Annotated in this window: 102 protein-coding genes and 2 pseudogenes (2 of these 104 cut by a window edge); 50 read left to right on the top strand and 54 right to left on the bottom strand. The window is 64.4% G+C overall.

What is annotated here, in order from left to right:
- Positions 1 to 5,730, bottom strand: the 5' portion of a protein-coding gene (locus tag A5740_RS02530) for a non-ribosomal peptide synthetase (protein WP_076191247.1). 1,971 nt of this gene lie to the left of the window's left edge; only the first 5,730 of its 7,701 coding nucleotides appear in the window; the start codon lies at positions 5,728 to 5,730; the stop codon falls past the left edge of the window.
- 366 nt (positions 5,731 to 6,096) lie between these two features.
- Positions 6,097 to 6,810, bottom strand: coding sequence for a LysR family substrate-binding domain-containing protein (locus A5740_RS02525; RefSeq protein WP_076191246.1), 714 nt, complete (start codon positions 6,808 to 6,810; stop codon positions 6,097 to 6,099).
- Positions 6,811 to 6,839: 29 nt separating this feature from the next.
- Between A5740_RS02525 and A5740_RS02520 the strand changes: the two genes are divergently transcribed.
- A complete protein-coding gene (locus A5740_RS02520; protein WP_076191188.1) occupies positions 6,840 to 7,223 on the top strand; it encodes a DUF5997 family protein in 384 nt (127 codons plus the stop codon).
- Between the two features lie 301 nt (positions 7,224 to 7,524).
- Positions 7,525 to 8,400: an exodeoxyribonuclease III gene (locus A5740_RS02515; RefSeq protein WP_076191187.1), complete on the top strand. Its 876-nt coding sequence runs from the start codon at positions 7,525 to 7,527 to the stop codon at positions 8,398 to 8,400.
- A 248-nt stretch (positions 8,401 to 8,648) separates the two neighbouring features.
- Here the strand turns inward: A5740_RS02515 and A5740_RS02510 are convergent, their stop codons facing one another.
- Positions 8,649 to 9,323, bottom strand: coding sequence for a helix-turn-helix domain-containing protein (locus tag A5740_RS02510; protein WP_076191244.1), 675 nt, complete (start codon positions 9,321 to 9,323; stop codon positions 8,649 to 8,651).
- An 80-nt stretch (positions 9,324 to 9,403) separates the two neighbouring features.
- Here A5740_RS02510 and A5740_RS02505 point away from each other — a divergent pair, with 80 nt between their 5' ends.
- A complete protein-coding gene (locus A5740_RS02505) occupies positions 9,404 to 9,811 on the top strand; it encodes a DUF1761 domain-containing protein (RefSeq protein WP_076191186.1) in 408 nt (135 codons plus the stop codon).
- 238 nt (positions 9,812 to 10,049) lie between these two features.
- Here the strand turns inward: A5740_RS02505 and nrdE are convergent, their stop codons facing one another.
- From nrdE to A5740_RS02485, 4 genes are all read right to left on the bottom strand, one after another.
- Complete coding sequence (nrdE, locus tag A5740_RS02500; protein ID WP_175616138.1) at positions 10,050 to 12,167, bottom strand: class 1b ribonucleoside-diphosphate reductase subunit alpha; 2,118 nt, start codon at positions 12,165 to 12,167, stop codon at positions 10,050 to 10,052.
- Positions 12,168 to 12,184: 17 nt separating this feature from the next.
- Positions 12,185 to 12,637 (bottom strand): class Ib ribonucleoside-diphosphate reductase assembly flavoprotein NrdI, encoded by a 453-nt coding sequence (gene nrdI, locus A5740_RS02495; protein WP_076191184.1) that lies wholly within the window; start codon positions 12,635 to 12,637, stop codon positions 12,185 to 12,187.
- A 42-nt stretch (positions 12,638 to 12,679) separates the two neighbouring features.
- Complete coding sequence (locus A5740_RS02490; RefSeq protein ID WP_076191183.1) at positions 12,680 to 12,919, bottom strand: redoxin NrdH; 240 nt, start codon at positions 12,917 to 12,919, stop codon at positions 12,680 to 12,682.
- 501 nt (positions 12,920 to 13,420) lie between these two features.
- Complete coding sequence (locus A5740_RS02485) at positions 13,421 to 13,963, bottom strand: NAD(P)H-dependent oxidoreductase (RefSeq protein WP_076191182.1); 543 nt, start codon at positions 13,961 to 13,963, stop codon at positions 13,421 to 13,423.
- A 91-nt stretch (positions 13,964 to 14,054) separates the two neighbouring features.
- Here A5740_RS02485 and A5740_RS02480 point away from each other — a divergent pair, with 91 nt between their 5' ends.
- From A5740_RS02480 to A5740_RS02470, 3 genes are read left to right on the top strand one after another with little or no spacing between them, the layout of a single operon-like run.
- Complete coding sequence (locus A5740_RS02480; protein ID WP_076191242.1) at positions 14,055 to 14,672, top strand: TetR/AcrR family transcriptional regulator; 618 nt, start codon at positions 14,055 to 14,057, stop codon at positions 14,670 to 14,672.
- On the top strand, positions 14,669 to 15,760 hold the full coding sequence (locus tag A5740_RS02475; protein WP_083653913.1) for a DNA polymerase IV: 1,092 nt from the start codon (positions 14,669 to 14,671) through the stop codon (positions 15,758 to 15,760). Before A5740_RS02480 ends, A5740_RS02475 begins: the two co-directional genes overlap by 4 nt.
- A 10-nt stretch (positions 15,761 to 15,770) precedes the next feature.
- Entirely contained in the window at positions 15,771 to 16,949 is a 1,179-nt protein-coding gene (locus A5740_RS02470) for an AAA family ATPase (RefSeq protein ID WP_076191180.1), read from the top strand.
- On the opposite strand, the gene A5740_RS02465 is transcribed toward A5740_RS02470, so the two are convergent.
- Positions 16,946 to 17,827 (bottom strand): SDR family oxidoreductase, encoded by an 882-nt coding sequence (locus A5740_RS02465; RefSeq protein WP_076191178.1) that lies wholly within the window; start codon positions 17,825 to 17,827, stop codon positions 16,946 to 16,948. The genes A5740_RS02470 and A5740_RS02465 overlap by 4 nt on opposite strands.
- A 22-nt stretch (positions 17,828 to 17,849) precedes the next feature.
- The gene (locus A5740_RS02460) at positions 17,850 to 18,503 is read right to left on the bottom strand and encodes a TetR/AcrR family transcriptional regulator (protein ID WP_076191176.1); all 654 of its coding nucleotides are present in this window, start codon (positions 18,501 to 18,503) and stop codon (positions 17,850 to 17,852) included.
- A gap of 129 nt (positions 18,504 to 18,632) precedes the next feature.
- Here A5740_RS02460 and A5740_RS02455 point away from each other — a divergent pair, with 129 nt between their 5' ends.
- On the top strand, positions 18,633 to 20,114 hold the full coding sequence (locus A5740_RS02455) for a cytochrome P450 (RefSeq protein WP_076191175.1): 1,482 nt from the start codon (positions 18,633 to 18,635) through the stop codon (positions 20,112 to 20,114).
- An 8-nt stretch (positions 20,115 to 20,122) separates the two neighbouring features.
- Here A5740_RS02455 and A5740_RS02450 read toward each other — a convergent pair whose 3' ends face one another.
- Entirely contained in the window at positions 20,123 to 21,760 is a 1,638-nt protein-coding gene (locus A5740_RS02450; protein WP_083653907.1) for a PE-PPE domain-containing protein, read from the bottom strand.
- Between the two features lie 88 nt (positions 21,761 to 21,848).
- Positions 21,849 to 22,304, bottom strand: a complete 456-nt coding sequence (locus tag A5740_RS02445; protein WP_254849051.1) for a homocitrate synthase — start codon at positions 22,302 to 22,304, stop codon at positions 21,849 to 21,851.
- A gap of 231 nt (positions 22,305 to 22,535) precedes the next feature.
- Between A5740_RS02445 and A5740_RS02440 the strand changes: the two genes are divergently transcribed.
- Positions 22,536 to 23,297, top strand: coding sequence for a sulfite exporter TauE/SafE family protein (locus A5740_RS02440; protein WP_076191170.1), 762 nt, complete (start codon positions 22,536 to 22,538; stop codon positions 23,295 to 23,297).
- An 11-nt stretch (positions 23,298 to 23,308) separates the two neighbouring features.
- Here A5740_RS02440 and A5740_RS02435 read toward each other — a convergent pair whose 3' ends face one another.
- Positions 23,309 to 24,373, bottom strand: a complete 1,065-nt coding sequence (locus A5740_RS02435) for a phosphotransferase family protein (protein WP_076191168.1) — start codon at positions 24,371 to 24,373, stop codon at positions 23,309 to 23,311.
- Between the two features lie 29 nt (positions 24,374 to 24,402).
- On the bottom strand, positions 24,403 to 25,218 hold the full coding sequence (locus A5740_RS02430) for a class I SAM-dependent methyltransferase (RefSeq protein WP_076191167.1): 816 nt from the start codon (positions 25,216 to 25,218) through the stop codon (positions 24,403 to 24,405).
- Between the two features lie 133 nt (positions 25,219 to 25,351).
- Between A5740_RS02430 and A5740_RS02425 the strand changes: the two genes are divergently transcribed.
- Entirely contained in the window at positions 25,352 to 26,026 is a 675-nt protein-coding gene (locus tag A5740_RS02425) for a helix-turn-helix domain-containing protein (RefSeq protein WP_076191165.1), read from the top strand.
- A gap of 3 nt (positions 26,027 to 26,029) precedes the next feature.
- Here A5740_RS02425 and poxB read toward each other — a convergent pair whose 3' ends face one another.
- From poxB to A5740_RS02405, 4 genes and pseudogenes are all read right to left on the bottom strand, one after another.
- Positions 26,030 to 27,766: a ubiquinone-dependent pyruvate dehydrogenase gene (poxB, locus tag A5740_RS02420; RefSeq protein ID WP_076191164.1), complete on the bottom strand. Its 1,737-nt coding sequence runs from the start codon at positions 27,764 to 27,766 to the stop codon at positions 26,030 to 26,032.
- 70 nt (positions 27,767 to 27,836) lie between these two features.
- Positions 27,837 to 27,958 (bottom strand): annotated as a pseudogene (locus tag A5740_RS02415) (3-hydroxy-2-methylbutyryl-CoA dehydrogenase); the annotation flags it as partial.
- A gap of 47 nt (positions 27,959 to 28,005) precedes the next feature.
- Positions 28,006 to 28,860 carry an SDR family oxidoreductase gene (locus A5740_RS02410; RefSeq protein ID WP_076191162.1) on the bottom strand — a complete coding sequence of 285 codons (855 nt, stop codon included), beginning with the start codon at positions 28,858 to 28,860 and terminating at the stop codon, positions 28,006 to 28,008.
- Positions 28,861 to 29,180: 320 nt separating this feature from the next.
- Positions 29,181 to 30,068: an LLM class F420-dependent oxidoreductase gene (locus A5740_RS02405; protein ID WP_076191161.1), complete on the bottom strand. Its 888-nt coding sequence runs from the start codon at positions 30,066 to 30,068 to the stop codon at positions 29,181 to 29,183.
- A gap of 156 nt (positions 30,069 to 30,224) precedes the next feature.
- Here A5740_RS02405 and A5740_RS02400 point away from each other — a divergent pair, with 156 nt between their 5' ends.
- Positions 30,225 to 31,001, top strand: a complete 777-nt coding sequence (locus tag A5740_RS02400) for an SDR family oxidoreductase (RefSeq protein WP_076191159.1) — start codon at positions 30,225 to 30,227, stop codon at positions 30,999 to 31,001.
- Positions 31,002 to 31,083: 82 nt separating this feature from the next.
- A complete protein-coding gene (locus A5740_RS02395) occupies positions 31,084 to 32,559 on the top strand; it encodes an NAD(P)/FAD-dependent oxidoreductase (RefSeq protein WP_175616135.1) in 1,476 nt (491 codons plus the stop codon).
- A 63-nt stretch (positions 32,560 to 32,622) separates the two neighbouring features.
- Here the strand turns inward: A5740_RS02395 and A5740_RS02390 are convergent.
- The 5 genes and pseudogenes from A5740_RS02390 to A5740_RS02370 all read right to left on the bottom strand — a co-directional run.
- Positions 32,623 to 32,910 (bottom strand): annotated as a pseudogene (locus A5740_RS02390) (hypothetical protein); the annotation flags it as partial.
- Positions 32,911 to 32,944: 34 nt separating this feature from the next.
- Complete coding sequence (locus tag A5740_RS02385) at positions 32,945 to 33,733, bottom strand: glucose 1-dehydrogenase (protein ID WP_076191156.1); 789 nt, start codon at positions 33,731 to 33,733, stop codon at positions 32,945 to 32,947.
- 248 nt (positions 33,734 to 33,981) lie between these two features.
- Entirely contained in the window at positions 33,982 to 35,064 is a 1,083-nt protein-coding gene (locus tag A5740_RS02380; protein ID WP_076191154.1) for a dihydrodipicolinate reductase, read from the bottom strand.
- A 174-nt stretch (positions 35,065 to 35,238) separates the two neighbouring features.
- Positions 35,239 to 36,036 (bottom strand): SDR family NAD(P)-dependent oxidoreductase, encoded by a 798-nt coding sequence (locus A5740_RS02375; protein WP_076191153.1) that lies wholly within the window; start codon positions 36,034 to 36,036, stop codon positions 35,239 to 35,241.
- An 86-nt stretch (positions 36,037 to 36,122) separates the two neighbouring features.
- Positions 36,123 to 37,328 (bottom strand): cytochrome P450, encoded by a 1,206-nt coding sequence (locus A5740_RS02370; protein ID WP_076191151.1) that lies wholly within the window; start codon positions 37,326 to 37,328, stop codon positions 36,123 to 36,125.
- A 469-nt stretch (positions 37,329 to 37,797) separates the two neighbouring features.
- Between A5740_RS02370 and A5740_RS02365 the strand changes: the two genes are divergently transcribed.
- Positions 37,798 to 38,871 carry a dihydrodipicolinate reductase gene (locus tag A5740_RS02365; RefSeq protein ID WP_076191150.1) on the top strand — a complete coding sequence of 358 codons (1,074 nt, stop codon included), beginning with the start codon at positions 37,798 to 37,800 and terminating at the stop codon, positions 38,869 to 38,871.
- 25 nt (positions 38,872 to 38,896) lie between these two features.
- Here A5740_RS02365 and A5740_RS02360 read toward each other — a convergent pair whose 3' ends face one another.
- Positions 38,897 to 40,087 carry an acyl-CoA dehydrogenase family protein gene (locus tag A5740_RS02360; protein WP_076191238.1) on the bottom strand — a complete coding sequence of 397 codons (1,191 nt, stop codon included), beginning with the start codon at positions 40,085 to 40,087 and terminating at the stop codon, positions 38,897 to 38,899.
- 201 nt (positions 40,088 to 40,288) lie between these two features.
- Between A5740_RS02360 and A5740_RS02355 the strand changes: the two genes are divergently transcribed.
- On the top strand, positions 40,289 to 41,332 hold the full coding sequence (locus A5740_RS02355) for a dihydrodipicolinate reductase (protein ID WP_076191148.1): 1,044 nt from the start codon (positions 40,289 to 40,291) through the stop codon (positions 41,330 to 41,332).
- Between the two features lie 36 nt (positions 41,333 to 41,368).
- Here the strand turns inward: A5740_RS02355 and A5740_RS02350 are convergent, their stop codons facing one another.
- From A5740_RS02350 to A5740_RS02340, 3 genes are read right to left on the bottom strand one after another with little or no spacing between them, the layout of a single operon-like run.
- The gene (locus A5740_RS02350; protein ID WP_076191147.1) at positions 41,369 to 42,301 is read right to left on the bottom strand and encodes an LLM class flavin-dependent oxidoreductase; all 933 of its coding nucleotides are present in this window, start codon (positions 42,299 to 42,301) and stop codon (positions 41,369 to 41,371) included.
- Between the two features lies 1 nt (position 42,302).
- The gene (locus A5740_RS02345) at positions 42,303 to 42,743 is read right to left on the bottom strand and encodes a hypothetical protein (RefSeq protein WP_083653905.1); all 441 of its coding nucleotides are present in this window, start codon (positions 42,741 to 42,743) and stop codon (positions 42,303 to 42,305) included.
- Between the two features lie 56 nt (positions 42,744 to 42,799).
- The gene (locus A5740_RS02340; protein ID WP_175616134.1) at positions 42,800 to 44,206 is read right to left on the bottom strand and encodes a phosphotransferase; all 1,407 of its coding nucleotides are present in this window, start codon (positions 44,204 to 44,206) and stop codon (positions 42,800 to 42,802) included.
- Positions 44,207 to 44,387: 181 nt separating this feature from the next.
- Here A5740_RS02340 and A5740_RS29365 point away from each other — a divergent pair, with 181 nt between their 5' ends.
- Together A5740_RS29365 and A5740_RS02335 are read left to right on the top strand one after the other, a co-directional pair.
- On the top strand, positions 44,388 to 44,678 hold the full coding sequence (locus A5740_RS29365; protein ID WP_371454705.1) for a hypothetical protein: 291 nt from the start codon (positions 44,388 to 44,390) through the stop codon (positions 44,676 to 44,678).
- Complete coding sequence (locus A5740_RS02335) at positions 44,648 to 45,475, top strand: dihydrodipicolinate reductase (protein WP_371454704.1); 828 nt, start codon at positions 44,648 to 44,650, stop codon at positions 45,473 to 45,475. The genes A5740_RS29365 and A5740_RS02335 overlap by 31 nt, the downstream gene beginning before the upstream one ends.
- Before the next feature lie 225 nt (positions 45,476 to 45,700).
- Here A5740_RS02335 and A5740_RS02330 read toward each other — a convergent pair whose 3' ends face one another.
- Together A5740_RS02330 and A5740_RS02325 are read right to left on the bottom strand one after the other, a co-directional pair.
- The gene (locus A5740_RS02330) at positions 45,701 to 46,600 is read right to left on the bottom strand and encodes an alpha/beta fold hydrolase (RefSeq protein ID WP_076191143.1); all 900 of its coding nucleotides are present in this window, start codon (positions 46,598 to 46,600) and stop codon (positions 45,701 to 45,703) included.
- Positions 46,597 to 48,387 (bottom strand): amidohydrolase family protein, encoded by a 1,791-nt coding sequence (locus A5740_RS02325; RefSeq protein ID WP_076191141.1) that lies wholly within the window; start codon positions 48,385 to 48,387, stop codon positions 46,597 to 46,599. The genes A5740_RS02330 and A5740_RS02325 overlap by 4 nt, the downstream gene beginning before the upstream one ends.
- Positions 48,388 to 48,618: 231 nt before the next feature.
- On the opposite strand from A5740_RS02325, the gene A5740_RS02320 reads away from it, so the two are divergent.
- Positions 48,619 to 50,370, top strand: a complete 1,752-nt coding sequence (locus tag A5740_RS02320) for a DUF3556 domain-containing protein (RefSeq protein WP_076191139.1) — start codon at positions 48,619 to 48,621, stop codon at positions 50,368 to 50,370.
- Between the two features lie 16 nt (positions 50,371 to 50,386).
- On the opposite strand, the gene A5740_RS02315 is transcribed toward A5740_RS02320, so the two are convergent.
- The 5 genes from A5740_RS02315 to A5740_RS02295 are packed head-to-tail and all read right to left on the bottom strand — an operon-like array spanning position 50,387 to position 55,647.
- Positions 50,387 to 52,039: an amidohydrolase family protein gene (locus tag A5740_RS02315; protein WP_076191137.1), complete on the bottom strand. Its 1,653-nt coding sequence runs from the start codon at positions 52,037 to 52,039 to the stop codon at positions 50,387 to 50,389.
- On the bottom strand, positions 52,036 to 52,770 hold the full coding sequence (locus tag A5740_RS02310) for an SDR family NAD(P)-dependent oxidoreductase (RefSeq protein WP_076191135.1): 735 nt from the start codon (positions 52,768 to 52,770) through the stop codon (positions 52,036 to 52,038). The genes A5740_RS02315 and A5740_RS02310 overlap by 4 nt, the downstream gene beginning before the upstream one ends.
- A complete protein-coding gene (locus tag A5740_RS02305) occupies positions 52,767 to 53,219 on the bottom strand; it encodes a VOC family protein (protein WP_175616133.1) in 453 nt (150 codons plus the stop codon). The genes A5740_RS02310 and A5740_RS02305 overlap by 4 nt, the downstream gene beginning before the upstream one ends.
- A 13-nt stretch (positions 53,220 to 53,232) precedes the next feature.
- The gene (locus tag A5740_RS02300; RefSeq protein ID WP_254849050.1) at positions 53,233 to 54,711 is read right to left on the bottom strand and encodes an NAD(P)/FAD-dependent oxidoreductase; all 1,479 of its coding nucleotides are present in this window, start codon (positions 54,709 to 54,711) and stop codon (positions 53,233 to 53,235) included.
- Between the two features lie 3 nt (positions 54,712 to 54,714).
- Positions 54,715 to 55,647 (bottom strand): metal-dependent hydrolase, encoded by a 933-nt coding sequence (locus A5740_RS02295; protein WP_076191129.1) that lies wholly within the window; start codon positions 55,645 to 55,647, stop codon positions 54,715 to 54,717.
- Positions 55,648 to 55,764: 117 nt separating this feature from the next.
- Between A5740_RS02295 and A5740_RS02290 the strand changes: the two genes are divergently transcribed.
- Positions 55,765 to 56,310: a TetR/AcrR family transcriptional regulator gene (locus A5740_RS02290; RefSeq protein ID WP_076191127.1), complete on the top strand. Its 546-nt coding sequence runs from the start codon at positions 55,765 to 55,767 to the stop codon at positions 56,308 to 56,310.
- Here A5740_RS02290 and A5740_RS02285 read toward each other — a convergent pair.
- Positions 56,296 to 57,120 (bottom strand): alpha/beta fold hydrolase, encoded by an 825-nt coding sequence (locus tag A5740_RS02285; protein WP_371454703.1) that lies wholly within the window; start codon positions 57,118 to 57,120, stop codon positions 56,296 to 56,298. The two genes, A5740_RS02290 and A5740_RS02285, sit on opposite strands and share 15 nt — an antisense overlap.
- Positions 57,121 to 57,235: 115 nt before the next feature.
- Between A5740_RS02285 and A5740_RS02280 the strand changes: the two genes are divergently transcribed.
- The 5 genes from A5740_RS02280 to A5740_RS02260 are packed head-to-tail and all read left to right on the top strand — an operon-like array spanning position 57,236 to position 63,582.
- The gene (locus tag A5740_RS02280; protein ID WP_083653903.1) at positions 57,236 to 59,020 is read left to right on the top strand and encodes an NAD(P)/FAD-dependent oxidoreductase; all 1,785 of its coding nucleotides are present in this window, start codon (positions 57,236 to 57,238) and stop codon (positions 59,018 to 59,020) included.
- Positions 59,017 to 60,558 carry an SDR family NAD(P)-dependent oxidoreductase gene (locus A5740_RS02275; RefSeq protein WP_076191121.1) on the top strand — a complete coding sequence of 514 codons (1,542 nt, stop codon included), beginning with the start codon at positions 59,017 to 59,019 and terminating at the stop codon, positions 60,556 to 60,558. Before A5740_RS02280 ends, A5740_RS02275 begins: the two co-directional genes overlap by 4 nt.
- Positions 60,555 to 61,430: an amidohydrolase gene (locus A5740_RS02270; protein WP_076191119.1), complete on the top strand. Its 876-nt coding sequence runs from the start codon at positions 60,555 to 60,557 to the stop codon at positions 61,428 to 61,430. The genes A5740_RS02275 and A5740_RS02270 overlap by 4 nt, the downstream gene beginning before the upstream one ends.
- On the top strand, positions 61,424 to 62,128 hold the full coding sequence (locus tag A5740_RS02265) for an SDR family NAD(P)-dependent oxidoreductase (protein ID WP_076191117.1): 705 nt from the start codon (positions 61,424 to 61,426) through the stop codon (positions 62,126 to 62,128). Before A5740_RS02270 ends, A5740_RS02265 begins: the two co-directional genes overlap by 7 nt.
- On the top strand, positions 62,125 to 63,582 hold the full coding sequence (locus tag A5740_RS02260) for a class I adenylate-forming enzyme family protein (RefSeq protein ID WP_076191115.1): 1,458 nt from the start codon (positions 62,125 to 62,127) through the stop codon (positions 63,580 to 63,582). The genes A5740_RS02265 and A5740_RS02260 overlap by 4 nt, the downstream gene beginning before the upstream one ends.
- Before the next feature lie 6 nt (positions 63,583 to 63,588).
- Here the strand turns inward: A5740_RS02260 and A5740_RS02255 are convergent, their stop codons facing one another.
- The 3 genes from A5740_RS02255 to A5740_RS02245 form a co-directional block, all read right to left on the bottom strand.
- Positions 63,589 to 64,038, bottom strand: a complete 450-nt coding sequence (locus A5740_RS02255) for a VOC family protein (RefSeq protein WP_076191113.1) — start codon at positions 64,036 to 64,038, stop codon at positions 63,589 to 63,591.
- Between the two features lie 125 nt (positions 64,039 to 64,163).
- The gene (locus tag A5740_RS02250; RefSeq protein WP_076191111.1) at positions 64,164 to 64,772 is read right to left on the bottom strand and encodes a TetR/AcrR family transcriptional regulator; all 609 of its coding nucleotides are present in this window, start codon (positions 64,770 to 64,772) and stop codon (positions 64,164 to 64,166) included.
- A 91-nt stretch (positions 64,773 to 64,863) separates the two neighbouring features.
- Positions 64,864 to 65,895, bottom strand: coding sequence for an alcohol dehydrogenase catalytic domain-containing protein (locus A5740_RS02245; RefSeq protein WP_076191109.1), 1,032 nt, complete (start codon positions 65,893 to 65,895; stop codon positions 64,864 to 64,866).
- A 418-nt stretch (positions 65,896 to 66,313) separates the two neighbouring features.
- On the opposite strand from A5740_RS02245, the gene A5740_RS02240 reads away from it, so the two are divergent.
- From A5740_RS02240 to A5740_RS02225, 4 genes are all read left to right on the top strand, one after another.
- The gene (locus A5740_RS02240; protein ID WP_076191107.1) at positions 66,314 to 67,894 is read left to right on the top strand and encodes an NAD(P)/FAD-dependent oxidoreductase; all 1,581 of its coding nucleotides are present in this window, start codon (positions 66,314 to 66,316) and stop codon (positions 67,892 to 67,894) included.
- Complete coding sequence (locus A5740_RS02235) at positions 67,891 to 69,171, top strand: cytochrome P450 (protein ID WP_076191105.1); 1,281 nt, start codon at positions 67,891 to 67,893, stop codon at positions 69,169 to 69,171. Before A5740_RS02240 ends, A5740_RS02235 begins: the two co-directional genes overlap by 4 nt.
- Before the next feature lie 77 nt (positions 69,172 to 69,248).
- A complete protein-coding gene (locus A5740_RS02230) occupies positions 69,249 to 70,427 on the top strand; it encodes a hypothetical protein (protein ID WP_076191103.1) in 1,179 nt (392 codons plus the stop codon).
- The gene (locus A5740_RS02225; protein WP_076191101.1) at positions 70,424 to 71,356 is read left to right on the top strand and encodes a metal-dependent hydrolase; all 933 of its coding nucleotides are present in this window, start codon (positions 70,424 to 70,426) and stop codon (positions 71,354 to 71,356) included. Before A5740_RS02230 ends, A5740_RS02225 begins: the two co-directional genes overlap by 4 nt.
- Before the next feature lie 42 nt (positions 71,357 to 71,398).
- Here A5740_RS02225 and A5740_RS02220 read toward each other — a convergent pair whose 3' ends face one another.
- Together A5740_RS02220 and A5740_RS02215 are read right to left on the bottom strand one after the other, a co-directional pair.
- On the bottom strand, positions 71,399 to 72,247 hold the full coding sequence (locus A5740_RS02220; protein WP_076191099.1) for a mycofactocin-coupled SDR family oxidoreductase: 849 nt from the start codon (positions 72,245 to 72,247) through the stop codon (positions 71,399 to 71,401).
- 139 nt (positions 72,248 to 72,386) lie between these two features.
- A complete protein-coding gene (locus tag A5740_RS02215; RefSeq protein ID WP_254849048.1) occupies positions 72,387 to 72,956 on the bottom strand; it encodes a TetR/AcrR family transcriptional regulator in 570 nt (189 codons plus the stop codon).
- A 170-nt stretch (positions 72,957 to 73,126) separates the two neighbouring features.
- Here A5740_RS02215 and A5740_RS02210 point away from each other — a divergent pair, with 170 nt between their 5' ends.
- The 3 genes from A5740_RS02210 to A5740_RS02200 all read left to right on the top strand — a co-directional run bounded on the left by A5740_RS02210 (position 73,127) and on the right by A5740_RS02200 (position 74,910).
- On the top strand, positions 73,127 to 74,368 hold the full coding sequence (locus A5740_RS02210) for a cytochrome P450 (RefSeq protein WP_076191235.1): 1,242 nt from the start codon (positions 73,127 to 73,129) through the stop codon (positions 74,366 to 74,368).
- Positions 74,368 to 74,565, top strand: coding sequence for a ferredoxin (locus A5740_RS02205; protein WP_076191095.1), 198 nt, complete (start codon positions 74,368 to 74,370; stop codon positions 74,563 to 74,565). The genes A5740_RS02210 and A5740_RS02205 overlap by 1 nt, the downstream gene beginning before the upstream one ends.
- Positions 74,566 to 74,670: 105 nt before the next feature.
- Entirely contained in the window at positions 74,671 to 74,910 is a 240-nt protein-coding gene (locus A5740_RS02200; RefSeq protein WP_076191093.1) for a hypothetical protein, read from the top strand.
- Positions 74,911 to 75,202: 292 nt separating this feature from the next.
- On the opposite strand, the gene A5740_RS02195 is transcribed toward A5740_RS02200, so the two are convergent.
- Complete coding sequence (locus tag A5740_RS02195; RefSeq protein WP_076191091.1) at positions 75,203 to 75,970, bottom strand: SDR family NAD(P)-dependent oxidoreductase; 768 nt, start codon at positions 75,968 to 75,970, stop codon at positions 75,203 to 75,205.
- A gap of 223 nt (positions 75,971 to 76,193) precedes the next feature.
- Between A5740_RS02195 and A5740_RS02190 the strand changes: the two genes are divergently transcribed.
- From A5740_RS02190 to A5740_RS02170, 5 genes are all read left to right on the top strand, one after another.
- Entirely contained in the window at positions 76,194 to 77,723 is a 1,530-nt protein-coding gene (locus A5740_RS02190; RefSeq protein ID WP_076191089.1) for an ATP-dependent DNA ligase, read from the top strand.
- 88 nt (positions 77,724 to 77,811) lie between these two features.
- Positions 77,812 to 80,118, top strand: a complete 2,307-nt coding sequence (locus tag A5740_RS02185) for a carbon starvation CstA family protein (RefSeq protein WP_076191087.1) — start codon at positions 77,812 to 77,814, stop codon at positions 80,116 to 80,118.
- A complete protein-coding gene (locus A5740_RS02180; RefSeq protein ID WP_254849047.1) occupies positions 80,118 to 80,255 on the top strand; it encodes a YbdD/YjiX family protein in 138 nt (45 codons plus the stop codon). The genes A5740_RS02185 and A5740_RS02180 overlap by 1 nt, the downstream gene beginning before the upstream one ends.
- Positions 80,256 to 80,294: 39 nt before the next feature.
- Positions 80,295 to 81,179, top strand: coding sequence for an NAD(P)-dependent oxidoreductase (locus A5740_RS02175; protein ID WP_076191083.1), 885 nt, complete (start codon positions 80,295 to 80,297; stop codon positions 81,177 to 81,179).
- 36 nt (positions 81,180 to 81,215) lie between these two features.
- Positions 81,216 to 82,502 (top strand): amidohydrolase family protein, encoded by a 1,287-nt coding sequence (locus tag A5740_RS02170; RefSeq protein WP_076191081.1) that lies wholly within the window; start codon positions 81,216 to 81,218, stop codon positions 82,500 to 82,502.
- Between the two features lie 76 nt (positions 82,503 to 82,578).
- Here A5740_RS02170 and A5740_RS02165 read toward each other — a convergent pair whose 3' ends face one another.
- Both A5740_RS02165 and A5740_RS02160 read right to left on the bottom strand, forming a co-directional pair.
- A complete protein-coding gene (locus A5740_RS02165) occupies positions 82,579 to 83,808 on the bottom strand; it encodes a cytochrome P450 (RefSeq protein ID WP_076191079.1) in 1,230 nt (409 codons plus the stop codon).
- A complete protein-coding gene (locus tag A5740_RS02160) occupies positions 83,805 to 84,860 on the bottom strand; it encodes an LLM class F420-dependent oxidoreductase (protein WP_076191078.1) in 1,056 nt (351 codons plus the stop codon). The genes A5740_RS02165 and A5740_RS02160 overlap by 4 nt, the downstream gene beginning before the upstream one ends.
- Before the next feature lie 136 nt (positions 84,861 to 84,996).
- Between A5740_RS02160 and A5740_RS02155 the strand changes: the two genes are divergently transcribed.
- Complete coding sequence (locus tag A5740_RS02155; RefSeq protein ID WP_076191076.1) at positions 84,997 to 86,493, top strand: acyl-CoA carboxylase subunit beta; 1,497 nt, start codon at positions 84,997 to 84,999, stop codon at positions 86,491 to 86,493.
- Between the two features lie 72 nt (positions 86,494 to 86,565).
- Here A5740_RS02155 and A5740_RS02150 read toward each other — a convergent pair whose 3' ends face one another.
- Genes A5740_RS02150 through A5740_RS02140 form a run of 3 tightly spaced genes read right to left on the bottom strand, consistent with a single transcriptional unit; the run spans position 86,566 to position 89,061 of the window.
- Positions 86,566 to 87,612: a TIGR03857 family LLM class F420-dependent oxidoreductase gene (locus A5740_RS02150; RefSeq protein WP_076191075.1), complete on the bottom strand. Its 1,047-nt coding sequence runs from the start codon at positions 87,610 to 87,612 to the stop codon at positions 86,566 to 86,568.
- 28 nt (positions 87,613 to 87,640) lie between these two features.
- On the bottom strand, positions 87,641 to 88,018 hold the full coding sequence (locus A5740_RS02145) for a nuclear transport factor 2 family protein (RefSeq protein WP_076191073.1): 378 nt from the start codon (positions 88,016 to 88,018) through the stop codon (positions 87,641 to 87,643).
- Positions 88,015 to 89,061: a phosphotransferase gene (locus A5740_RS02140; protein WP_076191072.1), complete on the bottom strand. Its 1,047-nt coding sequence runs from the start codon at positions 89,059 to 89,061 to the stop codon at positions 88,015 to 88,017. Before A5740_RS02140 ends, A5740_RS02145 begins: the two co-directional genes overlap by 4 nt.
- A 68-nt stretch (positions 89,062 to 89,129) precedes the next feature.
- Here A5740_RS02140 and A5740_RS02135 point away from each other — a divergent pair, with 68 nt between their 5' ends.
- Complete coding sequence (locus tag A5740_RS02135) at positions 89,130 to 89,738, top strand: TetR/AcrR family transcriptional regulator (protein WP_076191070.1); 609 nt, start codon at positions 89,130 to 89,132, stop codon at positions 89,736 to 89,738.
- Here the strand turns inward: A5740_RS02135 and A5740_RS02130 are convergent.
- The 3 genes from A5740_RS02130 to A5740_RS02120 are packed head-to-tail and all read right to left on the bottom strand — an operon-like array spanning position 89,721 to position 93,443.
- Positions 89,721 to 90,806 (bottom strand): alpha/beta hydrolase, encoded by a 1,086-nt coding sequence (locus A5740_RS02130; RefSeq protein WP_076191069.1) that lies wholly within the window; start codon positions 90,804 to 90,806, stop codon positions 89,721 to 89,723. The genes A5740_RS02135 and A5740_RS02130 overlap by 18 nt on opposite strands.
- Positions 90,799 to 92,427 carry an NAD(P)/FAD-dependent oxidoreductase gene (locus tag A5740_RS02125; protein WP_076191067.1) on the bottom strand — a complete coding sequence of 543 codons (1,629 nt, stop codon included), beginning with the start codon at positions 92,425 to 92,427 and terminating at the stop codon, positions 90,799 to 90,801. Before A5740_RS02125 ends, A5740_RS02130 begins: the two co-directional genes overlap by 8 nt.
- Entirely contained in the window at positions 92,424 to 93,443 is a 1,020-nt protein-coding gene (locus A5740_RS02120; protein ID WP_076191065.1) for an NAD-dependent epimerase/dehydratase family protein, read from the bottom strand. The genes A5740_RS02125 and A5740_RS02120 overlap by 4 nt, the downstream gene beginning before the upstream one ends.
- Before the next feature lie 78 nt (positions 93,444 to 93,521).
- On the opposite strand from A5740_RS02120, the gene A5740_RS02115 reads away from it, so the two are divergent.
- On the top strand, positions 93,522 to 94,469 hold the full coding sequence (locus A5740_RS02115; protein WP_076191064.1) for a TIGR03619 family F420-dependent LLM class oxidoreductase: 948 nt from the start codon (positions 93,522 to 93,524) through the stop codon (positions 94,467 to 94,469).
- Here A5740_RS02115 and A5740_RS02110 read toward each other — a convergent pair.
- Positions 94,456 to 94,890, bottom strand: a complete 435-nt coding sequence (locus A5740_RS02110) for a nuclear transport factor 2 family protein (RefSeq protein WP_076191062.1) — start codon at positions 94,888 to 94,890, stop codon at positions 94,456 to 94,458. The genes A5740_RS02115 and A5740_RS02110 overlap by 14 nt on opposite strands.
- A 182-nt stretch (positions 94,891 to 95,072) precedes the next feature.
- On the opposite strand from A5740_RS02110, the gene A5740_RS02105 reads away from it, so the two are divergent.
- Genes A5740_RS02105 through A5740_RS02095 form a run of 3 tightly spaced genes read left to right on the top strand, consistent with a single transcriptional unit; the run spans position 95,073 to position 98,374 of the window.
- Positions 95,073 to 96,086: a Rieske 2Fe-2S domain-containing protein gene (locus A5740_RS02105; protein WP_076191061.1), complete on the top strand. Its 1,014-nt coding sequence runs from the start codon at positions 95,073 to 95,075 to the stop codon at positions 96,084 to 96,086.
- Positions 96,083 to 96,700: a cysteine hydrolase gene (locus A5740_RS02100; protein WP_076191060.1), complete on the top strand. Its 618-nt coding sequence runs from the start codon at positions 96,083 to 96,085 to the stop codon at positions 96,698 to 96,700. Before A5740_RS02105 ends, A5740_RS02100 begins: the two co-directional genes overlap by 4 nt.
- A 27-nt stretch (positions 96,701 to 96,727) precedes the next feature.
- Positions 96,728 to 98,374, top strand: a complete 1,647-nt coding sequence (locus tag A5740_RS02095; RefSeq protein WP_076191059.1) for an acyl-CoA synthetase — start codon at positions 96,728 to 96,730, stop codon at positions 98,372 to 98,374.
- Here A5740_RS02095 and A5740_RS02090 read toward each other — a convergent pair.
- Complete coding sequence (locus A5740_RS02090) at positions 98,358 to 99,845, bottom strand: aldehyde dehydrogenase family protein (protein ID WP_076191058.1); 1,488 nt, start codon at positions 99,843 to 99,845, stop codon at positions 98,358 to 98,360. The genes A5740_RS02095 and A5740_RS02090 overlap by 17 nt on opposite strands.
- A 158-nt stretch (positions 99,846 to 100,003) precedes the next feature.
- On the opposite strand from A5740_RS02090, the gene A5740_RS02085 reads away from it, so the two are divergent.
- The 3 genes from A5740_RS02085 (at position 100,004) to A5740_RS02075 (ending at position 102,806) form a co-directional block, all read left to right on the top strand.
- A complete protein-coding gene (locus tag A5740_RS02085) occupies positions 100,004 to 100,789 on the top strand; it encodes an SDR family oxidoreductase (protein WP_076191057.1) in 786 nt (261 codons plus the stop codon).
- A 90-nt stretch (positions 100,790 to 100,879) separates the two neighbouring features.
- A complete protein-coding gene (locus A5740_RS02080; protein WP_076191056.1) occupies positions 100,880 to 102,112 on the top strand; it encodes a cytochrome P450 in 1,233 nt (410 codons plus the stop codon).
- Between the two features lie 10 nt (positions 102,113 to 102,122).
- Entirely contained in the window at positions 102,123 to 102,806 is a 684-nt protein-coding gene (locus A5740_RS02075; RefSeq protein ID WP_076191055.1) for a TetR family transcriptional regulator, read from the top strand.
- A 20-nt stretch (positions 102,807 to 102,826) separates the two neighbouring features.
- On the opposite strand, the gene A5740_RS02070 is transcribed toward A5740_RS02075, so the two are convergent.
- Together A5740_RS02070 and A5740_RS02065 are read right to left on the bottom strand one after the other, a co-directional pair.
- Complete coding sequence (locus A5740_RS02070; protein WP_076191053.1) at positions 102,827 to 104,362, bottom strand: aldehyde dehydrogenase family protein; 1,536 nt, start codon at positions 104,360 to 104,362, stop codon at positions 102,827 to 102,829.
- Between the two features lie 31 nt (positions 104,363 to 104,393).
- Positions 104,394 to 106,577, bottom strand: coding sequence for a molybdopterin-dependent oxidoreductase (locus A5740_RS02065; RefSeq protein ID WP_076191052.1), 2,184 nt, complete (start codon positions 106,575 to 106,577; stop codon positions 104,394 to 104,396).
- 95 nt (positions 106,578 to 106,672) lie between these two features.
- Between A5740_RS02065 and A5740_RS02060 the strand changes: the two genes are divergently transcribed.
- Genes A5740_RS02060 through A5740_RS02050 form a run of 3 tightly spaced genes read left to right on the top strand, consistent with a single transcriptional unit; the run spans position 106,673 to position 109,522 of the window.
- The gene (locus A5740_RS02060) at positions 106,673 to 107,110 is read left to right on the top strand and encodes a Zn-ribbon domain-containing OB-fold protein (protein WP_076191050.1); all 438 of its coding nucleotides are present in this window, start codon (positions 106,673 to 106,675) and stop codon (positions 107,108 to 107,110) included.
- Complete coding sequence (locus A5740_RS02055) at positions 107,107 to 108,255, top strand: thiolase family protein (RefSeq protein ID WP_076191048.1); 1,149 nt, start codon at positions 107,107 to 107,109, stop codon at positions 108,253 to 108,255. The genes A5740_RS02060 and A5740_RS02055 overlap by 4 nt, the downstream gene beginning before the upstream one ends.
- 34 nt (positions 108,256 to 108,289) lie before the next feature.
- On the top strand, positions 108,290 to 109,522 hold the full coding sequence (locus A5740_RS02050) for an amidohydrolase family protein (protein WP_076191047.1): 1,233 nt from the start codon (positions 108,290 to 108,292) through the stop codon (positions 109,520 to 109,522).
- Between the two features lie 3 nt (positions 109,523 to 109,525).
- Here A5740_RS02050 and A5740_RS02045 read toward each other — a convergent pair whose 3' ends face one another.
- On the bottom strand, positions 109,526 to 111,247 hold the full coding sequence (locus A5740_RS02045) for a CocE/NonD family hydrolase (RefSeq protein ID WP_217696675.1): 1,722 nt from the start codon (positions 111,245 to 111,247) through the stop codon (positions 109,526 to 109,528).
- Positions 111,248 to 111,467: 220 nt separating this feature from the next.
- Here A5740_RS02045 and A5740_RS02040 point away from each other — a divergent pair, with 220 nt between their 5' ends.
- From A5740_RS02040 to A5740_RS02030, 3 genes are all read left to right on the top strand, one after another.
- Positions 111,468 to 112,019, top strand: a complete 552-nt coding sequence (locus A5740_RS02040; protein ID WP_217696674.1) for a TetR family transcriptional regulator — start codon at positions 111,468 to 111,470, stop codon at positions 112,017 to 112,019.
- Between the two features lie 4 nt (positions 112,020 to 112,023).
- A complete protein-coding gene (locus tag A5740_RS02035) occupies positions 112,024 to 113,022 on the top strand; it encodes an amidohydrolase family protein (protein WP_076191042.1) in 999 nt (332 codons plus the stop codon).
- A gap of 236 nt (positions 113,023 to 113,258) precedes the next feature.
- A complete protein-coding gene (locus A5740_RS02030) occupies positions 113,259 to 113,606 on the top strand; it encodes a hypothetical protein (protein WP_076191040.1) in 348 nt (115 codons plus the stop codon).
- Here A5740_RS02030 and A5740_RS02025 read toward each other — a convergent pair.
- The gene (locus A5740_RS02025; protein WP_076191039.1) at positions 113,603 to 114,202 is read right to left on the bottom strand and encodes a TetR/AcrR family transcriptional regulator; all 600 of its coding nucleotides are present in this window, start codon (positions 114,200 to 114,202) and stop codon (positions 113,603 to 113,605) included. The two genes, A5740_RS02030 and A5740_RS02025, sit on opposite strands and share 4 nt — an antisense overlap.
- A 101-nt stretch (positions 114,203 to 114,303) precedes the next feature.
- On the opposite strand from A5740_RS02025, the gene A5740_RS02020 reads away from it, so the two are divergent.
- On the top strand, positions 114,304 to 115,343 hold the beginning of the coding sequence (locus tag A5740_RS02020) for an MMPL family transporter (protein ID WP_076191037.1). The gene runs 1,291 nt beyond the window's last position; the window shows 1,040 of its 2,331 coding nt (coding positions 1–1,040); the start codon lies at positions 114,304 to 114,306; its stop codon lies off the right edge, out of view.

Raw genomic sequence — 115,343 nt, 5'->3', positions numbered from 1 at the left:
TGCGCCCCACTGCACGAGATCTCCTGTGCGATACATGCGCGCCCCACGGCCGCCGAACGGGCAGCACACGAATCGCGACGCGGTCAACGCCGGCCGACGCAGGTAGCCCACCGCCACGCCGAGACCGGCCACATACAGCTCGCCCACCACACCGGCCGGTACCGGTCGCAGCCACTCGTCGAGAACGAACACCGCCGCGCCGGGCACCGGAAAGCCGATCGGAACCACGCTCGCGTCGGCCACCGGCGCGCCGATCGTGGCATAGACCGTGGTCTCGGTCGGACCGTAACCGTTGAGCATCAACCGGCCCGGTGCCCACCGGTCCACCACCTCCGGCGGGCATGCCTCACCCGCCACCATGAGTACCGTCGAGTCCAATCCTTCGGGGTCGAGGGCGGCCACCGCTGCCGGCGTCTGACTCAGCACGCTGACGTTCTCGGAAACCAACAGCGCATGGAGATCCGGCGGCGACGCCGAGACCGAATCCGGGACGACAACGAGCCGACCACCGTGCAGCAGCGCACCCCAGATCTCCCAGACGGAATAGTCGAACCCGTAGGAATGACCTTGTGTCCACACCTGTTGCGGTCCCAGCTCCAGGCCGACGTCAAGCGAGTCGAACAATCGGGTGACGTTGTGGTGGGTGATCGCCACACCCTTTGGAGTGCCGGTGGTGCCCGACGTGTAGATCGCGTAGGCGATGTCGTCGGGGGCCGGCATCGGCAACCCGGCACTGGGGCCGCCGGCAACGGCGCGGTCATCGACGTCAATGATCAGCCCGTCGAACTGGTCCAGCCGATGCCTCAGGTACTCCGTGGTGATCACGGCAGCCGGGGCGGTGTCGCGGAGCAGGAAGTCCAGCCGCGCCGACGGCACCGCCGGGTCGATCGGCAGATAGGCCGCCCCCGCTTTCAGCACCGCGAGAATCGCCACGATCGCCTCGGCGCAACGCGGAAACAGCACTGCCACAAAGTCACCCGGACCCACACCCTCGGCCGACAGCCGGTTCGCCAACCGATTCGACGACTCGTCGAGCTCGCGATAGCCCATCGTGCGGCCGTCACACGTGAGCGCGGGGGCGTCCGGGGTACGCGTCACCTGTTCGGCGAACCGCTGTGGAATCGAGGTGGGCGCCGTGGTCGGCCCGGTCAGGACCGCCCGGTGCGACCAGGCGTCGAGCCGCGTGTGCTCGGCCGGATCGAGCACGTCGATGACCGACAGCCGCCGACCGGGGTCCTCGGCCATGACGGTCAAAAGCCGTCGGAATCGCTCGGCCAGCGCGTCGACGTCCGCCGCATCGAACGCCCCGGAGTCGTATTCCACCCGGATACCGAGTTCGTGGCCGGGCAGCGCCATCACCGACAACGGGTAGTGGTTGTATTCGCGGTTGCTGAACTCGGTGATGGTCAATTCGTGTGCGCTGGAAAAGGACCCAGCATCCAGCGGGTAGTTCTCGTACAGAAACAAGGTGTCGAACAGTCGGTCGTGACCGGTGAGGCGGTGAATTTCGCTCAGCGCCAGGTGTTCGTGCTCGACTGTGTCGTTGTGGGCATGTTGCAGCTGGTCCAACAAGTCGGCGACCGTGCAGTCCGCAGCGGCGTGGGCCCGCACCGGCACGGTGTTGATCAGCAGACCGACGATGGTGTCGGCCTCCGCCACCTCCGCCGGCCGACCCGACACCACCGTGCCGAAGGCCACGTCACGCCGAGCGGTCAGCGTCATCAACAGCTGTGCCCAGGCCGCCTGCAACACGGTGCTGACCGTGGTCTCACAGGCACGCGCCAGTGCACCAACAGCTTTCGTCTCCGCAGCCGAGACACGGTACGTTTCCACACCGCGCGGCCCCGGTGGTGCCGGCGAAGCAACCAGGGTCGGACTCTCGAATCCCTCGAACACCTCCCGCCAGGCCGCACGGGCGGCGTCACGATCCCGGCTGGCCAGCCAGCTCACCGCATCGCGATAGGTCCCGGTCGCCGGCAGCCGCTGACCAAAGTATCTGGCGAAGATCTCCCGCAGCAGAATCGGTAGCGACCAACCGTCGATGACGACGTGGTGAAACGTCAGCACGATCCGATGCTCGTTTCCTCGGGTACGGATCAACGCCGCCCGGAAGGTCGGCCGACCGGTGCCGAGGTCGCACACCGCGGCCCGCTCGGCGGCACAGAGTCGATCCACCTCGGCCTCGGGCGTGCGGTCATCTTCCCGTAGATCCAGACACCGCCACGCCATCACCGGGTCGGCCGGTATGACCTGTACCGGCTCGCCGAACTGGGTGCAGAACTGGGCCGCGAGGTTGGGATGGCGTGCGACAACGGTGCGGAGCGCATCGAGTAGCCGATCCTGGTCGAGGACGCCGATCGCGGTGAAATCCAGTTGCACCGCATACAGTTCGGCGGCCACGGGATCGGACCGCCGATGAGCGAAGGTGGTGTGGAAGAGCAAACCCTCCTGCATCGGGGTCAGCGGCAACACGTCGGCGACGCGGTACCGATCAGTCAGCTCGTCGAGTTGCCGTTGGGTCAGTCGGGCCGGAGCGATGTCCGACGGTGTGAACCCCCCGCCACCGGAGCACACGTGCGCGCAGATTCCCACCAGTGCCTCAAACCACAACCGGCTCAAACGCTGGATCTGGTCCTCGTCGACCGACGACGGCGCCCACGTCCAACCGGCCCGCAAACTCGGGCCCAGCTCGCTGTCCTCGATACCTGCGTTCAACTCGACCGTGTGCATCAAGGGCATGGCCACTGCCGACGCCGCGTCGGCGATGGCCAGGGCACTCTGATCGATGTGCCACAACCCGGCCGACAGCTCCCCCGAACCGGCGCCGAGCCGCCCGAGATAGTTGAACCCGATGGTCGGATCCGAACCATCCAGGGTGACATCGGGATTCAGATAACGCAGCAGACCGTAGGTGAGACCGTCCGGTAGGCCGCGCAGCTGTTCCTTGGCGTGCTTGAGAATCGCGCCGAGGGCAGTGTCGCCGACAGTCACCTGCGCCCAACTCAGATCGCCCAACCGCAGCGACACGGGATACTTGGTGGTGAACCAGCCGACGGTGCGCGACAGGTCGAGATCTGGTGCAATCTCTTCCTGACGACCGTGACCTTCCACATCGATACCGATCGGCACTCCGCCGCCGATGAATTCGTTCCAGGCCAATCCGAACGCGATCAACAGGATGTCTTGCACCCCGGCGTGAAATGCCGCCGGCACCGGACCGAGCAACTGACGGGTGGTCTCAGGATCCAACGAGGCCGACATCTGACCGGCCGTGGCGTAGGTGTCGCGGACCGGGTCGACATCCGGTAGGACAGGCGGGTGCGACGTGACCTGCCGCCAGGCGTCGGCGAGCGCGGTCACTTGATTACTGCGCGCGTGGTCGGCCAGTACTGACGACCATCGGGCAAACGACGTCCCACCGGTGGGCAACTGCACCGGCTCCCCTCGATGATGCTGGTTCCAGGCGATGTTGAGGTCTTCCAACAGGATTCGCCACGACACTCCGTCGACAGCCAGATGGTGGACCACCAACGCCAGCTCCCCGGTGGTGGGCACCCACAGTGCCGACAGCATCCGGCCGGCGGTCAGGTCAAGGCGCGACCGGGCCGCGGTGAGCGTCTCCTCCGACAACGCGTCGACGACCCGCAGACAGTCACCGGCTCGCACCGACCCCGCCTCCGGCACGACCGGCGCCCAGTCCCCCGCCTCGGTCGGCACGTGTAGCCGCAACGCGCCATGGTGATCGAGCAGCGCCTGCAGGACGACCACCACGTCAGCTTCGGACACCTCGGCCGGCGCCCGCAGGACGACGGTCTGGTTGAACTCGCCCACCGGGCCGTCGACCGTCTGCAGCCAACGCATGATCGGCGTGGGCGCCACCGGTCCGAGTCCTTCGTCCGCGGCGGCCTCATCACCGGCCACCTGACACGCCGCCACCAGCCGTGCCACGGTCTGCGCCACGAAGACATCGCGCGGCCGGAACAGCACACCGTGGGCCCGGGCCCGCGCCACCACCTGCATCGACAGGATGCTGTCGCCGCCCAGAGCGAAAAATGAGTCGCCGACTCCAACCCGATCGACACCGAGCACCTGAGCATAGATATCGGTCAGGAGGGTTTCCACCTGCGTGCTCGGAGCGCGGAATTCGTCTGCGTCGCTGCGGTATTCCGGCATCGGCAGGGCCCGGCGGTCAAGCTTGCCGTTGATCGTCAACGGGACGGCTTCCAACACCAGCACCGCGGCCGGGACCATGTAGGCGGGCAGGCGCTCTGCCAGCGCGCTGCGCAATTCGGCCGGATCAACACTGCCGGTGACGTAACCGACCAGGCGCTTGTCACCCGGGCGGTCTTCGCGGGCAATCACCACCGCCTGCTCCACGCCGTCCAACGCGGCCAAGGCGGCCTGGATTTCGCCCAGCTCGATGCGGTAACCACGAATCTTGACCTGCTCGTCGGAGCGACCCAGGTAGTGCAACTGACCGTTGTCGTCCCAACGGGCCCGATCGCCCGTGCGGTACATCCGTTGCCCTGGTGCACCGAACGGGCATGCCACGAACCGCGCCGCGGTCAAGCCACCTCTGCGCACGTATCCGACGGCCACCCCCGCCCCAGCCACATACAGCTCACCGACCGTGCCCTCGGACGCCGGACGCAGAAACTCGTCCAATACAAACGCCGCCCCGCGAGGCACCGGCCGGCCGATCGGTACGGCACTGGACTCTGCCGACAACGGCGCGCTGATCGCCGCATAGATCGTGGTCTCGGTGGGCCCGTAGGCGTTGATCATCACGCGCCCGGGCGCCCACCGCCGGACGAGATCCGGTGGGCACGCCTCACCGGCCACCACCAGTGTGGTGGCGTCCAACCCCTCCGGCGACAACATGCCTGCCGCAGAGGGAGTCTGGCACAACACGCTGACGTTTTCGCGGACCAGCAACGCGTGAAAGTCCATTGGTGAGGTGCCCACCGATTCAGGTACCACCACCAACGTGCCACCGTGCAGCAACGCACCCCAGATCTCCCACACCGACACGTCGAAGACCAGCGAATGCCATTGCGACCACACCTGTCCCGGGTCTGCGGGCAGGGCGGCGGGTAGCGGTTCGAGCAGCTGTGTGACGTTGTGATGGGTCACGGCAACAGCTTTGGGGACACCGGTGGTTCCGGAGGTGTAGGTCAGGTACGCCAGGTTGTCCGGGTCGGGTGGCGGCAATTCGCTGTCGGCTTGTCCGGCGAGGGCGGGATCGTCGACAGCGATGGTCGCGATGTCGGTCCCCTTCAGCCGCGCGTACAGGTCAGCGGCGGTGACCGCGGCCACCGGCGCCGCGTCGGAGAGCATGAATGCGATCCGAGCGTCGGGGTGGGCGGGATCGATCGGCAGATACGCCGCCCCGGTTTTCAGCACGGCCAAGATGGCGATGATCGCCTCGGCGCAACGCGGGAACAACAGGGCGACACACTCCCCGGCGGCCGCTCCGTGACCGGCCATCAGGTGCGCCAATCGGTTGGCGGCCTGATCCAACTCGCGGTAAGTCCACCTGTGCTCCCCACACACCAGGGCCACAGCGGTCGGATTCCGGACCACCTGCGCCGCGAACAATTCCGGAATCGACACCTTGGCCGGTGTCGGCTGGGTCAGGACTGCGCGGTTGCCCCAATCGTCGAGAATGTCGCGCTCGTCGTCATCGAGCGGATCGATCGACAGGATGCGCAGCGACGGGTCTCCGCTCATCATTCCTCCCCCGAGAAACGGCGGTTACGGTCCCCAATATCCGTCACAAGTGTCCCGCCAAACTCCCCTACCGGTAAAGGGTAGTGCGGCGATTGCGGCCCTATTTATCGTTCACGAAAGATTATCCTGGCGAAATCGTCGCGGACCCATAGGCGACTGAACGAGTCAATTGCTCAACCAATGCCAGCAAACGACAAATCGTGCCGAGCTTCGTCGAAATATTCGGATAGCTAATGATATTGGCAATGCCTTGAATGGTTGCTGCATCGAGGGATTCCCGGACAATTCTTCGGCTGGCGGCGTTCCCGATCGCCCAGGCGTCCACAGATCGGTGAAATACTGCTTCGATCCGGCCGCGCTATTACGTCAGCGTTTCCCACGGCCGGCACGCCCGGGCTTGCGAGCGACCTTTCCTGCGGCGGCACGGGCCGCCTGCTTTGCGAGCGTCTTCTCTCGCGCGGTGCGTTTCGGCGCCGGCGCGGCCTGCCCCCGCGAAGAGCCCGGCTTGCGGCCGCGCACGATCCCGATGAACTCCTCGACCAGTGCCGGCTGCGGCCCCTCCGGGAAGGCGAGCGCCACCGGACAGACGGGTGCGTCGGTGATCGGCCGGTACGTGAGATCTTTGCGGTGATACAACCGCGCCAGCGACTGCGGCACGATGAGCGCACCCATCCCGGCGGCGACGAGTTCTATTGCCTCCGCAGTGGTTTCGGGTCGATAGGTGACGGGAGTACCCGGCGCGTCCGGCCAGTCGACGACGTCGTCGAGTGGGACCAACGTCGGCTCCCCGTCGAGGTCCGCGGCAGTGATCTCGTCGACTGCGCTGAGAAGGTGATCGGTCGGCACCACCGCCACCGTCGTCTCCTCATACAGCGGGATGACCGCCAGCCCGGACGTGTCGGCCGGCAACCGGAGTAATGCCACGTCAACAGTGCCGGCCCGCACCGCGTCGGCGGCATCAACCGCGGCGACCGCGCACAACTGCAAGGCAACCTCGGAGTGGCGCTGCGACCAGATCCGCTCCCACTTCGCGGGCGTCCCGCCGGGGATGTACCCGAGGGTCAGGGACGGCGCGATCACCACCTCAGATTACCGATAGGCTGAGCGCCATGAGCAGGCCGAATGCCCAGTCCATGAAACCCGCAACGGCGGCCAAGAAGCTGGACGTGTACTTGCCGGCGACGCCTGCGGAGTTTCAGGAGAACCCGATCACCCGCGACGAGCTTGCCGCGCTGCAGGAGAACCCGCCGCAGTGGCTCAAAGACCTCCGCAAGAACGGGCCGCATCCGAAGAACCTCGTGGCGGCCAAGCTCGGCATCTCGATCGCCGGCCTCGGGCGTGGCGGTGTCGAGAAAGCGCTCACCACCGAGCAGATCGATGCGCTGCTCGAGGAGAAGCCGGAGTGGCTCGTCGCCGAGCGGGAGAGCTACCAGGAAGTGCTGCGTGAGGAGCGACGTCTGAAGGCACTGCGCGCGGACGAGGCTCGCCGCTAAACGCCGAATGGCTGTTTATTGCACGAAGTTTCGCGATGTGCGTGCGATAACTAGCCAGTCGACGGGGTGACCGCGACGCCGCAGAGAACGCGCCCCGCGGCGATACGACACCCTTCGCACCCTCCCCAATTGATCTGGATCCACGATCGCATCACTATCGCGCGCAACATCCAGAGCTTTTTTATACAGAACGCCATCCATATCAAATAGACATCAAAGCGGCGTTACCGTGTTGCGGCCTTTGGCGACCGTGTGGAGTGAAAATGATGACTCGATGACCGAACCTAACCACCCGCACCCGATGCCTGACATTCCAAACCTGGGCATCGCCACCTTCAACGTCAACGGGATCCGGGCGGCACGCCGTCGGGGCTTCGAGGACTGGCTCGCCGAGCGGAAGCTCGATGTGGTGGCCTTGCAAGAGTTGCGCTGCCCAGCCGGAGAAGTCGGCGCGTTCGACGGTTATGACGCGGCAATCGACTGCGGCTCGATTCCGGGCCGCAACGGTGTCGCGATCCTGACACGCGAAGCACCGTCGGCCATACGGACCTGGGTCTCGCATCCACCGCGCACTCGGGGCCTCGGGGCCTACGCGCACGAAGGCCGATACCTCGAGGTCGACCTCGCGGACACTCCCCTCACGGTGGCGTGCCTCTACCTGCCGAAGGGCGGCCTGCCGGCGCACCTGCAGCGGCCAGGCAACATGCGCGACACACCTGACGGCGGCGCCAAGTACGACCGGAAGATGCGCTTCCTCGGGGCGTTCGCACGCGAGCTGCGCCGGAACCGTCGGGCGGCGCTCGACGCGGGCCGCGAGTTTCTGTTGCTCGGCGACCTGAACCTGGCCCATCTTCCGCACGACGTGACCAATTGGCGGCCCGCGCAGAAGATGGAGGGCTTCCTCCCCGAGGAACGCGCCTGGCTGGGCGCACAGATCGGCCCCCGCACGCTCATCGACGTGGTCCGGACGGTGCACGGCGACCGCCCCGGGCCATTGTCCTGGTGGAGTTGGGCCGGCGAGTCGTTCGTCAAGGACGTGGGCTGGCGGATCGATCACCACCTGGCCACGCCGCGGCTCGCGAAGACCGCCGTATCGGTGACCGTCGACAAGGAAGCCACCCCCGGCGCGCGGCTATCCGACCACGCGCCCGTGGTCGTGCAGTACGCCTTCCCGTGAACGCCGGTGACGGGTCAGGGGCTGAGCATCGCCGCCACCCAAACCGCCGAATGGCCACAGGGCTGCCCGCGCCGGCAGGAACGAGAACCGCTGTGGGAGCACGGAATCCATCCACTGAGCTGGTGGGCAAGCGAATCCACTTCCGCCACACCACTCTTGATCCCGACGACCTCGAAGGAGGCTGGCTTCGTATGACACTACCGGCCGCCCCAGACGCCGGACTTAGGGCTGGAGACGAGAGGAGCTGCCTACTGGCAACCAGCCGCGGGATTTGTGGCTGACTGCACTTGTGGAAACGCTCGGCGGAGAACATCCACGTTACCGAGAAGGCTCCCCGACGCGAGGGCCTGGTCCACTGAGAGGGCACCGGCAACAAGGCCGACCACGATCTCGGGCTCGGCGGCTAGGACAGCCTCAGGTTGAAGATGAGCGTCGATTCTCGCGCTCGGGCCGTCCTCGTCGATCCGGACAACGATGAGGAGACCTCCCACGTCGAATCCGACCTCCACGGGAGGTTCGGCCGTCCTGCCACGGAGCATGGCTGGCAGGGCAAGCGTCAGCCACCGCGGCCGGAAGGCGTCATCGCCTTGTCCCGTCGCCAGCAGGGGAATGGCCCATCTGCCGAGGGCCTCCATCGGCTCCCTCAGCTCTGCACCCCACGATGTCAGTCCATAGAGGACGCCCGTGTCCCCCAGTCGTCGCTCGATGACCCCGGCCGCCTCCAGCGTCCGGAGACGCTCGGCCAAGAGGTTGCTCGCGACGCCCGGGAGGGAGGACTTCAGCTCGCCGTACCGCAGCAGCCCGGGCAGCAGTTCGCGCACTATCAGGAGATTCCAGCGATCTCCGACGACGTCGAGCGCACGGGCCAGTCCGCAGAACTGACCGTAGGAACGTCCGATTCTCTGCTTTACTACCTCCACCATGGTGGATAATATCAACCACACTCGCGGGAAGCTAGATCTTGACCCGACCCTGGGTTCGACGACGACAGAAGGGTTGTGTAATGGAGATCAACTGGCTCGGGGCCGTGCTCGCGTTCGTAGCGGGCATGGTCGTGGCGTTCATCTGGTACCAGAAGGGCTTCATCGCGAACGCCTGGGAGCGGTTGACGGGCGTGACGCCGGAGCGCTCGAGACCGGCTCGCGTGAGGAACATGATCCAGTTGGCCGTCGCGAATCTTCTGACGGCCGTAGGCCTCGCGGCGGGGATCTCGGTCGCGTCGACGGCGACGGGCGACGGGTCTGTGGGGATGGCTCTGATGGTCGGGTTCGCAGCATGGCTGACGTTTTCCGCCAGTACGCTCCTGCAGCACAACGCCTTCGAGCTGAAGCCCGCGAAGCTCACCGTCATCAACACCAGCTACCAGCTTGCTTTGTTCCTGGCGATGTCGCTCGTGATCGGACTGCTGTAACGCCGAGGGCTCGTGTTGATCACCTCGCCCAATGCACCCGACCTTGCTGATACCGCCGAGGATGACCACGTCGGATCGTCGGCGGCGGGTCGTCTGATCGCGCCGTGAGTCGAAGCGCGATCCAGGAGCCGGAATCCGGGGGCACCAGTAGGCCCACCCAAACCGAAGGCCAGTTATTGCACGCATTTTCACGATTCGCGTGCAATAACTGGCCACTCGACGTCAGAGCGTCACAGCATCACAACATGCAGCTGACGCAGTTCTCCACCTCAGTGCCTTGCAGCGCCATCTGCCGCAACCGGATGTAGTACAGCGTCTTGATTCCCTTGCGCCAGGCGTAGATCTGCGCCTTGTTGACTTCGCGGGTATCGGCGGTGTCCTTGAAGAACAGCGTCAGGCTCAACCCCTGATCCACGTGCTGGGTGGCCGCGGCATAGGTGTCGATGATCTTCTGGTAGCCGATCTCATACGCGTCCTGGTAGTACTCCAGGTTGTCGTTGGTCAGATACGGCGCCGGGTAGTAAACCCGACCGATCTTGCCTTCCTTGCGGATCTCGATCTTGCTCGCGACCGGGTGGATCGATGAGGTCGAGTGGTTGATGTAGGAGATGGACCCGGTCGGCGGGACGGCCTGCAGGTTCTGGTTGTAGATGCCGTGCTTCTGCACAGACTCCTTCAACTGCTTCCAGTCGTCCTGCGTCGGGATGTGGATCTCCGCGTCGGCGAAGATCTGCCGCACCTTGTCGGTGGCCGGCTCCCACACCTGTTCGGTGTACTTGTCGAAGAACTCCCCCGAGGCGTACTTCGAGTCCTCGAATCCGCCGAAACGCGTACCACGTTCGATCGCAATGAGATTCGACGCGCGCAGGGCGTGGAACAGCACGGTGTAGAAGTAGATGTTGGTGAAGTCGATGCCTTCTTCGGAGCCGTAGTGGATCCGCTCGCGGGCCAGGTAGCCGTGCAGGTTCATCTGCCCCAGGCCGATCGCGTGAGAGCTGTTGTTGCCCTGCTCGATCGAGGGCACCGACCAGATGTGAGTCTGATCGCTCACCGCGGTCAGGGCCCGGATGGCCACCTCGATGGACTGGGCGAAGTCCGGTGAATCCATCGTCTTGGCGATGTTCATCGATCCCAGGTTGCACGAGATGTCCTTGCCCACCTTGGAATAGGACAGATCGTCGTTGAACTCGGAGGCCGTGGAGACCTGCAGGATCTCCGAGCACAGGTTGGAGTGGGTGATCTTGCCGGCGATCGGGTTCGCCCGGTTCACCGTGTCCTCGTACATGATGTACGGGTAACCCGACTCGAACTGCAGCTCGGCCAGCGTCTGGAAGAACTCGCGCGCCTTGATCTTCGTCTTGCGGATCCGGGCGTCGTCGACCATCTCGTAGTACTTCTCGGTCACCGAGATGTCGGCGAACGGGACGCCGTAGACCCGTTCGACGTCGTAGGGCGAGAACAGGTACATGTCCTCGTTCTTCTTGGCCAACTCGAAGGTGATGTCGGGGATCACGACACCCAGCGAGAGCGTCTTGATCCGGATCTTCTCGTCGGCGTTCTCGCGTTTGGTGTCGAGGAACCGGTAGATGTCGGGGTGGTGCGCGTGCAGGTACACCGCACCGGCACCCTGTCGTGCGCCGAGCTGGTTCGCGTAGGAGAACGAGTCCTCCAGCAGCTTCATGATCGGGATGACGCCTGAGCTTTGGTTCTCGATGTTCTTGATCGGCGCGCCGTGCTCACGAATGTTGGTCAGCAGCAAGGCAACTCCGCCCCCGCGCTTGGACAGCTGCAGGGCCGAGTTGATCGAGCGCCCGATGGACTCCATGTTGTCCTCGATGCGCAGCAGGAAGCAGGACACCGGTTCGCCGCGCTGCTTCTTGCCCGAGTTGAGGAACGTCGGGGTGGCCGGCTGGAAACGGCCGTCGATGATCTCGTCGACGAGCTTCTCGGCCAGCACCGTGTCACCGGCGGCCAGGGTCAGCGCCACCATCACGACACGATCCTCGAAGCGCTCCAGGTAGCGCTTTCCGTCGAAGGTCTTGAGCGTGTAGGAGGTGTAGTACTTGAACGCGCCGAGGAAGGTCGGGAACCGGAACTTCTTGGCGTAGGCCCGATCCAGCAGACTCTTGACGAAGTTGCGGCTGTACTGGTCGAGCACCTCGCGCTCGTAGTACTCCTTCTCGATCAGGTAATCGAGCTTCTCGTCCTGACTGTGGAAGAACACGGTGTTCTGGTTGACGTGCTGCAGGAAGTACTCCCGCGCGGCCTGCACATCCTTGTCGAACTGAATCTTGCCGTCGGCGTCGTACAGATTCAGCATCGCGTTGAGCGCGTGATAATCGGTCTCTCCGGGCAGAGCATGCCCAGGAGCGGTTACAGGCTCTGCAGCTGTGACGGTTGGTGGCACGTCTGGTCCTTCCAAAAGTCTTTCAACCCCGCACGGACAGCCTCGACATCGTCCGGGGTTCCCATGAGTTCGAAGCGATAGAGGTACGGCACACCGCATTTGCGCGAGACGACATTGCCCGCGTACGCGAACTCCGCACCGAAGTTGTTGTTGCCCGCGGCGATGACGCCGCGGATCAACGACCGGTTGTGTTCATTGTTGAGAAAAGCGATGACCTGCTTGGGGACATAGCCCCCGTTGTTGATGTCAGGGGTGGCACGGCCGCCGCCGTAGGTGGGAAGGATCAGAACGTAGGGTTCGTTCACCTCGATGCGGCCGTGCAGCGGGATCCGGGTGAGCTGGTCCTCGGGCCATCCCAGCTTCTGGACGAAGCGGTGGGTGTTTTCCGAGACGCTGGAGAAGTAGACGAGATGGCTCATCGTGTCCCCCTCCTCTCCCCCTTGTTCCCTTGATGACCTCCGTTATGCGCTCGCCGCGACCGAGCTCAGTGCCTTGATCCGATCAGGCCGGAAGCCCGACCAGTGCTCGTCACCGGCCACCACAACCGGCGCCTGCAGGTACCCGAGCGCCATGACGTAGTCACGGGCCTCGCTGTCGAGAGTGATGTCGACCTTCTCGAACTCGATGCCCTGCTTCTCCAACGCCTTGTAGGTGGCGTTGCACTGCACGCATGCGGGCTTGGTGTACACGGTGACGGTCATCTTCGGTACGGCTCCTCTTGCGGAAAGTGAACAAACTGGACAGTGACTGGCAACTGCTCGGGTCTTACGTTTCGCTTAAGTTCAGCGACCTTCGGGCCGCCGAAATTCCCGCCGGTCGAAGCCGCTCTCCGGCTGGTCCTGAAACCGACTCGGCCGGATTCGCTGCGCTCCGGCCGGCCCCCGAACCGTGGTGGCCTGTCGGTCTCTCAGACACTACACCTAGTGGCCGACAGTTCGAAGCCATACAAGATGTTCTGAATAACATTTCTGAAATTCCCAGGTCGTAAGTGTGCCAGCAACCACGTCCACGGCGTGTCGCGCACGACTTGACAGACCGTGTCGCGCACCCCCACCAGATGTAGCACCAGCCACCGACAAGTCCGGTCGACGCAAAGCGCAAGACCCCCCAATAGCAAAGCCGCCGGCCGGGTCATGAGACCCAGCCGGCGGCAGGAATTTTGCCGGGAAGCGGCGCGGAAGGCAAAACGCCAAGACGAACCCTCAGCCGACCTCCGCTGTGAGCTTGCCCACAATGTCCCGCAGCGCCTCGGCCACCTCGGCGTTCTCCCTCGGATGCTTGCCGTCGAGCGACTTGGATGGCACCGAGAGCTTGAGATCCTCCACCACGCGCGGCCCCGCGATACCGAACGACTTACGGGTTTCGTCGTGCGCCCAGACCCCGCCGTACTGACCCAGGGCCGCGCCCACCACCGCCAGTGGCTTGTCCTTCAGCGCGCCGTTGCCCCACGGCCGGGACAGCCAGTCGATCGCGTTCTTCAACACCCCCGGGATGCTTCCGTTGTATTCGGGGGTGACCACGAGCGTCGCGTCAGCCTCGGCGGCCGCCGCGCGCAGCGCGACCACGGGCTCGGCCACCTCCGCGGTGTCAATGTCCTCGTTATAGAAGGGCAACTCGCCCAGTCGGTCGAAGAGTTCGAGATTCACCCCGTCGGGCGCCTGTTCGATCGCAAGCTCGGCGAGCTGTCGGTTGACCGACGCCACACGCAAGCTTCCTACCAAGACCAGCACCTTGATATCGGCCATATGTCCACGCTCCTCTGTTCGTCTCGCCCGATCTTCGCAACCATCAACCGGACTGTGGTCCGATTAATTCCGCCTGAGTTAAAGTGCAGTGGTGGCAGCCTCCGACCGCCCGTCCCGGCCAGCGGGCCTCGACCCGGCGCCACCAGAACGCGGCCCAGGCCGTGTCGACGCCGCCCGAAACCGCGCGCTGATCCTCGATGCCGCGCGCCGACTCATCGCCGAACGCGGACCCGACGCGGTCAGCACCGACGATATCGCGGTCGCAGCCGGCGTCGGGAAAGGAACGGTGTTCCGCAGATTCGGCAGCCGGGCCGGATTGATGATGGTCCTTCTCGACGAGGACGAGACCGCCGAGCAGGACGCCTTCATGTTCGGTCCTCCCCCGTTGGGGCCCGGCGCACCACCTCTGGAACGGCTGCTCGCCTACGGCGAGGACCGGCTGCGCTTCGTGCACTGTCATCAGGCGCTGCTGTCGGATGCCGTCCGCGATTCCGCGCTGCGCTACTCCGGCCCGTTCACCCTGCACCGCACACACGTCCGCATGCTGCTCGAAACCGCGGGCACCACCGGCGATCTCGATGCCCAGGCCGACGCGCTGATCGCACTCCTCGACCCCGATTACGTGGCACACCAACTCTCACGTGGCCGAACGCTCGATGAGCTGGCCGTCGCCTGGCAGGACACCGCCCGCAAATTGTGCGGCCGATGACCGCAGTGCGGCGCTGGATCCTCCATATAGACCTGGACCAGTTCCTGGCCTCGGTGGAATTGCGCCGCCATCCCGAACTCGAGGGCCTGCCGGTCATCGTCGGTGGCAGCGGTGATCCCACCGAACCCCGAAAGGTGGTCACCTGTGCGTCGTATCAGGCTCGCGAGTTCGGCGTGCATGCCGGCATGCCGCTGCGCACCGCCGCGCGCAAATGCCCCGATGCCACCTTCCTGCCATCAGATCCGGCGGCGTACGACGCCGCCTCCGAGCAGGTGATGGGTCTGTTGCGTGACCTCGGGCACCCGTTGGAGGTCTGGGGCTGGGACGAGGCCTATCTGGGCGCCGATGTGAGTGATCCGGTGGAGTTGGCCGAACGCATCCGCGCCGTAATCACCGCCGAGACCGGATTGTCCTGCTCGGTGGGAATCAGCGACAACAAGCAACGCGCCAAGGTGGCCACCGGGCTGGCCAAGCCCACCCGCACGCGAGGAGAAGATCAGGGCTCAGGCGTGTACATGCTCACCGAGACCAACTGGATGTCGGTGATGGGCGACCGCCCCACCGATGCGCTGTGGGGTATCGGGCCCAAGACCACCAAGAAGCTCGCCACACTGGGCATCGCCACAGTGGCTGATCTGGCCGCCACCGATGCCACGGTTCTCACCTCGGCCTTCGGACCCACCACCGGGTTGTGGATCCTCTTGCTGGCCAAGGGCGGCGGCGACAGCGAGGTCAGCTCCGAGCCGTGGATCCCCCGGTCCCGCAGTCACGTCATCACGTTCGCCGAAGACCTCACCGAACGCGGCGAGATGGACGACGCGATCCGTGAGTTGACCCGTCGGACCCTCGACGAAGTGGTCGAACAGGGGCGCATCGTCACCCGGGTGGCGGTCACGGTGCGCACCGCCACGTTCTACACAAAAACCAAGATCCGCAAGCTCAGCGCGCCGAGCACCGATGCGGCGCTCATCACCGATACCGCGCTGGCGGTCTTCGATCAGTTCGACCTGGACCGTCCCGTCCGTCTGCTGGGAGTGCGCCTCGAGCTGTCGATGGACGAGATTCCCACTGTCACAGCCGACCAATAACCTCGTAGCCATGCTGCAGACCATCGCCATCCGGGGCTACCGCTCGCTGCGCGAAGTTGTCCTGCCGTTTGGACAACTCACGGTGGTCACGGGCGCCAACGGCACCGGCAAGTCCTCGATCTACCGTGCACTGCGGTTGTTGGCCGACTGCGGCCGGGGGCAGGTGATCGGATCACTGGCCCGTGAAGGTGGATTGCAGTCGGTGCTGTGGGCCGGTCCCGAGCAGCCGTCCGAAGACCCGCAGGGTACCGCTCGTAACCGCCCGGTATCCCTCGAACTCGGTTTCGCCGCAGACGATTTCGGATACCTTGTCGACCTGGGACTACCACAGATGGCCGGATCGGGTGGCGAGCCGTCGGCATTCTCGCGGGATCCGGAGATCAAGCGGGAGGTGGTGTTCGCCGGGCCGGTGCTACGGCCCGCCTCGGCACTGGTGCGTCGTACTCGCGAATACGCCGAAGCCGCCGCGCAAACCGGCCGCGGGTTCGACGAGTTGACCCGGTCGCTGCCCTCCTACCGCAGCGTGCTGGCCGAGTACGCCCATCCGCACGCGCTTCCGGAACTGTCGGCGGTGTCGGATCGGCTGCGTGACTGGCGGTTCTACGACGGGTTTCGGGTCGACGCCGACGCACCGGCGCGCGCACCCCACGTCGGCACCCGTACCCCGGTGCTCTCCGACGACGGCTCCGATCTGGCCGCAGCGGTGCAGACCATCATCGAGACAACATTCGACGACTTGGGCCGTGCCGTGGCCGACGCGTTCGACGGGGCGGAGCTCTCGGTCGCGGTCAACGACGGGCTGTTCGATCTGCAACTGCGTCAACGCGGCATGCTCCGACCGTTACGAGCGGCCGAATTGTCCGACGGCACATTACGTTTCCTGCTGTGGGCAGCTGCCCTGACCAGTCCCCGTCCCCCCTCGTTGATGGTACTCAACGAACCCGAGACGTCCCTGCATCCCGATCTCGTCGGTCCGTTGGCCTCCCTGATCCGCACCGCCGCCGAGCAGACCCAGGTCGTGGTGGTCACGCATTCCCGTGCGCTGCTGGATTTTCTGGAGACCACCCCGGCCGCCGACGAGGAGCGCGGCTCCGCGATCGAGGTGGCGCTCTACAAGCAGTGGGGCGAGACGAAGGTGGACGGGTTCGGCATGCTCAACACACCCTCGTGGCACTGGGGAAAACGCTAGCGCTGTGTGGTTTTCGGCCGCAACGCCCGGCTGAACAGCACGTTGACCTGACGCATGGCCACACTGTAGGGCCACCAGGCAACCCGCTTGAAGGCGTACAGGGCGCGGATGTCGCCTGAGGTGTAGATCAGGAAGCGGTTACGCCGCACGCCGGCCAGGATCTTGTCGGCCGCTTTCTCCGGCGAGATGGCGTGACCGGCGAACCGGTCCACCCACTTCTTCACCTGCGGGTCGTCCCGGTCCACGCCGGCGATCTGAACCGTCTGCACCAGACCGGTTTTCACCGCACCCGGCACCACGACCGACACACCGATGCGGTGCCGTGCCAGGTCGAAACGCAGCACTTCACTGAGGCCCCGCAGACCGTACTTGCTGGCGCTGTAGGCGCTGTGCCACGGCAGCGCGACGATGCCCGCCGCCGAGGACACGTTCACCAGGTGCCCGCCGCGGCGTGCCCGCACCATCGGCGGCACGAACGTCTCGATCACGTGGATGGGACCCATCAGGTTGATGTCGATCATCGAGCGCCAGTGCTGATGGGTGAGTTGGTCGACGGTCCCCCACGCCGACACCCCGGCGATGTTCATCACCATGTCCATCGACGAATGCGCCGCGTGAATGTCGGCGGCGAAGGCCGCCACCTGGTCGTAATCGGAGATGTCGAAGGCGCGGTGGGCGGACACCTGGGCGCCGAGGGCCCGGGCGTCGGCGACGGTCTGAGCCAAGCCCACTTCGTCCCGGTCGGTCAGGAACAGCTCGGCGCCTTGCGCCGCGAGTGCCAGCGCGGTGGCGCGGCCGATACCGCTGGCCGCCCCCGTGATCAGACAGCGCTTACCCCCGAAGTCGGCCCGACCGTTACCCGCGGTATCACTCCCCATAGCGGTGACCTTACCTGTGGCGCTAGCCGCTCTGGCCGCCCCACAGTGCGTTGAGCCACAACCGCTCGACGACATCGAGCGCGCGAGCCGGATCGTTGCCCCGCCCGACGAACCCCGAGTCGTGCGACAACGTCATCGCCGTGGTCGCCACCAGGGTGCGGACCAGGGCGGGAAGATCGTCGGAGATCGGCCGCGCGCCCTTGTCCTGTTCCACCAGGCCGACGATCTTGTCGATCACGGCGTCTTCGAAATCGTTCATCAGGTCGTGGATCTGCGCGTCGGTGTTCTGCGCCACCGTGCACGCCGCCATGATCGGGTCGTTGGTGGCGAAAACGGTTGCCGCACTGCCGACCATCCGCTCGGCGAACGCCGCCGGGGTCTCACCGGCCTCGCGGGGCGCGTAATCGTGGGTGAGCGCGGCAAGCTCCTCCATTGCGTCGGCCAGGATCACGGCCAGCACGGCGTACTTCGAGTCGAAGTAGAAGTAGAACCCCGACCGGGCCACCCCGGCACGCTCACTGATGGTGCTCACCGACAGATCGGCGAACGACTCCTCTTCGAGCAGTTCCCGCACAGCCGTCACGATGGCCTCGCGCTGCCGGTCCCCCCGGCTGCGACGCCCCTGCGGTCGCCCGGTGGAGCCGCTGGAGCTCCCCGGTATCGATTCGGCGGTCATGGCATTAGACCTTTGCACCCGCGACGCGCCAGATCAAAACTTGACATGCGTCAAGTCTGGCAGTCAGGATGGCCACAAGTGGTGACATCGACCACACTTCGTCAGCGTTTGCACGGTCAGGAGCGCCTCATGGCAACCATCAGCACCCCGCACTACCTGCTCGACCAGGCGAAGCGCCGTTTCACTCCGACACCCAACACACTGCCGGGCATGGGCACGTTGGAGAAGCGGCTCAAAGCCAAGCAATGGGATCAGTTCGTCTTTGCCGAGCCCCCGGCCGGCAGCGGACTGAAGCCGATCAGCGGCGACTCCGGTTTACCGATCATCGGCCACATGATCGAGATCTTCCGCGGCGGTCCGGACTTCATCCTGGAGCTCTACCGCAAGCACGGTCCGATCTACTACGCCCAATCCCCCGCCTTGTCGTCGGTGATGGCGCTGGGGCCCGACGCCACCCAGGCGGTCTTCTCCAACCGCAACAAGGATTTCTCGCAGCGCGCCTGGGACCCGGTTATCGGCCCGTTCTTCGAGGGCGGCCTGATGCTGCTGGACTTCGACGAGCACCTGTTCCACCGCCGGATCATGCAGGAGGCGTTCACCCGCACCCGGCTGAGCGGCTACATCTCCCACATCGACTCGGTGGCCTCGGCCGTGCTGGCCAATGACTGGGTGGCCAACGATCCGCGCTTCCTCCTGCACCCGGCCATGAAGGAGCTCACGCTCGACATCGCCTCCGAGGTCTTCATGGGCGTACCGGCCGGCACCGACAAGGCGCTGGTCACCACGGTCAACAACGCGTTCACCACGACCACGCGGGCCGGCAACGCGATCGTGCGGACCCCGGTGCCCCCGCTGAAGTGGTGGCGCGGCATCCAGGCCCGCAAGACCCTCGAGGACTACTTCGCCAGCCGGATCAACGAGAAGCGGCGCTCGGAGAGCACCGACATGTTCAGCGTGCTGTGCCATTCCGCCGACGAGGACGGGCAGAGCTTCACCGACGACCAGATCATCAGCCACATGATCTTCCTGATGATGGCGGCCCACGACACGTCGACCTCGACGATGACCACGATGTGTTATCACCTGGCGGCCAACCCGGAGTGGCAGGAGCGGCTGCGCGACGACTCTGCCCGGATCGGTGACGGGCCGCTGGACTTCGAGTCTTTGGACAAGCTGGAGACCTACGACCTCGTGATCAACGAGTCGCTGCGGATGATGACGCCGCTGCCGTTCAACTTCCGCCAGGCGGTGCGCGACACCGATCTGCTGGGCTACTTCATCCCGGCCGGCACCAGCGTGGTGACCTGGCCGTCGATCAACCACCGACTGCCCGAGCTGTGGACCGATCCGGAGAAATTCGACCCGGAGCGCTTCGCCGAGCCGCGCAACGAACACAAGAGGCACCGCTACGCGTTCGCCCCGTTCGGCGGTGGCGCACACAAATGCATCGGCATGGTGTTCGGCCAACTGGAGATCAAGACGGTCATGCACCGGCTGCTGCGCCGCTACAAGCTGGAGCTGGCCAGCCCGGATTACCAGCCGAGCTACGACTACGGCGGTATGCCGGTGCCCATCGACGGCATGCCGATCGTGCTGCGCCCCTTGAGTTAGCGCTGCACTCAGTTGGTCGATGCGGCGGCCTTGGTCTTCGTGGTCTTGTCCGTCGTGGTCTTGTGCTTCATGGTCTTGTCCGTCGTGGCCTTGTCCGTCGTGGCCTTGTCGCTCGTGGCCTGGCGCTTCATGGCTTTGTCCATCGTGGCCTTGACCTTCGCGGGACCGAACTTGGACCCGCCTCGTGGCCGCTTGATGGCCTCGTGAGCTGAGTTTGCCGCACTTCGATCAGGCCGGGCCGCCGATGTCTCGGTCATCCCATCGACCTCGGCAACAACCTTCCGTTGGCCCTTGAGCGTCGGCGGAATGGCGCCGTGACGGTCGTAGATTCGGCGCGGGGCTTCGTCTGCGACCTGTCGAGCCGGCTCGACCGCCGCGTTCGTCGCCGCCGCGGGCAGAGCGCCTTGGTCCTTCGGGGTACCGGGCAGATCGGGCAACGAGATCCCGAAGGTGTTCTCGATCGTGGTCTTGACGGTGTCCCATGACGCCTCCTTCAGGAAGCCACCCAGCACATTCTCGATGACTGCCAGGGTGGCGTTCTCGGTATCCGGGTCGTCGGCCGACGGGGGTTCCTTGATTCCCAATGCGATTTGGGCACCTTCGGTCAGCGCCTTCTGCAATTCGGGTACTGCAGCGGCCACCTGTGCCGGCGACGGCGCGAGCTCGAGTCGCTTGGTTTCCCAGGGCTTCGTGTCGCGGTCGTAGCCGAGGTCGATGAGCACCTTCAGCGTGGGCTCGATGGCGTCGAGAACCCGAATGGGCACCCCGATGTCGTAGAACGGCTGCAACAACGCCAGGTGCCGCGCAGAGATCGTGAGGTAGCGATTTCCGTTGTCGTCGTAGCCGTCGAACACAACCGAATCGGTGTCGGTGGTGTTGGGGTCCAGCCCGTAATAGAAGCTGTGCTGGTAGAAGAAGCCGAGCACGCCATTGGCGAACGACAGCGGATTCAGATAGGCGGGAGCATCGGAGGCGAGGTCGTATTCCCAGCTGATGTCGGTGATCTGATAGTCGCTGTCAGGACTGCTACCACCGAACGTCACCCCCGCGACCGGCAGCGTGAACGCCGGAAAGCGGGCCAGGATGCCGCCGTTGGGCCGATTTGGATTGCCCATCACCAGGAAGCTGACTTCGTCGGGATCCAGCGCGTCCGGCGCGCCGGCGTCGCGCTGCGCCTGCAGTGCCTGCAGTTCTTTCAGGACCACATCGGCGCTCGACGAGTAACCGACCACGACGACACGTGCCTCCCCGTCTGCGTCGGGGCCGGCCTCCTTCGCCTTCTCAGCGGCCAGCGCCTGACGTAACTGGCTGTCCAGGCTGTCGACACCGTCGGCCTGCTGGCGATCGAAGTCCGATGTCGGCGTCCAGGCGGTCGCCTTCCACGTGGCGATCTGGAACTGGTCGTCGGCGCAATCCGCGCCCGTCGCGCAGAGCCCGTAGTTCGGATCCCCCGGCCGGATGTACCCGTCGAGTTCGTTCTCCATCAGCAACCCGGTGCCGTTGCCATTACCGCCCATCGCCAGGACCGTTTTGGCCAGCAACTCGGCGTACCGGTTACTCGGCCCCACCCATGGCTGTGTCGCCGTGACCGCCACCACCGTGCAGCTCGCCGCAGTAGCTACCAAGAACGACCATGCTGATCTCATCGCAGTCCCTCCCCGTTTCCCCGACCGCCCAGGCGAACAGCCTACGGAGACGCTGCTTTCCGGCCCACGCCGAGGTCGGTGGGGAGCGTCAGGCCGCCGTCATCAAGCGGTTGGCGCAGGCGATCACCGCGGACAGTGCCGATTGCACCGGATCGTCGGACACCCCGACGGCCCATCGGCGGTGCAGGCCATCGCAGCCTTCGATGAAGGTGGCGGTCTGCCCCTCCGTGGGCAGCTGGTGAAACGACGTCGTCTCGACGCTGACGCCGCACTCGTGCAGCATCGCGGTCAGCGCGGCGACGGGCCCGCTGGCCGCCGTGGTCGAGGTCGCGATCGTGTCGCCGATGGCCAGTGTGGCCCGATAGGTGCGGGCCTGCGGGCCGAGGCGGCCACGCGAACACTCGTCGGCGCAGCTGAACTGCCCCAGCCGCAGCGGTCCCGCGGACAGGGCGTACTCGCCCAGGAACTGCTCCCATGAGGCTGCCGCGCCGGCCTCGCGCAGATCGCGCGGCAACGGGGTGGCGAAGTGGGCCGAGAATGGCATCGGATCACCCGACTGCGGTGCTGGTGAAGTGAAAGGCATGTGCCGGTCTTCTCTTGTTCAGAGGGAGGTGACCGACGAAGTAGCGAACGACCCACAGCGAGGGGTCGGTCAGGATCAGACCCCGCTGCGGGTTGCTACTACGAGTCGCTTTGGCACGTTGGCGATGCTAGACGCAGCCCGCCAGGTCGCGCAAACGCTTCTGGTCCGTAATCTCTCCGGGGTGGAAGCCTCATGACTGTCGGTGAGGTCGTCCTGCTTGTCGTGGCCGGCATCGGCGGCGGGCTGACCGGCAGTATCGCCGGGCTGGCATCGGTGGCCACCTATCCCGCGCTGCTGTTGATCGGTCTGCCTCCGGTGACGGCCAATGTGACCAACACGGTGGCCCTGGTGTTCAACGGTGTCGGTTCGGTGTTGGGCTCGCGGCCCGAGCTTGCCGGGCAGAGCGCATGGATCAAGCGCATGGTGCCGGTCGCGGTGGCCGGCGGCGCGGTCGGCGCCGCGCTGCTGTTGTGCACCCCCGCCGAGGGCTTCGAGAGAGTCGTGCCGCTTCTGCTGGCCTTGGCCTCGGTGGCGATCCTGCTGCCGCGTGGCCGTCAGCGCGAGACCCGGGTGGCCGGCCATCGCGAGCATCGCATCAAGGTCGCCATGGAGGCCGGGGCCATCTTCCTGATCACGATCTATGGCGGCTACTTCGGTGCCGCGGCGGGGGTTCTGCTGTTGGCCCTGTTGCTGCGTACCGGTGCTGCGACGCTGGCGCACGCCAACGCCGGCAAGAACGTGATCCTCGGCGTCGCCAATTCGGTTGCCGCCGTGGCGTTCATGGTGATCGCCCCGGTGTACTGGCCGGCCGTGGTGCCGCTGGGCATCGGCTGCCTGATCGGCTCACGGCTCGGTCCGGTGATCGTCCGCCACGCGCCGGCGACTCCGCTGCGAGTCCTGATCGGCGCAGCCGGCGTCGCCCTGGCCGTCAAACTCGCGTTCGACACCTACTGATCTCCCGCGAGCTACGCGAAAGGGTTGTCGCCCTTGGCCACCCGCGCCCCCAACGTGAGGAGATTCTCCGCCGAGGTGTGCAATTGCTCGCCGGCCTCCCGGCTGGCGCGCCCGGCCAGATACCGCGACCAGGTGCCCTCGATGACGATGCCCAGTTTGAAGCAGGCCAGGGCCACATACCAGTCGAGCCGGTCGGTCTGTCTGCCCCCGGCGGCGCGGTATGCCTCGATCAGTTCAGCGCGATCAGCCAGTCCGCCGAGTGCTGCCAGGGCCGAGCCGGCGTTGATCGGATTGGGATCATCGGGCCAGCACACCAGCATCCAGCCCAGGTCGAGCAGTGGATCGCCGATCGTGCACATCTCCCAGTCGATAAAGGCGGCCAACTCGGGTGTCGTCCGGCGCAGCAGCACGTTGTTGAGGTGGGCGTCGCCGTGCATGATGCCGGGTTCGGCGTCGGCCGGGCGGTGGTCTTCCAACCATTGCGCCAGCTGCGCCACGCCCGCCAGCGACTCGGGTGCGTACCCCTCGTGGCGGTAACTCTCCAGCAGGCCGAGGAATTGCGGGACCTGGCGAGCCAGAAACGACCCCGGCCTGCGGATGGCGGCCAACTCGCTGTTTTCCCATGCGACATTGCCCAGTTCGGCGAGGCTTGCCGCATAGGACAACCCGACGCGGTGACGTAGGTCGGCATCGTCCCCGTAGGCCGGGCTCACCTCGGTCCCGGGGTTGAACCCGTCGACCTCCTCCATCAGGTAGAACACCACGCCGATCACATCGAGATCGGTACAGGCCGCGATGAAACCGGGGTGGGGTACGGCCGAGCCGGCCAGAGTGCGCAGCACCGCGATTTCGCGCAGCATGGTCTTGTCACTGGTCGGCCGAGGATGTAAAGGGGGACGGCGCAACACCATTCGGCGCCCATCGACGCTCATGCCCACCACGATGTTCTGGGTGCCGCCGGTCAAGGGGGCTACATCGGTGAGCGTCGTACCGATCCGTTGACCGCGCAGCCATCGGTTGATCGCCTCTTGATCGGCGGCGTTGAGCGTCGGCAGTTCCTGGACATCCTCGGGCATGCAGTCATGGTGCCAGTTGACCCGGCGGATCAGCGCACATTCGCCACCGTCAGCAGGTATTCCCACGGCATCGATTCGCCGTGCCGGAACCGGTCGGCCAGCGCAGCGATCTCGGCATCCAGGGCGGCGACCTTGTCGGCGTCCTCGGCGATCGCCCGGTAGGCCGCCATCGTCGGGCCATAGGCGGCCTTGAAATGATCGCGGAACTCGGCGCCGTCGGCGTACGCGTGAACGTCCAGTTCCCGGCGCTCACAGGTGAACCGGGCGACCCTGTCGCCGAGCAGGGTGCAGAGGTACTCCTCGTCGCCCCACAGCGGTGGCGCGGACACCCCGGCGGGCGGTGGTGGCACGTATGGCTTCATGGTGGCGAACAGTTGCCCGACGAATCCCCTTGGCGTCCAGGAGATCAGACCGATGCGTCCACCCGGTCGGGTCACCCGGACGAGTTCGTCGGCAGCCTGCTGGTGATGCGGGGCGAACATCACCCCGATACAGGAAAGCACCGTGTCGAAGGAATCGTCGGCATAGGGCAGCGCCTCGGCGTTGGCCTCGCTCCACTCGACGCTCACCCCCGCCTCCGCAGACAGCTGCCGGCCCACGGCGACCAGTTCCGGACACAGGTCGCTGGCGGTCACCCGAGCGCCGGTGCCCGCGGCGGGGATGGCGGCGTTGCCGGTCCCGGCGGCCACGTCCAGTACCTGGTCGTGGGGGCCGATGCCGCTGGCCTCGACCAGCACCGGCCCGAGCGGTCGCACGATGTTCGCGGCGATCGCCGCGTAATCACCCAGCGCCCACAGCGCCCGGTGTTTGGCCTCCAGTTCACGGCCGATGCTCGCGACAGTCATGTCGGCTCCTTTCGCGGATGGGTTCAATCGTCATCCCGTGGGCCGGTGCGGTTCCAGTTCCGGATCTGTACTGGCTTACCGGCCCCGACAGCGGTGTACTTAGACGACGCACTGTCTCGGGAGGTACCCGTCGATGTCGACATATGGCCAGTTCTGTCCCGTGGCCAAGGCCATGGAGTTACTCGATGAGCGCTGGACCCTGCTGGTGGTCCGGGAGTTGCTGCGCGGCAGTGCCCACTTCAACGATCTGCGTCGCGGGGTACCGAAGATGTCACCGGCGCTGTTGTCCAAGCGGCTCAAGTCGTTGGCCCGCGCCGGGGTGATCGAACGCTCCGAAATCGACGGCCGCACAAGCTACTCCCTGACCCCGTGCGGCCAGGAGCTCGGCGGTGTCGTCGACGCCTTGGGCTGCTGGGGCGTGCGGTGGATCGGCGATCTCGGTGAGCAGGATCTCGACCCACACCTGCTGATGTGGGATATGCGCCGCAGCATTCCGCTCGACAACTGGCCCGCCGAGCGCACCACGGTGGCGTTCGTCCTCGACGGTGTCGCGGTCAAGGCGTCCAGATGGTGGCTGGTGGTGGCCGACGGGCAGGCCGACGTCTGCGATTTCGATCCGGGCCATGAGGTGGCCGGCACCGTGCAGACCAGCCTGCGCACATTGACCGAGATCTGGCGCGGTGACGTCGGTTGGGCCCGCGCGGTACTCGACGGACGCGTCGCGCTGTCGGGGTCGGCTGATGTCCGCCGCGCCATCCCGCGATGGCTCGGGCAGAGCACCGCCGCCACGATTCCGCGGCCGGCCTAGCGCTCAGTCCAGGATCCGGCGGGCCACGTTGGTGGTGACGAGATCCAGCAGTTCGTCGGCACGTCCAGCCAGGATCGTGCGAATCGCGTAGAGCGAGAACCCTTTTGCCTGTTCGACGGTGATGGCCGGTGGGATCGACAGCTCCTGCCGCGCGGTGTGCACGTCGACGACGGCCGGGCCGTCGTGGGCGAAGGCGTCGGCGATGGCGCGTTCCAACTCCCCCGGTTCGGTGACTCGTCTGCCGAACATGCCCATCGCGTGGGCCACCGCGGCGAAATCCGGGTTGACCAGGTCGGTGCCGAATGTGACGATGCCGGCCGCCTTCATCTCCAGCTCGACGAAGTTCAGCGACGAGTTGTTGAACACGATCAGCTTGACCGGCAGCCGGTTCTGGATCAGCGTCACCAACTCGCCGAAGAGCATGGTCAGGCCGCCGTCACCAGCCAGGGTGACGACCTGCCGGTCGGGAAACGCGGTCTGCGCGCCGATCGCATGCGGCAGGGCGTTGGCCATGGTGCCGTGGTTGAACGACCCGATCAGCCGGCGCCGGCCGTTCATGGTCAGGTACCGCGCCGCCCACACCACCGGGGATCCGACGTCGCAGGTGAACACGGCGTCATCGGCGGCCAGCCGATCAGCAAGTGCGGCTACGTATTCAGGTCGGATCGGGGTGCGGTCACGGTCGTTGACGGCCAACGAGTCCAGGGTGGCGCGGGTCTTGCGGTAGTGCCGCAGGGACCGGTCGAGGTGCTCGCGGTCGGTCTTCGCGCGTAGCAACGGTTGCAGCGCGGCGAGGGTGTCGGCGACGCTGCCGCGCAGTCCCAGGTCGATCGGGGTGCGTCGGCCGAGGTTGCGGCCGCGGATGTCGACCTGGATGACGGTGGCGCCCTCGGGATAGAACTGCTGATAGGGGAAGTCGGTGCCCAGCATCAGCAGCGTGTCGGCTTCCTTGATGGCCTTGTAACCCGACGCGAACCCGAGCAGGCCCGTCATGCCGACGTCGTAGGGATTGTCGTACTCGATGAATTCCTTGCCGCGCAACGCATGAACGATCGGCGCCTGCAGGGTCGCGGCCAGCTCGATCAGGGCATCGTGCGAACCGGCCACACCGGCGCCGCCCAGAATCGTGACGCGCTCGGCGGCGTTGAGGATGTCGGCGGCCCGGCGCACCGATTCGTCGTCGGGACGCACGACCGATCGGGTGGGCCGCACCGGGCGTACCGTCCAGCCGTTGTCATCCGCGCGTTGCAGGAAGATTTCGCCGGGGATGACGACGACGGCCACGCCGTTCTCTTCGATGGCCGTACGCATCGCCATCTCAAAGATGCGCGGCGCCATCTCCGGGGTGCTGACCAGTTCGCAGTACACACTGCACTCGCGGAAGAGGTCCTGCGGGCGGGTTTCCTGGAAGTACTCCGACCCGATCTCGGTGCGGGGAATGTGGGCGGCGATCGCCAGCACGGGGACGCGGCTGCGCTGAGCGTCGAACAAGCCGTTGATCAGGTGCAGATTGCCCGGGCCGCAGCTGCCCGCGCACACGGCCAGTTGCCCGGTCAGTCCGGCGTCGGCGGCGGCAGCGAACGCCGCCGCCTCCTCATGGCGCACATGCTGCCAGCTGATCTGGTCGCTGCGGCGGATGGCATCGGTAAAGCCGTTGAGACTGTCCCCGGGCAGACCGTAGACGCGCCGTGCCCCGCTCATGCTCAGCAGGGAAATGACCTGGTCCGCAATGCTCGCCACGATGCCTCCCCAGTCTGCGATTTCGGGGTGATCGGCGGCGGCCGGCGCCGCTGATCACCCCGAAATCACTCTACTTGGGGGCGAAGCGCTGACCGGCGTCCAAACGCAGGCACTGGCCGTTGAGCATCGCGTTCTCGGCGATCGCCACGGCCAGAGCTTGGCGTACTCCTCGGGCTTGCCCAGGAGCTTGGGGAGACGGCACGGGCCACGCCACCACGAAGCTGTTGGAACACCACTATTCAGTGTTTTTGAATCCCGTCGCTGTTTTCGACCCGTTGTTCATAGAACCTGCGGGCCGATTGATCGATCTCGTCGAGAAACAACCGGTCTGTGCCCATCGTTTTGTTGAACCACCGCCGACCGCGCGGGCCGAGCATCGACACGATCGGCCCCAGAAAGCGGGTCGGTTGCGGAACCGCGACGTGGGTACGGGGTTTGTTCAGCGTGGTCACGATCGCCGCAGCGATTACTTCAGGACGCACTGCCCTACCAGCACCGGTGGACTTGGTGCCCGCGATGAGATCGGTCTGAGTGAACGGCGGCAGCACCACGCTCACATCGATGCCGTGGGGCGCATATTCGTCGGCCATTGCCGTGCTCAGACCGACGACGGCATATTTGGTACCGGCGTAGACAACCTGGCCTGGGATAGCCATGATCCCGGCCATCGAAGCGATGTTGACGATGTGACCGTGCCCGCGACGCACCATTTCGGGAAGTGCCAGCTGGCAGCCGTTGAGGACACCATAGACGTTTACCTCGATCGCGGAGCGAATCGATTGCTGCGACTGTTCCAGGAACTGGCCCACCGGCATCACCCCGGCGTTGTTGATCAACACATCGATGCGGCCCTCGCCATCAGCGCGCGCCTTCAACAGGAACTCCGCAAAGGATTCGCGGTCGGTGACATCGAGCGAATACCCGGAAACGGTTCCGAGGTGAGACAGCCCGGCTATGGCGGATTCGAGGGCGGGAACGTCTCGATCACCGATGATCACCTGGGCGCCATGCGCGAGCAGAGCCTGCGCGGTCGCGAACCCTATCCCCCGAGCCGCACCGGTGATGACGACAACCTTGCCACCGACCCTGTCCATCCTGGTCCTTTCCCCCCGGACAGCGAGTGCTTGTCGGCGGATGTCTTTCGCGCCGATCGTCGAAGCTTCGGCTGGTTTCCAGAGTGACAACAATTCCGATCCGAGCGCACACGAGAACCAGAGCAGTTCACGGCATTTCAATGCGTCGCAACCGACGACCTTACAGTAGGCAATTCTGTAGGGTCAACCTCGGCCTTTGAACATGGCGGACGCACCATGCTCGCCTCGGAAACCTTCACTCCGGGCGCAGCCGCATGGATGCCGCATGGATATAGTGCGATTCCGCGAGGCGCCGCGTAGTTGAAACAGATGGCGCCGAGTCAGCGGAGTCGGCCAGCGATTCGAGCGAAGTATTCGAGCTGCCCCAGGGCCGTCTCAGGGTCTGCGGCGAGGCGCAGTTGCAGATGATCCACCCCTGCTTCGGCGTAGCCAGCTATCAACGCAGCACTGTCACCGCCATCGGGTGTCGCGCAAGCGACTAGTTTCACCGACAGGGGATCACGTCCCGCCCGCGTGGCCGCCCAGCGCACAGTGTCCCAGCACTCGGCCACTCGAGACGCTGACATCGGGGCGGAGATCCAACCATCGGCGAGCCTCCCTGCGCGCTCCAGCGCAGAGCGGGTATGGCCACCGACGTACAGCGGGATCGGCCGTTGCACTGGCATCGGTTCGCTGAGCACCGGCGGCAGCTCGTAAAATTCACCATGAAACTCCACGAATTCGTCTGTGGCGGTCCATAAGTGGCGCATCAAGGCGATCTGTTCCTCTGCGCGCCGGCCGCGCTGCGGCCAGGACATTCCGATGATCTCGGCCTCTTCTCGAACCCATCCGACACCGACCCCAACAGTCAATCGGCCTCCAGAATGCCGATCGATCGTGGCCAGCTGTCGGGCGGTCAGCACCGCCGGCCGGTTGGTGAGCACCGTAACTGCGGTTCCCAGACCGATCCGTTCGGTGAATCCGGCCACCCAGGCCAAGGTGGTGAGCTGTTCGAAATTCGGTGTCAGCTCGGCGGCGATCGCACCGTCGGCCATCGCGGTGGGCTTTCGCCCGAGCAGGTAAGGCGAGGCCGTGTGCAGCGGAATGACGGCGTGATCAACGGCCCACAGCCTCGTGAATCCCAACTCCTCGGCACGCAGGCACACCGCACGCACGTGTTCCGGCGAGGCCGCCTGTCCCGTGTGCGGGATCGCGATGCCCAATTCCATCAGAACTCAGAGATCTGCCGCGAAGTCAGCGGTCGATCAACTGCCCTCATCGGATCTCGCTCTCGATATCGGTGACATTCACCGTTTCTACTGAAATGGTTACGGTATTTAGTACAGTCCGAACGATAGTAGAGCTGACTCCCGGGAGGGCGCCTAATGGCCGACAAGAAGAACATCGTGTGGATCACTGGCGCCACATCGGGCATCGGCGCCGCACTGGCGCGCACGTGCCCGTGGGAGGACACCGAGATCATCAGCGTCTCGCGCCGACCCCACCCCGACTTCGAGACCATCCCCTTCGACCTCACCGACATCGATTCCTGGCAGGGAGTCGGGGACCGAGTCGGAGAGCGACTGACCAGTTTCCGCGGTGAGCGCGCGCTATTCATCCACAACGCCCTGCTGTTTTGGGGCCGGGCCTATGTCGGCGAAGGCGACTATCAGAACCACCTCACCGAAATAATCGCCAACGTCGCGGCCCCACTGGCGATTGGCGACCAATTCATCCGAGCAGCGGCACCAGCCGTGGACGCTGGAGTCGATGTCGGCCTGATCCAAATCTCCTCCGCCTCAGCAAGGGTGGTGTATCCCGGGCTGTCCATCTACGGCGCCGCGAAAGCATCGATGGAGCAGTGGACCAAGGGAGTGCGCAGTGAGCGCGCTGACCGCGGCAAGGGGCCGTGGGTGTGCGCCATCCGGCCCGGCTTTGTTGACACCCCGGCCGCGCGCCGCGAAGCTGAACTCCCCCTGGACACCCATCCCGGTATTCCCGGAATCGCCGAGGCGGTGCGCACCGGCAACATGCTGACCGCCGACCAGTCGGCAAGTTACATCTGGGGATCCGTCCCCGAGGAAGTCAAAGCCAAACCCGTCCTGCTGTTCGGCGAGCCGGTCGGCGTCACCACTGAGCGGACACGGACAGCAACATCATGACCGGACAAACTGCAGAGGTATCGGCGTCGGCAATCGTTGGCGAGCGGGAGGCGTGCAACCCCGGCGCCGGCTGGTGACGCACGTGTCGCGGCAGGTGCGGGTGGTCATCATCGGCGCCGGCTTCGGTGGACTGGGAGTCGCCCTGAAGCTGCGCGCCGCCGGACATCGCAACATCACTATCTACGAACGCGCCGCCCAGATCGGCGGAACCTGGTGGTACAACACCTATCCCGGGGCGGCATGTGACGCTCCCTCGCATGTCTACAGCTATTCGTTTATGCAGGACATCGAATGGTCCAGACGCTTTGCGGCCGGCGCCGAGATCCGGGCATATTTGGAGGGTTGCGTTACGAACGGTGGATTGACCGATGCGGTCCAGACCGGGACGGAGGTCACCTCGGCGCATTGGACTGGGCGCGAGTGGGCAATCACACTGGCCGACGGTCGCACTGATCACGCCGACGTACTGGTGCCCGCAGTCGGACAGTTGACGGTACCCGCGATTCCCGACCTCGAGGGCCTCGAACATTTCTCCGGTCCGGTGTTCCACACCGCGCGCTGGCGCCATGACGTGGATCTGACAGGAAAGCGGGTTGGTGTAGTCGGCACCGGCGCGAGCGCTATCCAGGTAGTCCCGGCAATCGCGCCTATCACCGGACATACAGTGGTGTTTCAGCGTTCGGCCCCATACGTCTTCGCCAAGGCCGACGTCGCATACACCAAGCAACTCCATCGCCGCTACCGCACCCTCCCTATACTCAAACTGGCTGCACGTCAAGGAGTCTGGGCATATTTCGAAATCATCACCGTGGGCTTCTCCCGGATGCCCGCTGTGCTGTCGTGGCTCGGTCGAATCCACGGCCGGGTACTGCGACGTCACGTCTCCGATCCGCAACTCCGAGCCAAACTGCGGCCGAGCTATCCCATCGGGTGCAAACGGATTCTGATCTCAGATGATTACTACGCCACCCTGAGCCGCCCCGATGTGACCTTGGAAACAGATCCGCTCGTCCGGGTCACCGAGTCCGGAATTGCAACCGGGAGCACGTTGCACGAACTAGACGCGATAGTGTTCGGGACCGGTTTCCGCACAACTTCTTTCGTGCCAGACGTTTCGATTACCGGACGAAGCGGGAAAACTCTTGCCGAGGCCTGGTCCGAACGCGCTACCGCCTTTCTCGGATTATCGGTACCTGACTTTCCGAACATGTTTCTGGTCTACGGTCCCAATACCAACCTTGGCTCGGGGTCTATCGTCTACATGCTGGAATCCCAGGCGGCCCACATCGTCGATGCTGTCGACCAATTGTCCAAAAGTCCTGTCGACGTTATCGAGGTGAGAGCCAGCGCCCATCGAAAGTTCTTGATAAGCATGGACAAGCGTCAGCGCCACACTGTGTGGCGCGGATGCGCCAGCTGGTACACCGATGAACACGGCCACGACACCCACAATTGGCCGTGGCTGATGAGTACCTATCGTCGACGCACGCGAAGGGTACGGGCCCGCGACTACGTCATCGCCGCCGGAGACGAACGGGCGGCCGAAGCGTCGGCGTGAGCCTGGTGCTGCGTTCGCGAGCACCTCTGCCCCTCTGACATATGGGCTGGCGTGCGGCAATTGCTACACCGAGTGTCCTCCAGTAGTCGCAACATCGGTACCTGTTGCAGCGTCGGCGATCAGGGTGAGCGTGCCAAGTTCACGGATCGCCCGACAGCCGCGTTCCAGCATGGCAGCAAACATGTCTATACCACGGTCGGTACCGGTGGCGAACGCGCAACCCACCGTCGGGATCAGCAACGCCTGGGGCATGCCGTAACGGTGGTCGCGCCAACAGGTTTCGAGGTCATAGCCAGATACGCCCTGTTCGGTAAGGGCGGAGTGGTATTCGGCAACGATGAAGTCCGAAATTTCAAGGATTCGTTAGCTTTTGCGTGTCCTACGCCTACAGGTCCGGGATGGGCAGAGGCCAGTTCGTGGTGTTCAGACCGCCATCCACGTGGAAAATCGCATTGGTGGCGAAACATCCTTGGGAACACAGGTAGACCGCTAGGCGTCCAAGGTCCTCGACGTCGCCGAAACGGTGCAGTGGTGTGTTTTCCTTCATCTGCTCCGCCGATTCCGGCATCTCCTTCATGCTCCATTCCAACGCATCAGTCTTGAATGAGCCCAATGCAATGGCGTTGACTCTGATCTTTGGCGCCAGTTCCTGCGCCAATGCGCGGGTAAGGTTCTCCAGAGCCCCCTTCGCCACGCAGTAGGATACGAAGCCACGGATGCCGAATCGCCCTGCACCAGAAGAGATATTGATGATCGATCCCGCCCCTTGCGTGAGCATGTGGGGGACGACGAGCTGGCTCATGATGAACGCCGAAGCGGTGTTCCACTCGAAATGCCGCCGCAGGTCATTATCAGAGATCTTCAAAAACGGCTTCGGGAACGCCCCACCGGCGTTGTTGACCAGAATGTCGACACGCCCGAAGTTCTCCATCGCCGCGGCGACCACCTTTTGACCGTCTTCGCGGCTGGTGGCGTCTGCGGTCACCGCGAGTCCCTGGCCTCCGGCTGCCTTGATTCCTTTGATGGTCTCGGATACTTGATCTGGCGTGCGCGCCGTCCCGACAATGGTCGCGCCCGCCTCGGCGAGAACTCTGGCGATGCCCGCACCCACCCCGCGCCCCGCCCCAGTGACGATCGCCACCTGTCCGTCAAGCTTGAAGCTCTCCAAGGCCATTCGTCTGTCCTCCCAATTTTGTGGCATTTACTGTTTTTCGTACTGTATGTCCAACGGTATTGGCGCCGCGTCAAATTCAAGAAGAAAAACTGGGACAGCGGCAGACATCATCCTTGTACGGCAACACCATTGACTAGGGCACGGTGCCGTGATGAATCCCTGCGAACCTCAGCCACGTCCGGACCCCTCGCCTCAACCGGAACGGTCGGGGGACGTCAATCTCAGCTGGCTCGTCGAACGATACGAGCTCAGCCCTCTTCCCATATGAGGCCTTTGAACACCGCGGCTTGAGGGATGTCTTCGACCGCAAGTACACCCGCGGGGGCGTTGCACACCCAGTCAATGGCATTCACCACCCGGGCCGCCGTGGAAATGCATCCCGCGTCAGTCGGATCGAGCGCCGGATGGGAGACGTGAGTGTTGATTTCCACGCGGGGGTCACCGTCCACGACAACGCGGTGGACCCCGATGTGACCGTCTGGTGGATAGTCCCAGTCTGGAGCGGCGGCTGGGGTAAGCCGGTTGACGTGCTCAAGGGTGATTACCGGTTTGCCATCGAGCATGCCTTCTGCCGCGAACCTCACGGCCGCCATCTCACCGGGTTTGACCGTCATCATCGTGCATTCGATAGGTTCGGGAGTGAACCATCTCTCGGTGCGCTGACGGACCTCGTCAAGCTGAATGCCCAGCCCGTCGGCCAGGCTTCGAACCGGCCCTCCCCACATGGACTCCACAACCCCAGGGAGGAACAAGGGCGGCAACGGCTCGTCCTCGGCTATTCCGAAACCCATTGAGGCGCCCGTGTACTCGGCGTCGTCGTAGTTTCCGTAGTCAAAAATCTCCTGCACGGTGATCGCGCTGACACGTGTTGTCAGACTTAGGGCGGTGTGCACCAGGGTGTCACCGGAGTAACCGGGATCGATTCCGTTGACGTAGAGCGACGACCCGCCTGCCGCACAAGCCTGTTCCAACGGTTTACGCACCCAGTCGTCGGCGTAGCGCGGCGCGGCCATCCACACGAATGATGTTCCCACTACGTTTATTCCGGCGGCGAGAATCTTGGCGAGTTGCTCGATTGTCTCCATCGGCCGCGTCTCGGCCAGAGCGGTGTAAACGACACAGTCCGGCTCGAGACCGATCAGGGCGTCTATGTCATCGGTTGCGAGCACCCCCGTTGGCTTGTTCCAGCCACAGAGTTCGGCCGCATCACGCCCGATTTTCGATGGGCTGGCCGCATGTACGCCGACCAGTTCGAAGTCGGGGCGGCCGACGATCGCCCGAAGGGCATGGCGACCAACATTGCCGGTGGAAAATTGAACGACTCTGCGCACGATGTGTCTCCGAATTCCGAAACGCGAATGTATGTCCATACCGTAGCGCTTACAGTAACTCGCTCGGGCGAGATTGGGACAAAAATTCGTTGCGGCGTTATCGGCTCTGGTGCTGACGCAGCGGCTGCCGATCAGGCGTAGCTCTGGTCGGCCGGCTTTAGCTGCTACATACCATCAGGTGAAGTCGCTGCCACCGTCGACGTTCACGTTGGCGCCGGTCATGTAGGAGTTGCGACGGGAGGCGAGAAATGCCACCACCGGCCCGATTTCGTCCGGATCACCGGCACGTGGCAAGTGGGCGGGGTGCCCGAAGTGCTCATCAATCGCTGCCATGAGCGCATACGGATCCTTGCCGTCGACTCCGACAGAGTCAGCCCAGTTGAGTAGCCCCTCGGAGGCGAAGCTGCCCGGCGATACCACATTGACCAGGATTTCGTCTTTGGCGAGCGAAAGGGACAGATTCTTTGAGATGCTGTTCACCATCGCTTTTGCAGCCGTGTATGCCGGCAGAATCGTGCTTTGTCGTTGGGTGGAATGCGCCGAGAAGTTGACGATGCGTGCCCATTCCGCTTGTCGCAGTAGCGGAAGTGCTGAGCGCACGCAGTGCACCATGCCCATCGCTCCTTGGTTGATCGATTGCTCCCACTCCTTATCCGTGAGATCTTCGAAAGTCCCGATCACATAGGAGCCCACGGCGTTCACGAGGATATTCAGTTCTCCCCTCCACCGTTGAGCCACTTCGTCAAAGGCGATGCGGACCTGATCGACGTCCTGTACGTCGGTCACCAACGCGATGGCCTCAGGGCTACCGCACTGCTCGAGTTCGGCGACAGCGTCGTCGAGGAGGTCTTTTCTTCGACCAATGATCGCAACCCGGGCGCCGTCCTCTGCCAGGCAACGCGCGGCAGCCAAGCCCATTCCTGCGCTGCCACCAACTACCACGGCCTTTGCGTCCTTGAGGCCTAAATCCATTGTGTCCCTTCAGTCCCAACGGCCGGTCGGCTTTTGTCTCCCCTGGCCGAGTTACCGGTTGCGATTGCCTGTCGCTTCGGAGTCACTCAACGGATCACGCGAACCGGCACATTGCTCCAACCGGCGACGTTCTGCATGTTGACCCGCTTGCAGTGACTCCAGTCAACCTCGTACCGCGGCATGAAGTCGAGCAGCTTCTCCAAGGCGATGACGCTCTCCATCCGTGCGAGCGCCGCGCCGAGGCAACTGTGGATGCCATATCCCAAACCCAGGTTCTGCGCTTCGGTCCGATCGCGATCGATGTCGAATCTGTCCGGATCGGTCCACGCCTCTGGGTCCCTGTTGGCCGACCCTCCCACCAGGAAGACGGGCTTTCCAGCAGGAATCGTCACCCCGTGCAAGGTTACTTCGCGCAGAGAACGGCGGACGTTGTATTGGGCGGGTGCTTCGTAGCGGAGCAGCTCTTCTACTGCTTGCGGAACCTTGCTCCGGTCGTCGAGCAGCTTCTGCCACTGATCAGGGTTGCGGGCGAAGACCACTACGGCGTTGCCGAGCAGCTTCGCCACCGTTTCGGCACCGGCGCCGCCGAGCAGAAATGCGAATTCCGTTATCTCGAGGTTGGTGAGTGGGCGCATCTGACCGTCGTCACCCTCGATCTCGGAAAGAATCAGCTTGCTCAGCAGGTCGTCGCCGAGTGCTTTGCGCCGTTGCTTGGTTAACCGGTAGTAGTAGATCGCCATGTCAACACCGGCCTTGACCCCGGCCTCGGTCATGTCGACAGCGCCGTCCTCGCGGTGAAGAAGCTCGTCGATCCACAGCCGAACCTGTTGGTGGTCGTCTTCAGGAACGCCTTGCATGGTCGCGACGACCTCTACCGGGAAGCGCGCCGAGAAATCCTGGACGAAGTCGAAGCCGTCGGGATCTACAGCGCTGAGGTGTCTTTCGATCAAATTGGCTACCAGTGACCGTTGCGCTTGGATGGCCCGCGGGGTGAAGACCTTGTTCAGCAGGCTGCGCATTCGGCGGTGCGCCGGCGGGTCCATTGCGATGATGCCGCCATGTTCGGCTACCACTCCCGTCCGAACCTGGGCGAGGTCGACCCCGTAGGCGGACGAATACGTGTCGAAGTCCTTGAACGCGGCAGCAACGTCCTCATGCCTGGTCAAGGCATAGAAGTCGTATCGCTCGCTGTAATACACGGGCGCCTCGGCGCGCATCCGCCGGTAAGTGTCGTGGGGATCCGTGAAAAAGTTCTCGGCAAAGGGATCGAACTCTAAAGTGGCTGTCGTCATTGCGCCTTCCCTGGGGCGTTCTCACGGTTTTCATGGTGGCCTTCGATGTGCGATCGACTCGCCGACCACTCGGACAATCGATCCAACATACAATACTGTAAGCCTTACAGTATTGTAATGATCTCCGCCCTCCACCTTCAGCGGCGCGACCTTGCCCTACTTGGCCGGGCACAGGCGCTCCACAGTGATGCGCAGCCACCACAGCCCAGAGCCCCGGCGGGGGCGTACCGAACGCCCGGCTGGTTTCGATGAAAGTGGGCCCAGGTGCCGCCCGCGGCCCTTCCCACCGCCGTCACCAGGGCAAGAACGGATCCCCCCTTCGGTCGAGAGTCCGCTCCTCACCCATCCCTACCGCCCTCCGGCCAGAAAGGGGGTCGTTCGAAGAACTCGCCGCAGATTGCTACTGATGCTATTACAGTTGGCACGTCGGTAGCAGCTTGGTATGTGACGAGAGGGTGATTCACGCAGCATGAACAGTGACGCGTATCGAGTGATCGTGTGGGGCATCGGCGTAATCGGTGCCGAGATGGTGAGCACCATTCTGGACTACCGCTCGGACCTCGAACTTGTCGGCGCAAAGGTCTATTCCAGCGAGAAGGACGGGGTTGACGTCGGCGAATTGGTCGGACGAGATCCGATCGGGGTGGTCGCCACCACCGACACCGAACGGTTGATCGAACTGCATGCCGACTGCGTGATCTACACCCCACGCATCGGCGACATCGACGAGGTATGCCGGTTACTCGCCAGCGGCAAGAACGTGGCCACCACCGTTTTTCTGTTCTATCCGCCGGCACTTCCGCCGGCGGACCATTCCCGATTGACCGCGGCCTGTACGGCCGGTGGTACCAGCCTGCATGCCAGCGGCATCAACCCTGGAAACCTTTCCAGTGCACTGCCGCTGGCCCTGTCGGGAATGAGTCGCGTGATCGACAAGATCACACTGCAGGAACGCGCCGATATGACTCTCTACGAGAGCACCGACATCTCGTTTGGCAACATGGCATTCGGTGAACCGCTGGAGCGCATCTCGGTCGACGATGGCGGCTTCCTGAGTGCGATGAATTCCATGTTTACTGAACAGGTTTGGCAACTCGCCGACGCGCTCAACGCCGGCATCGACGAAGTGGTGGCCAGTGTTGAGGCGGTTCCCGCCAAAGCCGACCACCAGGTCTTCGACCGGGTGTTGGCGGCGGGCACCACAGCGGGCCAGCGCTGGAGCTGGAGCGGCCGGCGCGACGGGGTGGTGCGCGTCGAGATCGAGACGTTGTGGACCGTCGGCGGAGAGTATCCAGCGCACTGGCCGGCTCCTGAACATGGTTGGACGTTGACGATCGAGGGTGAGCCGTCGATGCGAACGCACTTTCTGTCGCTGGCCAGCTTCACCCGCTCGGCCACCATTGCCGAGCATGTGCATGCCGGGAACATCGCAACGGCTATGCAGGTCCTCAACGCCGTCCCCGCATTATGCAGGGCGGCAACAGGTTTCGTCAGTCCGGTTCAGCTAGGACTGGTCACCAGCGGCGTTGGGTTCCGCCAGTGACCCGGAACGGAATAACAACGGCGGGCTACCGCGTGGTGGCGGGGACCGAGTAGTTCGGCTTGCCGAGCCCGAGGGCGTACTGCGCGATCATGTTGCGGAACACTTCCAGGGTCCCGCCGTAAATCCCGGCCAGTGGCGCGAAGCGATAGACGTACTCGTTCTGACCGCCGTCGACACTGCCGGCCGCGCCATGACTGAGCGCTGCAGAGGCCCCGATGATGTCCATCAATTCCGGTGCGAGGTCTCTCATCATCTGTGCCTGTGCAACTCGCCCGAAGATGTTCGGGGTGCTCAGTCCCGCCTCCATCCGGGCAACGGCTCGGCCAAGTCGATATCCCACCGACGAATCGTCGATCGCGCGCCGGCCCGACGCATCGGCCCGGCCAACCGCCGCGGCGGCGCGGTCGAGCGCCAGCGCCAGATATCCGGCCTGGTGATCGAGAATCGAGACATCCTGGAGCCCATCAACTTCGGCGTCGACGGCACCGTGCTCAACATCTAATGGACCCCGCAGAACAGTCCAGCCGTCGTTCACCTCACCGATCCGGTATCGGTCTGAAACCCGTACGTCGCTGTAGTACACAATGTTGGTGCGGTCGCCGTCCACCGTGCGGATTCCTTGAATCTCGACGCCCGGTGCGTCCAGCGGCACGAGAAACATGGTGAGACTTTTGTGCTTGGCTGCGCTCGGATCGGTATTCGTCAGCAGGAAGCAATATTGGCAGTGGTGGGCACCGGTAGTGAACATCTTGGATCCGTTGATGATCCATGTGTCGCCATCGCGAACGGCACGCGTTTTGCAGGTTGCCACATCGGACCCGCCCTCGGGTTCGGTGTAGCCGAGACACATCCGCGTGTGTCCGGAGTAGACGCCGGGCATGACTTCGTGCTGAAGCGCGACCGAGCCGAACTGCAACACCGAGTGGGAAACCAATGCGGTTGTTCCCCAGGTGACCCATGGGATGTGTGCGCGACGCTTCTCCAGCTGCCAAAGACGGGCCTGCACGCGACTGAATCCGCCGTCGTCCTCGGTCGCCAGTTCACGCCTGAGATAGCCTGCCGCCCCGAGCGCCAGGTGGACGTCTTCATCGAAGCTGTCACCGGTTTCCCGTTCGCGCTCATGGACGTCTTCGGTGACGTGCTCACGTAGAAAGGTTCGGACCTCACGGAGGAATTCTCGGTCCTGCGGATTCAGTTGCACCGGAGCGAAGTCCACGCTCACAACCTTTCTCTGAACGCTGAACGGGTCAAGTGCCGAAGTTGGGTATAGCCGACCCCAGCCGCTGCACCCGGGACCGTCCGCACGGTCGGCCGACGTTCTCGCCGGACATACTGTTGATATTACGGTATGTATGAGAGTATCTCATCGCAGGGCGGTTGCAAGGTGCGCTTTGCATCGACGGCGAGGAGTAATGACATGTCCCTGCGGGTCATCCAATGGACAACGGGAAACGTGGGTCGGCAATCACTGGCGGCCATCGTGGCTCATCCGGACCTCGAACTGATTGGCTGCTTTGCCTACACTGCCGACAAGGTGGGCCGCGATGCCGGAGAACTGGCCGGCATCGGTGCAATCGGCGTGCCGGCAACCGACGATGTGGAAGCTCTGCTTGCGTTGAAGCCAGATTGCATGGTGTACAACCCCATGTGGCTGAACGTCTCGGAGTTGGTGCAAATCCTCGAGTCGGGGGCAAATGTCGTCACCACCGCCGCATTCATCACGGGTCACTCGCTGGGCCAGGATCGCCTGCGCGTGATTGATGCTTGTGAGCGAGGCAATTCCTCCATCTTCGGCTCTGGTATCAATCCCGGTTTCGCCCAGCTCGGTGCCATCATCGCCGCCAGCGGCTGCGATCGCATCGACAAGGTGACCGTCGTCGAGTCAGCCGACATCAGCGGTTATGACTCACCGGCAACGGAATTGCCGGTCGGCTTCGCCCGACCGATCGATGACCCCGAACTGCCGGCAATGACCGCCAAAGCGACCGCAGTGTTCGTCGATGCCGTGCACTTACTCGGCGACGCCTTGGGTGTCCAGTTCGACGAGGTGGTGTGTGAAGCCGAATACGCCCGGACCGCTGCCGACGTTGACCTCGGATCGTGGAGCATTCCGGCCGACTGCGTTGCCGGCATAGCCGCAAGCTGGCACGGAAAAGTCGCCGGACGCAGCATCGTCGAGATCCGGATGGTGTGGCGTAAGGGGCAGACGCTGGAGCCGGACTGGCCGATCGATCAGGGATATTCCATCACGATAGACGGTCGCCCTACCGTCAAGATGCGTCTAGATGTGTTGCCACCGGCCGACTTCAAAGCGAAGACATTCAGCGACTTCATGCAACTGCCGATGATTCTCACGGCGATGCCCGCGGTGAACGCGATCCCCGATGTCGTCGCTGCTCCACCGGGAATCATCACTTACACCGACGTACTTCCGATGCCGCGCGGACTGGTCTCGCTCTAGAAATCCGGCTGGCGCAGGGTGTATGGACGTTGCCATTCACGTCAGCACGCAGTCTTCAAATGTGGAGCCTGGTGGTGGAAATACGATAGCTACCACTGATGCACCTGTGGTGGTTTCAATGTCGGAGAGCACATCCCGACAGTGTGTGGGTGAACCCCAGACGACGAACTCATCGAGAATCTCATCGGGAATTGCGCCACGTGCGGCGGCAGCGTCGCGATCAGCCGAGGCCTGCCAGAGGCGTTCCAATTGCGTGCCACGTCCGAGGCTGCGTTGCTGCTGTGCGTAGCCGGGGACAGCAAGGTAAGTGGCCAGCACCGGGCGCATTGTCCGCTCCATCTGCGCTCGATCAGGCGTGGGGCAGATAGGTACGACCAGCGTCACCGACCCGGGATTGGCCGGCAGCGGATGAATACGCTGTAGATCGCCTGGTGTGATCCAGTTCAATGCCACTCCGTCTGCCTGGCCGGCCGCCAGTTCGAGTGCACGCGGACCCGTGGCGGCCACGAGCAATGAAGGAGTTGCCGCCGGTGCTGATGCCAGGGCGAAGCCGTGTCCGGCGATGGTGGGAAACGCATGATCGACGCGTTGTCCCGATAGGGCTGCGCGAAGGAACTGCAACGTGTCTCGTAGCTTTGCGTGCTGACGCTCGTAGGGAATGCCGTTCCAGCCCTCGACAAACAGCGCAGAGCCGGTGCCGAGCACGATTTGCACACGTCCCGGGGCCAGATGCGCCAGCGCATTTGCCGTCATGGCCAATACCGAAGGGGCGCGGGTGTACACGTTGACAAAGACGCCGAGTTTCGCATGCATGGTCGCCGCAGCTGCCAGCGTGGCAGTGGTCACCGCATCGACATCGTTGACTTCGCCGACCCAGATGCGGTCATAGCCCGCGGCTTCCAGCCGACGCACGAGCTGTGCGTAATCCGGCAGCGTGCCGGCCACTTGGGGTACGTGGATGCCGACCACGTCACCGTCTCCCGTGTGGAGCCATGAATTCGACTGTGACGCCTTCGATCACACCGATTGCCGCATCGACTCCCGATGCTGCAGAAGGCAATGCGCTGAACGGGCTTGCGGTGAACGGCTGGGTTTCGCTCAGCACTTTCGCGAGATCGTCTGTGGTGAAAGACAACACGGCGAGACCGTCTGGAACCTGGCCGCTCAGCGATGGTGGAATCCCCATGACGTGAATGCTCGGGTGGCGTCCGTCACCCAGAATCCACAGATGCGTGCCCGCGCTGGGCGGCCAGCCCATCGCTTGCTCCAGCAGTTCTGACGCCAGGTCAATCTCGGTGTGTACCGTCATCCCGACAACATCGGTCAGAAAGCCCACGAAGTTGCCGGGCGTTTGGCAGTGCACGACCACCCGGTGCCGCAGCGGGGACGGTTCGGGATTCTTGTCGACCACGGGTATTCCTTGTGCTGTCGGTGTGAAGGTCGGTGGATTCCAGTCCTGACGTCGGTCTAGGCAGTGCCGGGTATCGCGCCGCCGGGCCAACCGTCGTCGAGACTGCGTGCGACGGTCCGATCTGGTCTCAGGCTCCGCAACGGCGGGTGGCGCAGCATCAACGAGGAGGCCGACGCCATCGACAAGTGGCGCCGCTGGGCGCGCCGGTCCAGGAGGCGCACCAGTTCCTCTTCGCGATCCGGTCCGGCGTCATTGATGAACCGGATCAGCTCGGCGTCGGCGTCCTCAGGCTGTGGGCGGCTGCCGAGCATTTCACCGAGGTCGTCGAGATCGGCACTGTCGAGCTCGGCACCGATCTCATCGACCCGTTTGAGATGATTCGCGATCCGCCCCAATGCAACCCGCTGATAGTCGACTTCGGCAAGCCCGTAACTGGCGTCGCGCAATCCCGCCACCAGGTGGCGCAGGGCTGCCGCGTGCTTGGTGGGCCGCGGCTGCGGGATCTGGACGGGCTCAAGCCGATAGCCGCCGATCTCGGCGATGCACTCCAGTGACCACCGCGCGCCGTTGACGTACCAGGCCAGGTAGGTCAGCCAATCCGTGCCAGGAAGCGGATCGTGCAGCGGCGGACCAACGGACAACACCGAGATGGCGTTGTACACGACGGTGTGAAATTCCACGGCGTCGTGGTCGATTTCGACGCCCGTGATCTGGCGATAGCGATCGGCGTAGTCAGGCAGTTCGCCGATGTTCTTGATGGTGTCTCGAATCCGTAGCGCCGCAAGGTCCATCATGGGATCCCCGACATGGGCGTGCTCGAAATCAAGCAGACCGGTGATCTGCGTACCGTCGAACATGAACTGAAAGGAGTCATAGGTGATGAAGCGGGCATGCCGGTGACGATCAGCTGGTACATGGTCGTTGATCCAGCGGCGTAGAAATACGGCGAGGGGGTCGGGGTCATGACCGGCCATCGCCGCGTCGTATAGGTGCTCCGTGCGCCGCCAGTACCCTGCCAGACAGGCTGCAGCAGAGTCAGTGGGAATCTCAAAACCGGCAGCCTCGGCGTCCGAAAGCGGTATCTGATAGATCTTGGCCAAAATCTGCAGATACGAGTCCAGAAGCCGGTCCCGGTCATCGGCGGCCACGTTCGACAGGTCCGCCTGCCCCGGCAGGCGGTCCATGACCAGTGCATACGGCTGGTCGCACAGGCCGTACGCGTGTGGAACCGGAATCTGATGAGCTTCCAGCAGGCGATGGGTGGCGACCTCGTCGGCAATCCGGTACGGCATCACAATGCGTCGTTCCCGTTCGCCGCGCGCGTGCAACGCCACCCGCCGATGACCGATCTCGACATCGATGTCCCACGCAGGCCGCCAGCGCGGCAACCGCCGGCTGCCAAGGACTGTCCCACCCAGGGCGGCTTCAACCCAACGTTCCAACCGCTCTAGTTCGTCGCTCATTTCGCTCCTGCACAACCCGATTGCCGCTAGGCTCATGCCTACCGAGGCGATTACAGTATTTAATACCGATACGCCGACGGCATGGGCGAGTATGAGAAAACTCGAGCTCGACTCATTTCCAAAGATCGCCCCGGCGCCACGAAGTTCAACTTGTCACTCCCCAACAGTCAGGAGTCGCCTCGTGAGTGAACGCCCTTACCGTGTCATCCAATGGGCCACCGGTAGCGTAGGCAAGGCGGCGCTGAAGCATTTCCTCCGCAGTCCGGCTTTCGACGTTGTCGGCGTACTCGTCTACGACCCGAAGAAGATCGGCAAAGACGCGGGCGACATCGTCGGAACCCCGGCCACCGGCGTGCTGGCCACCGACGACGTAGACGCTGTTCTCGCAATGGAGGCGGACTGCGTGTTCTACACCCCGGTCTGGCCGGATACCGAGATCGTGTGCCGGCTGCTGCGGTCAGGAAAAACGTAGTCACCACCGCGGGGATCTACCATCCCAACGAGACGAATCGTCTTGAGGTCGCCCAGATTGAACAGGCATGCAGAGAGGGCGGAACGTCTTACCACGCCGGTGGAATTCATCCCGGTTTCGCCGGTGACCTACTTCCCCTTGTCGCGTCGCGCTTGGTCAGCCGTGTCGACCAGGTCCAGGTCTTTGAGGTCGTGAACTTCAGCGACTACCCGTCCAAATACATAGAATGGATCGGGCTGGGCGCCGACCCTGCCGTATTTCACTCTCGCCCAAACCTTCTGGAAGCAGCCGTACCGCACTTCGCGCAGTCGATGGCGATGATTGCCGCCGGACTCGGCACGGAGATCGACAACGTAACCTCCGAACTGGATATCGCATTGGCCACTACCGACATCCCCTATGCCGGCACACCCGACAGCGATGTGCCCGACTTGAAGGGCGTGGTTCGCGCAGGAACGGTTGCAGCTCAACATCACACATGGACTGGGTGGGCCGGCAGCGTTCCCCTGGTGCAATTCAACGCCCTCTACACGATGGGCGACGGTCTGATCGAGCCCGACTGGAACTGGGGAACCAACAGGTATCGTGTTGTCATCAAAGGTGATCCTTCGACTGAGATCACGCTGCAGGGTGCAGCCGATCAACACGGACACACTGCGCATCCCGGCTACGCTTGGACCGCCATGTCCGCAGTGAACGTCATTCCCGCGGTGTGCAAATCAGAACCGGGCCTCAAAACCCATCTCGACCTGGGAGCGATATCAGTTCCAGGTCTCATCGGGCATGAACTGGAGTAGCTCGACTACCGGCGCTGCGCGCACTCGTTATGACGACGTACCGACGGTCTCGGTGTCCACAGGTGGGACCTCGTAGAACTGGGTGGCCCATTTGCGCACCGTCTTGAGGAACGGCAGCCGTCCGCTCTGCCCCGGTAACACAAACTTTGTCGCCGCGCTCTCCAGTCGGGTATAACTCCGTGACGCTTCTGCAGCGGTATGGGCGACCCAGCCGGGCATCGCTCGTCAGATGGACACGTAGTCACTGATGAGTCTGTGCACCTCGTCGGGTTGGTCGAGATGCATGAAATGCCCAGCGCCGTTGATGATGTGGTGTCGACTGCCGGGAGCGAGTGCGTGCGCGCCCAATGCGCCCAGGCGCGCGTCGATCGCGCCGTCTTCGTGTCCGTGTAGATGCAGCATCGGCACACGCGGGGCGATCCGTCGGGAGTAGGCGGCGAACGTATGGTAGTTCGAAGCGCGCCGCGTAGGCCGGAAGGCGGCGCGATAGTAATTCAGCGCCGCGGTGCGTCGACGGTTGTCAGGAAGACTCTTCCAGACGTGTGCGAGGTCGGCCGTGCTGTCATAGCCAGGTGGGCACCAATCGCGCCACAGTTTGGGAATGAGTCGGTCGAGGCTGCGTTCAGAGATCTTCGGAAGTTGTTGGTAGAGCACATACCAGCTCATTTGGAGTTGCCGGGGCAACGCACGCAGCAACTCGCCCACATTACCCGCGCGGGCGGCCAGGCCGGCCAACATGGGCACCCCCATCGACACCACCTTGGTGAATGGACTGTCCGGATAAGCCGCTATTCCGTTGGCCGCCAATGCTCCCCAGTCATGTCCGACAAGCACGGCGTCGCTCCCACCGTCCAGGCCGCGATGAAGCGCGATGGCATCGAACATCAGCGCCCCCAAACCGTAGTCGCCGTCGCGGGCCATTTCGGTGGGCGCGTAACCGCGCATGAACGGCGCGACGACACGGAAGCCGCGCTGAGCAAAGAACGGGCCGAGGTGACGCCAGGTCCACGCCGTGTCAGGGTAACCGTGCAGGCAAAGCATCAGCCGACCGTCGTCGGGTCCCCACGTCAGCGTTTCGAATCGCAGGTGCGACAGCTCGAGCGACTGTGCGGTCGGCGCAATCATGCCGGCGCCGCGCTCGGCTGCGGGGCGTTCTCCCTCGAGGCGATGTTGCGTGGGCGTCCATCGGCGCGCAGGAAGCAGCCGGTGCGATGAGTTCCCAGCAGCGCAGTGGGCTGACCACCAGAGAAGACCGTTCGTCCGGCCACCAGCACCGCGGTGACCGCGTCGTCGTTGCGATTCACCATTCGCCGCAGGCCCTGATACGCCTCCGCTGCCGCTTCGTGATATCCATCGAGCGCGGCGTCGAGCCGGTCGGGATCCACAATCACCACGTCGGCCCAGTCACCCACCCGCAGATGGCCGGCGTCGAGGCGATACCAGTCGGCCAACTCGCCGGTGAGCCGGTGCACAGCACGCTCGGTGCTGATGAACGCCTCGCCGGACCGCTGTGCGTCGCGGACGTGACGCAGCAGCCGCAGGCCGAAGTTGTAGAACGCCATATTCCGCATGTGCGCGCCGGCGTCGGAGAATCCCATTTGGATACCGTTCATGCGGGCCAGGCGGCGCAGCATTTTTGGGCGATGGTTGGAAATCGTAGTGCGCCAACGGAGTTCTGCACCATGTTCCAATACGAGGTCGAGGAACGCATCGACCGGGTGGACTCCCCCTCGCTCCTTGCCCACATCGCCAAATGATTTGCCGACCACCGTGCGGTCCGGGCACGCCACGATTTCGGCATCGAAGAAGTCCCGATGCCAGGCGCGTGGTCCCCATCTGTTGTCGTAGTCTTTTCGGAACCACCGCCGATAGGCCTCGTCACGCAGCAATTCATTGCGCTCGAGTTCGGTCTTGAGGTGCAGTGCGGCCGCGCCCGACCCGAACTCCTCGAAGATCACCAGGTCGATGCCGTCGGCATAGACCTCGAACGGCACTGGCAGATGCTGAAACCGGAAATCGCCGCCGAGGCGATTGGCGATCGCCGCCAGTACCACTGTCAGCCACATCCCGCCGGGCGTGGACTTCATATCGGCGGCCGCGAGCAGGCTGGTCTTGAGCCGTGGTCGGCCGAAGCCGACCGACTGCAGGGCCTGCGAGACGATGTTATGTGGATGGCTGATGTCAGGTCCCGATTGAAGGACACGGTCGCGCCGCCGCAGTCGTGACTTCAGTCGGCGCAATTCCCGTCCCTTGGCATAGGTCGACGGCAGGGTTCGCGATCGACACACATCGCCATCAATTTTGTCGAAAAGCAGTTGCTGAGAGGACATTCCGACAAACCCCGCGTCGAGGGCCTGATCGAGCATGGACTCCATGCGCGCCTGTTCGGCACTGGTGGGTCGCATGTCCTTTCGCGTGGCGCGGTCGAGTCCCATCACTGCGGCGCGGATGTCGGAATGGCCGATGAATGCGGTGACATTGGGGCCCAACGGCAAGGACTCCAGCGCTGCCACGTACTCCTCGGCAGTACGCCAGGTCTTGTGCTCGCCGACGATGCGGACAACCTGTTCGTGCGGGATCGCTTCCACCCGGCCGAACAGGTCAGCCGCGTCGTGGGCGTCGACGTGGACGGTTGACAGCGAGCACGACCCCATCACGATCGTCGTCACTCCGTGGCGCAGAGACTCAACCAGCGCCGGTCCGGCCAGCACTTCGGCGTCGTAGTGAGTGTGGATGTCGATCATGCCGGGCATCACCCACTTGCCGCCGGCCTCGATCGTCTCGTCCCCTTCTATCGGATCGGTGGTCACAGCGGCCACCCGACCGTCCCGGATTCCGATGTTGCGAACAGCCGATGGCGCACCGGTGCCATCGAACCACCGACCGTTGCGGACCACAGTGTCAAACGCCATGCTGACAACCTCATTCCGTCGTGGGCTGTTCGTTGATGGTATGGGGCGACTGGACAGTTTTCAAGGAATGTCCAATGGCCCCGACGAGCAGCCGCACGGCCTGAGAATCCAACTTCATGGCAGTCGGGCCCAAAATCATGTAGCGGGATGTACAGTCCGATTGGACACTTGTAGCGATATGTCTAATCGCCGTTGCTTTCGATCATCAACGACCGCTGAGGTGGAGGTTCGATGGGATTCTTGAAGGCTGACCTGCCCCAGATCGATCTCGAACAGTGGCGCACGGAAAGCCGTAGCGAGCGGATCAAACCGATGGCGACCCATATCGCCGAGCGAGGGATGGGCAACCCAGACGTCTTCTACGTCCTGTACACGCTGAAGATTGCGCTCTACATCCTCGGTGGCATCTGTTTTGCGCTGGCCACCAAGGGGATCGACGGATGGGGCCAGTTCGATTACTGGTGGCATGAGCCCATCGTGTTTCAAAAGATTGTGCTGTGGACGCTGCTGTTCGAGGTTCTCGGGTTCGGCTGTGGTTTCGGCCCGCTTACCGGCAAGATCGCACCGCCCATGGGTTCGGTGCTGTATTGGCTACGGACCGGCACGATCCGGCTTGCACCGTGGCCGAACCGAATTCCGTTCACCACGGGTGATCGGCGTACTGGATTCGACGTGGTGCTGTACGCGACGCTGTTGGCGGCGACGCTGCTGGCGTTGCTATCCAACGGAGCGGGGCCGGTGCCGTCGCTCGGAACATCGGTCGGTGTTATCGCGCCATGGAAGATCGCAGTGATATTGGCGATCCTGGGCCTGCTGGGCCTACGCGATAAGACCATCTTTCTGGCCGCGCGGGGCGAAGTATACGGCGCGGTCGCGGTGACATTCCTGTTCACCGGCCCGAACATGATCGTCGGAGCCAAGCTCGTGATGCTCGCGATCTGGATCGGCGCTGCGACATCCAAGCTCAACCGCCACTTTCCGTTCGTGGTGGCGACGATGATGGCGAACAACCCGTTGGTGCGACCGAAGTGGTTGAAACGCTTGTTCTTCCGCGCGTTTCCCGACGACCTGCGGCCCAGCTGGATCCCGCGGTGGCTGGCCCATGGCGGCACGGTGATCGAAATGGGCGTGCCGGTTGTGCTTTTCTTCTCAGACGGCGGCACCGTCACCGCGGTCGCAGCGACGGTGATGGTGGTCTTCCATCTGGTGATCTTGACGGCTATTCCGCTTGGTGTGCCGCTGGAGTGGAATGTGTTCATGATCTTCTCCGTCGTGGCGCTGTTCGTCGACAAGGCGGCCATCGGCTGGCACGAAGTCACTCAGCCCTGGCCGATCGCGGCGTTGATGAGCGTCATCGTCATCACTGTCATTGTTGGCAATCTGTGCCCGGCAAAAGTGTCCTTTCTGCCCGGAATGCGTTACTACGCCGGCAATTGGGACAACTCCCAATGGTTTTTCACGGAAGAGGCCACGCGCAAGATCACAGAACGTCGCATCGGGCTCGGCCTCATCCAGCACAAGCAGATCGAGAAGTTCTCCGGACCCGACGGGGCCCAGGTGGCGTTGCATCTCGGATATGCGTTCCGCGCCATGTTTGCTCATGGTCGTGCCCTGTTGACGTTGTGGGATCACGTGATTCCCGCTGGCCGTGAGAAGGACTACACCGTGATCGATGGCGAGACGGTGGCCGGTTACGCCATTGGATGGAGCTTCGGCGACGGCCACTTGCACAACGAACAGCTCGTGGCCGCTTTGCAGCAACGGTGCCATTTCGCACCCGGTGAGTTACGCGTCCTCATGCTCGACGGACAGGCCATTCAACACCAGTGGCAGCAGTACCGGATTGTCGACGCCGCTACCGGGGAGCTCGAGCGCGGTACGTTCCGCGTCGCCGATGTCGTCGATCGTCAACCGTGGGAGCATGACGTCCCCATCACGGTCATCGGCCGCGCTTCACGCAACGCAGCCGAGGCGGCGCGATGATGTTCATCGGGCGCGCTCAGACGTGTTGAGGGCCTCTCACCAGCCGGCCGGGCAACTTCCCTGTGGGTCGGCCGTTTGTATATACCTCGTCACCGCTCACCAGAGTGTGCAGATACCCGTCAGCTGCTTGGAGGACGCGCTGGCCTCCGGCAGGAAGATCGGCGACCAGGTGTGGCACGCGGGCTGTCAGCTTGTCGAAGTCGATCACGTTGACATCGGCTTTGTACCCAGCGGCGAGCACGCCGCGGTCGTTGAGACCCACCATGCGCGCCGTGTCACGGCACTGGCGCTGAATCAGCCACACCAGGTTGAAACGCGGACCGGGACGGTCGCGGCCCCAGTGAGTGAGGAGCGTGGTTGAAAAGCTGGCATCGCAGATCGTGGACACGTGGGCTCCCCCGTCGCTGAGGCCGGGCAGCGCATTCGGATGTGCCAGCATCTCATGCACGACGTCGAGACTGCCGCTGTGATAGTTGAACACAGGCATGTACGCGGGCCCCTCGAGCATGATGTCGTACAGCACCTCGGCTGGATCGCTGCCGGCACGCGCCGCGCGTGCAGCCACCGAATCCTGCCGTGCGGGTTCGTAATTCGGTGGATCGCCGAGTTCGAAGATGGTATCCAAGGGCGCCCGCAGACCACCGCGTTCGGCGACCTCTGCCAGGATGCGTCGCTTGACGTCCGGATCGCGGAGATCGGGCCCCGCGCGGAAGGACCGAGACAGCACGAACGGGTTGTAAGTGCCTCGAAAGTCGACCAGCACGCCGATGGCCCGCGGAGCGACCACCGCCGTCATCTGAAGGCCCTCTGCGTTCGCGCGTTCGATTGCCTGCAGTGTTCGACGGTAGCCTTCACCCGGCTCGTGCTGCATGACCGATAGTGACAGCGGCCGGCCGGAAACCCGCATCATCTCGTACATCACCTCGATCTCGTGATCGAAGCCCTTGAGGTCGGAGACCACCTGGAACACTCCAGTTCCGGTGGCGCCGATGGCCTTGGCGATACCCACCAGCTCGTTCAGTTCGGCGCGCACAGAGGGTGTCTGCTCGCCGCGGCTGGTCTTGTGCCATTCGGTGCGCGAGGTGCTGAAGCCGAGTGCACCTGCGCGGATGCCCGCGGCGGCGAGCCTCGCCATTTCAGCGATGTCCTCGGGTGTCGCGGCTTCGCGGTCAGCGCCGCGTTGACCCATCACGTACAGCCGGAGCGGATCGTGAGTGACCTGCGCGGCGACGTCGATGTCATGCGGCAGGCTGTCGACCGCATCGAGGTACTCTTCGAATGTCTGCCAGGTCCAGGGCAGTCCTTCGTGTAGCACGGGGCCGGGCAGGTCCTCCACCCCCTCCATCAACTCGATGAGCTGTGCATGGTCGGTTGGATGGACGGGCGCAAATCCCATGCCGCAGTTCCCCATCAGCGCCGTCGTGACGCCGTGAGCGGAAGAGGGCTGTAAGCGGTTGTCCCACGTGACCTGTCCGTCGTAGTGGGTGTGGATATCGACGAATCCGGGGGTGACGATTGCACCGTCGGCGTCGATCTCCCGACGACCGCGTTCATCCACGCGTCCGACCGCGGCGATGACCCCGCCGCTGATCGCCACGTCCGCCGTCTGTTCCGGTTGGCCGGTGCCATCGATCACCGTGCCACCGCGGATCACCACGTCGTAGGTCATGGCTGCGCCCCTCTCGTCAGTCGCTGCACTTGTCCGTAGGCGTCGATCGGGCTCTGCAGTGCCAACCCACCGTCGGCGAACAGCGTCTGCCCGGTCACCCAGGACATTTCCAGAAGGCTCAGAATCGCCTCGGCAATGTCGTCGGCCTCCCCGAGGCGCCCCAGCGCGGTGCGCTCCGTAAGGCCTTCGACCCATCCGGGAAGGCGTTCGGGCTTGGCCAGCATGGGCGTACGAGTAACCCCGGGTCCCACTGCGTTCACCCGAATGCCGTGCGGTCCCCATTCGGCGGCTGCCACCCGCACCAGCATGTCCACTCCGGCCTTGGACACGCAGTAGGCGCCCATGTCCCGGTCGGCGAGTGTTCCGCTGATGCTGGATACGGCGAGGATGGAACCACGGATCCCGGCGTCGATCATGGCGGCCGCAGCGGCTCGAATCGCCAGCCAGGTACCGGTCAGGTTCACGTCGAGCACCCGCTTCCACTGCGCGGGATCCTGCTCCAGCAGTATCCCCGACGCTCCGATTCCGGCACAGGTGATGAACCGGTCCGGGCACCCCGCGGATTTCACCGTCTCAACCATCGCACGGTCGACCGAATCAGGATCAGAGATGTCACAGATGACATCGGCATCGCGCAGGTCCCAGACGATGGTCTTTCGATCCTGCGCGCGTAGTCGGCTCACCACCGCGGCGCCGATACCCGACGCTCCCCCGACCACGACCGCCGTCATTCTGGCTCCCCGACGAGCTCGACGAGAACGCCGTCCGGGGCGGTGATGACGGCCATCGCGACACGCTTCCCGCCCGGCGCCGGCATCGAGATGCGCCGTACCCCTTCGGTGAATCCATGCGTGGACAACGTCATCAACGTGTCCTCTACACCACGGTGTAGAGAGACCAGGAAGAGACCACGTCGCGGACACTGCGGTGGTGGCACTCCGGCGTCGCCGCCGTCCTCGGGTTCGACGAACCGCACGAGTTCGACGATGCCGCCATCGGGATGATCCGGATCACCGAGAAAGACAGACCGTAGCGTGTCGGTATCCGCGCCGAACAGAGACTTCCAGTCACCGACGAAGGTGTGGTCCATGAACTGAGTCAGCCCCAGCCCGTCGCGCCAGAAGCGCAGCGACACATCGATGTCATCGGTGATTATCGCGGTGTGATGAACAGCTCGCACGGACACCCTCTCGTCAAATCGCAGTCAGAGTCGTGCCGGCCACCGACAGGTGGTAGTCCGCCAGACGGGGAGTTCGCAGCATTTCACCGAAAACCTTTCCGCTGTATGGAAACTGGGTAACGATCTTGCCGCTCGAGTGTCTGTAGTAATTGTTGCAGTTCGAAAGCCACACCGTGCCCCGCATCGCCGCCTGGATATCGGAGTTGTAGCGGGCGTGGATTTCCTGCCGGACCTCCACACTGCACTCGCGGCGCTCGGCCATGGCATCCAGCAGTTGGCGGATGTATGCCGATTGGACCTCGAGGATGTGAATGATGGAGGTGACACCGTTGGTGTTGGGACCATAGAGGGTGAACAGATTCGGGTAACCGGGAATCGCGGTGCCGAGGTAGGCCTCCGCACCGTCCCGCCACGCCTCCCCCAGCCGTATCCCCCCTCGGCCGATGACCTCCAGGGTCCTCAGGTAGTCGGCCGCCCGGAACCCTGTTCCGTAGATCACCGTATCGACGCGGTGTTCGCCGCCATCGGCGGTACGTAGTCCGCCGGCGGTGAACTCCACAATCGGCGAGGTCACCAGCGAGACGTTCGGCAGGTTGAAGGTCGGCCACCAGTTCCCGGACAGCAGCGGACGTTTGCAGCCCAACGGGTAATCCGGCGTCAGCTTCGCCCGCAGCACCGGATCGGTGATCGTGCGATGCAGGTACTTGCGGGACATTTCGGTCGAATCTCTGGTCTGACGACCACTTTCGGTGAAATCAGCCATCTCGTACTGCTGTTGCGCCGCAGTTCGCAGTTTCCACGCGGCTTCGGGATGTTGGGCGAACAGTTGCTGTTGCTCGGAGCTGAACGGTTCGTCTGGGCGCGGCATCACCCAGATCGGACTGCGCTGGAAGACCGTGAGATGCCGGGTTTCTCGGGCGATCGCCGGGACGTACTGCACAGCGCTGGCCCCGGTGCCGATCGAGGCCACCCGCTCCCCTGCGGTCGAGCGTGATTGGTCCCAACGAGATGAGTGGAAGATGCGACCACCGAAACGCTCGGCACCGGGGATATCCGGAACGTTGGGCACGTCGAGCATTCCGACGGCGCTCACCACCACATCGAACCGGTACTGACGGCCGTCCTCCGTCTCTACCGACCATTGTTGCTCGGTGTCGGACCAGCGCAACGCTTGTACGGCGGTGTTGGCTATCAGCCGGCTGCCGAGACCGTGGTCGTCGGCGACACGCTCCAGGTAGGCGAGGATCTCCGGCTGGTCGGCGAAGGTCTTACTCCAGAACGGGTTGAGCGCAAACGAGAAAGAGTAGAAGTGTGACGGCACGTCGCAGGACGCCCCCGGGTAGGTGTTGTTGCGCCAGGTGCCACCGAACCCGTCATTGCGGTCGAAGATGACAAAGTCGTAATCGCCGGCAGCGAGCGACACCCCCATGGCGATGCCGCCGGGACCCGCGCCGATGACCGCGACAGAAGGCTTTTCCGATCGTGGTGTCAACCTCTAGTCCTTTCCTTGACGATCACTCGGGACGAACGTGGTCATGTCCGCACCTCGCGCGTACTCGGCCATCCAAGTCGCAGCCCAGGTCGGCAACGGTTGGTCGGCGGGATCGTGGTATGGGGTTTGTGACAGGACCAAACGCCAGCCCATCCGCGCCAGGTCACCCGTCGGTACGGAACCGAAAAGCGTTGGCGAGAGACCGAGGCGTTTCCTGCGACGGCCGGCCGTGCCCCGGAACTTGAACTCGTCGACGAACATCGCCGGAGACATCAGCTCCTCGGCCGAGACGATTCGATCTTCGAGCGGCACCTCTGCATCGATAACGCGAGCGATCGAGGCGGCCACTTCGCCGATGTGCTGGAACGTGCGCCGGATGTGGCGGACGCGGTACCACCTGCTGGGCGCCAGGTGGTTACAGAGAATGAGCCCAGAACTTCGGTGTTCGATCTCTTCGACGAAGTGCCACATCATCAGGGCGGCCACTCGCTTGTCTGCGCCCGCAAAGAGCGAATTCCTGTTGTCCAGAATCACTTTGAACAGCGGCGTGAAGGTGGCTTCGAGATTGGCGACATAGGCGGCGTGGAACTCGACAGGGTGATCGTCGATCAGCTCGTCGAATGCCTCGGTGGCGCTGCCGTAAGCGCGTTCCAGCCCCGGATACCGGGCGATCAACGCCGCCATGTGCTTGCGGTGCGCTGCGGCATGCTGACCTTCCTGCCGCAGAAAAGCATCTGCCTCCGCCGCAACCGTCGGAGCCCGGTCGAACACATCCTGCGCTTGCCGAAGCGCCTTGATGAGGTATCGCTCGAACGGCACCGCGATGAAGGTGAAGGCGTTGCAGAACATGGCGAAGTTCGGGTTGGCCGGCTGCCAGAGGAACGGCACCGTGGGATCGAAGTCCCACCGGATCTTGCGGACCACCAGATCGGTCACCGAATGTCACCCCGTTACGCGCTCACGTCTTAACATGGACGCACTGCAGCAGCAGTGCGGGCTAGATCAGTGTTACATGAGACGGCTTCTGTGTAAACAACCCGAGGAGGTGGCAGCGTGCCCGCTGGCGGTGAGCAGTCCATCCGCGCCCGGATTCTGGACGCCACCTTCGAGGTGATTGCGCGGTGCGGACGCAACGCACTACAACTCCAGGATGTGGCCGCGACCGCCGGTGTGTCACGGCCGACGGTGTATCGGTATTTCGGGTCCAAGGACGGTCTGCTGGAGGCCTTCGCACTCTACGAACAGGACAACTTTGCCGCCGGGATGGCTATGGCGACGGCAGGGTTGCGTGGCGATGATCGGGTCGATGCCACGCTGCAGTTCATCGTCGACTACCAGTTCTCGCACTCACTTGCCACGCTCGTCGAACTGGAACCGGAGTATTCGATCACCCAGATGAAGCGAGTGCTGCCGATGATGGAGGACGGCATGCGCAGGGTCCTGTCCGGCGACAACGCTGAGATCGCCGCCTCCGCGGTTGTTCGAATCGCGGTGTGCCATTACCTGGTTGGCGGCGGAGACAGGGCAAGTTTCCTTGGGGAGTTACGCCACGCGGCAGGTCTGCAGCCGCATCGACGACGCAGGTCAGTCGCAGGATAACCAGCCGGCGATCTCGGCGGCGATCTCGGCAGGGCGTTCCAGATGCAGAAAGTGCCCCGCCCCGTCAATCAGTCGATACCGCGATCCGGGTGCGGGTAGATGCGCGGATACTGCCCCCAGCAACTCGGCACCGATCGCCCCGTCGCGCGAACCGTGCAGGTACAGCGTCGGCACCGCAGGATCCGCCAGCGAGGCGGCGGCTTCGCCGGCGACGTCGGCATCCTGGAACGCCGCGTTGAAGGACGCCCGGTAGGGACTGAGCACGTCGGCGATATTCGCTGCGCCGATATGCCTGCGCAGCATGTCGATGTCCTCCGCGGCGTCGTATCCCGGTGACCAATCCGACCACAACGACTCCCAGAACCCTGGTTCCAGCAGCGCCGATTCCGCGAGGCCGACCTGCTGGATGAACCAGATGTAGAAGGACCTCTTCAGCTGGGGGTAGGAGAAGATACCGGCGCCGATCGCAGCTGTCGGCGGAACCGCCAGCGCCACAAAGCGGTGAAAGGCACTCGGTTCGGTGGCCACCGCTCCGTATCCGGCGTTGGCGCCCCAGTCATGTCCGATGAGCACCGTGCGCTCGTCCCCACTGCAGGCCGACCGTTCGGCGACGATGCGCCGAACGTAGGTTCCTACGCTCACCGGCCCGTCGGCCGGGTGTTGATAGCCAGGCAGCCACGGCGCTGACACACGGTAACCCGCGTCGGCAAGCACCGGACCCAGATGCCGCCAGGTATGCGGAGTGTCCGGGAAGCCATGAACCAGGATGGCCAGAGGCTTGGTCAGATCCGATATGTCACCGTAGGTCACCCGCGGCATTGAGACCCCATTCCTATTTACATAGCGATGCCGGTATGTAACCCTACGCTAGGCTTTACATAGATAGGGTCATTCGTAACAGCTTCGGTCGTTGGGAAGGAGAAATGTGTCCTTCGACCCCAATGCCGTCCGCGCCAAGTACCTGGCCGAACGTGACAAGCGACTGGTTCCCGGACGGGCGGCCCTCCGCGACATGGCCCACGATGAACAGATCGCGGGGTTCCTGACCGACCCCTTCACCCCGTGGCGCGACCGCGAACCCATCGACGACGATCCTGATGTCGTGATCCTGGGTGGCGGAATCGCCGGTTTGCTCGCCGGGGTCGAGCTGCGCAAGGCCGGTGTTGAGCGTATTCGGATCGTCGACCGCGCCGGCGGCGTCGGCGGCACGTGGTACTGGAACCGCTATCCGGGGGTGATGTGCGATGTGGAGTCCTACCAGTACATGCCGCTGCTGGAGGAACTCGACTACATCCCGTCCCGGCGCTACGCCTACGGCGAGGAAATTCTCGGGCACCTGCAAGCGATCGCCGACCGCTTCGATCTAGCGCGGGAAGCGCTGTTCCACACCGGGATCGAACGGGCGATATGGAATGAGGACTTCGGCAGGTGGGCGATACATACCGACCGCGGAGACCTGCTCACCGCACGGTATTACGTGCTGGCGCCCGGAATCCTGAACCTGCTCAAGCTGCCTGCGATTTCGGGAATGGACGACTTCGCCGGCAAGGCTTTTCATTCGGCACGCTGGGACTATAGCTACACCGGCGGTTCCCCCGGCGCCCCGTTGACGTCATTGGCCGACAGAGCCGTCGCTCTGGTCGGCAACGGAGCCAGTGGACTGCAGGCGCTACCGCCATTGGCCGGGGCCGCTCGTCATGTGTACGTGTTCCAACGCACCCCGTCGGCGGTCGGGGTCCGCGACAATCGACCAACCGATCCCGAGCTCGCCGAGGGGTTGACGCCGGGGTGGCAGAAGCGACGGATGGACAACTTTCAATCCATCATGTTGGGGAGGCCGGTCGACGTTGATCTGACCGCCGACGGATGGACGAAACACTATGCTGCCGTCCAGAACCCGCCGCGGCTCGCCGGTGCCGGAGTCACAGAATTCATACGCAACGCCGAACGACTCGACTTCGAGATCATGGAAGAACACCGGAACAGGATCGATCGACTGGTCTTCGATCCCGACGTGGCGGCGGCTCTCAAGCCCTATTACCGGTACCTGTGCAAGCGCCCGTGTTTCCACGACGAGTACTTCGAAGCGTTCAACCGATCGAATGTCACACTCGTCAGTTGCCCCACCGGAATCGACCGGATCACCGCAAGTGGTCCGGTGGTCGACGGTCGAGAGTTCGACGTCGACTGCATCATCTACGCAACGGGTTTCGAGGCCGAGGTGACACCGCTGCAGCGCCGCGTCGGCCACCAGATCATCGGCCGCGGCGGTATCACCCTGGCCGACAAGTGGGCAGACGGCGCAACCAGCCTGTTCGGCATGATGAGTCGCGGTTTCCCCAATCTGTTCGCCATGCCGGCGCCGGGCCAACAGTCCGTCGTCACCGTGAACTACACCCAGCTCGCGGTGCTCGGAGCCGAGTTCATCGCCGGCACCGTGGCACAGCTGGCCAAACGGGAGATCGACGTTTTCGATGTCAGCGCCGACGCCGAGTCCGACTGGGTGAGGCAAATCGTCGAGACCTTCGTCGACCCCAGCGCGGTGATGGGGGCGTGCACGCCGTCTCGTCTCAACAACGAGGGAAATCCCGGCGCCATCAGGCCCCAGGACACCAACTATGGTCGGGGGTTCGGCGACTACTTCGCCTACCGTGATCTGCTCGAGAGTTGGCTCGCTGCAGAAGATCTGGCCGGTCTGGAGTTGTCATGACCGGCAGGAAGCGGGTGGTCGTCGTCACCGGCGGCGGCGGTGGGATCGGCGCGGCCGTCGCCCGGGCTTTGGGGCGGGCCGGCGACTTCGTGGTGACACTGGATCCGCTGGTTTCGCTGGACGGGGCACAGACCCTGCCAGTCCCCGAATTCACCAGCGCCGACCAGATCATCGCCGACGGCGGCGACGCCCGCACCTCGGATGTTTCCGTCACCGATGCAGCCGCCCTGCGGGCACTGTTCGCCGAGCTGGCCGACGAGTTCGGCGGCCTCGACGCGGTGGTCAACTCCGCCGGTATCAGCCGTCCCACCAGCTACACCACCGGCAGCACACGCGACTGGCAGGATGTGCTCGACGTGCACCTCGACGGCTACCTCAATGTGCTGCGCGCCGCGATGCCCTTGATGGCGACCGCCGGGCGGGGACACATCCTGGGCGTCACGTCCGGGTCAGGTTGGCGCGCCGCCGATACCGGCGCCTACGGTTGCGCCAAGCGTGCCGTGGCGGCGCTCACGTGGCAGATCGGCCGGCAGGCCCCGGATGGCGTCTTCGTCAACGCCATCTCCCCCATCGCCGCGACCCGGATGGTCGCTTCCGCGCAGCGGAGCGCGAACAGCACGTCGACCACCGGCGGGTTGTCCCTCGCCGCCATGCCGGACCCCGATGACCTCGGCGCGCTCGCCGCGCATCTGGTCGCCGACGATTTCACCGCCTGCCGCGGTCGGGTACTTTTCACCGCGGGCTCGGAAGTTGCCGTGGTCGACGAACCTCGACTCATCGAAGTCGTCCGACACCCCGGCGTACCCCTCGACGCCGCGGCCAAGATTGCGCTGGGGCCTGCGGAGACACGGCAGGTCACCGGCGGCGGCAGCAATCGCCGGTTCGGAGGCGTCCGGGGGGATGACTCCCCCACGGTCGCCTCGCAGTTGTGCGCGGTGATCACCGAGTCACCTGCAGCGGCCTCGGCGATCACCAGGGCACTTCAGGACCGGGCCGTGACCGCGATCAGTATGACCGATCCCGCATCGCTCACGACTGTCGCGGACCTCGATGCCGTCGTCGTCACATCGTCAACCTCGCCGGTCATGGAACCATCGGGCTGGCGCCGGACACTGCATGAGCACGCCGACACCGCGACTCAGATCGCGGCGGACGCTGGATGGAGCAGAGCGGTCGCCGAGCTGGCGGCCCACCGCCGGAACCCCCTCCGACTGGTCACCGTGCACGACGCGACCACTGCTGCCGGCCGCACCCGAGCCCAGGCGGCCTGCCAACTCGCTCGGGCCGGTCGCACCGCCACCGACGGCCGGGTACTGCACTTCGCCGTCAGCAACGAATCCGGTTCTGTACCCGCCGAAGTCGTCGCCCATCTGGTATGCAGTCCACAGGCTGACGACTTGGCCGGGGCCGAACTCGTCGCCGGCGCAGGATGGTTCGGGTTACGCGGCCACCCGCGTCCGATAGGAAGCCTGAGCATCGCCAGCCCGGATCTGCCTCCGTGGTTCGACGCAGTCCTGCGGGAAATGGTGCCGCAATGAGTGAGACAACCCGCCCCCAGCGCATCGTCGACGCCCATGTGCATCTGTGGGATCCGGCGCGGACCGACTGGTATCCCTATCTCAACACCGACCAGGCGCAGCTCGGTATGGGCGATGTGAGTGCGATGGTCCGCCGGTTCGACGTCGTCGACTACCTCGCCGAGGTCGGCGACTGGCCCGTCGAGAAGTTCGTGAACGTCGCCGCCGCGACCAACCGGTTCTCCATCGACGAGACACTCGAACTCGACCGTCGTGCAGGCGAGCGGGGTGGCCCGCACGCGATAATCGGCGGTCTGCCCTCCTTCGAATCCGTGTCGGAAGCCGTGGCCGCTCTGGACACCCAGATGGCCGCGTCGCGATTCCGTGGCGTCCGCCCGATGGGCACCCAGCAAGGAGCGTTGCCCGCCGACGAGATGCTCGGGGCGCTCACCGAACGCGACCTCCTGCTTGAACTCATGACCCACCCCGATCAGCTCACGGACGCGGCGCGCGGCCTTGGCAACCACACCGACCTGCTGGTGGTGGTGGAACACACCGGATGGCCACGCGATGACTCCGACGAAGAGCACCGACTCTGGCGCCGGGGTCTGCGCGCACTGGCCGAAGTCGGCCCCAACGTCATGTGCAAGCTCTCCGGTCTCGCCATGCCCCTCAAGTCGATGGACGTCGCCGTCCTCATGCCATGGTTGGAGTACGCCATCGACACCTTCGGCGTGGATCGGTGCTGCTTCGCCAGCAACTTCCCGGTCGACGGCCTGCACGGCACACTGCAACAACTCTGGGATGTCTACTCGGCTTCCACCGAGGGTCTGTCCGCAGAAGCGAGGGAAAAGATCTTCGCCACCAACGCCGAACGGATCTACCGATGCTGAAGCGGACCGCAGTGATCACCGGTGGCAGTGGAGGAATCGGCCAAGCCTGCGGCCGCCAGCTCGCCGCGCGGGGTTACGACGTCGTACTCATGGCGCGCCGTGACGCCCCGCTGCGCAAAGCGGCCGACGAGATCGGTGCGCGGTACATCGTCGCCGATGCGGCCTCGCCGTCATCTTTCGACGAGGCTGTCTCCGGCCTGTCTCGCATCGACCTGCTGGTGCATGCCGCAGGCGTTCTCGACGGCACCTATGCCCGCAAGCAGTCCTTTGATCAGTGGCGAACGACGTTGTCGGCCAATCTGGATTCATGCTTCGTCGTGACACAGGCCGCGCTGCCCAAGATGCAGGCGGGCTCACGATTCGTCTTCGTCTCGTCGTCGGCCGCACACGAACCCATGCCCGGCCGGACGGCCTATTCGGCCTCCAAGGCCGGTATGAACGCCTTCGCCAGAGCGCTGGCTCTAGAGGTCGACCGCGACGGTATCAACGTCAACATCGTGACCCCGGGCCCGGTGGAGACCGACATGCTGACCGACGTCCCCTTCGCGATGCACGCAGTAACAGCCGACGACGTGGCCCAGGCGGTGGTGTTCCTCGACACGGTGCCTGCGTCGGTGGATTTGCCGGAAATTCACCTCAACGCGATCACCCGAGGCCCCCACGCCCGCCCACCCACCGTTCCCAGGGATCGGTCATGACCGGGATCCCATACGGCCGCCGCCTCACCGAGTTGGCACGCGACCGTTCCGCCGAGGTCGCACTGATCTTCATCGCCCGCGACGGCACCGTGACACCGGTGTCCTGGCAGCAGCTCGAGGGCGATGCGAACGCCACGGGAAGGGCCTTACAGGCCAGCGGCGTCGCCGCCGGATCATTTGTGGCACTGTCCATCCCGAACTCGGTGCAGCTGATCACGACCGCGCTGGCGGCATGGAAGATCGGTGCAGTCCCCATCCCCATGCGGTGGGACCTACCGGAGTGGGAGCGCGATCGGCTGCTGGAGGTCATCACACCCGCGTTTGTCCTGGACAGTGCCAGCGCTCCCGATCTGGAAGCCCTTGCCGCCGAACAATCACAGGAGGCGCTCCCGACCCTGATCTCGCCGGCGGAGAACGGGATCTGCAGTTCCGGCTCGACCGGCCTGCCGAAGATCATCCTCAACACCGCGCCGGCTGTCTGGACGCCCGCTTCCAGCGAGCCGTTCATGACGCACTGGGCCCCCGTGAGACGGCCACAGACGATTCTGGTGCCCGCCCCGATGTACCACACCAACGGCTTCATCCCGCTGCGGTTCCTGCTGGGCGGAGATCTGCTGGTGGTGCTGGAACGTTTCGACGCGGGCACCTTTCTCGAGGCGGTGGAACAACACCGCGTCACCACCTTCACCGCCACCCCGACGATGCTGTCTCGACTGGCCGACAGCCCCGACATCGGCTCTCGGGATCTGTCCAGCATCGAGTGGATTCTGCAGGGAGCGGCAGTGATGCCGCCGACGGTACTGCGCCGTTGGTTCGATCTGCTCAGCCCCGAACGTGTGGTGCTGTCCTACGGGATGACCGAGAACCTGGGGCTGACCGCACTGCGCGGCGATGACTGGCAGCACCACCCCGGTAGCGTGGGCCGGGGGTTCCGGGGCACCGAAATCAAGATTCTCGACGAGGCCGGTGCCGAACTGCCCGCTGGTTCTGTCGGCGACATCTATCTGCGCGCCCCGATCACCGGGCGGTACCGCTACCTGGGTGGGGCGCCCCAGCTACCCACCACAGCAGACGGCTTCACCTCCGCGGGCGACCTCGGACATCTCGACGCCGACGGCTATCTCTACATCGCGGACCGGCGTACGGACATGATCGTGACCGGCGGAGCCAACGTCTACCCCGCCGAGATCGAATCCGCTCTGATCGGGCACCCCAATATCGCGGACGTCGTGGTGATCGGGCTCACCGATCCACGCTGGGGACGCCGGGTGCACGCCGTAGTGCAGATTGCGACCGAACTGGACTCGCCGAGTGAGCAAGAAGTCATCGACTTCGCACGAACCCGACTGGCGCCCTACAAGGTTCCCAAAACGGTGGAGTTCGTCGATGAGATCCCGCGCACCGCGGCAACCAAAGTCAACCGCGCCGCGCTGGTGCGGGCTCGCGGCGGCTGACAACCGTCATGGGCGTGGCGGCAGCGCTTTCAACCACTCCAGGGTCAGCAGTTCCAATAGCTGACCATCGGGGTCGTGGACCATAGCCGAGCGCTCAGAGACGGTGTCATCGAGAACCGCGCCGCCGAACTGCGGCACCAGCTCCAACGCAGCCGACAGATCCGGCACGGACAATGAAATGTGCGTCAGGCCAATCTGATCCATGACTCGATCAGGTGCGTCAGTGGGCTGGCGCCGAGCGTAGCTGAGTAGTTCGAGCACCAACCCGTCGCGCACCAGATAGGTGGCACGGAGACCTATTGGCGGCTCCAGTCGAAGCAGGCGATCTGTACCTGCATCGGGCGGTTCGAGTTCCCACCAGAATTCGAAACCGAGCACATGCTCATAAAAATCACGCGCCGCCTGGGGGTTCCGGACACACAGGCCGACATGGTTAAACACCACTTCCGTTGCCACGCTTTGAACTTACCCGGCCCATCGGCTGTGGGTAAGCCCCCGGGAGTGCCGGCGTCGCGGGGCTGAGGACGACTACGCCGGGGCGGGCATGGGTGTGGTCGGCTTGGTCGGGCATTGCCTCAGTCTCAGCGGTGTGAGGCGATCTCGGATTGCAGTACCGGCGCCACCCAGCGGCGCAAATATGTGCGGAGCGTCGGGCCGCTGCGTGCCGGCCGGCCCGGGTCGATCATGAACGATTGCAGGATCCGCAGCATGTATTCGACCAGATCGTCGAGATCATCGTCGCCGAACCCCATTCCCGCCCAGTCGACGTCGAGTCCGGCTAGCAGCGCGTGGCCGAACCGGACACAGGTATCGGAGGTGATGCGGGTGGATGCCTTGGTGAAATCGTGCACAAGCATCACCTGGATGGCTCGTGCCTTCGGCAGCCACTCCAAGGTATAGGCCAGGCTTTCCACCAATGCCTCGACTGGATCGGTGATCCCGGTCAGGTGTTCGGCCAGCGGCTCCAGAAACCGCAGACCTGACCGGGTCGCTGCAGCGTCCAGCAGGGCGCCAGGCCCGGGGAAATGGTTGTATACGGTCTGGCGTGATACGCCTAGTGAGCGAGCGACATCGACTATGCGCATGTCGACCCCGCGCTCCTCGATGGCGTCATCGGCAGCATCCAGGATGCGGTCGACAGCTTCCTCATCAGTAGCCGGGGTCGATCCGCCCCATCCGCGGGTCCGCACGATCCGACCTTACCGTCGTCGACGCGGGACGGACATCGCGGCGCAGCCACGAGCTGGTCTTTCGGTGCCGGGCATGATGTGGAACCGACGCCTAGGGAATCAGCAGGACCTTGGTGCAGTCAGGACTGCGCCGCGACACCATCTCGTACGCGTGAGGTGCCTGCTCCAAACCGTAGCGGTGGGTGATGATCCCCGACGTGTCGAGACGTCCCGCCAATATCAGCGGCAGTAGCTCACGCCATGCGCTCTGCACTGCGGCCATCGAGGCGCGCAGCGTGATCGACTTGTACACCGCCTGCAGCATCGGAAATGGGTAGGGCGCCACATCGTGGATTCCCACCACCGAGATCGTGCCGCCGTTACGGACGGCGCCAATCGCAGAATCGAGCGAGGCATCCGTGGCCACCGCATCGATCACCACATCGACCCCTCGACCGTTGGTCGCCGCCAAGATCGCCCCGATCACGTCAGGACCCTCGATCGTCGTCGCGCCGTAGGTTTGGGCTAGCGCTCGTCGCCCTGTCACCGGGTCGTAGGCAAAGACTGTGGCCGCACCCTGCTGCCATGCGCAGCGCACCGCGCACTGCCCAACCGCACCCAAGCCCAATATCAGCACACTGTTGCCGGCGCCAACCTCTCCGCGACGGGCGGCCGTCCACGCGGTGGCCAGGTTGTCAGCCAGCAGTACGCCCTCCTCGTCGGTGATGTCCTCCGGGATCGGCAGCAAGGTGGCGTCGGCGGCAGGCACCGCGAGCAACTCGGCCTGGGCGCCCGGGAGGGGCCCCCCGAAACCGAACAATGCCGAACCGTGCTCGCAGGTCGCAGGGTTGCCCCCGGCACATCCGTGGCAGTGCCCGCATCCGGTGATGCACGAAACCACCACCCGATCCCCCAGCTTGACGGTGCGCACGGCGTCGCCGACCTCGATGACAGTCCCCACCGCCTCATGCCCGACGGCCAGTCCATCTACGGCCGGCAGATCACCGTCGTAGAAATGCAGATCCGACCCGCAGATGCCGGTCGCCTCCACAGCGACAACCGCTCCTTGTGCTCCAGGCAATGTGGGATCCGGCCGTGCAGCAACTGTCACTTTTCCTCTCGCATCCATGATCACTGCACGCATTGCGTCTCCTAACGTCACCGAACACCTCTCGCGCCCAGATGCTAATCCATGAATGGACGCAACTATGAAACTGTCAATCCGCCGCCTCGCACTGTTGCCACCTTCTCTTCACGATGGCCGGGATGCGCTCAGCCGCAACCGGAAGCAACGCTATTGGACACTATTGACATTGTGTCCATCCGATCGTTAGTCTCGGCGCTGGAACATTCCGAAAGGCTGCTCAGGGTGGAGCAATTCAAGCGGTGGCTGGGAACAGCCCTCTCGCACGCCGCAACCACCGCTGCGGCACCGTCGCCAGCCCGGTCCAACCCATGTAGAACGACTCCTCCGCACCTGCATCAGTTGCTGATCGCTGAGCGTGACATCCACCTCGAGACCGTCGACAACCTCGTCGGCTCCACCACGGAAGGACGCCCAGATGAACACCGCAGACCAGGTTGAGGTTGCGATCATCGGAGCGGGTCCGGGCGGGATCGCGGCAGGTCACCTGCTGCGGACGCGTGGGATCACCGATTTCGTGATCTTGGAACGTGGCAGTGACTTTGGTGGCACCTGGCGCGACAACCATTATCCCGGCCTGGCCGTGGACATCCCGATCTTCTGGTACGAGCTGTCATTCGCGCGTAATCGCCATTGGAGCCGCCTTTTCGCCCCGGGGCCCGAGATCCAGCGGTACCTCACCGACACTGCTCGGCGCTGCGGCCTCTACCCGTACCTGCGCACTGACGCCGAAGTCACCCGTCAGGTATGGGACGGCGTCGCCGGTGCGTGGCGGCTGACGCTGCACGACGGCAGCGAGATCACTGCACGGTTCGTGATCAGTTCGGTCGGCGGCTACATCAACGCCAAACCGACCACTGGCATCGCCGGGATCGACCGGTTCGAGGGAACCGTGCTGCGCCCCAACGCCTGGGACGACACCTTTGACACCGCCGGCAAGAGGGTGGCGGTGATCGGCACGGGATCTAGTGGTGCACAGATAATCTCAGCACTGTCGGGCCGGGTGGCGCGTCTGGACGTCTATCAGCGCACGCCGAACTGGATTCTGCCGAAGATCGACTTCACCATGTCCGGCTTCCGGGGCAAGCTGCTGGGCCTGCCGGTCGTACGTGGGGCGATCCACCACGCCGGTCGGCTGGCATTCGATGTATTTCTTCTCGTGCCGATTGTGCATTTGATGTCGGCTATGCCCGACGTTGCCCTGAAGCGTCTGTTACGAGGCTACGATGTGATGTCCCGCTGGGGATTCCGAATGCTGCTGCGCGCGGTCGTCCACGACAAAAAGACCCGCGCCAAACTGCTTCCCCCACATGGCATTCTGGCCAAACGACCAATAATCTCCAGCAGCTACCTACCTGCGTTCAACGAGCCGACCACACACCTGATCACCACCCCAATCGACGCGATCGCCCCTGCCGGGGTCCGCACCGTCGACGGCATCGAACGCGACGTCGACCTCATCGTGACAGCCACGGGATACGAGATGTGGACCGACCCGGAAACGTATCTCCCGGGCACGATCATCGGCACCGACGGGTTCGATCTCGCCGAAGACTACCGAACCCACGGGTTGCGCAGTTTCGCCGGCACCGCCCACCCCCGGCTGCCCAACCGCTGGGAGATCGTCGGACCGCTGGGCTTCGTCGGGGTCGGCTGGACCGATTTCGTCGAGATGATGGCCGGGCACGCCGTCAGCGTGATCGAGCAGACGCGTAGCGCGGGCCGCGACGCCGTCGCCGCGGTGACCGAGACCGCTTTCGAGGCTTACGACGCGCGGATGCGCCGTGCGGGCAAGACAGCTCACCTGTACTTCACACAGTGCAATGAAGGAACCAATACCTACTTCGTGAACTCACAGGGCGATACCGTCTATCACCGACCGCAAACCATCTTCGGTGCACGCCGCGAGGCACGATGGGCACCGGCACACGCCTACAGATACACGCGCAGAGCTGCTGTGGCACCCGTCGCGCAGCCTGCGCAGGCACAGCCCTCATGACAAGTATGGGGACGTTGGCCACCACGGTGCGCGACTCCGGCACGATGATCGCCCGCGGCCTTTTCTCAGATCTGCGGCGCGCCCACGTTCGCCGCGCCGGCACTGGCGTCGCGCGCACTGTCTTCGATCCGACCACACCGGAAAACATCGCGAATCCTTACCCGCACCTGGCTCAGTTGCGCGAGCAGCAGGTGGCGGTCAACGAACGGCTCAACGTATGGATGCTGTCCCGCCACGCCGACGTCCTCGCCGCCGCCCGCGCTCACGACACCTTGTCTTCCGCTGACGGAATTTTGCTGCGCTCTATGCCGCTGCCGGGTGTGGTCAGCACTGACGAACCCGACCACACCCGGTTGCGACGCATCACCGCCCCGTCGTTCACCCCTGGCGCGGTACGTGGGCTCGAAGCCACTCTCGGAGATTTGGTCGAACCCGGTGTGGCGGCACTGATGAGGGGCGAGCCGATAGACGCAGTCGATACCCTGACGGTGCCGCTGCCGGTTTCGGCGATAGCGTTGATTCTGGGTGTCGAACCCTCGCGTCGCGGCGAATTTCTCAAGTACTCCGAGGATTTCCGCTCAGTCTTCGCGGTCAGTTCCCTGGCAGAGGTGGCCAGATCCACCGGCCGCGCGTTGCCCGGCATGCTGGCGATGCGCGCACTGATCGTCGACGAGCTGGATCGGCGGACCGCCGCCTCCACTGACGACGTCTTCGGCCGGGTTCGCCAAGCGCTCGACGAAGGCGACATGTCCGTGCTGGAAGCTCTCACCGCTGCGCTCATCCTCCTGGTGGCGGGCAGTGAGACGACCACCAATTTGTTGGGGATATTGCTGATTCAGCTGGCAACCAATCCTGAACTCTTCGACCGGCTGCGCGAAAACCGCGAACTGATCCCTGCGGCCACCGAGGAAGCGCTGCGATGGGGCTCACCGGTGCAGTGGGTGGCCCGGACTGCGTTGCGCCCGTACCAGGTCGGTGAGCACACCATTCCAGCCCGGTCCCGGGTGGTGCTTTTCTATGCCGGCGCCAACCGTGATCCAGCTCAGTTTGAGCGGCCGGACGAGTTCGACATCGACCGCGGCGCCGCTGGACATGTCACCTTCGGCCACGGAGCGCATTTCTGTATGGGGGCCCATCTGGCGAGGTTGGAAGTGCGGGTGGCGCTGAACAAGATATTCGACCGGTCCCGAGGACTGAGCCTGGCCGGGCCCGTCATCTGGACCACCACCCCGTCGTTGTCGGGGCCGACTTCCGTTCCGATCCGAATGGTGCGCTGACATGTCCGCCGAACCGCTGACCTCGTGCCCTCCCTGTTCCGTGTCCGCACCCGCTCGATCCGTGAAATGAGTTGTCGATGACCAGTCAATGCTCGCCATCCATCGATGCCATCACCCACAAGCTCGGATTCACCTGCCAAGACTCACCGGCTCTGCTGCGCTTGAGCAGTCCCGCCCATCTGAGCAACTGGACCCTGCCAGTCCTGGAACTGCTCATTGTGGCCGGCGCGGCATTCGCGCTGTGGTGGGCGGTGCGGCGTCATCGGCGCGAGAATGATCCTGTCAACCTGATGCTGTGGTCCGCCACAGTGCTCTACTTGTTGATTGTCGAGCCACCGCTGTATTTCCCCACCGTGTTCGGAGTTGATCAGTCGATCGGTGCGGTCTTCGCGCACAACATCTTCACGGTCCAGTTTCTCTACGACCGGCTGCCGCTTTATATAGTCGCGCTGTACCCCGCGATGGCGACCCTCGCCTACGAGATCGTTCGTAGTCTCGGCATCTTTCGGGCCCGAGGCGCAATCATCGGATCCGTCTGCGTCGGATTTGTCCACAACCTCTTCTACGAAGTATTCGACCATCTCGGACCCCAATTGCAGTGGTGGGCCTGGAACACCGAAACTCCGGTCAATCGACCGATGCTTGCTTCGGTGCCAATGTCGAGTCTGTTGTTGTTCGCCACGGTCGGACCGGCCGTGCTCACCTTCCTGGTGGTCACTTTCGCCGGTCGTGCGCACGGCGGCGAAAACACCCTAGGCGTAGCAAGCCTCGCTCTGCGCACACTTGGTGCAGCGGTGTTGATGCCGGTGGCTCTGGTGGTGGTGAACGTTCCGATCGCGCTCGCAAAAGGCGATGATCCGGACGGGGCGTGGCGCTGGGCGGTGTACGTGGTCTTCCTCGCGTTGTTCGCAGGAATCAGCCTCTGGGCCATCGCCGGCCAGCTCGGGTCGTTACGCCGATCCGGCGAGTATCCGGCAGACCGCCCCAACAACTTCGTGCGGATCTTCGGATCGACCTACCTGATTGTCATGGCGGGGCTATGGATATCGGCGCTACCCGCCCACTTCTCGAGCCACACCGATACCTCGACCGCGGCCACGCCATTGGGCAGCTTGCCCTACGTCATCGTGTGCTTCGTGTTGGCGGCGCTCACCGTCGCTGCGGTCTCGGTCACCGGCCGCCCAGCGGCCGCCGACGAGCCCGACAGACCGGAAAGCGTGCCGGCCGCAGCGCCTGGAAGGAAGGAAAACCAATGACAGACTTAGAGATTCGACGAATTCGCTTCGACTTCGACGACGCGCCTGTTCCCTTCAACTGGAACCCCACCAATCCAGCTTTCTCCACCTATATGAACATGGTCTCGATAATTGCCATCTGCTTCGAGAAGATGATCGTCTCGGCGGTGCGAGAGGCAATGCCGCACATCGCCGACTCCGATGTCGCCGCGGAGGCGGAGGCATTCCTGCGACAAGAAGCTCAGCATGCCAGCGCTCATCGCCAACATGTGCGTGCCTTGATCCGCAGCCATCCGGGTCTGCAGCAAACCTTGGATGATTCGGTTGCCGCCTACGATCGTCTCACCGCCACGACTCCTCTGCAGTATCGCCTGGCGTATATCGCTGACCTGGAAGCCACGTTCACGCCGTTCTTCAAGATGCTGCTCGACCATGACGACACTCTCTTTCAGCCAGGTGATGACCGCGTGGCGTCATTGTTGGTGTGGCACTTCGTCGAAGAAGTCGAGCATCGTAGTTCGGCATTGGTCATCTACGACGCGGTGGTCGGCAGCAAGACCTACCGCATGCGCGTTCTGCCGAGGATCGTCCGACATCTGCTCGAAGTGACGACGCTGATCACCAACGGGATCAATGATCATGTGCCGCTGGCAGAGCGAGCAATCGACACCAACACGATCAAGCCGCTCAATGGCCTTGCGGAAGCTCTACGCACCAAGCTGCATGGGCGGGCAGCCGAGGATGGGGTGCATCCGGCGTTCCATGAGATTTCGTGGAAGAACAAGATCGTCACGATCTCACGAGTACTGATGAGCCAGACGCCTTTTCACAATCCCGCCCACGAGCCGTTGCCCGACCTCGCCGCCGTGTGGTTCGCCCGCTACGCCGACGGCGAAGATGTCAGCAGGTGGTACGCCGGCTACTCGCCGGGCCAGAGCACCGACGGGTAGCCGACGAACTGGCAGGCACCGCCAAACGCGCCAGCCGACAGGTCAGCCCTTGTACGGAATGGCGTTGACGTACCCACCTGCATCGATGCGCAGTTGAGTGCCGGTGATGTAGCGCGATGCGTCACTGGCAAGGAACACCACCGCCTCCGAGACGTCCGCGGGCTCGATGTACGGAATCGGCATGGCCTGCATCAAGTGGAATGAGGGTTCGGCGTCCTCGCGTGACGGCGATTCGAGGTCGGGCCGAAACACCTTGTACATGCCCTCGTTGTGCAGCATGTCGGTGTTCACGTTCGTCGGATGCACCGCGTTCACACGAATCTTGCGCTTCGCCACCTGCAGGGCGAGGTCGTTGACGTATCGTGCGACGATTTGCTTTGCCAAACTGTACGCCGAGCCGCCGGGCCCCTGTTTGGTGGAACTGCCTAGTTGGGCCGCCAATGACCCCGTCGCGATGATCGAACCACCATCGCTGATATGGGGAAGGCTCGCTTGGATCACGTTGAACACACCGACCAGGTCGGTATCAATAGTGTCCGACCAGGATTGAATGGTCTGGCCTTTGCCCATCGCGCAGATACCGGCGTTGGCCACGACAATGTCCAAGCCGCCCATCTCACTGACGGCGTCGCCGATCGCCGTCCAGACCGCGGCGCGCTCGCGCACGTCGACGATCGCCGTATGGACGCGCACGCCCTCCTTCTCGACCAGTCTGGCGGTTTCCTCAAGATCTTCAGGCCGCGACAGCGGATAGGTGTTGCCGTCCAAGTCGGCACAGATATCCAGAGCGATGACGTTCGCGCCCTCCGCAGCCAAATGCACGGCGTGTGAACGCCCCTGCCCCCGGGCCGCTCCGGAGACCACGGCGACCTTATTGCTCAGTTTCCCCACGGTAAGTCCTTCCCGAGAAGAGCTCCTACACCCGACTCTGCACAACTGCTTGCCCAACTAACTGTAAGTATTACAGTAGTGCACTTCAGTAGGATGCCGCATCAGGCCACCCACGAAAGGCATCACTGACCCATCGGCGTTATGACGGCATGACGCAACGCGGCAGAAAGGCCTGCAGCAACCCCCGATCGCCGCCATCCTCGGGCCGGCCGGGCTCCACAGTGAGGCTGATGCAAATACGAACCACCCACTGCGCCTGCGTCTCAGCTGATACATCGGTGCGAACCAAGCCTGCCGCGGAGGCCGCAGCGAGGCGTCGCCCGAACGCTTCGTAGAGTCGGTTCCGCCAGGATTCTGAAGCCGCAGCCACCGTTTGGGCATAGGGCAATTCGTTGCGATCGATCAGCACGCGCAGAGCCGGCAGCTCACGTGCCACCGATATTCCCACGACGCAGGCGTCGACAAGTTGGTCGATGAATGGACGGTCAGTGGTCCAGCACGCCTCGGTGGCGTCGAGCACGATCGACGCCGCGCGCAGGTAGCACGCGGTCAGGACCTCATCCCGGTTTCGGAAGTAGCTATAGATCGTGGTTCGGTGAATACCGGCACGAGTCGCTATGTGTGCCATCTTCGTTCGGCTCGGACCCAACTCCGCATAGCACTGCTCGGCAGCATTGAGCAGGCGGGATCGCGCGTCGGCTTCATCCACAGGGAGATCAGCGCCCCAGGCGGGCGATCGACGGCCATCGGCGTTACTCAACGCGGATAGAGACACCCAGTCAGCATAACGACAGAATTTCGCATTTCGTAGTTAAAACTACAGTTTGCATGAGAGTGTTGCTCGTCGGTACGAACCAGAAGCGCTTCGAGGAGACCCATATGTCGATAGACAGCCACACCGCCTGCGGGCATCAGTTCCGGGACTTCGACCACCACTCACTAGACTTCCAGCGCGCACCACACGACGTGCTTGCCAGCATGCGCCGGGACTGTCCGTTGCAGCGTTCGGACCTCTACGGCGGCTTCTGGTCGTTACTGGATTACCAGTCGGTCTTCGACGCCGCCCGCGACGACGACACATTTAGTTCCCATCCGTCGATCGGTGTACCACCTGCGCCGGCACCCATCCCGATGCCGCCGATCGAGTCAGACCCACCCCAGACCGGACAATTCCGCGAGATCACCCTGCGTTACTTCTCCCCCGGTTCGGCGGAACGACTTCGCCCGTGGACTCGTCGGGTGGCCAACGAAATGGTCGACGAATTCATCGAGCGCGGGCATTGCGACATCGTCGCCGAACTGACAAACCCGTTGCCCGCCAAGTTGATTCTGCACATGCTTGGTTTCGATGAGTCCAAATACCTGACCTGGGTCAGTTGGGTACACGCCTTCGTACACAACATCGCGAGCGACACCGGCGCCGCACAGCAGGCCGGTATCGACCTCATGACCGAGATCGGTGCTCAAATGCAGGCGCGGCGGGCCGCAAACGTCATGGGCGACGACTTGTTCAGCGCGATACTGTCCGGACAACTCGACGGCAAGCACCTCGACGACATGCAAATCACCATGTACACGTTCATGCTGATGCTAGGCGGAATGGACACCACCAGCGGCCTGACCGGCAATAGCCTCATCGCCCTGATGGAACGCCCAGACTTGCGCGCACAATTGCTCGACGACCCTCAGCTGATCATGTCGGCGACCGAGGAGTTTCTCCGCCACTGCACGCCGACGCTTGGTTTGGGCCGAATCATCAAAAGTGACACTGAATTTCACGGCCAACATCTCAAGGAGGGTGAACGGGCCATGCTCATGTGGGCGGCGGCCAATCGGGACCCCGCGGTCTTCGATGATCCCGACACCATCGATTTCACCCGATCGAATAGCCGGCGCCACATGGCCTTCGGGGTGGGCATCCACCGCTGCATGGGTTCACACATAGCTCGAATGATGTTCCAGGAGATGATGTGCGAAGTCCTGGAGCGCCTTCCGGACTTTGAATTGGACGGTGAAATCGTCCGTTTCGAGAACGCGGGCAACGTCTACGCCGCCCGCAGCCTGCCAATCGCGTTCACGCCCGGGAAGCGCGTCAGCGCCGTTGATATGGAGCACCACTGATGGCCAGGATTGAACTCGATGAGCAACACTGCGCCGGACATGCATTGTGCAATGCCGTAACACCACAGATCTACCAGCTCAACGAGCAGGGGTACTGCCTGCCGCCGCCCGAACATGTCGACGAATCCTTGCGAGCTGCAGCGTTAGCCGGCGCGGACGCGTGTCCGGAAAGGGCATTGACTGTTCGCGACGATTGACTCACATCGTGTCCGAGTCCTACCCCTCTACGTAGCCTCAACCAATACTGTGCGCCTTTCGGTAAGGCATTCTGCACCTGCCGGCACGATGAGTAAGATTCGACCATGCTCGACGCATACGCCACCGATTTGCGACCCGGTGATGTAATCGGACGCCACGACCATCCCGAAGAACGCCTGATGTTCTTGGGTGTCAGCCCGCCGGCGATGATGCCTACCGGCCGGGCACAGCCAGTCGAGGCGCTGCTCTATGTGCTGTCGGTAGGTTTTGAGGACGGCACCGGTTTTGCACTACCGCTATTCGAAGACGAAACGGTGGTGAAGTACCAGGAACAGGTGTGCTGAACGTCGAGTCGGATCAAAGTCGGCTGCCCAGGCGCAGAAGGCCGAGAAGGCATGGCGCATCAGACATCCCGCTACCGACGCGTCATCGCTACCGCTCCTTGAGCTGTGAAACCGTCATCTGGAGCAAGTCATTCATGCAGCCAACGATGGCGGCCACCGGCATGCCTATGAAAGGTCTCTATGTCGCGGTGCGACCGCCATCGACAGGGACAGACATGAACCGAGCTCGAGGCGCGGCGATTCCGGCGTGATCGGGGGCGCTCGACGCGCCCTCGATCACGCCGGAACTCACCTACTTGGGGGCGAAGCGCTGACCGGCGTCCAAACGCAGGCACTGGCCGTTGAGCATCGCGTTCTCGGCGATCGCCACGGCGAGCTTGGCGTACTCCTCGGGCTTGCCCAGGCGCTTGGGGAACGCGGCATCCTTGGTCAGCACCGCGGCGAACTCGTCGGGGATGCCCTCGGTGAGGCCGGTGGCGAACAGGCTCGGCGCAATGGCCAGCACCCGGATGCCCAGGCTGCCCAGATCGCGGGCCATGGTCAGGCACATCCCGGCGATGGCGGCCTTGGAGGCGGTGTAGGCCACCTGGCCGATCTGGCCCTCGAACGCCGCGATCGAAGCGGTGTTGATGATGACGCCGCGCTCCTCGGCCTCGGCATCGACCGGCTCGTTCTTGCTCATGTGCCAGGCCGCCAGGCGGCTGATGTTGAACGTACCGATCAAGTTGAGGTCGATGGTGGAACGGAACGAGTCCAGGCTGTGCGGACCGTCCTTCTTGATGGTGCGCTCGCCGATGCCGCCCCCGGCGGTGGTCACGATGATGTGCAGGCCGCCCAGTGCGGCGACGGCTTCTTCCAGGACCTTTTCCGTGCCGTCGAAGTCGGTGACGTCGACGGGGAAGAACGAGCCGCCGATGGCGTCCGCGACTTCCTGACCCTTCGATTGCGGCCGGTCCAGCACTGCCACGCTGGCGCCGCGCTTGGCCAATGCCTCTGCGGTCGCCCGGCCGAAGCCCGACGCGCCGCCGACGACGATAGCCTTCTTGCCTTCGATCTCCATCTAGCTTCCTTTCCAAAAGTGACCGAAATCGTAAAGCAACCTATCCCATCAACCCTTCCCGTAAGCCTTTCGGGTTGACCTTTTTCTGTCCCGTTGCCCACCCGTTGCACCGCGAGCGACCGCGTCTGTACGTCGACACGCCGGAAATTGCGTACCGCAGTGGCCGCTCGTCGAGGTCAGCGATGACGAGAAGGATGTCCGTGTCGCGTGGCACGCTGGGCAGGTGTTGCTCGCCGAGGTGGCCGCCGCGTCCGCCGACATCGCCACGACGTCGGCCCGTCTGGCCAAGACCAACCGCATCGCCTCACTGCTGGGCCTGGTCGCCGCCGAAAGTGACGCACATTCGGTCGCGGTGACGGTGTCCTGGTTGTCCGGCGAACTCCCACAGCGCCAGATCGGGGTGGGGTGGGCCGGCTTGCGGTCACTTCCGGCGCCGGCGCAGCACCCCGGCCTGACGGTGGACGACGTCGATGGACGCTTCACCCGGATCGGTGCGGTCTCCGGGAAGGGCTCCCAAGCGCTGCGCGCCGAGTTGGTGCGTGACCTGTTCGCCACGGCCACCGAGGCCGAGCAGATCTTCCTGCGCAAGCTGCTCGGTGGCGAGTTACGTCAGGGTGCGTTGGCCGGGGTGATGGCCGACGCGGTGGCGCGCGCGTCGGCCATCCCCGCAGCCGAGGTCCGCCGGGCCGCCATGCTCGCCGGTGATCTACCCGCAGTCGCCGGCGCCGCCCTGATACGAGGCCGTTCGGCGCTGGCCGAATTTCAGTTGCAGGTCGGACGTCCGGTCGGGCCGATGCTTGCCCAGACCGCCACCGACGTGGCCGATGCGCTCGAACGGCTCGGTGGCACAGCGATCCTGGAGGCCAAACTCGACGGTGCCCGGGTGCAGATCCACCGCGCGGGTACCCAGGTGTCGATCTACACCCGCAGCCTCGACGACGTGACCCACCGGCTGCCCGAGGTGGTGGAGTCCACGCTGGCGTTGCCGGCCACCGATCTGATCGCCGACGCCGAGGCGATCGCGCTGCGCCCGAACGGACGCCCACAGCCGTTTCAGGTGACCGCCGCCCGGTTCGGTAGTAAGAAGCCGAGGGACCTGCAGCCGTTGTCGGTGTTCATCTTCGATCTGTTGCATGTCGACGGCCGGGATCTGCTCGATCTGCCGACCGAGCAGCGGCTGGCTGAACTCGATGCGCTCGTACCGGCCGATCAGCGCGTCGATCGCATCGTCGCCTCCGATCCCGCGGCCGCGCAGGAGTTTCTCGACCGCACGTTGGCCGCCGGCCACGAAGGCGTGATGGCCAAGGCGCCTACGGCACCGTATGAGGCCGGACGCCGCGGTGCCGGCTGGCTGAAGGTCAAGCCGGTGCACACCCTCGATCTCGTGGTCTTGGCCGTCGAGCGAGGGTCAGGCCGGCGGACCGGCAAGCTGTCCAACATTCACCTGGGCGCCAGAGATCCCCACACCGGCGGGTTCGTGATGTTGGGCAAGACATTCAAAGGGATGACCGACGCGATGCTGGACTGGCAGACCGAACGCTTCCGGGAATTGCAGGTCGCCGACGACGGTTGGGTCGTGACGGTCCGGCCTGAACAGGTCGTCGAGATCGCCTTCGACGGTATCCAGCGGTCCACCCGCTACCCCGGCGGGATGGCGTTGCGCTTCGCTCGGGTGATCCGCTACCGCGAGGACAAGTCGGCCGACGAGGCCGATACCGTCGAGACGGTGCGCGCGTTCCACGAACGTGAGTGACGCGAATCGGGGATTCGATGCCGCACCATTTGGCGCGATGAAAAGATCGTCACCGACGCATACGACACAGGGCGAGCGAGGAGAGAGCGTGGCAACACCGGATGCCCCACCGGCGGATCGCATCGAGGAGCACGACGGCGACGTCACCTATATCCGCACGGACAAGGATCTTCCGCCCGTGGCGGTCGTCGACCGGTCGCCGATCACTGCCAAGCACAAGGTAGTCTTCGCCGTCGTCGCGGTGCTCGGCGCGATCGCCTGGGCGGTGATCGCCTTCTTCCGCGGGGAGACGGTCAACGCCGTCTGGTTCGTCATCGCCGCGATCTGCACCTACGTGATCGGCTTCCGGTTCTACGCCCGGCTGATCGAGATGAAGATCGTCCAGCCACGTGACGACAATGCCACGCCGGCAGAGCTTTTCGAGAACGGCACCGATTACATGCCGACCGACCGGCGGGTGCTGTTCGGTCACCACTTCGCCGCGATCGCCGGGGCGGGGCCGCTGGTGGGTCCGGTGCTGGCCATGCAGATGGGCTATCTACCGGGCACCATCTGGATCATCGTCGGCGCGGTGCTGGCCGGCTGCGTGCAGGACTACCTGGTGTTGTCGATCTCGGTGCGCCGACGCGGGCGCTCGCTGGGCCAGATGGCGCGGGATGAGCTGGGGGCAGTCGGCGGCGTGGCCGCGATCGTCGGGGTGTTGGTGATCATGGTGATCCTGCTGGCGGTGCTGGCCCTGGTGGTGGTCAACGCGCTGGCCGAGAGCCCGTGGGGTGTGTTCTCGATCGCGATGACGATCCCCATCGCCATTTTCATGGGCCTGTACCTGCGCTTCTTCCGTCCCGGCCGGGTGTCTGAGGTCTCGCTGATCGGTGTGGCGCTGCTGCTGCTCGCCGTCGTCTCCGGCGGGTGGGTGGCCGAAACGTCCTGGGGTGCTGACTGGTTCACGTTGTCGAAGGTGACCCTGTCGTGGTGCATCATCATCTACGGCCTGGCCGCCTCGGTGCTTCCGGTGTGGTTCCTGCTGGCCCCGCGTGACTACCTGTCGACGTTCATGAAGGTCGGCACCATCGCGCTGCTGGCGGTCGGCATCCTGATCGCCCGGCCGGTGATGGAGGCCCCGGCGATCTCGCAGTTCGCCGGTAGCGGCACCGGTCCGGTGTTCGCCGGCTCGTTGTTCCCGTTCCTGTTCATCACGATCGCCTGCGGCGCGCTGTCGGGATTCCACGCGCTGATCTCCTCGGGCACCACACCCAAGCTGTTGGAGAAAGAAAGCCAGATGCGGCTGATCGGCTACGGCGGCATGCTCACCGAGTCGTTCGTCGCGATCATGGCCCTGATCACCGCGGCAATCCTCAACCAGCACCTGTACTTTGCGATCAATGCGCCCACGGCCGCCACCGGCACCACGGCGCAGACCGCCGCCGATTACGTCAACGGTCTTGGCCTGTCCGGTGATCCGATGACCGCCCAGGAGATCACCGCGGCTGCCGAGGGGGTCGGCGAGCAGACGATCGTGTCACGCACCGGCGGCGCACCGACATTGGCGTTCGGGATGTCCGAGGTGCTGCACCAGGTGTTCGGCGGAGCGAGCCTCAAGGCGTTCTGGTATCACTTCGCGATCATGTTCGAGGCGTTGTTCATCCTCACCACGGTCGACGCCGGCACCCGGGTGGCCCGGTTCATGCTGTCCGACGGGCTGGGCAATTTCGGTGGGCCGCTGAAGAAACTGCGCAACCCGAGCTGGCGGGTGGGCGCCTGGGCCTGCTCGATCATCGTGGTCGCCGCCTGGGGTTCCATCCTGCTGATGGGCGTGACCGACCCACTGGGCGGCATCAACACGCTGTTCCCGCTGTTCGGCATCGCCAACCAGTTGCTGGCCGCCATCGCGCTGACAGTGGTCACCGTCGTGGTGATCAAACGCGGATTGGTGAAATGGGCCTGGATTCCCGGGGTTCCGCTGCTGTGGGATCTGGTGGTGACGATGACGGCATCGTGGCAGAAGATCTTCTCGGCTGATCCAAAAGTCGGTTACTGGAAACAGCATTCGCAGTACGTCGCCGCCAGGGAGGCCGGGCAGTCGTCGTTCGGAGCCGCGAAGAACCCGGATCAGATCGACGCGGTCATCCGCAACACGTTCATCCAGGGCACGTTGTCGATCGTGTTCGCCGTGCTGGTGCTCATCGTGTTCATCGCGGGTGTCGTGGTTGCGGTGCGGGCGTTGCGCGGAAGTGGACGGCTGCTGGCCGTCGACGAGGAGGTGCCGTCGCGCATCTTCGCCCCGTCGGGCCTGATCGCCACATCGGCCGAGAAGGAGGTGCAGAAGCAGTGGGACGACTTGTCCGAAGCACACGCCAAGCCGCACGCCACATCGGCTGGTACTGGTCAACCTTGATGGGCGACAACCACTATCGGCGGTACGTCGCGCATCGCGCACGCACCCACCCGGGGGAACCGGTGCTCACCGAGCGTGACTACTGGAAGATGCGGCATCGGAACACGGAGGCCAATCCGGGCGCCCGCTGCTGCTGAATCGAAGGTCCTGGATGCGCATACTGTAACCTATTCAGTATGTCGCTTTCCGGGAAGACGTTGTTCATCTCCGGCGCCAGCCGTGGCGTCGGGTTGGCCATCGCCAAGCGCGCGGCCGCCGACGGCGCCAACATCGCGCTGATCGCGAAAACTGCAGAACCGCATCCCAAACTTCCCGGCACCGTCTACACCGCCGCGAGGGAAATCGAGGAAGCCGGCGGCCAGGCCCTGCCGATCGTCGGTGACATCCGCGACGGGGACGCCGTAGCGGCGGCCGTGGCCAAGGCCGTCGCCCAGTTCGGCGGCATCGACATCTGCGTCAACAATGCCTCGGCGATCAACACGGGCTCCGTCGAAGAGGTGCCACTCAAACGCTTCGACCTGATGAACGGGATTCAGGTCCGCGGCACCTACGCGGTGTCACAGGCCTGCATCCCTCACATGAAGGGCCGCGAGAATCCGCACATCCTGACCCTCTCACCGCCGATCCGACTCGAGCCGAAATGGCTGACACCGACGGCGTACATGATGGCGAAATTCGGAATGTCCTTGTGCGCGTTGGCACTCGCCGAGGAACTTCGACCGTACGGGATCGCTTCGAACACGCTGTGGCCGCGCACCTCGGTGGCCACCGCGGCGATCCGCAACCTGCGCGGCGGCGAGGAGTCGATGAAGCGCTCCCGACGCCCTGAGGTGTACTCCGATGCCGCCTATGCGGTGCTCAACCGGCCGTCACGCGACTACACCGGTCGCAGCCTGTTGTGCGAGGACGTGCTGCTCGAATCGGGCGTCACCGACCTCTCGGCCTATGACTGCGTACCCGGCGCCGACCTCCGTATCGATCTGTGGGTCGATGCGGCGAATCCACCTGGATACGTGGGTCCAACTCCGGACCAAACCACCACCGCCGCAGCTAACCTGTGAGCCATACCGTAAGGCAGTCGTGAATGGAGCGCGTTCATGAATAAAGACGACATGATCCTGATCAGCGTCGACGACCACATCGTCGAACCACCTGACATGTTCAAGAACCACCTTCCGAAGAAATATGCCGACGAGGCACCGCGGCTGGTACACAACCCCGACGGCAGCGACACCTGGCAGTTCCGCGACATCGTCATCCCCAACGTCGCGCTCAATGCCGTGGCCGGCCGACCCAAGGAGGAGTACGGCCTGGAACCGCAGGGCCTCGACGAGATCCGCAAGGGTTGCTACAACGTCGACGAGCGGGTCAAGGACATGAATGCCGGCGGTATCCTTGGCTCGATCTGCTTCCCATCCTTCCCCGGCTTCGCCGGCCGGCTGTTCGCCACCGAGGACCCGGAGTTTTCCCTGGCGCTCGTGCAGGCCTACAACGACTGGCACATCGACGAGTGGTGCGGCGCCTACCCGGCCCGGTTCATCCCGATGGCCATTCCGGTGATCTGGGACGCCGAGCTGTGTGCGCAGGAGGTTCGCCGCGTGTCGAAGAAGGGCGTGCACGCGCTGACGTTCACCGAGAACCCGGCGGCGATGGGCTACCCCAGCTTCCACGACGATTACTGGAAACCGTTGTGGCAGGCATTGTGCGACACCGACACCGTGCTCAACGTGCACATCGGCTCGTCGGGCAAGCTGGCCATCACCGCCCCCGACGCACCGCTGGACGTGATGATCACCCTGCAGCCGATGAACATCGTGCAGGCGGCCGCGGATCTGTTGTGGTCCAAGCCCATCAAGGATTACCCGGACCTCAAGATCGGGCTGTCCGAGGGTGGCACGGGTTGGATCCCGTACTTTCTGGAGCGCGTCGACCGCACCTACGAGATGCACTCGACCTGGACCAAGCAGAACTTCGGCGGCAAGCTCCCCAGCGAAGTATTCCGCGATCATTTCCTGACCTGCTTCATCTCCGATCCGGTCGGCGTGGCCCTGCGAAACAAGATCGGCATCGACAACATCTGTTGGGAGGCCGACTACCCGCACAGCGACTCGATGTGGCCCGGTGCGCCCGAGGAGTTGTGGGACGTGTTGACCGAGAACAACGTGCCCGATGACGAGATCAACAAGATGACGTACGAGAACGCCATGCGCTGGTACTCGTTCGATCCGTTCAGCCACATCTCCCGCGAACAGGCCACCGTCGGCGCGTTGCGCAAAGCCGCCGAAGGCCACGATGTGTCGATCCAGGCGCTGAGCCACCACGAGCAGGGCACCCGCGGGGATGCGCTGCATGCGGCGGCCCGCGGCAACTCGGGTTCCGAGTAGTCGCCATTTCTGCCGAACAGACATAAACCCGTACCTTCTCGCCCGAAAAGGTACGGGTTTACGTCTGTTCGCGGTGCTATTTGAGCGAGTAGCGCACCGGGAGGTGCTTGAGCCCGCCGACGAACGTGGTCGCGGTGTGTTCGGGTGCGCCGGTCAGCTCGATGGAATCGAGGCGCGGGACAAGCTCACTGAAGAAGCTGTTGATCTCCATGCGGGCCAGTGCAGCGCCCAGACAGAAATGCACGCCGTAACCGAAGGCCACATGCTTGTTGGGGTCGCGGCCGACGTCGAAGCGGAATGGATCGGTGAACACGTCTTCGTCCCGGTTGCCCGACGGGTACGCCAATAGCACCGACTCTCCGGCGGCGATCGGAGTGTCGCGCACGGTGGTGTCGACCGCCGCGGTCCGCATGAACCCCTTCACCGGGGTCACCCAGCGGATCATCTCCTCGGTCGCGGTCGCCATCAACCCCGGTTCGGCCCGCAAACGTGCAAGCTGATCAGGGTTCTCGATGAGGGCCTGCATGCCACCGGAGATGGTGGCACTGGTGGTGTCGTGACCGGCGGCCGCCACGATCGCGTAGTAGGACACCGTCTCGATGTCATTGAGCGGCTCACCGTCGATGCGGGCGTTGGCGATCGCCGACGCCAGGTCATCGGTGGGGTTCTCCCGCCGCGACGCGGTCAGCGCGGTGAAGTACTGGAACATCTCCAGCAGCGCAGACATGGTGTCCCCGGAGTCGCGCTGATATTCGTCATCGTCACTGCCGAACAGTTCCTGGGTGAGCTTGAGCATCAGCGGAAAGTCCGCTTCGGGAACACCGAGCAGCGACATGATCACGTACAGCGGGTAATTGACCGCCACCTCGTGGACGAAATCGCACTCGCCGCCGGCGGCAACCATCTTTTCCACATGGATCTTGGCCAGCTCGTCGACGCGAACCTTCAACGCGCGCATGGCCTTCGGACGGAACCAGTCCGCCCCGATGGCCCGCATGACGCGGTGTTCGGGATCATCCATGTGGATCAGGGTGCGCACCCCGACCGCTGCTTGGTTGTCATCATTCTCCGACGTCATCAGCACCGGGCGGGGCGAATTGGTGAACACGTCGTTGGCCCGCTCGATCGCCATGATGTCGGCGTATTTGGTGATCGCCCAGAACGGCTTGTAGTCGGGCACCTCTACCCACGACACCGGGGCGTTGGCCCGCAGATGGGTCAAGGCCGCATGGAATGCCGTCTCATCGGCGTAGGCCGATGGGGTGGCGAACATCTTGGCGGCATCGTCGATGGTGCGGACGGTCATACGTTGCTCCTTACTGGCGGGCATTCACGAAACTCCTGCAGCACCGCATTCACGGTTTCTGCAGATACGGCGGCAGGAAAACCTGGCAGCACGCGGTCGATGACGCCGTCGCAACGACGCCGCAACGCCGCGGCCAATTCGGGGATCGGGGCCACCACCGCGAAAGTGCTCAGCACCTCATCGTCGATGAGTTGGCCCATCGCATCCCACTCACCGGCCAGCGACAACCGATGCAGTTCGGTGTGCAGATCACCCCAGCCGTGTAGGTCGAGGACTTTGCGGTAAGCGGGTGTGGACCCATAGAAGGCAAGCTGTTTGCGGGTGGCCACGGATGCCGCGGCCATCTCCTGCTCGTCGGCTCCGGTCACCAGGAACACCGGACAGGACAACTCGAAGTCACATCGGTCGCGTCCGCTTCGGTCCATCCCGCGCTGCAACGCGACGGTGGTCACCTCGTCCAGATAGCGGCGGGTGGTGAATGCATGGGCCAGCAGTCCGTCGGCCACCTCACCGCACACCTCGGTCATCAGCTCGCCGACCGCGGCCAGAAAGATCTTGGGGAACGGGAGCGACGACGGCTCCGGGGTGAACATCGGCGTCATGATCTTGTGGGTGTAGAACTCGCCTTCGAACCGAAGCTTGGCGCCGTCGCGCCAACAGCTCCAAATCGCCTGCAGCGCTTCGACGTATTCGCGCATACGACGGGCCGGGTGGCTCCACGGCATGCTGAACCGCTTCTCGATGTGCGGTTGGATCTGGGTGCCCAATCCGAGGATGAAGCGCCCGCCGGAGTACGTCTGCAGATCCCAACCCAGTTGCGCCATCGTCATCGGACTACGGGCGAAGGCCACTGCGATGCTGGTGCCGATCTGCATCCGCTGGGTGTGCTCGGCCGCCAGCGTCAACGGCAGGAAGGGGTCGTGGTTGATTTCGCCGGTCCAGCAACCGTCGTAATCCTGCGCCTCCAACGCACGGGCGAGTTCCGGAACCTCGGCAAGTCGGCTGGGGATACCACGGTCGATCTTCACAGCGCGTGCCGCCGAGTCGCTCATCGGTGCGGCATACCTTTGCCAGTTGGTTCGATCATGTGCCATCCGACCACCCGATCGACGCTACAGTAAGCAATTCAGTATGGTCAACGGCGGTAGGCTGAGCCACCACAGCACTGCACGACGAGTGAGGACAGCGATGACGAACGATCCGGAGTGGAAGGAAACCCTCGAGGACCTTGCCCGGCGACGTGCGCACACCTATGGGATGGGTGGGCAGGAACGGGTGGCCAGGCACCACGGGAAGGGCAAGCTCGATGCCCGGGCCCGGATCGCGCGACTGCTCGACCCGGACACCTTCCAAGAATTCGGCACCCTGGTCGGCGGGGACATCGCCGCCGACGGTCTCGTCGCCGGCGCCGGCCGCATCGACGGCACCCCGGTGATGGTGGGCGCCGAGGATTTCACCACCCTGGCCGGCAGCATCGGCCCCGGCGGCAACGCCAAGCGCTACCGGCTCGCCGAATTGGCGCTGCGCAACAAGATTCCGTTGGTGATGTTGTTGGAGGGCGCGGGTTTCCGCCCGAGTGGAGAACATTACGGTCGCACGCCGACCGACCTGATCGCACAGGCGAAATGCTCAGGGAAGGTACCGACGATCTCGGCCATCCTCGGCCCGTCCGCCGGCCACGGCGCCCTGGTGGCGCCGGTGTGTGACTTCACGATCATGAGTCGTCAGGGCGCCATCTTCACTGCCGGGCCACCGGTCGTGAAAGAGTCGACCGGAGAGGACATCTCGAAAGAGGATCTGGGCGGCCCCGACGTGGCGCTGACCAGCGGTGTGATTCACAACTACGCCGAGGACGACGAGACCGTGATCGACGACATCCGGCGCTACCTTTCCTACTTCCCGTCGAGCGCCTGGTCGTATCCCCCGACCCGGCTTGCCGACGACACAGCCGATCCCAGGCTCACCCCTGAAATTCTCGACATCGTGTCCCGCGACAACCGTCAGATCTACGACATGCGCGCGGTACTCGACGAGATCTTCGACCGGCCCGACTGGTTCGAGGTGCAGCCCAAGTTCGGTCGCGCCATCATTTGTGCCCTGGCCCATCTCGGTGGCTATCCGGTCGCGGTCGTGGCCAATCAGCCGCAGGTGATGGCCGGCTCGATCGATGCCGATGCCGCGGACAAGGCCGCACACTTCATCTCAGTGGCCGACTCGTTCCACCTGCCGCTCATCTTCCTGGCCGACAATCCGGGCATGCTGCCGGGAAGTCAGTCGGAACGTTCCGGTGTGTTGCGCAGTGGGGCAAGGATGTTCGCTGCCCAGACGGCGGCCACCACGCTCAAGCTGCACGTGACGCTGCGCAAGGCGTTCGGGTTCGGGTCGATGGTGATGTCCCTGCTCGGGTTCGACGACCAGGTCGCGACGTTCGCCTACCCGGGGGCGACGATGGGCGCCATGGGCGCGGCTGCACTCAGCGCCGCCACCCACGCCGGCGAGGATTACACCGAAGTGCTCAAGCGCATGGAGCTGGAGGCGTCGTTCCGGTCGGCGGGTCACCTCGGGTTCGACGAACTCATCTCTCCCGAGGAGACCCGCAACGCGCTGCTGGTCACCCTTCAGCACGGCATCTTCAGCCGCCAAGAGGTGGCCGAGCCGGTGTCGCGCTCCCTGATCATGCCCTGACTCTCTTCGCCGAACAGACGCAAAACTGCCCTTTTTTCGCGGGAAATGGGCAGTTTTGCGTCTGCTCGCGGGTTATGTCCGGGTGGCCCGATATTCGGTGACGATCGGTTCCAGTTCATCGGGCGTCGCACCGTGCATGATCACGGCGTCGGCACCGTAGTCGAACTCCTTGCGGATACGGTCCACGCATTGACGTGCCGATCCGGTGGCCGAGGGCTCCAGCCACTCGTCGGGAATCAGGGTGGCGATGTGCTCGATCTGTTCCGGGCTGGCCTTGTGGTCGATGCCACCCGGAATCGAGGTGACGACGGGATCCTCCCGGAACCGTTGCAGTACCGCGGGATCCCAGTTGTTGGTGCTCACCATGAGGTCGCCGTAGCCCTGCAGATACGTGGCGAGCCGGGCCACGGTCTTCTTGAGCCGCAGTTCTTCCGGCAGGTGGTCACCCACCGTGGCGAAGCAGGACCACACCCGCACGCTGTCGGGATCCCGTCCGGCTTTTTCGGCGGCGTCCTTGACGGTTTTGACGGCGCGCTGCAACGTCTCGGGGGTGAAGTAGGTGTGCAGGATGACGTCGTCGAACTCCCGGCCACCGAGAGCCAGCGTCTGGGGACCGAAGGCCACGATCGCCAGGCGGATGTCCTCGTTGAAGTCCGGGTCCAAGAACAGCACCTGATATTTGCCGATCGGCCCGTCGTGGTTGAAGATCACCTCGCCGTGCCACAGCTTGCGCATCACCTGTGCGAAGTCCTCCATCTGCGCGGTGGTCACCGCCGGGACGCCGAACGCGTTGTACATCGCGGCGACGCCTCGTCCGATGCCGAGCGTGAATCGTCCCCGTGACAGCCGGTGCATGGTGGTGGCCCACGATCCGGTGATCAGCGGATGCCGCGTGTTGTGATTCGTTGCTGCCGTCGCGATCTGCATTCGTTCGGTCACCGCGCAGGCGGCGCCGACGAGTGACGAGGCTTCCTTGACGTTCCACCGCTCGGAGATGAACGCGGTGCCGAAGCCGAGTTCCTCACCGCGGCGGGCCTCGTCCATCAGCGTGGCCGGACCTTCTCCCCCGGCGCCGGCCAGAAGGTAATAGCCCAGTTCATCGAGTACCGGTTCGGTCATTTCGGCTCCTCGCTCAAACGCTCGTCGGTCACGCCCAAACTCCTTGCTTATAGCCACAGTTCCACACTTCGGTGATACGACCGTCGACCACCCGGAAGATCTCCATGCTGCTGATCGTCATTGCGTTGCCATCAGGAAACGACATCGGCGACTCGTACACGATCGCGACGTGTTCCCCGTCATCGCCGGCGACCACGAGATTCAGGTCGAAACGCACGGTTTCGAACATCGCCCAGTGGTCGATGATGCGCTGTACCGCCTGCCGATGGGTGAGCGTCTGAGCCTCCCCCACATCGTGCCGAATCACGTTAGCGCCCATCAGTTCTTCAGCGAGGACGAAGTCCCGCTTGTTCCACACCACCAGGTTGTAGAGCTCGACGACTTCGCGAGCGGTACGAACGGTCACGAAAACACCTCCAAGGCGTCGATGTCCTCGATGGCCGCGACGGCCCGGTCGATCAGCGTCAAACATAGTTGGCGGGATCGTTCCGGTGCAGTGTCCCAGGTGAGCAGAGCGACCACCGGCATGTACATCAGCAGCGCGGCCGCAAACCGGTAATGGCGCCAGGCCTCGTCGAACGAGTAGCCGTCGACCCGGCTGACATACTCCCGGAGCAACTCCTCGTCATGGCCGCGGCGGACGGCAGTGGGGAGACCCTGACTGACCAGGTATGCGATATCCGCCGCACCCGCCCCGCGCACCGTCAACTGGAAGTCCACCACCTTGAGCGCATCATCGCAGAAGAACATGTTGTCGGCGCGGATATCTCCGTGCAGCAACGTATTCTGGCCACCGAGTACGGCGAGTGCGGCAGGTGCGAGTTCGGTGAACCGCTCGGCGAAGGCGGCAATCGCCTTCGGTATCGGCTGGCGGGTATGGTCCCGGTAGAGCTGCCATCCGGGCGCGAAGGCGGGCAGGAACAGATCGCGGGTCAACGGGCTGTCGATGCTCGGGAACTCCTGCAACACAGCACCGTCGACACCCGATGACCACGCGTGGAGGCCGGCCAACTGTTGTATACAGAGCCGGGCTTGCGGTAGCGACAGCCCGACCAGATGGTCGGCGTTCTCCCAATCCCGCAGATCTTCGAGCACGAGCACGAAGTCGGGGCCGGACATCCTGGCGACGTAGCAACGCGGCGTGGCCAGCGGCGCGTCCGGTGCGACGTACCGGTAGAAGTGCAACTCGCGCCGGTAACCGCCGAGCATCTCCATCCCGCCCCGCGCCAACGAGTCGGCCGGCAATTTGACGATCAAAGTCTTTGGCACCTCACCGGTTCCGGTCAGGTGGATCCGATATAGCGCGGCAGAAAAGCCGGTGTCCAAGGCGATCCGCTCGGCCCGCACCGCCGATACGTGCACTCCCAGCGCCTCGGTCAACCAGGGCGCGGTGACCTCGTCGATACCGGTAGGCACCGGCTCGGAAACAGGTGCTGCGACTGATGTCATCGTTGACCTCCGCACAGAAATTTGACGCAGAACAACTAAGTTAGTTGTCGACCATCTAATATGCAAGGGTGCCTTCCCCAGCCCAGCGCCTCACCCAACCGGAGCGCGTCGAGCAGTCCGCGCGGCGGCTACTGCAGGCTGCCGCTGAGCTGATCGTCGAAAAAGGCTGGGAAGCAACGACTGCCGCCGAGATCGGCCGGCGGGCCGGCTACAGCCGGGCCATGGTGCACGCCCGCTATGGCAGCAAGGACGCCATCCTCGACGCCTTCCAAGAGGTATATGTGGCGCGGCTGAACCCCGATCCAGAGCCCGGAGCCACGGGCCTACAACAGGTTTTGGCTCATTTCGACCGGGTGCAGGAGATCTACGCCGAGGATGCCTCGGTGACGCGCGCGATGTTCGTCTCGGCATTCGAGGCGGTGAAGACCACGTCACCGCTGCGCGAGGGTGTGCGCAATCAGTTGGCCGGGGCTGCCGTAAAGATCGAGGCCGGTCTGCGTGCGGGGATCGCCGACGGATCGCTGCGGCCTGATATCGACGTCGACATGGCATTGCGGGACATCACCGGATCGATCTTCGGGATCGCCTTCCAATGGGTGGTTCTGCCCGAGGACCACGACCTCGACCACGAGATCAACTGCGTACGAGCTCGCATCACATCAAGCTACGGTCGTTAGAAATCGCTCGGTCGCAGTTTGTACTGCACCCGAGAACAGGTGCCCGACGTGACTGCCATCGTGCCAGTGCAATTCGCCGCCCCACCGTTCGTGCAGGGCAACAGCTGAGGCCCGCATAGCCATCCGGTCATGCCAGGCGCCGACGATCAGACGGTGACCAGTGCGGGGCACGGTGTCCAGCGGGTCGACCACCGAGGTCAGTGCCGCCACGACGTCGGACTGCAGCAGCGTGCCGGCCTCTCGCCCGGCGGCACCCCAGCGACCCAGGTGCAACCCGATCATGGTGTTGAGCCCGAGGATCGGCGTGTAGACCGCGACCGCGTCGACGCGGGAGTCCAGGTGTGAAACCAGCGCGGCCACAGCACTACCCAGCGACAGCCCGGCGATCGTGATCGATGACGCCTGCGGTTCGAGCCAGCCGACCAGTGCCCGCACCTCCGAGACCGCCCGCATCATGCCGGCCACGTTGGCCAGTGGATCGCGGGCGGGATATTCCGGCCACGACTGCCGGCGTGGCCCGTGCCCGGGTTGCACCGGTAGCGCCACATTGAATCCGAGTGCATTCAACCGCCGCACCCGGGCCACAAGCAGATCCATCGAATCGCCCTGCCCGGCACCGTGCACCCAGATCACCCAGGGTCGGTTGGCTCCGCCGCAGCGATAGAGCCGCACCCTGGCGGTCGCCACTCCCCCGTGTCCATCGGCCAGCACCGAGTCCGGCAGCGTGGGAGCGTGATCGAAGACCAGCTCGTCAAACGTCAGGGCACCGAAGCGGCGCGGTCGAATGTGTTTGACGTCCAAGGCGTCCGGATGCACGTGGGCTCCCTCGATGCCCAGCGCGGCCAGTTCGTCGGCGGCCCGCCGATAGTCATCCAGCGGTCGCGGTAACTGCGGCGGCGGACCGGTCAAGGTCATGCCGGTGACCACCAACTCATCGAGGGTCACCTCACCGAGCTGACGCAGACCGGTCAGCGACAACGCCTGCCAGTCCCCGGCACCGGCCAGGGCGCTGACCGAGCGGGGCAGCACACCGCCGAGTTCCCAGGCGATCCTGGCGGCCCTAGGCAACGACGAAGCCTGTGTAGCCGTCGGCGGCAATCTCGTCACAGCGGCGACGGTACTCGGGGATGCCCGCGGTGTAGCCCAGGTACATTCGCTTCTTGCCGGGCACATTGCCGCCGTTGTACCAGGAGTTGCAGCTGGGATGCACCAGCACGGTGGGGGCAACCAGCGCCGTGGTGTGCTCGACCCAATCGGCTTGCGCCTGCGGCGTGGCCTCGATGCTGCGGTGACCGCCGGCCCGCAGATAAGCTATACAGTCCGCGATCCACTCCACGTGCTGTTCCAGGGCCGCGACAAAATTAGTTGCTGCGGAAGGGCTTCCCGGTCCTTGAATGGTGAACAGGTTGGGGAATCCGGCGACGGCCAGCCCCAGGTAGGACAGTGCGCCCTCCTTGGACCAGTACTCCCCCAGCACCAAGCCGTCACGCCCACGCACGTCGATCCGGCTCAGCGCTCCGGTCATGGCGTCGAACCCGGTGGCGTACACGATTACGTCGAGGTCGAAATCGCCTTGCTCGGTATCGATTCCGGTGGCGGTCACCTCGCGGACGCCGCCCTTGCGCAGATCGACCAGCGTGACGTTGTCGCGGTTGTATGTCTCGTAGTAACCCTGGTCGATGATGGGCCGCTTGCAGGCGAACGGATGGCTTGGGGTCAGCGATGCCGCCGTCTCGGGGTTCTCGACAATGCGGGCCACCGCCTGCCCGTACAGCTCCGTCGCCATTCGGTTGGCGTCGATGTCAAAGAACACATCGCCCCAGTTGAGCGCACCCATCACGCCGTGTTCGGACACTGCGCGCTGTTTCTCCTCGGGGGAGGCGGATTTCACGGGCGGACGCACCAGCATGTCCAGCAGCACCGAGAAGGCGCTGAGCCGTGCCGCCCCCACCGGATGCTCACGCTGCGCGGCACGGATCTGTGCGTAATCAGCCTTGAGCGCGTCGAGTTCACCGGGCTCGAACGGACGCACCTGCCAGGGCAGAGTAAACGCCGGCGAGCGTTGGAAGACCGTCAACTCCGCAGCTTCGCGAGCGACGACGGGGATCAGCTGTACACCGGTAGAGCCGGTGCCGATCACCCCGACTCGCTTGCCTTCCAGGTCGACACCGTCGCGAGGCCAGCGGCTGGTGTACAGCGAGGTCCCGGTGAACCGGTCCATTCCGGGAATATCGGGTTCCAATGGCACCGACAGGATTCCGGTGGCAGCCACCACGAACGGGGCGTGCAGCGTGTGGCCGTCAGCGGTCGTGACCGCCCACTGCGCGCCGTCGTCGTCGAAGGACATCGCGACGACCTCGGTGTTGAGGGCGATGTCGCGGCGCAGGTCGAGGCGATCGGCGACGAAGTTCAGGTAGGCCTCGATCTCGGGTTGGGCCGGCATCGTCTCGGTCCAGACCCACTCCTGCTGGATCTCGTCGCTGAAGCTGTAGGAGTATTCGATGCTCTCGATGTCGCATCGCGCGCCCGGGTACCGGTTGACCAGCCAAGTGCCACCGACAGCGTCGGCCTTTTCCAGCACCCGCACCCGCAGGCCGAGTTCCCGTAACCGGTGTAGTGCGTACAGGCCGGAGAACCCGGCACCGACGACGACAACATCAAAGGCGAAGTCCGAGTCCTGGACGCTCATAGATCGATGACCTTCTCATTGCGGCTCTTGCGGTCGACATAGAACTCGGCCGCTCGGGCGATGAACTCTGCGGTCGGTTCCGGCTTCCAGCCCAGGTCGCGAGTCGCCTTGCCGTGGTCGGCCGGCGATGTCAGCCACATGAGCCGTACGGCCGTGAGATTCATCGGAAAGTCGGTGCCGAACAATCGATTCGACATGCCGGCCAACCAGCCCACGGCATACATCGGCGTGATCGGGAGGCCGAACTTCGGCGGCCGTGCGCCCACGGCCCGCGCCGCAGTGGTGAACATCTCCTGTTGGGTCATGTAGCCCTCGGAGACGATGTAACGCTCACCGATGCGACCGTGCTCGGCAGCCAGCACAAGAGCCGCAGCAGCATCGTCGATTCCGACCACCTCGGAGCCGACACCCCGCAGGTACACCGGCATCTTGCCGAATGCGGCCATGGCCACCAGCGCGCCCTGCCTCGGCTGCCAGTCCGGCGGACCATAGGGATTGGACACACACATCGCCACGGCCGGCAGCCCGCGCTCCCGGGCACAGGACAGCACCAGGTCTTCGGCTTGACGGCGAGATTCGATGTAGGGCCCGCCTTTACCGGCCCAGTTGAACGGGGTGTCCTCGTCGACGATGGCGCCGTCGTCACTGATCGCGATGGTTCCGATGGTGCTGAGAAACACGAAGCGCTGCAGGTCCGCGTCCACCGCGACATCGAGGACGTTACGCAGGCCCTCGACGTTGGTCGAGAACAGCGGCGCCGGGTCGGCCAGGTGGGCCCGGGTGTCGACGACGCAGTAGAAGACCACGTCCCGGTCCGCCATGGCTGCCGCCACCGCGTCGGTGTCGAAGATATCCCCGTAACAGCGTTCCAGCTCGAGGCCGTCGATGCCTTTCGTCGAACTGCTGCGCCGCAGCAGCACCCGCACATCGTCGCCACGCTCGACGAGTTGGCGGGTCACGCAGGCTCCCACGTTCCCGCTGGCACCCATGACGAGCACTTTTCGCCGGCGATCCATCGCAACTCCATCCCGTCTGACGATCAGCTATGGATGTTACGGTAATGCTTTCAGTATGGTGTCGAAACCGGGAGATCGATGAAATACACCCTGGAGTATCCCAGCGAACTACCCACTGCACCTGATGATTTCCTGCAGCCGGAGGTGATCCGTGCCGTCGCCACCGGCGCCGAAGCCGCGGGTTTCTCGGCGGTGGCGCTGAGCGAGCATCCCGCCCCGTCGGTCAAGTGGCGCAACAACGGTGGCCACAACACACTCGACCCGATCGCCGCACTGAGCTTCATGGCCGCCGCGACGACCCGGCTACGGTTGATGACAAATCTGTACGTCCTGGCCTTCCGCAACCCGTACCTGTCGGCCAAGGCGCTGGGCAGCTTGGACCTCGTCTCCGGCGGTCGGTTGATCGCCGGTGTCGGGGCCGGCTATCTGCGATCCGAGTTCGCGGCGGTCGGCGTGAGCCTGGACCGACGCGCCGAGTTGCTCGACGAGGCGCTGGCCGCGTTACGCGCCATCTGGACCGATCCCGAAACACCCGTCGGAGGCGCTGATTTCGCCGCCGTCGGAGAGCTCTGGCTGCAACGACCCACGCAGCGGCCGCATCCGCCGATCTGGATCGGCGGTAACGGCAAGGCGGCGATCCGGCGGGTGGTCGAGCACGGTGACGGATGGATGCCGATCATCGCAGCCAAGGGCATGGCGGCAACGATGCGCACCACGGCCATCGAGGATGTCGACCAGTTCGGCTCCGCGGTCCGCCACCTTCACAAACGGCTCGCCGACGCCGGCCGCGATCCGCACTCCGTCGACATCCAGGTGGTCTGCCCAGCCGTCGACCTGGACGACGACGCGTCGCTGCGCCACGCTCGGCAGACGTTGGACGAACTCGCCGGCCACGGTGCCACTTGGGCGGTCGTGCATGTCGACGGCAGCAGCCCGCAGGCAGCGCTCGACTACATCAAGGCGTTCGGTGCAGTGATGAACCTCGGCGCCGGGGATGTCTCGAACCAAGAGGTCAAGCCGTCTTGAATTTCAGCAAGGTCCGGGTCAGGTGCAGACTGGTGATCTGCCAAGTGCCATCGCGCTTTTCGTAGGTCTCGTGGTAGTGCCCGGCGCCGTGGAGTTCATTGCCGTCGGCGAAGAACAACATGTCCTCCATCGCCCAGATACCCGTCGCGGTGGTGTCCGAGGTCAATGCGATCTCCGGGGTGTGGCAATGGTGCACGGTCGACGCATGTTCCACCCCACCCCAGACCACCGGGAAGAACGCATCGAAGCCGTGTAGTGGCGGGGCGGTCTGTGGATCGGCACCACCGGTCGACACTGCCATGTCGAGCGTGACCACCACGTCCTCGGCGAATAGCGCCCGCCAGGCATCGATGTCCTTGGTGTCGAGGAATCGGCAGTAGCGGGCCTTGAGCTGCTTGATCGCCTCGATGTCGTCGGACAACGGGTCACCTCCTGATCGACTGCGGCGCACTATACGGTAAGGCCCTCAGTTGATGGCCGGCCCTCGCTCACCTTCCGGCGTTCCCGACGATCCGCCATCGATTCCCGCTTCCTCTCCAGAAACAGCTACTGTAATGTATTCCGTAACGATGGCGAGAGCTGCAAAAAGGGAGGCGTCAGGCCGTGAAAGTGCCGTTCACCTGGAAGGTCACTGGCTGGTTCATGATCGGTTGGTCGGCCGAGTACGAGGTCGGCGACGTCAAGGCGCTGAAGTACTTCGGCGAGGACCTGGCGGCCTACCGCGACGAGGCCGGCGAACTTCACCTGCTGGAAGCCCACTGCAAACACCTGGGTGCCCACATCGGCCACGGCGGCAAGGTGGTCGGTGACTGCATCGAGTGCCCGTTTCACGGCTGGCGCTGGGGACCGGAGGGCAACAACACTTACATTCCGTATCAGCCGGATCGGCCCAATCGCGGTCTGCGGTTGCGCTCCTATCCGGTCAAGGAGCAGTACGGCTGCATCTTCATGTGGTATCAGCCCGAGGGCAAGCCGCCGCAGTGGGAACTGCCCGACATCTTCCACAAGTTCCCGCAATTCGAGACCGATCCGAATGCGTATTACCGGCCGTATCCGGAGTTCTCCAGCCGGGCCGACGCGATTCCGGTGCACCCACAGATCGTGGCCGAAAATGGTCCGGACAGTTCACATTTCCGCTATGTGCACGGCGCGACGGTGACGCCGGTGTGCCTGCACTGGGAGCACGTCGAGGAGGAGTGGCGGTTTTTGACCGGATGGCCCGATGCCCGCAGTGACGATCCGGACAAGATGGCGTTGCGCATCCACAGCCACTTCTCCGGGCTGGGCTTTGCCATGAGTGCTTTCGAGGGATCCTCGAATCACCGGTTGATCTTCGCCTGCACCCCGGTCGACGACGAGGTGTCGGACATGTTCTATTCGATCTGGTGGCCCAAACTGCCCGGTGAGACCTCCGACATCCCGCCCGAGCAGGTGCGCAAGCAGGTCGAGAAACAGTTCCTCAAGACGGTGTGGGAGGACTGCGACATCTGGCGCTACCAGAAGTACGTCGAGCACCCCCCGCTGGCCAAGATCGACGCCAAACCGTATATGGCCATGCGCAAATGGGCCACCCAATTCTACGAGGTTCCTGCCGACGCCACCGTCGTCCACGCATGAAACCCGATTTCGAAGACCTCGTCGCCCCCGGGCACACGGCCATCGTGACGCAGGAATGCCAGGGTGCGGTCGTCGGCCCCGACGCCGGTCTGGCCGCCCTGGCCGACGAGGCCCGCCGGGAAGCGTTGCCCAACATCGCCCGGTTGCTGCCCGCGGCCCGCGCCGCCTCGGTCCACGTGGTGCACTGCCTGGTGCAACGTCGACCCGACGGGCTCGGCTCCAACCACAACGCCAAGATCTTCGCGATCGGCCGCAGCGACGTGGGCATCACACCCGGCAGCCCGGGCGCCGCACTGCTACCCGAGTTAGGCCCGGAGCCAGAGGATCTGGTGTTGTCCCGCTGGCACGGGCTGGGTCCCATGGGCGGCACCGACCTCAATGCCATCCTGCGAAACCTCGGCGTGAGCACAATTGTGGCCGTTGGTGTCTCGGTGAACGTCGCGATCACCAACCTGGTGATGGATGCGGTCAACGCCGGATACCGGGTCGTGCTACCACGCGACGCCGTGGCCGGAATCCCGACGGACTATGCCGACGCGGTCATTGACAACACCCTGTCGCTGCTGGCCACGGTCACCACCACCGATCACCTGCTGCGCGCCTGGCAGCACTGAGCTCACCCGCCCCAGAGGAGAAAACCCGTGCAGTTCACCGTCCCGGCCGTCGCCGAAGCCGTTGCCACCGCCATCGGCGACCGTCCGCTGATCGTCCAGGGCGAGCGTCGGCTCACCTACCGTCAGGTGCTGGATCGGTCGAATCGCCTGGCGGCATACCTGCATTCACGCGGGTTGGGCGTCCAGACCGAGCGAGATGACTTGGCCGGGCACGAAGTAGGGCAGGATCTGCTGGGCATCTACGCCCTCAACGGGCCGGAATACGTGGAGTCCATGCTCGGCGCCTTCCGGGCCAGGGTGGCCCCGTTCAACGTGAACTATCGCTACGTGAAGAACGAACTGCAGTACCTGCTGGGCGATTCCGGGGCGAGCGCACTGGTCTACCACGCGACCTTCGCCCCGCGGGTCGCCGAGATCCTGCCCGAACTGCCGCAGCTTCGCGTGTTGATCCAGATCGCCGACGATTCCGGCAACGAACTGCTCGACGGCGCGGTGGATTACGAGTCCATCGTGGCCGATACCTCGACACTGGCCGCACTGCCCGTCGAACCCAGTGCCGATGATCTCTACGTGCTGTACACCGGCGGCACCACCGGAATGCCGAAGGGCGTGTTGTGGCGTCAGCACGACATCTTCATGACCGCGTTCGGCGGCCGCAACATGATGACCGGCGCCAAGGCAGAGTCGGTCGAGGAGATCACCACCCGGGCGAGCGAGAATCCCGGGACCAAGCTGATGATCCTGCCGCCGCTGATCCACGGCGCGGCCCAATGGGCCGCCATGACGGCCATCACGACGGGCCAGACTCTCGTATTCCCCAGTGTGGTCGACCGATTCGACGCCGAAGACGTGGTCCGCACGATCGAGCGCGAACAGGTCCTGGTCGCGACGGTGGTCGGTGACGCGATGGCGCGACCTCTTGTCGCCGCCATCGGCAACAGCATCGCCGACGTCTCCTCACTCGCGGTCGTCGCCAACGGTGGCGCCCAACTCACGCCTTACGTCAAGCAACAACTGATCGATTCGAAGCCCAATCTGATGGTCGTCGACGGGGTCGGCTCGTCCGAGACCGGCGCGCAGATGAGCCACATGTCGGCGCCGGGCGCCGTCTCTACCGGAACATTCAACGCCGGGCCCGATACCTGCGTGGTCACCGAGGATTTCACCGCGGTGCTGGCTCCAGGTCATGACGGGTTGGGTTGGCTGGCCCAACGCGGCTACGTACCGCTGGGCTACAAGGGCGACGCCGCCAAGACTGCCGCGACCTTCCCGGTGATCGACGGCGTGCGTTACGCGACACCCGGCGACCGGGCCCGCCACCTCGACACCGGAGCGATCGAACTGCTGGGCCGGGACTCCGTCACCATCAACTCCGGTGGCGAGAAGATCTTCGCCGAAGAGGTCGAGTCGGCGATCGCCTCCCACCCCGCGGTCGGCGACGTGGTGGTGGCCAGCCGTCCCAGTGAACGCTGGGGGCAGGAAGTCGTGGCGATCGTGTCCCTCGTCGACGGGGCGGCCGCTGACGCCGACGAGCTGATCCGGCACGCCGAATCCTCGATCGCCCGCTACAAGTTGCCCAAGGCCGTGGTGTTCCGGCCGCAGATCGAACGCAGCCCGGCCGGCAAAGCTGACTACCGCTGGGCCCGCGAGCAGGCGGTCAGCGAAACTTCTTGAGCCGTGCGGCAGTCCGGTTGCGGGCTCGCCGCAGGCTGAGGTCGGCGCTGATCCGCATCGAGCCGGTGAACGGCCACGCCGCCCGGCCGGTGATGCTGAACGGCAGGTCGCTGCCGACCACCGTGCGGTAGTGGCTGAACGCGTCGAAGCCGGCCTTGCCGTGGTAGGCCCCGGTGCCGCTGCGGCCGACCCCGCCGAACGGTGCGCTCGCCGGGATCATGTGTGCGGCAAAGTCATTGCGCGCCACTCCGCCGCTGCGGGTGCGGCTGACGAAGTGCCGGAAGTCGGCGTCGTCGGGACCGAACCAATACGCCACCAACGGTGACGGGTTGGCGTTGATGTGACCGACAGCTTCGTCGAGGTGGGAGTACCCGCGCACCGCGAGCACCGGCCCGAACACCTCTTCGGTCGCGATCTTCATCCGGTCGTCCACGTCCCGCACGATGGTGGGGGCGATCTTGCGCGACGCCGCATCCGGCAGGACCTCCCCCGTCGGGATGACGGAGTCGATCCGGGCACCGTGAGCACGGGCGTCGGCGATCAGGTCCACCACCCGGTCGAAGTTGACCTGGTTTACCGAGGAGCAGTAGTCGGGATTGCCGACGATGCTGGGGAACATCGAAGCCAGGGTCTTGCGCGCCACCGCGACGAACTGGTCCACCTGCGCGTCGGGCACAAACACATAGTCTGGGCATACGCACACCTGTCCGCCGTTGACCATGCGCCCCTGGGCAATTCGGCTTGCGGCCCGTTCGATGTCGGCGCCGGGTGCCACGACAACCGGGTTCTTCCCGCCCAGTTCCAGCGTCACCGGAACCAGGTGATCCGATGCCGCCCGCGCCACCAACGCACCGATCGACGGAGAGCCGGTGAAGAACAGATGATCGAACGGCAGGCCGGCGAACTCGGCGGCCACCTCGGGACCGCCGGTCACCACCTGCAGTTCGGACGCATCGAAATACCGTGGCGCGGTCGCGGCCATCAACTCCGCGGTGCGCCCGGTGACCTCCGACATCTTGATCATCACCCGGTTACCCGCGGCGAACGCCGCCGCCGCGGGCAACACCGTCAGCTGGATCGGGAAGTTCCACGGGCCGATCACCCCGATCACCCCGAGTGGGCTCGGCAACACCTCGGCACGCAATCCGGCGAAGCGGGCGGCACGCATCAGCCTCGTGGCGCGCATCCATTGGGGCACATGGGCCCTGGTGTGTTCGATGACCGACAACATGCCCAGGATCTCGGCGAAGAATGCCGCCGACCGCGACCGTGACCCATAGTCGGCCGCGGTGGCCGCCACGAAGTCCTCCGAGTTGTCCAGCACCATCGCGAGCAGGCGGTCGATGCGGTTGCGACGCAACGCGACATCGGGCGGGCCGTCGGCGATGAAGGAACGGCGCTGGGCAGCCAGCAGTTCATCCAGCCCGTCGCGCTGCGGCTGCACCGCCGCACGCTCGTCGATCGCACTCATCGATTTCGCCCCTTCGCCAGGCACGTGTCCGCATTCCGAAGGCCCCTCCGGTAACGCCAACGGTAGCACCTTGCGAGCAGGTCCGAGCCGATTGTCCGACCGGCTCGAATTGTTTACAGTCATCCTTACTGTCGTTCATTCAGTGAGAGGCCTGGTGCATGTCGGAAACCGCCCGCAGAATCGTCGTCGTCGGAGCCGGTTCCGGCATCGGAGCGGCCACCGCGACGCACTTCCATGACCGCGGTGACCATGTCCTCGCAGTCGACCTGCGTCCGGGTGAAGCCCCGGCATCCGAGCACGCCGTCTGCGACCTGCGCGACGCCGCCGACATCGCCAGACTGCTGAGCGAGATCGGCGACGGCTGGGACGTGCTGGCGCATGTCGCGGGAGTGCCCGGCACCGCGCCGGCCGCCGACGTCCTCAAAGTCAATTACCTCGGCATGAGACTGATGAGCGAGGGCATGCTGCCGCTGCTGCGCGAGGGCGGATCGATCGTCACGGTCGCGTCCACCGCGGCCCTGGGCTGGCAGCAACGGATCGACATCCTCGACGGGCTGCTCGCACTGACCGACGGGGACGCGGTCGCACAATGGCAGACCGGACAGGACCCGGATTTCCCGGTGTACACCACCTCCAAGCAGGCCGCGATCCTTTTCGCCAAACGCGTGTCCGGGCCGGCCTGGACGAAGTACGGGGTGCGGGTCAACACCGTCAGCCCGGGTCCGGTCGAAACGCCGATCCTGACCGACTTCGAGCAGACGATGGGCAAGGACGTGCTCGACCTGGTGCGCGCGACGGTCGGCCGGCATGCCACCGTCGACGATGTCGTTCCCCTGATCGCGTTCCTGACCTCTGCCGAGGCGCGCTGGATCAACGGGCAGGACATCCAGGTCGACGGTGGTTTCATCGCCGCAATGAGCAATGGGGCCCCGATCCCGCTCTGACCTGTGCAGGACTCGACGGATTTCATTACTGTAATCTTTACCGTAATATGCATCTGTGTGAGCGTGCCGTTGCGAGTGGTGGGGTGAGCCGTGGATAGCCAGGTACAGGACTTCGCATCCGACGAAACCGTCGATGAGCTCACAGTGGACACCGCCACCCTCCTTCGCGACCCGTACCCGTTCTTCGCGCGGCACCGGGCCAAGCACGGCGTGTTCCGCGGGTCGGTGATGGATTGGTCGAAAACCCCGGAATCCCTACTGCCAGAACACCAATACGCAGCGGTGTCCTACGACGCGGTCAACACGGTGTTCCGCGACGGCAAGTCGTTCAACTCGAAGATCTATGACAGCACCATCGGATTGTTCATCGGCCCGACCATTTTGGCCATGGAGGGCAAGACCCATCGGGATCATCGCAATCTGGTGTCTGCCGCGTTCAAGTCACGCTCGCTGCAGCGCTGGGAGCCCGAGATCGTCCGACCTATCTGCGAGGCGCTCGTCGATGAGTTCATCGACACCGGCTCCGCGGATCTGGTGCGCGACTTCACCTTCGAGTTCCCTACCCGCGTCATCTCCAAGCTGCTGGGACTCCCCGAGGAAGATCTGCCGTGGTTCCGCCAGCGTGCCGTGGAGCTGATCAGCTACACGGTCAAGTACAAGCGCGCTTTCGAAGCCTCCGCGGCGTTGAAAGACTATTTCCTGACCCAGATCGACCTGCGCCGGTCCAAGCCCACCGACGACATCATCGGCGATCTGGTCACCGCCGAGATAGACGGGGAGAAGCTGACCGACGAGGCCATCTACTCGTTTTTGCGGTTGCTTCTGCCGGCCGGCCTGGAGACCACCTACCGGTCCTCGGGCAACCTGCTCTATCTGCTGCTCACCCACCCCGACCAGTTCACCGCAGTGCAGTCCGACCATGAGCTGATCGGCCAGGCCATCGAGGAGGGGCTGCGTTACGAGACCCCGCTGACCACGGTGCAACGCTCGACCACCCAGGACACCGAACTCGACGGGCTGGCGTTGCCGGCCGGCGCGGTGATCGACGTGTGCATCGGGTCGGCCAATCGCGACGAGACCCGATGGGAGCGGCCCGAAGAGTTCGACATCTTCCGTAAACGGGTGCCGCACATCACCTTTGCCGCTGGCGAGCACACCTGCATGGGCCTGCACCTGGCCCGGATGGAGACCCGCGTCGCGATGGAGAGCCTGCTTTCGCGGGTGCACAACCTCCAACTCGTCACCGACGACGATCCACACATCTTCGGTCAGCCGTTCCGCTCCCCGACCGCCATCCCCGTCACATTCGAGCCGGCCCGTTGAGGTTGCCGCGATGGTGAGGGCTACGGGCGAGCGACGACGCCGCGAACGTGGATCGATCAGTGTCGACGAAATCCTGCGCGGAGCTTTTGAAGTGGCCGACGAGGTGTCCATCGACAATCTCAGCATGCCGCAGCTGGCCCGTCATCTGGACGTCGGCGTGACCAGCATCTACTGGTATTTCCGCCGCAAGGACGATCTCCTCGACGCGATGACCGAACGGGTGCTGCTCGACTACGACCTGAGTGTGTTGTTCATCGAGGCCGGTACCTGGCGAGAATGCTTGCGCGCCCATGCCCATCGCATGCGCGACATGTTCAAGAGCAATCCGATCGTGTGCGATCTTCTGCTGATCCGCGGGACCCGGGGCATCCCGGCCGCGCGCACCGCGTTGGAGAAGATCGAGCAACCGGTGGCTGCACTCGTGGCGGCCGGGCTCACCGCCAAGCAGGCATTCGACACTTACACGGCCATCGCGGTGCTGGTGCGTAGCTCGGCGGTGCTGCAACGGCTGCAGAGCCGATCAGCCGAAGTGCAGTTTCCCCGCGAGTACTGGGAACAGGTGATCGATCCCGACACGATGCCACTGATCGCCTCGATCCCCGGGCGGGGCTACCGTATCGGCATGGCCGACAACCTCAACTTCGACCACATTCTCGACAGCATCCTCGACCGCGCCGCCGCCTTCGCCACCTAGCTCCTTTCCGCGAGGAAATCTCACTGCCGGGGCAGGCGCCACCCGATCGTCTTGGTCTCGGTGTACTGTGCGAATCCTTCGATGCCGCACTGCCTTCCGACGCCGCTGTTCTTGTATCCGCCGAATGGGGCGTCGGCGCCGTAGTACATGCCGCCATTAACACCAATTGCGCCGGTCCTAATCCGCCGGGCGATACCCATCGCCCGCTCGGATGACGCCGAGACCACCGCACCGGCCAGACCGAAGGCACTGTCGTTGGCGATCCGGACCGCCTCGTCGTCGTCATCGAACGGCAGCATCACCAGCACCGGACCGAACACCTCGTCCTGGGCGATCGACGAGCTCGGATCGGCCCCGACGATCACGGTCGGTGCGACAAAGTGCCCACCACGCAGGTGCTCGGCCAACCCGGCCGGCTCACCGCCGCCCACCGCGATCTCAGCGCCGTCTCGGCGCGCACCATCAAGGGCATCGAGCACACGTTGTTTCTGCGCCGCGCTGATCAACGGACCGACCAGCGTCGTCGGCAATGCCGGATCACCCACCGGGACCGCACCGAAAGCCATCGTCACGTTGGCGACCGCCTCGTCGAACAGGCTGCGGTGCACCAACATCCTGGTGTTGGCCGCGCAGGCCTGGCCCGCGTGCACACAGGCCCCGATCGCGCCGGGGATGATGTGGCCGGGCTTGGCGTCGTCGAGCACGATCATCGCCGACTTGCCGCCGAGCTCCAGGAAGGTGCGTTTCATCGTGTCGGCGCCGACGCGCATCAGGTGCCTGCCGACGGCCGTCGATCCGGTGAAGGACACCATGTCGACGCGCGGGTCAGTCCCCAACTGCCCAGCCACCTCGTTGTCGGGGGTGGGCACCACATTCACCACACCGGGCGGCATGTCGGTGTGCTCGGCGATCAGCCGGCCCAGCCGGGTGGCGTTCCAGGGGGTGTGCGGATCCGGTTTGAGCACCACCGTATTGCCGGCCGCCAGCGCCGGGCCGAGCTTGTTGAGGATCACCTCGATCGGGAAGTTCGACGGCGTGATCGCCGCGACCACACCGACCGCTTCCTTGACCACGGTGCGGGCATTGCGCTCGCCGAACAGGCCCCCGCCGTCGAGCGTGCGCTCCCATTCGAACTCGTCGATCAGCCGGGCCGGGTAGCGCAGCGCGTCGGCCAGCGGCCAGTCGAGTTGGGCATTCTCCGTCGTCATCACCGGGCAGCCGACCTCGGCGATCAATTCCTCACGCAGGTGGTCTTTTTCGGCTTCGATCGCGGCCTGCAACTGACCGAGTACCCGCTGACGGAGCCCGCGGTTGGTGCTCCAATCAGAGTCGTCGAAAGCACGGCGGGCCGCCCCGATCGCGGCATCCATGTCGTGCGTACCCGCAGCAGCCGTCGGCCCGAGCACCAGCCCGGTGGCCGGACTGAGGTTGTCGAACTCGGCACCAGACGCCGCGGCCACCAGGTCACCGTCGATCAACATGCGTTTCTCGGCGCGGCCGGCCGCGCGTCGGCCGATGTCCACACTGGTGATCGCCTGGTCCACGACTTCGCTCACGGCGACAACTGTAACACTTACAGTACGGTGGTCAGCAACTCTCCACCTGCACCGGTACACCGGTCAGCCAGGACATGCCGGCCAGCGCCTCGACATCGGCGGGATCGCTCGACATCAACTGGTTGACGTTGGCGCCGCCGGCCTGGTTGGCCAGCCGCCAACCGCCTTTGCCGTTGTGCCCCCACCCATGCGGAATCGCGATGGTGCCCCGCATGATGTCGTCGGTCAGCGACAAACCCAGCTCGATCTGCCCGTAGGGTGACCGCACCCGCACCTCGTCACCATCGACCAGCTGCCGCGCGGCTGCATCATCGGCGTGCATGAGCGCGCGATGAATCCTCTTGCCCCGCATGAGCAACGGCGAGTTGTGCAACCAGGAATTCTCCGAGCGCGGCTCCCGCATGCCGATCATCCGCAGCGGAAAGCCTTCAGGCGCTACACGACGCGACATCGCGGCGATCTCGGCAGCGATGTCGTCGTGCGCAAGGCGAACGCGTCCCTTCGGATACACCACCACCTCACCGAGCACGCCGGTGCGCAGGTTCGGTGCCACCACCACGCCATGCGGATGCTGCTCGGCCAGGCGACGGAACGTCAGGCCACCCCGGCGCAGGCCGAAGCGATCACCGCCGTCGGCCATCCGGATCATCGCGTCGATCATCGGCCGCGGACTGAGCCGTTTGCCGCGCCGCGCAGCCCGCTTGGCCGCCAGCCGAATCGCGGCGAAAACCGGTGTGCCCACATTCATTCTGCTGATCAGATCGACGACGATGTCCCATTCGGTACGGGCCTGCCCGCGCGGCGCCACCACCGCGTCGGTGGCCTGACGGAACGGAGTGGCCTGGAACATCTGGAACGTGACGGCGAAATCGTCACGCTCGTACATCGTCGTCACGGGCAGGACGTAGTCGCAGTGCGCGGTGGTCTCGTTCACGTAGAGGTCCAGGCCGACCGAGAGTTCCGTCGTCTCCAGCGCTTCTTCCAACTCTTGGCCGTTGGGCACCGACAGCACCGGGTTGCCGGCACCGATGAACATCGCCTTGACCTGACCCTGACCGGGCGTGGTGATCTCCTTGGCCATGAAGGCGGCGGGTTCGGCGCCGATGACCAACGGGAACCCACCGACACGGGTGCGTGCGGTTCGGTAGCTGCGTCGCAACGAGGCACCCATGGCCATCGATCCCCACTTCTGACCGGGAATTCCCAACGTGCTGAACACGCTGCCGCCGGGGGTGTCCAGGTTGCCCGCGACGAGATTCACGGCATCGAGCAGGTAGGTGGTCAAGGTGCCGTTCCGCCCGACACAGGTGCCGAGCCGGCCGTAGACCGCGGCCCGCTCGGTGGTGGCGAGATCGCGGGCCAAGGCGCGAACCGTCTGCGGGTCGATGCCGGTGTGTTGGCGGGTGTCCTCCGGGGTGAACGGCGCGCATTGTCTGTCCAGCCAGTCCAAGCCGTCTGCCTGACTGCGGGCTCGTGCACTGACCAGCCCTTCGGCGAACAGGACCTGCAGGATCGACAGGAGCAGGTAGGCATCGGCATCGGGAATGATGCCGAGCCATTCGAACTGGGCCGCGGTTTCACTGCGCCGCGGATCGACCACCACCACGCGTCCGCCCCGCTTGACGATGTCGTGCATGCGGTCTTTGATCCTCGGCGCGGTCAGGAAACTGCCATGGGAGACCACCGGATTCGCACCCAGCATGACCAGTAGATCGGTACGCATCAGATCCGGGATGGGCACCGGGAACGGTGCACCGTAGAGGAATTGGTTCGCCAGCAGCCGGCTGCTGGTGTCCTGGGTCGATGAACTGAAGAAGTGGCTGCTGCCTCCGATGCCCTTGGCGAACGCCATCGCGCCGAACAGATGGGAGTAACTGAACGCTGCCGGGTTGCCCATGTACCACCCGACCGCGGCGGATCCGTGTGTGCGGTAGATCGCGGTGAGCCGGTCAGCGATGTCGTCGAGTGCCGTATCCCAGCTCACCGGTTCGAAACCGTCGTCGGTCCGTCTCAGCGGGGTGGTGACCCGATCCGGATCGTTGACCACCTCGGTGAAGGCGATGCCTTTCTGGCAGGCGAAGCCTGCCGACAGCGGATGGTCCTTGTCTGGGCGAAGCGCGGTCAGGTGACCGTCTTCGACGGTCGCGATCATGCCGCAGAGCGGCTCACAGATTCGGCAGAACGTCGGCTTGTGCTCGACGGCGTGTGGTGACATGGACACCTCGAAATGGGGGCTGGAACGCGACTACAGATACGCTACTGTAAGAATTACAGTTGGTGTGCATAGTTCATTGATATGAGGAGCTCACAATGCAGAAAGCGCTGGCCCCCGAGATTTCGACGTGGCCCGACGCCGCACCCCGGCTGATCGGCAGCCGGTGCGCCGACTGCAGCGCCACCACCTTCCCGGTTCAGGCCCGTTGCCCGAAGTGCTCCAGCGACAACACCGAGGAGCTTCACCTGCCGGCCGAAGGCACCCTCATCGCCTGGACCACCCAGGGCTTCCCACCCGGGCCTCCGTACAAGGGACCAGGAGGAAAAGACTTCGTCCCGTTCGGCGTCGGCCTGGTCCAGCTGGGTGACGTGATCCGCGTCGAAGGTCGGCTCACCGAAAACGACCCGGCCAAACTGCGGTTCGGCATGGACGTCGAACTCACCATGATCCCGTTTGCGGTTGACGACACGGACCCGGCCAACCCCGCCGAGATCGTCACATTCGCCTTCGCCCCGAAAGGTTCCGACCAGTGACCAATGACGTAGCCATCATCGGCGTCGGCATCCACCCGTTCGGCCGGTTCGAGGGTAAGACCGCGATGCAGATGGGTGTCGAGGCGATCTTCGCCGCAGTGGCCGACGCCGGGGTGGAATGGAAGGACATCGGTGCCGCCGCGGGCGGTAGCTGGACGGTGGCCAATCCCGATGCGATCGTCGGAATGGTCGGGCTGACCGGTATTCCGTTCACCAACGTGTTCAACGCCTGCGCGACGGCGGCCAGCGCCACCAAAGCCTGCGCCGACGGCATCCGGCTCGGCGACTATGACATCGGCATCGCCGTCGGTCTGGACAAGCACCCTCGCGGGGCGTTCACCGAAGACCCGGCGCTGGTCGGCATGCCCAGCTGGTACGCCGAGAACGGCCAGTACCTGACCACCCAGTTCTTCGGCATGAAGGCCAACCGGTACCTGCACGAGCACAACATCTCGCAGCGCACCCTGGCCAAGGTGGCGAACAAGAATTTCCGCAACGGCGCGCTGAACCCGAATGCGTTCCGGCGCAAGCCGATCAGCGAGGACGACATCCTCAACTCGACGATGTTGAACTATCCGCTGACCCAGTACATGTTCTGCGCCCCGGACGAAGGCGCGGCCGCCGTAGTGATGTGCCGGGCCGACATCGCCCACCGCTACACCGACAAGCCCGTGTACCTCAAGGCCGTCGAGGTGCGGACCCGTAGGTACGGCGCCTACGAGGTCAACACCACCTGCGCGCCCGTCGAGGAGGACGTGGCACCCACGGTGTATGCCGCCCGTGCCGCATTCGAGAAGGCCGGGGTGGCACCCGAAGACGTCGACGTCGTCCAACTGCAGGACACTGACGCCGGCGCGGAGATCATCCACATGGCCGAGTGCGGATTCTGCGCCGACGGTGATCAGGAGAAGCTGCTGGCCGACGGTGCCACCGAAATCGGCGGGTCCCTGCCCATCAACACCGACGGCGGCCTGATCGCCAATGGTGAGCCGATCGGTGCCTCGGGCCTGCGCCAGATTCACGAGCTGGTGCGCCAGTTGCGCGGCGAGGCCGGCGACCGGCAGGTGCCCGGCAACCCCCGCGTCGGCTTCGCCCAGCTCTACGGGGCCCCCGGCACAGCCGGCGCCACCGTGTTGACCCTCTGACGTTGGCGCGAGCGGGAGAAAAGGAACCACTGCCATGACTGAGCAGTTCAGGGACGCACCGATCTTCGATGCTGACCAGCACATGTACGAAACCGGCGAGGCGCTCACGAAGTTCCTCCCGGAAAAGTACTCGCGCGCAGTGCAGTACGCCCAGATCGGCCGCCAGACCCGGGTGGTGATCAACAACCGCGTCACCGACTTCATCCCCAACCCGACCTTCGAGCGGGTCGCCGCGCCCGGCGCCCACGAGAAGTTCTTCGCCGGGGAGAACACCGAAGGCCTGACGCTACGGGAGATGCAGGGCAAGGCGATCGACGCGCCGGCGGCTACCCGTAATCCCGAAGATCGCATCAAAGAACTCGACCGCCAGGGTGTGGTCGAGGCCCTGAACTATCCCACCCTGGGCAGCCTCGTCGAGCATTCCAGCGCCGACGATCCGCAGCTGACGCTGGCGATCGTCCACGCGCTCAACGAGTGGATCCTGGAGCACTGGGGCTTCACCTACGCCCACCGCGTGTTCTCCACGCCGATCATCAATCTGTCGGAAGTGGATGCGGCGCAACGGGAACTGGAATGGATCCTTTCCAAAGGCGCCAAGGTCGCGTTGATCAAACCGGGACCGGTCAACGGCCTGCACGGCTGGCGCTCCCCCGCGCTGCCCGAGTTCGACCCGTTCTGGCGTGACGTCGAGGCTGCCGGCCTCCCCATCGTCCTGCACGCGAGCTATCCCCCACTCGACGATTACGTCAACAAGTGGGAGCCGCCCTACACCCAGAATTTCATGGCGCAGAGCGCATTCCGCTGGATGGTGCTGGGCCACCGCGAGATCGCCGACATGCTGACCGCCCTGATCTGCCACGGCACCCTCACCCGGTTCCCCAAACTGCGCATCGCCAGCGTGGAGAACGGCAGCAGCTGGATCTTCCCGCTGTTCCATGATTTCGCCGACCTGTACAAGAAGATGCCGCAGAACTTTCCCGAGCATCCGCATGAGGTCTTCCGGCGCAACGTCTGGGTCAGCCCTTTTTGGGAAGGCTGTGTGTCCGATGTGGTGGAGACGGTCGGTTGGGACAAGGTGCTGTTCGGCTCGGACTACCCGCACCCTGAAGGCCTGGCCGAACCGAAGGGGTTCTGGAAGTACGCCGAGGGCATGGACAACCGCCGCACCTACGACTTCATGGGCGACAACGCCCGGCGGTTCATGGGCCTGCCGATCGCCAATCCCGATCCGGACGCGGCGAAACCACCATCTCTCGCCGAGGTGTGACAGTCAGTGGTCGATCTTGACGGGCAGCTGCAGATACGAGGCCCGGGTTCCTCCAGTGTGAACGACGTGGTGGCCACGGTTCTGCGGGACGTATTCCCGCAGTCCCGGCATCCATGGACCGAACAGATCCTTGGAACTGACCACCAACCGCAACTGTTCGCCTGGATAGAACACCAAGCCGATCGGGGACAGATCGACCTCGATCTCAGCGACCTCACCAGCGCTCAGCTTCTGGACCCGGTCGAAGCTGTGCACCGGGATCTCGTCGGTCGATATCGTGTCGTCCAAATGCCGCATCGACACCCGCAGTCGGCCGGCGGAACCCTTGTACCGCAGGATTGAGGCTCCGTTCTCGGTGAGGTCGTGGATCGTCGCCGACTGATTGGGCACGGTGAATTCCTGCAGGACCGCCCCTTGGGCATTCAGCTTCTGGACAAACACGAACAGGTCCATGTCGTCGGCACCTTTCCCCTCGACCCACAGCCGCGCCTTGGGATAGCCGACCATCGTGATCTCCTGTTCAAAGCGGACGATGAACGACACCATGCCCGGTGCACCTTCCGCGTCGTACTCTGCCGTTGCCTCCGCGACGGGAGCCTCCGTAAGCAAAGCGCGGGTGCGCGCATCGAGGAAATACTTCCTGTAGCTGACGTCACGCGGCGGAAACCGGTCCGCAGGCAGGTTTACGTGGCCGCCTCCCTCCAGGTCGAGCACCGCATACCGGACGTGTGGAGTCTTCTCCCACCCGTTGTCGTCGTCCTTGAGGAAGCGATCGAAAAATCGGCGAAGATCCTCCCGGTTCGTCTGGTCGTAGTAGTCGGGCCACTCCTGCGTGTTGTGAATGCGGAGCCATTTCTTCTCGGAACCCAGTGCCCGCCAGGCACGGAACGTCCCGACCGTGTGCAGTGAGTTCGAATAGCTGGCGACGACGTACGCCGGGACGTTGATCCGGTCGACCCGCGGTATCTTTCTCAGCCACAAATCGTTCATCAGCGGATAGCGTTCGGCTTCGGCAAGAATGTCCTCCTTGCGCCCGTTTCCCCAGAAGCTGTTGTCTCGGAGCTGCCCTGCGAACCCGGTGTCGGGCATGCCTCCGCGCATCACAAGGTCGCGGTAGACATCACTGATGCCTTCCCACGGATTGATCGCCGCGAGATGCGGAGGCCGCTCCGCGGCGGCGAACCATTGCGCCACAGCAAGATAGGAGGTCCCACTCATCGCCACCTTGCCGGTACACCAATCCTGCGTAGCCAGCCATTCGATCAGGTCGTAACAGTCTTCGCCCTCTTGTCGATCCCATAGAACGCTGTCCCCCTGCGAATCTGAGACACCGCGAACATCGGGGTTGCAGATCGCATAGCCGTGGGCGCACCAGTAGGCCGGATCGGGCCCCTCGAACTTGTGCAGACCCGAGACGATTCCGTTGTCGAGGCCGACCAGCTCGAACACTCCCATGGCCGCCGGGGCGCTCCCCTCGCCCTTACCGTACGGGCTCCACGCCACGATCACCGGTACCTTCTCAGTTCCGGCCGGCCGCAAGATGTCGACATAGGTCGTCACCCCGTCGCGCATGGTGACGGCGACGTCCTTGTCCAGCACGATGTCGACCGGTAACGCCTTGAACGCAGGTCTGAGGCGAAATCCCGCTGGGAGCGTACGTGTGCCCGGTTCGAATTCACTGAGCACTCCGTATCTGTCGCCGGGCTCCAACGCGCGCGATGGCATGAAGAGATTCTCTTGCCGGCCCATGGCGACCCCCTTTCAGAGCGCTACTCCTTTTGACACTGGCGAGCGTAGGCCTCACAACTCTTTAAATCAACATCGGTTGATATATGACCCGAAGCAGGCGTACGTTCGGAGCATGGCCGCAAAAGCTGAAGCAGCGCGGGAACGACGGCGCGGACGCCGACCGGGCGTCAGCACGAGCCGACAAACCATCCTCGAGGTGGCGCGGGCCCGCTTTGCCGCCGACGGCTACGCCGCGACCACCATCAGGCAGGTGGCGGCCGACGCCGGGGTCGACGCCGCGCTGGTGATGCAATTTTTCCGGTCCAAAGATGAGCTGTTTGCCGCCGTGATGTCCGTTTCTCCAGACACTTTGGCGCAATTGACCCACGCATTCGACGGGCCTGACGCGCACCTGGGCGAGCGCGTGGTCCGCGCCTTTCTCAACGTGTGGGAAGGTGCCGCGCAGGACTCTCAACCACTGATGGCGATGCTTCGCGGCGCCGTCGTCAACGAGCAGGCGAACATCCAGTTGCGCGAGTTCATCCAGGCACGACTGCTCGTTGCCGTCGGGCCGCACCCGATCGACGCCGACGCGGTGCTCCGTGCCGGACTTGCATCGTCGATGCTCGTAGGGCTCGTGGTGGGGCGTCGCATCGTCGGTGTTCCCGCCCTCGTCGAGGCCGACGTCGAGACGCTGATTGCGCTCGTCGCACCGGCAATCCAGAGCGTCTTGGCACCAGCAGGCGTCCACAACGACCGAAGGAGCTGACCAGATGCGCATTATCACCGTCGAAGAACACTTCGAGCACCCTGAGGTGAGCCGGCGCGTCCTCGAACTCGGCGGCCCACCCAGCGGGCTGCCGATCGAGGAACTCGCCGAGTTCGGTTCGGTTTTCAACGACGACCGCGACGCGGCAACTCGACTCGGGGGCACTCGCTTGGCGCATATGGACGCGGTCGGCATCGATGTCCAAGTGGTCTCGCACGGCAACGGCAGCCCTAGTACATTGGCCGCACCGGAATCGGTCGAATTGTGTCGTCAGGTGAACAATGATCTGGCTCAACAGATTTCCGAGCATCCTGATCGATTCCGCGGCTTCGCGACTCTGCCGCTTCACGACCCCGACGCCGCAGCCGAGGAACTGCGTCGCTGCGTCGGCGATCTCGGATTCGTCGGCGCGTTGATCGCCGGAACATTCGACGGACTCTTCCTCGACGATGCCCGTTTCGATCCGATACTCGCCGCGGCCGAAGCGGTGGACCTGCCGATCTATGTCCATCCCGGCCTACCTCACCGGCAGGTCGCCCGGCCCTACTACTTCGGCGACTGGTCCGCTGCCATCGGAGTGATGTTCTCCGGACCCGCATTCGGGTGGCACGCGGAGGCCGGTATTCACGTCATCCGGCTGATTCTGTCCGGCGCCCTGGACCGCCATCCGGGTCTGAAACTGCTGAGCGGCCACTGGGGTGAGGTGATGGGCTTCTGGCTCGAGCGTCTCGACGAAACATTCGCATTGGTGCGGCCCGACCCCGACCGCAACGTCAGCGACTACTACCGAGAACAAATCTGGGTCACCCCGTCGGGAATGTTCAATCAACATCAGCTCAACCACGTGGTGGCCGAGCTCGGAGCTGAGCGGATCATCTACTCCGAGGACTACCCCTACGTCAAGCGCGACAACGTCGGCGAATTCCTCACCGGCTCCGGACTATCCGATCAAGAGATCCACGCCATCGCACACAACAACGTCGAAACACTGTTGGGCATCTGACGGTTCAGCTGAGCACGTTTGCCGGGATCTTGCCCCGGCAAGGTCCCGGCATCGCCGAGGTTGTTCCTGCCATGACCCGAGCGCACACTCTTTGTATTCAATACAGGGGACTCACATGCGCCCGAGGCGCATCGGGCCACGGACGCCCGGCCGATGGGGGTGCGGCGATGCCGAACACGACAATGATCACATCAAGCCAGACAAGAACTCTCGCGAGGCGAATAGCATCCTCCGCAATGGTTTTCGCCACTGCGACGATGTTCGCCATCGTGGCGCCGACCGGTATTTCGCACGCCGAACCGGGCGTCTGGGACATCGAGGATTTCGACTCCTGCACGGACATCCTCAATGACGGTCTCAATGAATCTCTGCAGGAAAAGATCGACGATACGAAAGGTTGCTGTCGGCACAGCGGCGGGGTGTGGAACGAAGGCCAGCAGAAATGCGAGGCCCCACCGGCCGAAGCCGGCGGTGCAGGACGGCTACCACCGGGGCTTGTGCCCCGCGGCGACCTGCAGGTAGCGCCGCCGGCCCCACCACCTGCGCCGGTACCTGTGCAACCGAGCCTGGCGCCGACCGGCTAGACCGACCGGTCCGGTAACGGCGGAAGCGGCTGGGCGTCCTGCGGATTGAGGGCATCGAGCATCAAGCTCAGATACCGGCGACGCAACGCCGGTGGATGATCGAGCGCCACGGAGGCGGCCGTCACCATCGCGACGAAGGTGGGTACGTCGTCGACCGTGAGATCAGCCCGCAGATCGCCGGCGGCCTGTCCCTGCGTCACCAGCGCCTCCAGTAATTCACGTTTCCGGCTGAACAGCCTGGCGGTGAGTTCGGTGAGGTGATCCAGCGAGGGCTGCAGTGGCCGCTGAAGGTACATGAGTTCGGCCAACCGCTCGATCACGTCGATGAACGCCTCACGCGGCGCGTCGCTCTCGATCAGAGCCAGGATCACCGGTTCGACGTCGGTGGTGAACGCGTCCTCATAGACCGCGGCCGCGAGGGCCTGCCGGTTCGGGAAATGCCGGTACAACGTCGCATTGCCGACGCCGGCCCGGGCGGCCACCTGGGTCAGCGTCGCGGTGGTGCCTTCTTGGGCGAACACTTCACGGGCCGCCGCGATGATGCGGTTCTCGTTGGCGTAGGCGTCCGTGCGACGCCGGCTGGTTGTGGCAGGCATATCCGTTCCGAGTACGTGGCGCAGGTCATGTCTGTGCACCGACAATGGGGTTCGCAACAAACGATAGCTGACTCCCATATTGGGAGCTTACTCTCACTTATATGTCCACCTATCTGTACCGGCTGGGACGCTTCGCGTTCAGTCGTCCATGGCTCGTGATCGGCGGTTGGCTTGCGCTGATCGCCGTGGTGGCCGGACTGCTCGTGACGAACCCTCCGAAGATCTCCAACGAGATGCGCATCGACGGGACCCCGGCGCAGCAGGTCATCGACGATCTGGCACAGCGCATGCCCGAGTCCTCGGGCGGGCAGGGCATGATCGCTTTTGCCGCCCCAGCTGGTCAGCGCATCGATGCCGGCGACAATCTTGCCGCCGTGCTGCGCGCCGTCGAGTCCGTATCGCACGCCGACCACGTGCTCGATCCGTCCGCGGCCGCCCAGGCTGAGCTGGCCAAGGGACCGGCCAGCCCGACGCTGACCGCCTCAGCGGCCATCGCGCGCTCGTCGGTTCCGACAGCTGGGGACGGCGGTGCACGGCCGTTGCTGAGCAATGGTCAGCCCGTGCCCGGTGTGCTCGTTTCTGCCGACGGTGCCGCTGCGCTGTATCAGTTCCAGTTCGACAAGCAGACCGCCGAACTGCCGTCGGGCACCGTCGAACACACGGTGGACGCCGCGCGCGACGCGGTCGCCGCCACCGGGATCGAGGTGCTGCCGTCGGCAAGCATGGTCGAGATGCCCGAGATCGTCGGCGTCGGCGAGGTCGTCGGCTTGGCAGTTGCCGCGCTGGTCCTGATCGTGACGTTGGGCTCGCTCGTGGCCGCGGGCCTGCCCCTGGCCACCGCACTGAGTTCTGTCGCAGTCGGCGTCGGCGGCACCTTCCTGCTCTCGCACCTGGTCAACATGCAATCGATGACCGCGGTGCTGGCGTTGATGCTGGGACTGGCCGTCGGCATCGACTACGCGATGTTCATCGTCAACCGCCAGCGCCGGCTGATCGTCGATCAGGGGCTCAGCGCCGCCGAGGCCACCGGACGGGCGCTCGGAACCGCCGGCAGCGCAGTGATTTTCGCCGGCACCACCGTGGTCATCGCGCTCGTCGCCCTGACTGTCGTCGGCATCTCCTTGCTGACGCCGATGGCGTT

This window comes from Mycobacterium sp. GA-1841 (assembly GCF_001954135.1).
Taxonomy (GTDB): Bacteria; Actinomycetota; Actinomycetes; order Mycobacteriales; family Mycobacteriaceae; genus Mycobacterium.
Note: the sequence above shows the minus strand (reverse complement) of the source record. Positions and strands in the feature narration are given on the sequence as shown.

Excerpts from the sequence above, each read along its gene's own strand:
- A5740_RS02375 (WP_076191153.1), bottom strand. The coding sequence starts at position 36,036 with ATGGATTTAGGCCTCAAGGACGCAAAGGCCGTGGTAGTTGGTGGCAGC.
- A5740_RS02195 (WP_076191091.1), bottom strand. The coding sequence starts at position 75,970 with ATGGAGATCGAAGGCAAGAAGGCTATCGTCGTCGGCGGCGCGTCGGGC.
- A5740_RS02060 (WP_076191050.1), top strand. The coding sequence starts at position 106,673 with ATGCAGAAAGCGCTGGCCCCCGAGATTTCGACGTGGCCCGACGCCGCA.
- A5740_RS02045 (WP_217696675.1), bottom strand. The coding sequence starts at position 111,247 with ATGCCATCGCGCGCGTTGGAGCCCGGCGACAGATACGGAGTGCTCAGT.
- A5740_RS02425 (WP_076191165.1), top strand. The coding sequence starts at position 25,352 with ATGTCGACATATGGCCAGTTCTGTCCCGTGGCCAAGGCCATGGAGTTA.
- A5740_RS02435 (WP_076191168.1), bottom strand. The coding sequence starts at position 24,373 with ATGCCCGAGGATGTCCAGGAACTGCCGACGCTCAACGCCGCCGATCAA.
- A5740_RS02315 (WP_076191137.1), bottom strand. The coding sequence starts at position 52,039 with ATGACCTACGACGTGGTGATCCGCGGTGGCACGGTGATCGATGGCACC.
- nrdI (WP_076191184.1), bottom strand. The coding sequence starts at position 12,637 with ATGAGCCATCTCGTCTACTTCTCCAGCGTCTCGGAAAACACCCACCGC.
- A5740_RS02405 (WP_076191161.1), bottom strand. The coding sequence starts at position 30,068 with ATGGAATTGGGCATCGCGATCCCGCACACGGGACAGGCGGCCTCGCCG.
- A5740_RS02470 (WP_076191180.1), top strand. The coding sequence starts at position 15,771 with ATGCTGCAGACCATCGCCATCCGGGGCTACCGCTCGCTGCGCGAAGTT.
- A5740_RS02465 (WP_076191178.1), bottom strand. The coding sequence starts at position 17,827 with ATGGGGAGTGATACCGCGGGTAACGGTCGGGCCGACTTCGGGGGTAAG.
- A5740_RS02240 (WP_076191107.1), top strand. The coding sequence starts at position 66,314 with ATGAACACCGCAGACCAGGTTGAGGTTGCGATCATCGGAGCGGGTCCG.
- A5740_RS02120 (WP_076191065.1), bottom strand. The coding sequence starts at position 93,443 with ATGGATCGCCGGCGAAAAGTGCTCGTCATGGGTGCCAGCGGGAACGTG.
- A5740_RS02450 (WP_083653907.1), bottom strand. The coding sequence starts at position 21,760 with ATGAGATCAGCATGGTCGTTCTTGGTAGCTACTGCGGCGAGCTGCACG.
- A5740_RS02210 (WP_076191235.1), top strand. The coding sequence starts at position 73,127 with ATGTCGATAGACAGCCACACCGCCTGCGGGCATCAGTTCCGGGACTTC.
- A5740_RS02025 (WP_076191039.1), bottom strand. The coding sequence starts at position 114,202 with ATGCCTGCCACAACCAGCCGGCGTCGCACGGACGCCTACGCCAACGAG.
- A5740_RS02410 (WP_076191162.1), bottom strand. The coding sequence starts at position 28,860 with ATGGACAGGGTCGGTGGCAAGGTTGTCGTCATCACCGGTGCGGCTCGG.
- A5740_RS02340 (WP_175616134.1), bottom strand. The coding sequence starts at position 44,206 with ATGAGCGACGAACTAGAGCGGTTGGAACGTTGGGTTGAAGCCGCCCTG.
- A5740_RS02260 (WP_076191115.1), top strand. The coding sequence starts at position 62,125 with ATGACCGGGATCCCATACGGCCGCCGCCTCACCGAGTTGGCACGCGAC.
- A5740_RS02165 (WP_076191079.1), bottom strand. The coding sequence starts at position 83,808 with ATGACCGTCCGCACCATCGACGATGCCGCCAAGATGTTCGCCACCCCA.
- A5740_RS02275 (WP_076191121.1), top strand. The coding sequence starts at position 59,017 with ATGACCGGCAGGAAGCGGGTGGTCGTCGTCACCGGCGGCGGCGGTGGG.
- A5740_RS02320 (WP_076191139.1), top strand. The coding sequence starts at position 48,619 with ATGGGATTCTTGAAGGCTGACCTGCCCCAGATCGATCTCGAACAGTGG.
- A5740_RS02050 (WP_076191047.1), top strand. The coding sequence starts at position 108,290 with ATGACTGAGCAGTTCAGGGACGCACCGATCTTCGATGCTGACCAGCAC.
- A5740_RS02485 (WP_076191182.1), bottom strand. The coding sequence starts at position 13,963 with ATGGCCGATATCAAGGTGCTGGTCTTGGTAGGAAGCTTGCGTGTGGCG.
- A5740_RS02490 (WP_076191183.1), bottom strand. The coding sequence starts at position 12,919 with ATGACCGTCACCGTGTACACCAAGCCCGCATGCGTGCAGTGCAACGCC.
- A5740_RS02430 (WP_076191167.1), bottom strand. The coding sequence starts at position 25,218 with ATGACTGTCGCGAGCATCGGCCGTGAACTGGAGGCCAAACACCGGGCG.
- A5740_RS02225 (WP_076191101.1), top strand. The coding sequence starts at position 70,424 with ATGACAGACTTAGAGATTCGACGAATTCGCTTCGACTTCGACGACGCG.
- A5740_RS02115 (WP_076191064.1), top strand. The coding sequence starts at position 93,522 with ATGAAATACACCCTGGAGTATCCCAGCGAACTACCCACTGCACCTGAT.
- A5740_RS02180 (WP_254849047.1), top strand. The coding sequence starts at position 80,118 with ATGGGCGACAACCACTATCGGCGGTACGTCGCGCATCGCGCACGCACC.
- A5740_RS02355 (WP_076191148.1), top strand. The coding sequence starts at position 40,289 with ATGTCCCTGCGGGTCATCCAATGGACAACGGGAAACGTGGGTCGGCAA.
- A5740_RS02330 (WP_076191143.1), bottom strand. The coding sequence starts at position 46,600 with ATGATTGCGCCGACCGCACAGTCGCTCGAGCTGTCGCACCTGCGATTC.
- A5740_RS02125 (WP_076191067.1), bottom strand. The coding sequence starts at position 92,427 with ATGAGCGTCCAGGACTCGGACTTCGCCTTTGATGTTGTCGTCGTCGGT.
- A5740_RS02140 (WP_076191072.1), bottom strand. The coding sequence starts at position 89,061 with ATGACATCAGTCGCAGCACCTGTTTCCGAGCCGGTGCCTACCGGTATC.
- A5740_RS02230 (WP_076191103.1), top strand. The coding sequence starts at position 69,249 with ATGACCAGTCAATGCTCGCCATCCATCGATGCCATCACCCACAAGCTC.
- A5740_RS02445 (WP_254849051.1), bottom strand. The coding sequence starts at position 22,304 with ATGCCATTCTCGGCCCACTTCGCCACCCCGTTGCCGCGCGATCTGCGC.
- A5740_RS02235 (WP_076191105.1), top strand. The coding sequence starts at position 67,891 with ATGACAAGTATGGGGACGTTGGCCACCACGGTGCGCGACTCCGGCACG.
- A5740_RS02200 (WP_076191093.1), top strand. The coding sequence starts at position 74,671 with ATGCTCGACGCATACGCCACCGATTTGCGACCCGGTGATGTAATCGGA.
- A5740_RS02310 (WP_076191135.1), bottom strand. The coding sequence starts at position 52,770 with ATGACGGCGGTCGTGGTCGGGGGAGCGTCGGGTATCGGCGCCGCGGTG.
- A5740_RS02510 (WP_076191244.1), bottom strand. The coding sequence starts at position 9,323 with ATGGTGGAGGTAGTAAAGCAGAGAATCGGACGTTCCTACGGTCAGTTC.
- A5740_RS02370 (WP_076191151.1), bottom strand. The coding sequence starts at position 37,328 with ATGACGACAGCCACTTTAGAGTTCGATCCCTTTGCCGAGAACTTTTTC.
- A5740_RS02205 (WP_076191095.1), top strand. The coding sequence starts at position 74,368 with ATGGCCAGGATTGAACTCGATGAGCAACACTGCGCCGGACATGCATTG.
- A5740_RS02505 (WP_076191186.1), top strand. The coding sequence starts at position 9,404 with ATGGAGATCAACTGGCTCGGGGCCGTGCTCGCGTTCGTAGCGGGCATG.
- A5740_RS02030 (WP_076191040.1), top strand. The coding sequence starts at position 113,259 with ATGGTTTTCGCCACTGCGACGATGTTCGCCATCGTGGCGCCGACCGGT.
- A5740_RS02175 (WP_076191083.1), top strand. The coding sequence starts at position 80,295 with ATGTCGCTTTCCGGGAAGACGTTGTTCATCTCCGGCGCCAGCCGTGGC.
- A5740_RS02035 (WP_076191042.1), top strand. The coding sequence starts at position 112,024 with ATGCGCATTATCACCGTCGAAGAACACTTCGAGCACCCTGAGGTGAGC.
- A5740_RS02245 (WP_076191109.1), bottom strand. The coding sequence starts at position 65,895 with ATGCGTGCAGTGATCATGGATGCGAGAGGAAAAGTGACAGTTGCTGCA.
- A5740_RS02150 (WP_076191075.1), bottom strand. The coding sequence starts at position 87,612 with ATGACCGAACCGGTACTCGATGAACTGGGCTATTACCTTCTGGCCGGC.
- A5740_RS02460 (WP_076191176.1), bottom strand. The coding sequence starts at position 18,503 with ATGACCGCCGAATCGATACCGGGGAGCTCCAGCGGCTCCACCGGGCGA.
- A5740_RS02365 (WP_076191150.1), top strand. The coding sequence starts at position 37,798 with ATGAACAGTGACGCGTATCGAGTGATCGTGTGGGGCATCGGCGTAATC.
- A5740_RS02520 (WP_076191188.1), top strand. The coding sequence starts at position 6,840 with ATGAGCAGGCCGAATGCCCAGTCCATGAAACCCGCAACGGCGGCCAAG.
- A5740_RS02160 (WP_076191078.1), bottom strand. The coding sequence starts at position 84,860 with ATGAGCGACTCGGCGGCACGCGCTGTGAAGATCGACCGTGGTATCCCC.
- A5740_RS02090 (WP_076191058.1), bottom strand. The coding sequence starts at position 99,845 with ATGAGTGCGATCGACGAGCGTGCGGCGGTGCAGCCGCAGCGCGACGGG.
- A5740_RS02170 (WP_076191081.1), top strand. The coding sequence starts at position 81,216 with ATGAATAAAGACGACATGATCCTGATCAGCGTCGACGACCACATCGTC.
- A5740_RS02515 (WP_076191187.1), top strand. The coding sequence starts at position 7,525 with ATGCCTGACATTCCAAACCTGGGCATCGCCACCTTCAACGTCAACGGG.
- A5740_RS02400 (WP_076191159.1), top strand. The coding sequence starts at position 30,225 with ATGGCCGACAAGAAGAACATCGTGTGGATCACTGGCGCCACATCGGGC.
- A5740_RS02475 (WP_083653913.1), top strand. The coding sequence starts at position 14,669 with ATGACCGCAGTGCGGCGCTGGATCCTCCATATAGACCTGGACCAGTTC.
- A5740_RS02100 (WP_076191060.1), top strand. The coding sequence starts at position 96,083 with ATGAAACCCGATTTCGAAGACCTCGTCGCCCCCGGGCACACGGCCATC.
- A5740_RS02265 (WP_076191117.1), top strand. The coding sequence starts at position 61,424 with ATGCTGAAGCGGACCGCAGTGATCACCGGTGGCAGTGGAGGAATCGGC.
- A5740_RS02385 (WP_076191156.1), bottom strand. The coding sequence starts at position 33,733 with ATGGCCTTGGAGAGCTTCAAGCTTGACGGACAGGTGGCGATCGTCACT.
- A5740_RS02325 (WP_076191141.1), bottom strand. The coding sequence starts at position 48,387 with ATGGCGTTTGACACTGTGGTCCGCAACGGTCGGTGGTTCGATGGCACC.
- A5740_RS02065 (WP_076191052.1), bottom strand. The coding sequence starts at position 106,577 with ATGTCACCACACGCCGTCGAGCACAAGCCGACGTTCTGCCGAATCTGT.
- A5740_RS02085 (WP_076191057.1), top strand. The coding sequence starts at position 100,004 with ATGTCGGAAACCGCCCGCAGAATCGTCGTCGTCGGAGCCGGTTCCGGC.
- A5740_RS02155 (WP_076191076.1), top strand. The coding sequence starts at position 84,997 with ATGACGAACGATCCGGAGTGGAAGGAAACCCTCGAGGACCTTGCCCGG.
- A5740_RS02440 (WP_076191170.1), top strand. The coding sequence starts at position 22,536 with ATGACTGTCGGTGAGGTCGTCCTGCTTGTCGTGGCCGGCATCGGCGGC.
- A5740_RS02455 (WP_076191175.1), top strand. The coding sequence starts at position 18,633 with ATGGCAACCATCAGCACCCCGCACTACCTGCTCGACCAGGCGAAGCGC.
- A5740_RS02075 (WP_076191055.1), top strand. The coding sequence starts at position 102,123 with ATGGTGAGGGCTACGGGCGAGCGACGACGCCGCGAACGTGGATCGATC.
- A5740_RS02270 (WP_076191119.1), top strand. The coding sequence starts at position 60,555 with ATGAGTGAGACAACCCGCCCCCAGCGCATCGTCGACGCCCATGTGCAT.